At 50.0% G+C, this 115,343-nt stretch carries 114 protein-coding genes, 1 tRNA gene and 1 pseudogene (1 of these 116 running past the window's edge); 79 read left to right on the forward strand and 37 right to left on the reverse strand.

Annotated features, from left to right (window positions below; translation table 11 throughout):
- Positions 1 to 157: 157 nt before the first annotated feature.
- Positions 158 to 1,267: an HD-GYP domain-containing protein gene (locus tag IM700_RS12360; RefSeq protein WP_193417646.1), complete on the reverse strand. Its 1,110-nt coding sequence runs from the start codon at positions 1,265 to 1,267 to the stop codon at positions 158 to 160.
- 201 nt (positions 1,268 to 1,468) lie between these two features.
- The gene (gene gyrA, locus IM700_RS12365) at positions 1,469 to 3,991 is read right to left on the reverse strand and encodes a DNA gyrase subunit A (RefSeq protein WP_193417645.1); all 2,523 of its coding nucleotides are present in this window, start codon (positions 3,989 to 3,991) and stop codon (positions 1,469 to 1,471) included.
- Between the two features lie 336 nt (positions 3,992 to 4,327).
- On the opposite strand from gyrA, the gene IM700_RS12370 reads away from it, so the two are divergent.
- Positions 4,328 to 5,119 (forward strand): YheC/YheD family protein, encoded by a 792-nt coding sequence (locus tag IM700_RS12370; RefSeq protein WP_239483858.1) that lies wholly within the window; start codon positions 4,328 to 4,330, stop codon positions 5,117 to 5,119.
- Between the two features lie 78 nt (positions 5,120 to 5,197).
- On the opposite strand, the gene gyrB is transcribed toward IM700_RS12370, so the two are convergent.
- The 9 genes from gyrB to gnd all read right to left on the reverse strand — a co-directional run bounded on the left by gyrB (position 5,198) and on the right by gnd (position 15,596).
- Positions 5,198 to 7,102: a DNA topoisomerase (ATP-hydrolyzing) subunit B gene (gene gyrB, locus IM700_RS12375; RefSeq protein ID WP_193417641.1), complete on the reverse strand. Its 1,905-nt coding sequence runs from the start codon at positions 7,100 to 7,102 to the stop codon at positions 5,198 to 5,200.
- A 41-nt stretch (positions 7,103 to 7,143) separates the two neighbouring features.
- Positions 7,144 to 7,392: an extracellular matrix regulator RemB gene (remB, locus tag IM700_RS12380; protein ID WP_155604515.1), complete on the reverse strand. Its 249-nt coding sequence runs from the start codon at positions 7,390 to 7,392 to the stop codon at positions 7,144 to 7,146.
- 16 nt (positions 7,393 to 7,408) lie between these two features.
- Positions 7,409 to 8,521, reverse strand: coding sequence for a DNA replication/repair protein RecF (gene recF, locus IM700_RS12385; RefSeq protein WP_193417639.1), 1,113 nt, complete (start codon positions 8,519 to 8,521; stop codon positions 7,409 to 7,411).
- Between the two features lie 58 nt (positions 8,522 to 8,579).
- Positions 8,580 to 8,804, reverse strand: a complete 225-nt coding sequence (gene yaaA / locus IM700_RS12390) for a S4 domain-containing protein YaaA (protein WP_155604516.1) — start codon at positions 8,802 to 8,804, stop codon at positions 8,580 to 8,582.
- A gap of 31 nt (positions 8,805 to 8,835) precedes the next feature.
- Positions 8,836 to 9,978: a DNA polymerase III subunit beta gene (gene dnaN, locus IM700_RS12395; protein ID WP_193417637.1), complete on the reverse strand. Its 1,143-nt coding sequence runs from the start codon at positions 9,976 to 9,978 to the stop codon at positions 8,836 to 8,838.
- Positions 9,979 to 10,330: 352 nt separating this feature from the next.
- On the reverse strand, positions 10,331 to 11,677 hold the full coding sequence (gene dnaA, locus IM700_RS12400; RefSeq protein ID WP_193417635.1) for a chromosomal replication initiator protein DnaA: 1,347 nt from the start codon (positions 11,675 to 11,677) through the stop codon (positions 10,331 to 10,333).
- Positions 11,678 to 12,191: 514 nt separating this feature from the next.
- The gene (gntK, locus tag IM700_RS12405; RefSeq protein ID WP_193417633.1) at positions 12,192 to 13,739 is read right to left on the reverse strand and encodes a gluconokinase; all 1,548 of its coding nucleotides are present in this window, start codon (positions 13,737 to 13,739) and stop codon (positions 12,192 to 12,194) included.
- 156 nt (positions 13,740 to 13,895) lie between these two features.
- Entirely contained in the window at positions 13,896 to 14,567 is a 672-nt protein-coding gene (locus IM700_RS12410) for a GntR family transcriptional regulator (protein ID WP_193417631.1), read from the reverse strand.
- Positions 14,568 to 14,696: 129 nt separating this feature from the next.
- Complete coding sequence (gnd, locus tag IM700_RS12415; RefSeq protein WP_193417629.1) at positions 14,697 to 15,596, reverse strand: phosphogluconate dehydrogenase (NAD(+)-dependent, decarboxylating); 900 nt, start codon at positions 15,594 to 15,596, stop codon at positions 14,697 to 14,699.
- 377 nt (positions 15,597 to 15,973) lie between these two features.
- On the opposite strand from gnd, the gene rpmH reads away from it, so the two are divergent.
- From rpmH to IM700_RS12475, 12 genes are all read left to right on the forward strand, one after another.
- Positions 15,974 to 16,108, forward strand: coding sequence for a 50S ribosomal protein L34 (rpmH, locus tag IM700_RS12420; RefSeq protein WP_009223341.1), 135 nt, complete (start codon positions 15,974 to 15,976; stop codon positions 16,106 to 16,108).
- Between the two features lie 114 nt (positions 16,109 to 16,222).
- Positions 16,223 to 16,573 (forward strand): ribonuclease P protein component, encoded by a 351-nt coding sequence (gene rnpA, locus IM700_RS12425; protein WP_193417627.1) that lies wholly within the window; start codon positions 16,223 to 16,225, stop codon positions 16,571 to 16,573.
- A gap of 75 nt (positions 16,574 to 16,648) precedes the next feature.
- Entirely contained in the window at positions 16,649 to 17,548 is a 900-nt protein-coding gene (locus tag IM700_RS12430) for a YidC/Oxa1 family membrane protein insertase (protein ID WP_193417625.1), read from the forward strand.
- On the forward strand, positions 17,545 to 18,270 hold the full coding sequence (jag, locus tag IM700_RS12435; RefSeq protein ID WP_193417623.1) for an RNA-binding cell elongation regulator Jag/EloR: 726 nt from the start codon (positions 17,545 to 17,547) through the stop codon (positions 18,268 to 18,270). The genes IM700_RS12430 and jag overlap by 4 nt, the downstream gene beginning before the upstream one ends.
- A gap of 814 nt (positions 18,271 to 19,084) precedes the next feature.
- The gene (mnmE, locus tag IM700_RS12440) at positions 19,085 to 20,464 is read left to right on the forward strand and encodes a tRNA uridine-5-carboxymethylaminomethyl(34) synthesis GTPase MnmE (protein ID WP_193417620.1); all 1,380 of its coding nucleotides are present in this window, start codon (positions 19,085 to 19,087) and stop codon (positions 20,462 to 20,464) included.
- An 87-nt stretch (positions 20,465 to 20,551) separates the two neighbouring features.
- Positions 20,552 to 22,438 (forward strand): tRNA uridine-5-carboxymethylaminomethyl(34) synthesis enzyme MnmG, encoded by a 1,887-nt coding sequence (mnmG, locus tag IM700_RS12445; RefSeq protein WP_193417618.1) that lies wholly within the window; start codon positions 20,552 to 20,554, stop codon positions 22,436 to 22,438.
- 3 nt (positions 22,439 to 22,441) lie between these two features.
- Entirely contained in the window at positions 22,442 to 23,164 is a 723-nt protein-coding gene (gene rsmG, locus IM700_RS12450; protein WP_193417616.1) for a 16S rRNA (guanine(527)-N(7))-methyltransferase RsmG, read from the forward strand.
- Positions 23,165 to 23,420: 256 nt separating this feature from the next.
- Positions 23,421 to 24,245, forward strand: a complete 825-nt coding sequence (gene noc / locus IM700_RS12455) for a nucleoid occlusion protein (protein ID WP_155604526.1) — start codon at positions 23,421 to 23,423, stop codon at positions 24,243 to 24,245.
- A 222-nt stretch (positions 24,246 to 24,467) separates the two neighbouring features.
- Positions 24,468 to 25,229 carry a ParA family protein gene (locus tag IM700_RS12460; RefSeq protein ID WP_155604527.1) on the forward strand — a complete coding sequence of 254 codons (762 nt, stop codon included), beginning with the start codon at positions 24,468 to 24,470 and terminating at the stop codon, positions 25,227 to 25,229.
- Positions 25,222 to 26,061, forward strand: coding sequence for a ParB/RepB/Spo0J family partition protein (locus IM700_RS12465; protein WP_193417614.1), 840 nt, complete (start codon positions 25,222 to 25,224; stop codon positions 26,059 to 26,061). The genes IM700_RS12460 and IM700_RS12465 overlap by 8 nt, the downstream gene beginning before the upstream one ends.
- Positions 26,062 to 26,203: 142 nt before the next feature.
- Positions 26,204 to 27,361 (forward strand): aminotransferase class V-fold PLP-dependent enzyme, encoded by a 1,158-nt coding sequence (locus IM700_RS12470; RefSeq protein ID WP_239483860.1) that lies wholly within the window; start codon positions 26,204 to 26,206, stop codon positions 27,359 to 27,361.
- A 28-nt stretch (positions 27,362 to 27,389) separates the two neighbouring features.
- A complete protein-coding gene (locus IM700_RS12475; RefSeq protein WP_193417610.1) occupies positions 27,390 to 27,911 on the forward strand; it encodes a DUF4446 family protein in 522 nt (173 codons plus the stop codon).
- Here IM700_RS12475 and yyaC read toward each other — a convergent pair.
- Positions 27,862 to 28,470: a spore protease YyaC gene (gene yyaC / locus IM700_RS12480; RefSeq protein WP_193417608.1), complete on the reverse strand. Its 609-nt coding sequence runs from the start codon at positions 28,468 to 28,470 to the stop codon at positions 27,862 to 27,864. The two genes, IM700_RS12475 and yyaC, sit on opposite strands and share 50 nt — an antisense overlap.
- Positions 28,471 to 28,626: 156 nt before the next feature.
- Between yyaC and IM700_RS12485 the strand changes: the two genes are divergently transcribed.
- The 4 genes from IM700_RS12485 (at position 28,627) to IM700_RS12500 (ending at position 30,212) form a co-directional block, all read left to right on the forward strand.
- The gene (locus tag IM700_RS12485) at positions 28,627 to 28,860 is read left to right on the forward strand and encodes a putative Se/S carrier protein (RefSeq protein ID WP_155604906.1); all 234 of its coding nucleotides are present in this window, start codon (positions 28,627 to 28,629) and stop codon (positions 28,858 to 28,860) included.
- Between the two features lie 22 nt (positions 28,861 to 28,882).
- Positions 28,883 to 29,746, forward strand: a complete 864-nt coding sequence (locus tag IM700_RS12490) for a mechanosensitive ion channel family protein (protein ID WP_193417605.1) — start codon at positions 28,883 to 28,885, stop codon at positions 29,744 to 29,746.
- A 63-nt stretch (positions 29,747 to 29,809) separates the two neighbouring features.
- Positions 29,810 to 30,037, forward strand: a complete 228-nt coding sequence (locus IM700_RS12495; RefSeq protein ID WP_155604533.1) for a DUF951 domain-containing protein — start codon at positions 29,810 to 29,812, stop codon at positions 30,035 to 30,037.
- 84 nt (positions 30,038 to 30,121) lie between these two features.
- A tRNA-Ser gene (locus IM700_RS12500) sits at positions 30,122 to 30,212 on the forward strand.
- A 381-nt stretch (positions 30,213 to 30,593) separates the two neighbouring features.
- On the opposite strand, the gene IM700_RS12505 is transcribed toward IM700_RS12500, so the two are convergent.
- Complete coding sequence (locus IM700_RS12505; RefSeq protein WP_155604534.1) at positions 30,594 to 30,791, reverse strand: YjzC family protein; 198 nt, start codon at positions 30,789 to 30,791, stop codon at positions 30,594 to 30,596.
- Between the two features lie 300 nt (positions 30,792 to 31,091).
- Between IM700_RS12505 and rpsF the strand changes: the two genes are divergently transcribed.
- The 23 genes from rpsF to IM700_RS12620 all read left to right on the forward strand — a co-directional run bounded on the left by rpsF (position 31,092) and on the right by IM700_RS12620 (position 56,162).
- Positions 31,092 to 31,376, forward strand: a complete 285-nt coding sequence (gene rpsF, locus IM700_RS12510) for a 30S ribosomal protein S6 (RefSeq protein ID WP_155604535.1) — start codon at positions 31,092 to 31,094, stop codon at positions 31,374 to 31,376.
- 40 nt (positions 31,377 to 31,416) lie between these two features.
- Positions 31,417 to 31,905 (forward strand): single-stranded DNA-binding protein, encoded by a 489-nt coding sequence (gene ssb / locus IM700_RS12515; protein ID WP_155604536.1) that lies wholly within the window; start codon positions 31,417 to 31,419, stop codon positions 31,903 to 31,905.
- A 21-nt stretch (positions 31,906 to 31,926) separates the two neighbouring features.
- Positions 31,927 to 32,196 carry a 30S ribosomal protein S18 gene (rpsR, locus tag IM700_RS12520; protein ID WP_009223360.1) on the forward strand — a complete coding sequence of 90 codons (270 nt, stop codon included), beginning with the start codon at positions 31,927 to 31,929 and terminating at the stop codon, positions 32,194 to 32,196.
- Between the two features lie 641 nt (positions 32,197 to 32,837).
- The gene (locus IM700_RS12525; protein ID WP_155604907.1) at positions 32,838 to 34,577 is read left to right on the forward strand and encodes an ABC transporter substrate-binding protein; all 1,740 of its coding nucleotides are present in this window, start codon (positions 32,838 to 32,840) and stop codon (positions 34,575 to 34,577) included.
- 126 nt (positions 34,578 to 34,703) lie between these two features.
- The gene (locus IM700_RS12530) at positions 34,704 to 35,675 is read left to right on the forward strand and encodes an ABC transporter permease (RefSeq protein ID WP_155604537.1); all 972 of its coding nucleotides are present in this window, start codon (positions 34,704 to 34,706) and stop codon (positions 35,673 to 35,675) included.
- Complete coding sequence (locus tag IM700_RS12535; RefSeq protein WP_193417603.1) at positions 35,672 to 36,688, forward strand: ABC transporter permease; 1,017 nt, start codon at positions 35,672 to 35,674, stop codon at positions 36,686 to 36,688. The genes IM700_RS12530 and IM700_RS12535 overlap by 4 nt, the downstream gene beginning before the upstream one ends.
- Positions 36,655 to 37,683, forward strand: a complete 1,029-nt coding sequence (locus IM700_RS12540) for an ABC transporter ATP-binding protein (protein ID WP_155604539.1) — start codon at positions 36,655 to 36,657, stop codon at positions 37,681 to 37,683. Before IM700_RS12535 ends, IM700_RS12540 begins: the two co-directional genes overlap by 34 nt.
- Complete coding sequence (locus tag IM700_RS12545) at positions 37,680 to 38,720, forward strand: ABC transporter ATP-binding protein (RefSeq protein ID WP_155604540.1); 1,041 nt, start codon at positions 37,680 to 37,682, stop codon at positions 38,718 to 38,720. The genes IM700_RS12540 and IM700_RS12545 overlap by 4 nt, the downstream gene beginning before the upstream one ends.
- 296 nt (positions 38,721 to 39,016) lie before the next feature.
- The gene (locus IM700_RS12550; RefSeq protein WP_193417601.1) at positions 39,017 to 40,096 is read left to right on the forward strand and encodes an LCP family protein; all 1,080 of its coding nucleotides are present in this window, start codon (positions 39,017 to 39,019) and stop codon (positions 40,094 to 40,096) included.
- A 180-nt stretch (positions 40,097 to 40,276) separates the two neighbouring features.
- Entirely contained in the window at positions 40,277 to 40,702 is a 426-nt protein-coding gene (locus tag IM700_RS12555) for a CBS domain-containing protein (RefSeq protein ID WP_155604542.1), read from the forward strand.
- 87 nt (positions 40,703 to 40,789) lie between these two features.
- Entirely contained in the window at positions 40,790 to 41,092 is a 303-nt protein-coding gene (locus IM700_RS12560; protein ID WP_193417599.1) for a MazG-like family protein, read from the forward strand.
- Positions 41,093 to 41,098: 6 nt separating this feature from the next.
- Entirely contained in the window at positions 41,099 to 42,019 is a 921-nt protein-coding gene (locus IM700_RS12565) for a DUF2232 domain-containing protein (RefSeq protein ID WP_155604544.1), read from the forward strand.
- A gap of 11 nt (positions 42,020 to 42,030) precedes the next feature.
- Positions 42,031 to 44,013 (forward strand): DHH family phosphoesterase, encoded by a 1,983-nt coding sequence (locus IM700_RS12570; RefSeq protein WP_155604545.1) that lies wholly within the window; start codon positions 42,031 to 42,033, stop codon positions 44,011 to 44,013.
- Complete coding sequence (rplI, locus tag IM700_RS12575; RefSeq protein ID WP_155604546.1) at positions 44,010 to 44,453, forward strand: 50S ribosomal protein L9; 444 nt, start codon at positions 44,010 to 44,012, stop codon at positions 44,451 to 44,453. The genes IM700_RS12570 and rplI overlap by 4 nt, the downstream gene beginning before the upstream one ends.
- 1 nt (position 44,454) lies before the next feature.
- Positions 44,455 to 45,816: a replicative DNA helicase gene (gene dnaB, locus IM700_RS12580; protein ID WP_155604547.1), complete on the forward strand. Its 1,362-nt coding sequence runs from the start codon at positions 44,455 to 44,457 to the stop codon at positions 45,814 to 45,816.
- A gap of 373 nt (positions 45,817 to 46,189) precedes the next feature.
- On the forward strand, positions 46,190 to 47,476 hold the full coding sequence (locus IM700_RS12585) for an adenylosuccinate synthase (protein ID WP_155604548.1): 1,287 nt from the start codon (positions 46,190 to 46,192) through the stop codon (positions 47,474 to 47,476).
- Between the two features lie 170 nt (positions 47,477 to 47,646).
- Positions 47,647 to 48,378 carry a hypothetical protein gene (locus IM700_RS12590; RefSeq protein WP_193417597.1) on the forward strand — a complete coding sequence of 244 codons (732 nt, stop codon included), beginning with the start codon at positions 47,647 to 47,649 and terminating at the stop codon, positions 48,376 to 48,378.
- Between the two features lie 239 nt (positions 48,379 to 48,617).
- Positions 48,618 to 50,165 carry a M23 family metallopeptidase gene (locus tag IM700_RS12595; RefSeq protein ID WP_193417595.1) on the forward strand — a complete coding sequence of 516 codons (1,548 nt, stop codon included), beginning with the start codon at positions 48,618 to 48,620 and terminating at the stop codon, positions 50,163 to 50,165.
- Positions 50,166 to 50,343: 178 nt separating this feature from the next.
- On the forward strand, positions 50,344 to 51,060 hold the full coding sequence (gene yycF / locus IM700_RS12600; RefSeq protein WP_155604551.1) for a response regulator YycF: 717 nt from the start codon (positions 50,344 to 50,346) through the stop codon (positions 51,058 to 51,060).
- A 76-nt stretch (positions 51,061 to 51,136) separates the two neighbouring features.
- Positions 51,137 to 52,885 (forward strand): cell wall metabolism sensor histidine kinase WalK, encoded by a 1,749-nt coding sequence (walK, locus tag IM700_RS12605; RefSeq protein ID WP_418888782.1) that lies wholly within the window; start codon positions 51,137 to 51,139, stop codon positions 52,883 to 52,885.
- Entirely contained in the window at positions 52,882 to 54,315 is a 1,434-nt protein-coding gene (locus tag IM700_RS12610; RefSeq protein ID WP_239483862.1) for a YycH family regulatory protein, read from the forward strand. Before walK ends, IM700_RS12610 begins: the two co-directional genes overlap by 4 nt.
- Positions 54,316 to 54,596: 281 nt before the next feature.
- A complete protein-coding gene (gene yycI, locus IM700_RS12615; protein WP_193417593.1) occupies positions 54,597 to 55,346 on the forward strand; it encodes a two-component system regulatory protein YycI in 750 nt (249 codons plus the stop codon).
- A 9-nt stretch (positions 55,347 to 55,355) separates the two neighbouring features.
- Complete coding sequence (locus IM700_RS12620; protein ID WP_155604554.1) at positions 55,356 to 56,162, forward strand: MBL fold metallo-hydrolase; 807 nt, start codon at positions 55,356 to 55,358, stop codon at positions 56,160 to 56,162.
- 320 nt (positions 56,163 to 56,482) lie between these two features.
- On the opposite strand, the gene IM700_RS12625 is transcribed toward IM700_RS12620, so the two are convergent.
- On the reverse strand, positions 56,483 to 57,880 hold the full coding sequence (locus IM700_RS12625) for a family 4 glycosyl hydrolase (RefSeq protein ID WP_193417591.1): 1,398 nt from the start codon (positions 57,878 to 57,880) through the stop codon (positions 56,483 to 56,485).
- Between the two features lie 138 nt (positions 57,881 to 58,018).
- Here IM700_RS12625 and IM700_RS12630 point away from each other — a divergent pair, with 138 nt between their 5' ends.
- Positions 58,019 to 58,900, forward strand: coding sequence for an AraC family transcriptional regulator (locus IM700_RS12630; protein ID WP_239483878.1), 882 nt, complete (start codon positions 58,019 to 58,021; stop codon positions 58,898 to 58,900).
- 315 nt (positions 58,901 to 59,215) lie between these two features.
- On the opposite strand, the gene IM700_RS12635 is transcribed toward IM700_RS12630, so the two are convergent.
- The 7 genes from IM700_RS12635 to IM700_RS12665 all read right to left on the reverse strand — a co-directional run bounded on the left by IM700_RS12635 (position 59,216) and on the right by IM700_RS12665 (position 66,832).
- Positions 59,216 to 60,529, reverse strand: a complete 1,314-nt coding sequence (locus IM700_RS12635; protein ID WP_193417587.1) for a 6-phospho-beta-glucosidase — start codon at positions 60,527 to 60,529, stop codon at positions 59,216 to 59,218.
- Between the two features lie 6 nt (positions 60,530 to 60,535).
- Positions 60,536 to 61,534, reverse strand: a complete 999-nt coding sequence (locus IM700_RS12640) for an N-acetylglucosamine kinase (RefSeq protein WP_193417585.1) — start codon at positions 61,532 to 61,534, stop codon at positions 60,536 to 60,538.
- 6 nt (positions 61,535 to 61,540) lie between these two features.
- Positions 61,541 to 62,533, reverse strand: a complete 993-nt coding sequence (locus tag IM700_RS12645) for a LacI family DNA-binding transcriptional regulator (RefSeq protein ID WP_155604559.1) — start codon at positions 62,531 to 62,533, stop codon at positions 61,541 to 61,543.
- Positions 62,534 to 62,653: 120 nt separating this feature from the next.
- The gene (locus tag IM700_RS12650) at positions 62,654 to 64,057 is read right to left on the reverse strand and encodes an ABC transporter substrate-binding protein (protein WP_193417584.1); all 1,404 of its coding nucleotides are present in this window, start codon (positions 64,055 to 64,057) and stop codon (positions 62,654 to 62,656) included.
- Positions 64,058 to 64,108: 51 nt separating this feature from the next.
- Positions 64,109 to 64,999: a carbohydrate ABC transporter permease gene (locus IM700_RS12655; RefSeq protein ID WP_193417583.1), complete on the reverse strand. Its 891-nt coding sequence runs from the start codon at positions 64,997 to 64,999 to the stop codon at positions 64,109 to 64,111.
- A complete protein-coding gene (locus IM700_RS12660) occupies positions 65,000 to 65,854 on the reverse strand; it encodes a carbohydrate ABC transporter permease (protein ID WP_193417658.1) in 855 nt (284 codons plus the stop codon).
- 768 nt (positions 65,855 to 66,622) lie between these two features.
- Positions 66,623 to 66,832, reverse strand: a complete 210-nt coding sequence (locus tag IM700_RS12665; RefSeq protein WP_068784257.1) for a hypothetical protein — start codon at positions 66,830 to 66,832, stop codon at positions 66,623 to 66,625.
- A 412-nt stretch (positions 66,833 to 67,244) separates the two neighbouring features.
- Here IM700_RS12665 and IM700_RS12670 point away from each other — a divergent pair, with 412 nt between their 5' ends.
- From IM700_RS12670 to rlmH, 5 genes are all read left to right on the forward strand, one after another.
- Positions 67,245 to 68,525, forward strand: coding sequence for a S1C family serine protease (locus IM700_RS12670; RefSeq protein ID WP_193417582.1), 1,281 nt, complete (start codon positions 67,245 to 67,247; stop codon positions 68,523 to 68,525).
- A 103-nt stretch (positions 68,526 to 68,628) separates the two neighbouring features.
- Positions 68,629 to 70,347, forward strand: coding sequence for a glycerol-3-phosphate dehydrogenase/oxidase (locus IM700_RS12675; RefSeq protein WP_193417581.1), 1,719 nt, complete (start codon positions 68,629 to 68,631; stop codon positions 70,345 to 70,347).
- Between the two features lie 112 nt (positions 70,348 to 70,459).
- Entirely contained in the window at positions 70,460 to 71,881 is a 1,422-nt protein-coding gene (locus IM700_RS12680) for a CAP-associated domain-containing protein (RefSeq protein ID WP_193417580.1), read from the forward strand.
- A gap of 168 nt (positions 71,882 to 72,049) precedes the next feature.
- Positions 72,050 to 72,217 carry a CxxH/CxxC protein gene (locus IM700_RS12685; RefSeq protein ID WP_082691335.1) on the forward strand — a complete coding sequence of 56 codons (168 nt, stop codon included), beginning with the start codon at positions 72,050 to 72,052 and terminating at the stop codon, positions 72,215 to 72,217.
- Positions 72,218 to 72,339: 122 nt separating this feature from the next.
- Positions 72,340 to 72,819 carry a 23S rRNA (pseudouridine(1915)-N(3))-methyltransferase RlmH gene (gene rlmH / locus IM700_RS12690; RefSeq protein ID WP_193417579.1) on the forward strand — a complete coding sequence of 160 codons (480 nt, stop codon included), beginning with the start codon at positions 72,340 to 72,342 and terminating at the stop codon, positions 72,817 to 72,819.
- 728 nt (positions 72,820 to 73,547) lie between these two features.
- Here the strand turns inward: rlmH and IM700_RS12695 are convergent.
- Entirely contained in the window at positions 73,548 to 75,674 is a 2,127-nt protein-coding gene (locus IM700_RS12695) for an AAA family ATPase (RefSeq protein WP_193417578.1), read from the reverse strand.
- A 336-nt stretch (positions 75,675 to 76,010) separates the two neighbouring features.
- Between IM700_RS12695 and IM700_RS12700 the strand changes: the two genes are divergently transcribed.
- On the forward strand, positions 76,011 to 78,614 hold the full coding sequence (locus IM700_RS12700) for an NACHT domain-containing protein (RefSeq protein ID WP_193417577.1): 2,604 nt from the start codon (positions 76,011 to 76,013) through the stop codon (positions 78,612 to 78,614).
- A gap of 120 nt (positions 78,615 to 78,734) precedes the next feature.
- Here IM700_RS12700 and IM700_RS23450 read toward each other — a convergent pair whose 3' ends face one another.
- Positions 78,735 to 79,646: a GNAT family N-acetyltransferase gene (locus IM700_RS23450; RefSeq protein WP_193417576.1), complete on the reverse strand. Its 912-nt coding sequence runs from the start codon at positions 79,644 to 79,646 to the stop codon at positions 78,735 to 78,737.
- Positions 79,647 to 79,999: 353 nt separating this feature from the next.
- Here IM700_RS23450 and IM700_RS12710 point away from each other — a divergent pair, with 353 nt between their 5' ends.
- The 10 genes and pseudogenes from IM700_RS12710 to IM700_RS12755 all read left to right on the forward strand — a co-directional run.
- Positions 80,000 to 80,596 carry a dihydrofolate reductase family protein gene (locus tag IM700_RS12710; protein WP_193417575.1) on the forward strand — a complete coding sequence of 199 codons (597 nt, stop codon included), beginning with the start codon at positions 80,000 to 80,002 and terminating at the stop codon, positions 80,594 to 80,596.
- Between the two features lie 228 nt (positions 80,597 to 80,824).
- Complete coding sequence (locus IM700_RS12715) at positions 80,825 to 81,247, forward strand: VOC family protein (protein WP_193417574.1); 423 nt, start codon at positions 80,825 to 80,827, stop codon at positions 81,245 to 81,247.
- Positions 81,247 to 82,023, forward strand: a complete 777-nt coding sequence (locus tag IM700_RS12720) for a sigma-70 family RNA polymerase sigma factor (protein WP_193417573.1) — start codon at positions 81,247 to 81,249, stop codon at positions 82,021 to 82,023. Before IM700_RS12715 ends, IM700_RS12720 begins: the two co-directional genes overlap by 1 nt.
- 6 nt (positions 82,024 to 82,029) lie before the next feature.
- The gene (locus IM700_RS12725; RefSeq protein WP_193417572.1) at positions 82,030 to 82,524 is read left to right on the forward strand and encodes a DinB family protein; all 495 of its coding nucleotides are present in this window, start codon (positions 82,030 to 82,032) and stop codon (positions 82,522 to 82,524) included.
- 477 nt (positions 82,525 to 83,001) lie between these two features.
- On the forward strand, positions 83,002 to 84,741 hold the full coding sequence (locus IM700_RS12730) for an ABC-F family ATP-binding cassette domain-containing protein (protein WP_193417571.1): 1,740 nt from the start codon (positions 83,002 to 83,004) through the stop codon (positions 84,739 to 84,741).
- Between the two features lie 179 nt (positions 84,742 to 84,920).
- A complete protein-coding gene (locus tag IM700_RS12735; RefSeq protein WP_155604580.1) occupies positions 84,921 to 85,496 on the forward strand; it encodes a TetR/AcrR family transcriptional regulator in 576 nt (191 codons plus the stop codon).
- A gap of 336 nt (positions 85,497 to 85,832) precedes the next feature.
- Positions 85,833 to 86,681: an SDR family NAD(P)-dependent oxidoreductase gene (locus tag IM700_RS12740; protein WP_193417570.1), complete on the forward strand. Its 849-nt coding sequence runs from the start codon at positions 85,833 to 85,835 to the stop codon at positions 86,679 to 86,681.
- 17 nt (positions 86,682 to 86,698) lie between these two features.
- Complete coding sequence (locus tag IM700_RS12745; RefSeq protein ID WP_193417569.1) at positions 86,699 to 87,790, forward strand: FAD-dependent monooxygenase; 1,092 nt, start codon at positions 86,699 to 86,701, stop codon at positions 87,788 to 87,790.
- Positions 87,791 to 87,819: 29 nt separating this feature from the next.
- Complete coding sequence (locus IM700_RS12750; protein WP_025720756.1) at positions 87,820 to 88,143, forward strand: putative quinol monooxygenase; 324 nt, start codon at positions 87,820 to 87,822, stop codon at positions 88,141 to 88,143.
- A 52-nt stretch (positions 88,144 to 88,195) separates the two neighbouring features.
- A pseudogene (locus tag IM700_RS12755) lies at positions 88,196 to 88,411 on the forward strand (tRNA-binding protein); the annotation flags it as partial.
- A gap of 5 nt (positions 88,412 to 88,416) precedes the next feature.
- Here IM700_RS12755 and IM700_RS12760 read toward each other — a convergent pair.
- Positions 88,417 to 89,235: an SDR family NAD(P)-dependent oxidoreductase gene (locus tag IM700_RS12760; protein ID WP_193417568.1), complete on the reverse strand. Its 819-nt coding sequence runs from the start codon at positions 89,233 to 89,235 to the stop codon at positions 88,417 to 88,419.
- A 115-nt stretch (positions 89,236 to 89,350) separates the two neighbouring features.
- Between IM700_RS12760 and IM700_RS12765 the strand changes: the two genes are divergently transcribed.
- The 3 genes from IM700_RS12765 (at position 89,351) to IM700_RS12775 (ending at position 92,028) form a co-directional block, all read left to right on the forward strand.
- Positions 89,351 to 90,019 (forward strand): TetR/AcrR family transcriptional regulator, encoded by a 669-nt coding sequence (locus tag IM700_RS12765; protein ID WP_193417567.1) that lies wholly within the window; start codon positions 89,351 to 89,353, stop codon positions 90,017 to 90,019.
- Positions 90,020 to 90,122: 103 nt separating this feature from the next.
- A complete protein-coding gene (locus IM700_RS12770; RefSeq protein WP_155604586.1) occupies positions 90,123 to 90,485 on the forward strand; it encodes a nucleotide excision repair endonuclease in 363 nt (120 codons plus the stop codon).
- 1 nt (position 90,486) lies between these two features.
- Positions 90,487 to 92,028, forward strand: a complete 1,542-nt coding sequence (locus tag IM700_RS12775) for an SAM-dependent methyltransferase (protein WP_193417566.1) — start codon at positions 90,487 to 90,489, stop codon at positions 92,026 to 92,028.
- A 60-nt stretch (positions 92,029 to 92,088) separates the two neighbouring features.
- Here the strand turns inward: IM700_RS12775 and IM700_RS12780 are convergent, their stop codons facing one another.
- Positions 92,089 to 92,559: a pyridoxamine 5'-phosphate oxidase family protein gene (locus tag IM700_RS12780; RefSeq protein ID WP_193417565.1), complete on the reverse strand. Its 471-nt coding sequence runs from the start codon at positions 92,557 to 92,559 to the stop codon at positions 92,089 to 92,091.
- A 113-nt stretch (positions 92,560 to 92,672) separates the two neighbouring features.
- On the opposite strand from IM700_RS12780, the gene IM700_RS12785 reads away from it, so the two are divergent.
- A complete protein-coding gene (locus tag IM700_RS12785) occupies positions 92,673 to 92,909 on the forward strand; it encodes a DUF6953 family protein (RefSeq protein ID WP_193417564.1) in 237 nt (78 codons plus the stop codon).
- Positions 92,910 to 92,935: 26 nt separating this feature from the next.
- Here IM700_RS12785 and IM700_RS12790 read toward each other — a convergent pair whose 3' ends face one another.
- Entirely contained in the window at positions 92,936 to 93,823 is an 888-nt protein-coding gene (locus IM700_RS12790; protein WP_193417563.1) for a TetR/AcrR family transcriptional regulator, read from the reverse strand.
- A 124-nt stretch (positions 93,824 to 93,947) separates the two neighbouring features.
- Here IM700_RS12790 and IM700_RS12795 point away from each other — a divergent pair, with 124 nt between their 5' ends.
- Positions 93,948 to 94,526 (forward strand): hydrolase, encoded by a 579-nt coding sequence (locus tag IM700_RS12795; RefSeq protein ID WP_155604591.1) that lies wholly within the window; start codon positions 93,948 to 93,950, stop codon positions 94,524 to 94,526.
- 24 nt (positions 94,527 to 94,550) lie between these two features.
- Positions 94,551 to 96,023, forward strand: a complete 1,473-nt coding sequence (locus IM700_RS12800; protein WP_193417562.1) for an MFS transporter — start codon at positions 94,551 to 94,553, stop codon at positions 96,021 to 96,023.
- Between the two features lie 90 nt (positions 96,024 to 96,113).
- Here IM700_RS12800 and IM700_RS12805 read toward each other — a convergent pair whose 3' ends face one another.
- The 5 genes from IM700_RS12805 to IM700_RS12825 all read right to left on the reverse strand — a co-directional run bounded on the left by IM700_RS12805 (position 96,114) and on the right by IM700_RS12825 (position 99,567).
- On the reverse strand, positions 96,114 to 96,506 hold the full coding sequence (locus IM700_RS12805; RefSeq protein WP_155604593.1) for a rhodanese-like domain-containing protein: 393 nt from the start codon (positions 96,504 to 96,506) through the stop codon (positions 96,114 to 96,116).
- 19 nt (positions 96,507 to 96,525) lie between these two features.
- The gene (locus IM700_RS12810) at positions 96,526 to 96,945 is read right to left on the reverse strand and encodes a MarR family winged helix-turn-helix transcriptional regulator (RefSeq protein ID WP_193417561.1); all 420 of its coding nucleotides are present in this window, start codon (positions 96,943 to 96,945) and stop codon (positions 96,526 to 96,528) included.
- Positions 96,946 to 97,282: 337 nt separating this feature from the next.
- Positions 97,283 to 98,236 (reverse strand): aldo/keto reductase, encoded by a 954-nt coding sequence (locus IM700_RS12815; protein WP_193417657.1) that lies wholly within the window; start codon positions 98,234 to 98,236, stop codon positions 97,283 to 97,285.
- Between the two features lie 109 nt (positions 98,237 to 98,345).
- On the reverse strand, positions 98,346 to 98,597 hold the full coding sequence (locus IM700_RS12820; RefSeq protein WP_193417560.1) for a hypothetical protein: 252 nt from the start codon (positions 98,595 to 98,597) through the stop codon (positions 98,346 to 98,348).
- A 34-nt stretch (positions 98,598 to 98,631) separates the two neighbouring features.
- Complete coding sequence (locus tag IM700_RS12825) at positions 98,632 to 99,567, reverse strand: helix-turn-helix transcriptional regulator (protein ID WP_193417559.1); 936 nt, start codon at positions 99,565 to 99,567, stop codon at positions 98,632 to 98,634.
- A gap of 87 nt (positions 99,568 to 99,654) precedes the next feature.
- Here IM700_RS12825 and IM700_RS12830 point away from each other — a divergent pair, with 87 nt between their 5' ends.
- Positions 99,655 to 100,296 carry an FMN-dependent NADH-azoreductase gene (locus IM700_RS12830; protein ID WP_193417558.1) on the forward strand — a complete coding sequence of 214 codons (642 nt, stop codon included), beginning with the start codon at positions 99,655 to 99,657 and terminating at the stop codon, positions 100,294 to 100,296.
- Between the two features lie 3 nt (positions 100,297 to 100,299).
- Here IM700_RS12830 and IM700_RS12835 read toward each other — a convergent pair whose 3' ends face one another.
- Positions 100,300 to 100,776 carry a PAS domain-containing protein gene (locus tag IM700_RS12835; RefSeq protein WP_193417557.1) on the reverse strand — a complete coding sequence of 159 codons (477 nt, stop codon included), beginning with the start codon at positions 100,774 to 100,776 and terminating at the stop codon, positions 100,300 to 100,302.
- Positions 100,777 to 100,958: 182 nt separating this feature from the next.
- Here IM700_RS12835 and IM700_RS12840 point away from each other — a divergent pair, with 182 nt between their 5' ends.
- Positions 100,959 to 101,402 (forward strand): cell wall hydrolase, encoded by a 444-nt coding sequence (locus IM700_RS12840; RefSeq protein WP_193417556.1) that lies wholly within the window; start codon positions 100,959 to 100,961, stop codon positions 101,400 to 101,402.
- A gap of 56 nt (positions 101,403 to 101,458) precedes the next feature.
- On the opposite strand, the gene IM700_RS12845 is transcribed toward IM700_RS12840, so the two are convergent.
- Together IM700_RS12845 and IM700_RS12850 are read right to left on the reverse strand one after the other, a co-directional pair.
- Complete coding sequence (locus tag IM700_RS12845; protein WP_193417555.1) at positions 101,459 to 102,082, reverse strand: DNA-3-methyladenine glycosylase I; 624 nt, start codon at positions 102,080 to 102,082, stop codon at positions 101,459 to 101,461.
- A gap of 36 nt (positions 102,083 to 102,118) precedes the next feature.
- On the reverse strand, positions 102,119 to 102,667 hold the full coding sequence (locus IM700_RS12850; protein WP_239483863.1) for a TetR/AcrR family transcriptional regulator: 549 nt from the start codon (positions 102,665 to 102,667) through the stop codon (positions 102,119 to 102,121).
- A gap of 273 nt (positions 102,668 to 102,940) precedes the next feature.
- Here IM700_RS12850 and IM700_RS12855 point away from each other — a divergent pair, with 273 nt between their 5' ends.
- The 9 genes from IM700_RS12855 (at position 102,941) to IM700_RS12895 (ending at position 109,184) form a co-directional block, all read left to right on the forward strand.
- Complete coding sequence (locus IM700_RS12855) at positions 102,941 to 104,434, forward strand: alpha/beta hydrolase family protein (RefSeq protein ID WP_193417554.1); 1,494 nt, start codon at positions 102,941 to 102,943, stop codon at positions 104,432 to 104,434.
- A complete protein-coding gene (locus IM700_RS12860) occupies positions 104,431 to 104,847 on the forward strand; it encodes a MerR family transcriptional regulator (RefSeq protein WP_193417553.1) in 417 nt (138 codons plus the stop codon). Before IM700_RS12855 ends, IM700_RS12860 begins: the two co-directional genes overlap by 4 nt.
- 14 nt (positions 104,848 to 104,861) lie before the next feature.
- Positions 104,862 to 105,215 carry a DUF4260 domain-containing protein gene (locus tag IM700_RS12865; protein ID WP_193417552.1) on the forward strand — a complete coding sequence of 118 codons (354 nt, stop codon included), beginning with the start codon at positions 104,862 to 104,864 and terminating at the stop codon, positions 105,213 to 105,215.
- 179 nt (positions 105,216 to 105,394) lie between these two features.
- Entirely contained in the window at positions 105,395 to 105,841 is a 447-nt protein-coding gene (locus IM700_RS12870; RefSeq protein ID WP_193417551.1) for a hypothetical protein, read from the forward strand.
- 1 nt (position 105,842) lies between these two features.
- Complete coding sequence (locus IM700_RS12875) at positions 105,843 to 106,070, forward strand: helix-turn-helix transcriptional regulator (RefSeq protein ID WP_155604603.1); 228 nt, start codon at positions 105,843 to 105,845, stop codon at positions 106,068 to 106,070.
- Positions 106,067 to 106,783, forward strand: a complete 717-nt coding sequence (locus tag IM700_RS12880) for a DUF4386 domain-containing protein (RefSeq protein ID WP_280516400.1) — start codon at positions 106,067 to 106,069, stop codon at positions 106,781 to 106,783. The genes IM700_RS12875 and IM700_RS12880 overlap by 4 nt, the downstream gene beginning before the upstream one ends.
- Before the next feature lie 11 nt (positions 106,784 to 106,794).
- Entirely contained in the window at positions 106,795 to 107,730 is a 936-nt protein-coding gene (locus tag IM700_RS12885; RefSeq protein ID WP_155604605.1) for a VanZ family protein, read from the forward strand.
- Positions 107,731 to 107,749: 19 nt separating this feature from the next.
- Positions 107,750 to 108,697 (forward strand): helix-turn-helix transcriptional regulator, encoded by a 948-nt coding sequence (locus IM700_RS12890; protein ID WP_193417549.1) that lies wholly within the window; start codon positions 107,750 to 107,752, stop codon positions 108,695 to 108,697.
- A 79-nt stretch (positions 108,698 to 108,776) separates the two neighbouring features.
- Positions 108,777 to 109,184, forward strand: coding sequence for a VOC family protein (locus tag IM700_RS12895; protein ID WP_193417548.1), 408 nt, complete (start codon positions 108,777 to 108,779; stop codon positions 109,182 to 109,184).
- Positions 109,185 to 110,005: 821 nt separating this feature from the next.
- Here IM700_RS12895 and IM700_RS23210 read toward each other — a convergent pair.
- Together IM700_RS23210 and IM700_RS23215 are read right to left on the reverse strand one after the other, a co-directional pair.
- The gene (locus IM700_RS23210; RefSeq protein ID WP_213622472.1) at positions 110,006 to 110,167 is read right to left on the reverse strand and encodes a hypothetical protein; all 162 of its coding nucleotides are present in this window, start codon (positions 110,165 to 110,167) and stop codon (positions 110,006 to 110,008) included.
- Positions 110,168 to 110,173: 6 nt separating this feature from the next.
- Positions 110,174 to 110,311 (reverse strand): hypothetical protein, encoded by a 138-nt coding sequence (locus IM700_RS23215; RefSeq protein ID WP_239483865.1) that lies wholly within the window; start codon positions 110,309 to 110,311, stop codon positions 110,174 to 110,176.
- Positions 110,312 to 110,934: 623 nt separating this feature from the next.
- Between IM700_RS23215 and IM700_RS12905 the strand changes: the two genes are divergently transcribed.
- The 5 genes from IM700_RS12905 to IM700_RS12925 all read left to right on the forward strand — a co-directional run bounded on the left by IM700_RS12905 (position 110,935) and on the right by IM700_RS12925 (position 114,413).
- Positions 110,935 to 111,354 (forward strand): DUF3237 family protein, encoded by a 420-nt coding sequence (locus IM700_RS12905; protein ID WP_193417546.1) that lies wholly within the window; start codon positions 110,935 to 110,937, stop codon positions 111,352 to 111,354.
- Positions 111,355 to 111,447: 93 nt separating this feature from the next.
- The gene (locus IM700_RS12910; RefSeq protein ID WP_193417545.1) at positions 111,448 to 111,696 is read left to right on the forward strand and encodes a transcriptional regulator SplA domain-containing protein; all 249 of its coding nucleotides are present in this window, start codon (positions 111,448 to 111,450) and stop codon (positions 111,694 to 111,696) included.
- The gene (splB, locus tag IM700_RS12915) at positions 111,689 to 112,717 is read left to right on the forward strand and encodes a spore photoproduct lyase (RefSeq protein WP_193417544.1); all 1,029 of its coding nucleotides are present in this window, start codon (positions 111,689 to 111,691) and stop codon (positions 112,715 to 112,717) included. The genes IM700_RS12910 and splB overlap by 8 nt, the downstream gene beginning before the upstream one ends.
- Before the next feature lie 32 nt (positions 112,718 to 112,749).
- A complete protein-coding gene (locus IM700_RS12920) occupies positions 112,750 to 113,772 on the forward strand; it encodes a phosphotransferase family protein (protein ID WP_193417543.1) in 1,023 nt (340 codons plus the stop codon).
- 38 nt (positions 113,773 to 113,810) lie between these two features.
- Entirely contained in the window at positions 113,811 to 114,413 is a 603-nt protein-coding gene (locus IM700_RS12925) for a TetR/AcrR family transcriptional regulator (protein ID WP_193417542.1), read from the forward strand.
- A 73-nt stretch (positions 114,414 to 114,486) separates the two neighbouring features.
- On the opposite strand, the gene IM700_RS12930 is transcribed toward IM700_RS12925, so the two are convergent.
- Positions 114,487 to 115,343, reverse strand: the 3' portion of a protein-coding gene (locus IM700_RS12930; protein WP_193417541.1) for an NmrA family NAD(P)-binding protein. 28 nt of this gene lie beyond the right edge of the window; the window shows 857 of its 885 coding nt (coding positions 29–885); its start codon lies off the right edge, out of view; it ends in the stop codon at positions 114,487 to 114,489.

The raw sequence follows: 115,343 nt of genomic DNA on the forward strand, positions 1-115,343 counted from the left end.
ATCGTCTTATCGGCGACAACTTTTATAGTATATCACCCTGTAAGAAATATTGCAAGAGTTTTTTTATCGATCGGTGAATTCTAGTTCATAACTCATCGTCTTACAAATTTCAGCGGGTAAATAATAATATACCCCAAACTACCCCCAAAAATCAACCCTAGGAAAGAACTTCCTCAATATGCAGCTGTCGCTCCACGACCAAATTAACGATTTGACCTTGAACCGATACCATCGGGCGCGTAGGATGATTCCGATCGGAGAATACAATTTCCCCTTCACTCCCGTTGTTTAAGCGCACCCGCGTCCCGTGGTGGAACTGAGTGACCTTATCAACAAAAGTTTGCACAACGCCAGGATCAAGTTTACCGAAAGCCTCAGACCGAATTTCCTCCAGAACCAAATAAGGCGATTTCGCTTTGCGATAACGACGGTTCAACGTCATGGCATGGAAGATATCCGCAACGCTTACGATCTTCGCGTAAATATGAATCTTGTCGCTGGTCAAGTGGAACGGATAACCGGTACCGTCCATCTTCTCGTGGTGCTGCAGCGCGGTCAGCCGCACACCCTCGTTAATCGCTGCCGTTTTGCGTAGCTGTTGATAGCCGTAAGTCGTATGCATCCGCATTTCCTCGGCTTCGTCCGAAGACAGTTGAGTTGGTTTATAGAGGATCGCCGGATCGATTTTCGTATTCCCGATATCGTGAAGCAGTCCAGCAAAAGCCACCTGCATCCAATCCTTCTGAGGCAATCCATGCCATTGCGCCAGCAGATAAGAGGTCAAGGAGGTAAGAATGGCATTATGATACAAATAATCGTATTCGTTCATATTGCGTGGGATAAACGTCAACGCATGATAATGCTTTAGCTGACGCACGAGCGCCTCCAACTGATGACGAAGCTCGTAGATCGGCAATTCTGAGGCGAGCACGGATTGAAAGGCACTTTTCGTCAAGTGCAGCATCCGATCATATTCGCGGTACAACGAGGTTAATGTGCTGATCTCCTCTTGTTTTGCGTTATCTGCCACCGCAGCTGTGCCCGACAAGGCCGTCCTTGGCGATTCCGTGGTTTCTACAGCTCCCTTTCGCTCAGGAACCGCAAAATCTTCTACTTCAACCTGCCGGACCATAAAGGCGCGTAAGATATCCAAATCTCTCGGAAGCAAAACCTTGCCCTTTTGCAGCAAAAGACCGCCCAATGGACTATAAACATGACTCAACAACTTTACTCCCGGTTTGACATCCGCGATTGAGATACTAACCATCCTTTATTCTCTCCTTAGGGTAAGACTAGGGTTCTGAGTCTCTACAATTTTACATATTCTAGGAACAAAGAACTAGAAGCCGCTATTCCCATTATAGTACGTGGTTAAAATAGCTAGCAATCTTTCTTTTTTAGAGGAGAAAAGAAAACAAAAAAAGACCCCTGAAACGGGAGTCTCAGGAGTCCTTATAGTCCTTATAGATTATTCTTCGGCGTTATCCTGTCCGGATTCTGCTTCATTGCCTTCAACCGCTTGATCTTGATCTTCCGAGAGTTCGGCATCCCCGTCTTGATCCTCTTCCTCGCTCTTGTCCGAGCGGCAAACGGTCGCAACAGTATCGTCCTCGCGGATGTTGATCAGCTTCACGCCTTGCGTATTCCGACCCATGGTGGAGATTCCCTCCATGCTCGTGCGGATCAACGTACCGCTCGCGGTAATGATCATCAGGTCCTCGTCATCCTTAACGACCTTGAGTCCGACAACCGTCCCGTTCTTGTCCGTTACATTAATCGTTTTGATCCCTTTCCCGCCGCGGCTTTGCGAGCGGTATTCCGAAACCGGCGTCCGCTTGCCGTAACCTTTGGCAGTAACGATCAACACGTCTTGGTCCGGAATGACCACGTCCATGCCAATAACCGCGTCGTCGTCATCCAACGTGATGCCTTTGACCCCGGTAGCTGCCCGGCCCATCGAGCGTACATCGCTTTCCGGGAACCGGATCGACATGCCTTGAGCTGTACCCATGATGACTTCCTCATTACCGTAGGTCAGCTTCACGTCGATCAACGTATCATCCTCGCGCAGGTTAACCGCGATCAAACCGCCTCTGCGGATATTGATATAGTCTTCGATCGGCGTTTTCTTTACGATGCCATTCTTCGTGGCGAAGAATAAGTACTTATCGTCGTCAAAGCGTTCGACCTCAATTACCGCGTTGACCGTCTCCCCCTGCTCGATCTGGATCAGGTTGATGATTGGCGTCCCCCGCGCGGTACGGCCCAGCTCTGGAATCTCATACGCTTTGAGCCGGTAAGCCTTCCCGCGGTCGGTAAAGAACATCAGATAATGATGGGAGTTCGTTACGAACAGATGCTCCACGAAGTCATTATCCTTGGTGTCCATCCCGACAACGCCCCGTCCGCCCCGCTTCTGGCTACGGTACGTCGTTACCGGCAACCGTTTGATGTAGCCGGTATGCGTGATCGTAATGACCACTTCTTCTTGTGGGATCAAATCCTCGTCAAGAATGCTCTCTTCGCCGATCGTAATTTCCGAACGACGTTCATCAGCAAATCTCTCACGGATTTCCTGCAACTCTTCGCCGATAATCTTGAGCACAAGGTGTTCGTTGGCCAGGATTTCACGATATTCAGCGATCTTCTGCAGCAATTCGTTATATTCGTCTTCGATCTTTTCGCGTTCCAAACCGGTCAAACGGCGGAGTCTCATGTCGAGAATCGCCTGTGCCTGTTCGAAGCTGAGTCCAAAACGAGTCATCAAGCCTTCGCGGGCTTCTTCATCCGATTTGGATCCCCGGATCAAGGCAATAACCTCGTCGATATGATCCAAGGCAATCCGCAAGCCTTCCAGGATATGCGCCCGGGCTTCGGCTTTTTTCAAATCGAATTCCGTACGCCGGCGAACAACCTCCACCTGATGCTTCAGATAATGACTCAGAACGTCCTTCAGCGTCAGAATCTTCGGTTCATTGTTGACGATTGCCAGCATATTAATGCCAAACGTGCTTTGCAGCGCCGTATGCTTGTACAAATTGTTCAGTACGACGTTCGGATTAACGTCCCGGCGAAGCTCGATGACGACGCGCATCCCTGTACGGTCGGACTCGTCGCGCAAGTCGGTGATGCCGTCGATCTTCTTCTCGCGGACCAACTCAGCGATTTTCTCAACCAAACGGGCCTTATTGACCTGATAAGGGAGCTCCTCTACCACGATACGCGCTTTGTTGTTGTGTTCCTCAATCGTGGTCTTGGCTCGCATCGTAATGGAGCCGCGACCTGTCGTATACGCTTGACGGATCCCCGAGCGACCCAGAATATAACCTGCCGTCGGAAAATCCGGACCTTTGATATAATCCATCAATTCCAGCGAACTGATCTCCGGATTCTCGATCAAAGCATGAACTCCGTCGATCACTTCTCCTAAATTGTGCGGCGGAATGTTCGTCGCCATTCCGACCGCAATCCCCGACACCCCGTTGACCAACAGGTTCGGAAAGCGGGAAGGAAGTACGACCGGTTCATGCTCCTCGCCATCGTAGTTCGGCATGAAGTCGATGGTTTCTTTGTTGATATCACGCAGCATTTCCATTGCGATTTTGGATAACCGTGCTTCGGTATACCGCATCGCCGCGGCCATATCACCGTCAACCGAACCGAAGTTGCCATGGCCTTCGACGAGCATATATCTCATCGAGAAATCCTGTGCCATCCGCACCATCGTCTCGTAAACGGCGGAATCCCCGTGGGGGTGATACTTACCGATAACTTCGCCGACGATCCTCGCCGACTTCTTAAACGGTTTGTCCGGATGCATCCCCAAATCGGACATCGCATAGAGAATGCGTCGATGCACCGGTTTCAGACCATCTCGCACATCCGGCAACGCACGGCTGACAATAATGCTCATGGCATAATCCATAAAGGACTCGCGCATTTCCACATTAATGTCCCGATCTATGATTTGAGAGAATTTTTCTTCCGCCATGCTGGACCTCCTTCATAATCTATCCACGTGCCTTCGTATGGGAAAAAGCCCGAAAAACCGCCACTTTCATTATATTACTTTCACAAATCAAGCTCAATTAAACGTGACCGGTCTTAAGTACACGATCCATATAGACAGCAAAAAAATAGGGATGTGTCCACTCCCATCGAATCATACGTTCATACACTACGGATATAGGCATTTTCTTGGAATCGCTGAAAAGCTTATAAAATCCCCATATCTTATAATTATACCATTGTTTTTCTCTTCTGTCCTATGTTTTTCGCACGGATGAGAACGGACCGTACGGCCCGAAAGAAAGGAAGGATAAACGATTTGACGATCCAACGTATCGCAAGCAAGTGGGAGAAAACGAAAGTGATCCGCCAGAAGGAATCCCTTCGTCCATACATTCCGGATACGCGAAAATACTCCTTTGAGCATCTCCGGGATATGCTGGTGGCGTACGGTTATGTCTTCGTCAAACCGGATCACGGCACCTATGGCATCGGCGTCATGAGTATCGAGCTATGGAAAGATGACCTTAACCCGGACAGCCCGCTCCAATATAAGCTCCGGCACGGAATTGAATATGAACTGCATCCAACGTTGGAGGAGCTGCACGCCGCGTTAACCGGGAAGATCGGGACAAAGCCTTACCTGATCCAAAAAGGCATCCATTTGCTCACTTACCGCCGCCGCAGGTTTGATATCCGCGCCCTCGTGCAGCAAACACCGAATAAGACCTGGGAAACCACCGGGTTTATCGGGCGGATTGCCGCACAGCAAAAAGTCATCACCAACTATCATGGGGGCGGCAGCGTCATGTTAATCGAGGATTTGCTAGGGTCCTATTTGACACCCAAGGAATTTACTGAGAAATACAAGGAAATGAAATCGGTTGGCGTACAGGCGGCGGTCCAACTGGCTCGTAAATTCCCCAAACTTAAGGAAATCGGCTTGGATATCGCGATTGACGAGCAGCATCAAATCTGGATTCTTGAAATCAATACGAAGCCGGCCCTATTTCCCTTCAAAATGCTGCATCCGAAAGAGGTGTACCAAAAAATCCGGCGTTACGCCGTCGCTTACGGACGGTTAAAAGGCAAATCTTCCAAAGCGAAATAGGAAAAGGCTGTTCCGACTTAGCCAGGGGAATCCCGGCTAGTTAGAACAGCCTTTTCTATAGGGCGTCTATTAAAATGCTTAGATATCGAGGTTCTTAACGTATTTCGCGTGCTCATGGATGAAATCACGCCGCGGCTCCACGTTGTCGCCCATCAGCGTATCGAAGATCGCATCCGCCTGGATCGCATCGGAAATCGATACCTGCTGCATCGTGCGGCTCTCTGGATCCATCGTTGTTTCCCAGAGCTGTTCAGCGTTCATCTCACCCAGACCTTTGTACCGCTGTACGTTGACTTTAACGCCTTCGCCAAATTCTGCGATGATTTCATCGCGTTCCTTCTCTGAGCCGGCGTAACGAACCACTTTGTTGCGCTCGATTTTGAACAATGGCGGCTGCGCGATGTAGACGTAACCCGCTTCGATGATTTTACGCATGTAGCGGAAGAAGAAGGTCAACAACAGCGTGCGAATATGCGCACCGTCGACGTCGGCATCCGTCATGATGATGATCTTATGATATCGTGCCTTCCCGATATCAAATTCCTCGCCGATCCCGGTGCCGAGCGCCGTAATGATCGCCCGAATCTCAGCATTGCCGAGAATCCGGTCCAGCCGTGCTTTCTCGACGTTCAGAATCTTCCCGCGCAGCGGCAAAATCGCCTGAAAATGGCGATCCCGTCCTTGCTTCGCCGATCCGCCCGCCGAGTCTCCTTCGACGATGTACAGTTCACTGATCGAAGCGTCTTTCGAGGAGCAGTCGGCCAGTTTGCCCGGCAAGGCACTGACTTCAAGCGCGCTCTTGCGCCGCGTCAACTCGCGGGCTTTCCGAGCGGCTTCTCGTGCCCGCGAAGCTTGCAGCGACTTCTCCAAGATCCGCCGGGACACGGAAGGATTCTCATCCATGAACTCCTGCAACTTCTCGGCGAATAGCGATTCTACGATACCCCGTACCTCGCTATTGCCCAGCTTGGTTTTCGTTTGACCTTCGAACTGCGGTTCCGGAATTTTAACGGAAATAATGGCCGTCAAGCCTTCACGGACGTCATCCCCGGTCAAGTTCGAATCATTATCCTTGATCATACCGGTCTTGCGGGCGTAATCATTGATGATCCGGGTCAGTGCGCTCTTAAAGCCGGACTCGTGCGTTCCACCCTCATGCGTATGAATATTGTTCGCGAAAGAATAAATATTTTCCGTATAGCTGTCGTTATATTGCAATGAAACTTCAACCTGGATCATGTCCCGTTGTCCTTCGACGTAAATCGGATCCTCATGAAGGACTTCCCGATTATTGTTCAGGAAACGGACGTATTCCATGATCCCGCCTTCGTAGTGGAAGGAATCACTGTGATCGGTACGTTCATCGGCAATGGTGATATTAATGCCTTTGTTCAAAAAGGCTAATTCCCGAACCCGCGTCAACAACGTATTGTAATCAAAGGTGGTCGTCTCAGTGAAAATTTCCGGATCCGGATAAAATCTCGTCTTCGTTCCCGTTTCGGTCGTATCCCCGATCTCTCGTACATCGTATTGGGGTGCACCGCGATGGTACTCCTGCTGATACACATGACCATCCCGCTTAACTTCGACAATGACCTTAGTGGACAGAGCATTCACGACGGAAACGCCAACCCCGTGCAAGCCCCCGGATACCTTATATCCGCCGCCGCCGAATTTCCCGCCCGCATGAAGCACGGTCATAACGACTTCCAGCGTCGACTTCTGCAGCTTCTCGTTCAAACCAACCGGAATCCCCCGGCCGTTATCGATGACCGTTACGCTGTTATCATGATGAACGATGACGTCGATTTTGTTCGCATAGCCGGCCAGCGCTTCGTCGATACTATTGTCTACGACTTCCCATACCAAGTGATGCAGGCCCCGTGCGCTGGTCGAACCGATGTACATCCCCGGCCGTTTGCGCACCGCTTCCAAACCTTCAAGCACCTGAATATTACTCTCGTCATATGTTTGTTCGTTCATTGACAATGCCTTCACCTACTTCTCTAGAATCAAACTCAAGGCTAAACCGCCAAAATCACGTTCGCTTTCTTCTTCAGCGTTGCGGAGGATATCGGCGAGTAGTAGATCTCCTTCTGGGTCACGACGATCGACTTCGGTTCCTCTTCGCCGATGCGCACCACGTTCTTTACCTCAAGCGCATGGCTGAGGAACTGCTTGGATATTTTTGAAGATTTCTCGATCGTGATATCGAAAATGGCGATCAGCTCAGAAGAGAGAATCACCTTTTCTCCGCCCAAATGAATATACATCCGTTTTCCTCCGTCCTTAGCCTTGGACTTGTCCTTCCTGAACATGAAAAATGCTGGCGTCCTGTAGCCGGCTCGCATTGATGCTTTCGATCCCTGTAGCCGTAATGAACGTCTGCACTTTGCTCTGAAACGTCTCAATCAATTGGGTTTGGCGGTAAGGATCTAATTCCGATAAGACGTCATCCAAAAGAAGGATCGGGTACTCCCCGATTTCCTCGTGGATGAGCTCAATTTCCGCCAGTTTCAAAGATAATGCCGTCGTCCTCTGCTGACCCTGGGAGCCGTAGACCTGCGCCTCATTGCCGTTGATAATAAACGACAAATCATCGCGGTGCGGTCCGCAAAGCGTCATGCCGCGGCGAATTTCCTGATCTTTCATTTGTGATAACTTTATCATAAATTGCCGCAATAGGACAGCTTCATCTTCTTCTTCGGCTTCGCCAAACGAGGGAAGATAAGCCAATTTCAAGGTTTCACCGCCTCCGGTAATCCCCTCGTGAATCTGCTCTGCCCACTTTTGCAGTTTGCTTATAAATTGTTTCCTTTTTTTGATAATTTTAACACCATGTTCGACTAACTGTTCGTTCCAAATGTCTAGCATCGTCGTCATTTCAGGGCCAGCGCCCCAAGCCTGCTTCAACAAATTGTTTCGTTGGATCAGCACCTTCTGATACTGCTGAAGATGATAGAGATAGCTCGGCTGAACCTGACCGATCTCCATGTCAAGGAACCGGCGCCTTACCCCGGGAGTTCCTTTGACGATTTCCAAATCCTCAGGAGCGAACATAACGACATTCATGGCCCCGATAAAATCGCTTAACTTCCGCTGCTCCAAACCGTTCAGCTTCGCTTTCTTGCCTTGCGACGTGAATCGAAGCTCCAGTTGTACCGCACCATACTTCTTCTCTACCTCCGCCGACACCACGGCATGGTCGCTGCCGAATGAAATCAGCTCCTTGTCTTTGCCGGTCCGGTGCGATTTCGTTAGCGCGAGTACGAACAACGCCTCGAGCAAGTTCGTTTTCCCTTGAGCATTCCGCCCAATGATGAGATTAACCGCGCCAAAAGAGTCCAGCGTAAGGGTGCCGTAATTGCGGTAGTTTTGCAGCGATAGTCGATTTACAAACACGTTCTAAGCCCCCTCATCCTCCGCGGGTCTTTGGCTGTCCGGCCCCGGGCAGAGCGCTTCAGGGTGCTTGTTCTCCCGCCACCTGAAAAGATCCGCATCCTTCCACCTCAACGATATCGCCTGGATAGAGCTTCCGGCCGCGACGCTCCTCCGCCTCTCGGTTGACCTTCACAGCACCTTCCTGCAGGATCGCCTTGGCCATCCCTCCGGTGGACACACAATCCGCCAGCTTCAGGAAAGAATCTAGTTTAATATATTCGCTCGAGATGGAAATTATTTTCATTGGCGTTTGCTCCTTTTTTTCTTTGAAACGACTAGTTCGTAGTCCGGTATGGCAGGATCAGATAAAGGCTCTGGCTGTCGTCCACCGGCTTGATAATGATGGGGCTCATGGCACCCGTAAATCCGATGTGCAGCTGTTCGCTTTCTACGACCTTGAGCACATCCAGCATGTATTTCGAGTTAAAGGAAATACGCAGCGGCTCGCCTGTGAACTGAGCCACGTCCAGTTGCTCGGTTACCTTACCGAGCTCGGAGGAGCTGGAGGAAATTTCGATTGTCCCGTCTTCCATCGTTTGCAGGCGAACGATATTCGTCTTCTCCTCGCGGGAAAGCAAATAAGCGCGGTCGATCGAATCGCTTAGCTTCTTGGTATCCAGGACGAGTTCTGTTTTATAAGTGGTCGGAATAATCTTGGAAGTATCCGGATAAGTTCCGTCGAGAATGCGAGTATAGAACAACACGCGATCGATCTTGAATAAGACTTGATTGTCGGCGACGACGATCTCGACGCGTGTATTTTGATCAGGAATGATCTTGCTGAGCTCACTCAAGGTTTTACCGGCTATAACGATATTGCTAAAACGTACGCCATCCGAGTCGTCTAGTCCGGCAATCCGGCTGGCTAAACGGTGACGGTCCGTCGCTACGAATTTAAACTGATTATCCGCCAGGTTCCACAATACCCCAGTCAGAATCGGCGAGGTTTCGTTCGTTGAAATGGAAAAGCCCGTTTGGCGAATCATATTCTTCAACAAATCGCCGGGAATCGAAATGACCTGATTCTCTTCGATGCTAGGCAGTACAGGGAATTCCTCTGGATCAAGTCCTACCATTTGGATATCGGTCGAGCCGGAGCGGATGAAGGTTTGAAACCCATCCTGCACTTCCATTTCGATCTCGGAGGAAGGCAGCTTCTTAATAATTTCAACGAAGAATTTTGCTGGCAGGACAACACTACCAGGACGTTCCACTTGAACGATTTGCTTCTCTTGATCCTCAGCCGGAATAAAGGCCTGGATGGAAATGTCCGTATCGCTGGCGGTCAGGGTCATCCCTTGAAAGTTCACATCCAGCTTGATCCCGGTCAAAATCGGAATCGTTGTCCGGCTCGAAATGGCCTTGGACACGTGTTGGATCGATTCATTGAGATCATGTTTCAAAATACGGATTTTCATAAATTCAACTCCTAAACGTTTTATGAAGCATACGCTTCTATGATTATCATTGCAGTTAAACTCACTTCATCACTTCGGAAGCCCTTGAGTCGTCATATTCATGGCCTCCGAAGCATAACCTAGAGGTATGTACGGTTGAGGCAATCCAAACTCTCTTCCTCTTTGGACTGGACAAGATGGCTTGGAAGAGGTTCCCCGAACCGGTGGCTTGTCCGCCGTTTATGAAGATGTATATATCTTTTAATAGATTAGAAGAAGTAGTAGGGGCACTGAATATGTGGATAACAACCAAATCAATATGAAATGAAGCCTATCCACATGTGAATATCATGTGCATAGGCTTATCCCTTATTCAGGTAGCACTTTTTATTTTTTCGGTAATGTTGTTCACAATTTTGAATAGCTCCTGGTCCGCCTTCAGTTGCTGAGTGATTTTCTCGTGGGCGTGAATGACCGTCGTATGGTCGCGTCCGCCAAATGCGTCGCCGATCTTCGGCAGCGAGAAATCGGTCAGCTCTCGGGCTAGATACATAGCGATTTGCCGCGGAAACGCAATCGCCTTGGTTCGTTTGCGCGCCTTGAAGTCGTCCAGCTTCAAATTGTAGTAATCGCCGACCTTTTGCTGGATGTCCTGAATCGTGATCATCTTCGGACGGCTGGAAGGAATGATATCCTTCAGCGCCTCGGCGGCCAAATGGGTTGTGATGTCTTGATTGATCAAGGAAGAGTAGGCGACGACGCGGATGAGCGCGCCTTCCAGCTCGCGGATGTTGGTATCGATCTGATTCGCGATGTACATCATCGCTTCATTCGGAATATCGAGGTTTTCCGCTTTGGCTTTCTTCCGCAAAATCGCGATCCGGGTCTCGAGATCCGGCGGTTGGATATCGGTGATCAGTCCCCATTCGAACCGGGAGCGGAGCCGCTCCTCAAGCGTTGGAATCTCTTTCGGCGGTCGGTCGCTGGAGATAATAATTTGCTTGCGCTCCTCATGCAGCGCGTTAAACGTATGGAAGAACTCCTCCTGGGTTGATTCCTTGCCGGCGAGAAATTGAATGTCGTCGATCAGCAAAATATCGATGTTGCGGTATTTGTTGCGGAAGCTTTCCGCGCGGTTGTCCCGGATGGAGTTGATGAATTCATTCGTAAATTTCTCGGAGGAGATGTATACGACTTTACTGCTGGGGCTGTGTTCCAAAATGTAATGTCCAATCGCATGCATCAGATGCGTCTTGCCCAGTCCCACACCACCATAGAGGAACAGTGGATTGTACGCCCGCGCCGGCGCCTCGGCAACCGCCAGGGAGGCGGCATGGGCAAACCGGTTGCCCGATCCGATAACGAAAGTGTCGAACGTATACTTCGGATTAAGCATATGGGAAACGCTTTCCTCGCTTGGGACGGGAGCGGGAGGTTCCTTGTAAACCTGAGCTTGCTCGGGCGGGGCCGACTCCTCAATCACGAAGGAGACGTCGACCTGCTTGCCGATCACCTCAAGAACGGTGGTGGCCACCAGCTTGGTATAGCGGCTCTCCAGCCATTCCACTGCGAACGTGGTCGGAGCGGAGATCACGATCGTTTGATCGGTCAAGGAGACCACCTTGGTTGCTTTAAACCAGGTGTCAAAGCTAGGTTTACTCAATTTCGTATTAATGATGGATAAGATATGTTGCCATATTTCCGAAGTATGGCTGTCCACAGACTGTCACTCCTTTTAAATCTTCCAATTGTGGCTTAAGCCATGCAGAAAGAGGTCGAAAAAACATAAATAAAGGGGAATTTTATCCCCAGTGTTAAGTAAAGTATAATCATTTTAAAACGATAAAATTTCGAATTGTTCACAATGTTATCCACAGCCTGTTAATAAATCAGCGGATAAACTTAGATATTCACAACGAAAACAATATAATCATAGCAAAAGAAGGCCTGTTTTTCAATGAGCTGTCTGCTTTTATCCACAAATTCAATAACTTGTGCATAATTATCATGCACACCACTACATATTGTTTATAATTTGTTTAAAATTCGACAGGGAGTCCCAAAATCTCAAAAAAAATATTCACAGGTTATTACAAGAAAGCTCGAACTACCGAATTTGATGTGTATAAATCAACCGGCAGGGATAGACAGTTAGCTTCGTTCTTCTTGGTAAAAATAAAAATCCGACCAACCCTTACGGGTGGTCGGATTTTTATCATCTATCATCGAGTGAATTATTGTTCGGATTGTTGCTGCTGGAACTTGGCGATCGCCTCGTAATCTTCCTCCAGCTTGCGCGAAATGCGAATATAGATCGGCAGCAGCTGTTTATAAATTGCTGCATGTTCCGGATTTGGCGTATGCTGATGGGTGCCACCTACCATTTCTTTGACGACTTCGAAGGAGTCGATTTCCCCTAATGCATACAAGCCGAGCACTACTGCGCCCAAGCAGGAGCTCTCATAGCTCTCCGGGATAACGACCTGTTGGTCGAAAATATCAGCCATCATTTGGCGCCACAGTGGGGAGCGGGCAAAGCCGCCCGTCGCTTGGATTTTCTGCGGCCGTCCGATTTGTTCTTCCATCGCCAGAAGTACCGTATAGAGGTTGTAAATCACGCCTTCCAGCACGGCCCGGATCATGTGTTCCTTCTGATGGCGCAGCGTCAGCCCGAAGAAGGATCCACGCGCATGCGGATTCCACAGCGGTGCCCGTTCGCCGGCCAGGTACGGGTGGAAGAGCAGCCCGTCCGCGCCCGGACGGACGCGCTCGCCGATCTTGGTCAGCACGTCGTACGGGCTGATCCCCAGCCGTTTCGCCGTCTCTACCTCGGAAGCGGCGAATTCGTCCCGCACCCAGCGGAAAATCACGCCGCCGTTGTTGACCGGCCCCCCGATTACCCAGTGCTTATCCGTCAGCGCGTAGCAGAAGATTCGGCCCTTGGGATCGGTCCTTGGGCGGTCGACAACGGTGCGGATCGCCCCGCTGGTACCGATCGTGACGGCGACGACGCCGGGGTCGATTGCATCGACCCCGAGATTGGACAGAACGCCGTCGCTGGCACCTATGACGAAGCGAGTGGAGGGGGCGAGTGCCATGGCGCTGGCGTAACTTGGCGCCAGGCCTTGCAGGATGTGCGTCGTCGGCACGAGCTTCGACAGCTGATCCGGCGTGATGCCGGCCAGCCGCAGCGCTTCTTCGTCCCAATCCAGCCGCTCCAGATTCAGGAGGCCGGTCGCTGAGGCGATCGAATAGTCGACGATGTACTCCCCGAACAGCTTCAGGAAGATGTATTCCTTAATGGAGACGAACTTGCGGGCTTGTGCGAACAGTTCCGGCCGTTCATGACGCAGCCATAGCAGCTTGGTCAGCGGGGACATCGGGTGAATCGGCGTGCCGGTGCGCAGATAAATTTCGTGACCGCCCAGCTCGTTCTTCAGCTTCTCCGACCAGTCCGCACTGCGGTTGTCCGCCCAGGTGAGACAACGCATCAGCGGTTTGCCCTCGACATCCAACGGGATTACGCTATGCATCGCTGAGCTGAAGGAGATGAAGCCAATCCGTTCAGGAGCAATCCCGCTCGTATTCATGACTTGACTCACCACCGCGATCACCGCGGCAAAAATCTCCTCGGGATCCTGCTCCGCCACCGCAGCGGAGGGCGTGTATAGCGGATATTCTTCATTGGCCGTGGCGATCACTTGGCCGCTGCGTTCATATAACACGGCTTTCGTGCTGGTCGTGCCGATATCCAGGCCAATCATATGCGTCAAAGAACCCATACCCTACCTTCTTTCCACGTCAATTCTTCTTATTTTCATTGTAATGAGTTTTGCCTCGAAAAATAAAGCTCAGCCCGAGGAGGTCAAATCCCATTCTGTATACTTGTCGACAAGAATAAACGGCCAAAAGGGCCCGGGGTACCGTCCCAGCTCGAATTATTGAGGGATGCTCGTCTGAAGCGTGCGGTGCGAGTCGGCGAAGTATTCCTCGACGTTCCGTCCAATAATGTCGGCGTCACGGGACTCTAATGCCTGCAGCAGCTTGCGGTGTTTCCCGATCACATAGTCGATTTTGTCCTCACCTTGCGACAAAACTTCCCGCGTCGTAATCAACATGACCGTCATCACGATTTGGCGGATGCTGGTCCACAGATGCATGATGCGGGTATGGTTCGCTCCGGCAATAATCGTCTCGTGAAAACAGAGATCCTGATAGGCGAATTCTACGACGTCCCGGTGTTTGCCGGCCAAGACCATTTTGTCGATGATTTGCGATAGCGGAGCAATCAGTGCCTCTGGATCATCCGCCATCCGCTGGGAGGCGAAGCTTTCAATTAAATAACGAACATCGTACAATTCGTCCACGTCCTGCAGGCTAAGGCCATTGACGACCGCACCCATGCGTTGTAGGCGGATCAGACCTTCGCCGGAGAGCGTTTTTAGCGCCTCGCGGACCGGGGAGCGGCTCGTGCCGAAATCCGCGGCGATGCGATTTTCCGACAGGACCGCGTCTGGCTTGATCGTGCCTGCTATGATTTGCAGTCGCAGCTCTGCGGCGATCGATTCGCCGAGCGAACTGCCTTTCAACCAGGAAGAAGGGTATTGCATGCGATATTTCTCCTATTCCAAGGGATGTCATCCCGCTTGATGATCGATGAAACCTAAATACTTCGATCATAGCATGAATATTGTCGGATGGGGAATCTCGCTCAAGGTTTTTGGAGGAAATTAAATGATTTATTTAGTCGACTCTACCGCATGTCCGCCAAATTCGTTGCGCAGCGCCGCGACTACTTTGCCGTGAAACGTGTCCTCCTGGAGCGAACGGTAACGCATGAACAGCGACATCGCGATCACCGGTGCGTTTGCTTGCAGATCCAGCGCCGTTTCCACTGTCCATTTACCTTCTCCAGAGGAATGCATGACACCGCGGATTCCTTCCAGCTTCGGATCTTTGGCAAAAGCGTTTTGCGTCAGTTCCATCAGCCAGCTGCGAATGACCGAACCATTCGACCATACTCGGGCGACCTGCTCGAAATCGTAATCATAAGGGCTTTTGTCTAGCAACTCAAAGCCTTCGGCAATGGCCTGCATCATGCCATATTCAATTCCGTTATGGACCATTTTGAGAAAATGGCCGCTCCCGGAAGGACCGGCATACAGATATCCGCCGCTAACGGCGATATCACGAAAGATCGGTTCCATCAACCGGAAGGCCTCTTCCTCGCCGCCGATCATAAAGCAGCCGCCTTGCTCCGCGCCTTCGACACCCCCGGACGTACCGACATCGAGGAAGCGAATGCCCTGCGCCGCCAGTTGTTCCGATAACTCCAGCGAGTTTTTGTAATGCGAATTTCCGCCGTCAATGACGACATCGCCCGGTTCTAACAAAGGGGTTAGCTGATCGACGACCGAACACAGCGGAGCACCGGCCGGAACCATCACCCATATGAATCTTGGCGTTTCTAGAGCAGCGACGAGTTCCTCCAGGCTGGCGGCGGGGACTGCGCCTTTTTCAGCTGCGCCTGCAACTGACCGCGGATTCATGTCATGAGCCACAACGTCATGTCCGTGCTCCAGCAGATTCAGAACGAGATGAAAGCCCATTTTTCCAAGCCCGATCATACCTAATTTCATAGAAGTAAGCACCTCATTTCGAATTATTGTATACTTGTATACAACTTATAAATTGAATATACTCCGATTCGATTTGGCTGTAAACCATCTACAAGAAGGCGCTTCTTGACGGGTTCTTTCGGTTGAAAGTACTTTTCCACATGTGCATAACTTATATGCGAGGAGGTTATCGGGAAGGCTGTGGAAAACTGAAGCGTGATTTTTTTTCGTTACGAGGGCTGTGGATTGTGGATAATGGGAAGGGAATAGCGGGAGATGGCGAGGGAAGTTCGGTTGACTTTTCCTAGGCGGTGTGGTTAAATGTATAAAGGCATTTTCTGTGGATATGAAAATGGTAAACATACAGATAATGATAATCCTGTAAGGGGGTGCGATAAATGAAACCAACTTTCAAACCGAATGTGAGCAAACGTAAAAAGGTTCACGGTTTCCGCAAAAGAATGAGCACGAAAAACGGCCGCAAGGTTCTAGCTGCTCGTCGTCTCAAAGGCAGAAAAGTACTGAGTGCGTAAAGCGTGCGTAAAGACCACCGCGGTGGTCTTTTTTTTATACTTGAGCCTAGCGCGAGAGTTACGGCGACGTTTGGTCAATACTAATTTAGAATTGATGAATCAAGGAGATTGCTCGTGCATAAACAACTTCGTTTGAGAAACCGCGCCGATTTTAACCGCATCTACCGGTTTGGTAAGTCCTTTGCGAATCGTCAGCTGGTGGTGTACTGGTCCAATAAACCGGATATTGAACGTTTTCGCCTGGGGGTATCGGCCAGCAAAAAAATCGGAAATGCCGTCGTTCGCAACCGGATGCGGCGGATGTTAAAAGAGATCGTCCGACTGCATGAAGCGGAAATTCGCGACCATGTCGACCTGATCCTGATCGTGCGTAATGGGGCCGTTGGAATGGAATATAAGGACCTCGAAAAAAGCGTGCTTCACGTGCTTCGAAAAGCTTCGCTGCTGCGGGCTTCCGGGCGTTAGGCAGGCTTGTTTCTTTGTCCCTTCAAATATGTTATGATTTACGTTGAATGGATAGGTTAAGAGAGGGGTTTTAAAGTGTCGCGATTGATGACTAACCGAAGAAGATGGCTTCTTCTCCTTCTGGCGGTCGTGATGGTAGCGGTTCTCGCGGGATGCGCTCCGCAGAATGCTCATTTGGCAACCACGACGGAAAATATGAAGGATAGCAATTCGTGGTGGACCGCGAACGTGGTTTACTATTTCTCGCTCGTACTGGATACGTTTGCAAAATGGTTTAATGGTGCTTATGGCGTAGCGATTTTGATTATGGTGCTGATCGTTCGGACGTTGATCCTGCCTTTGACACTGAAGCAGGTCAAGAGTTCGAAAGCGATGCAGGCCATTCAGCCTCAGCTCCAGAAAATCCGTGAGCAATATAAAGATAATCCGGAGCTACAACAGCAGGAGACCATGAAGCTATTCCAGGAACACAAGGTCAATCCGATGGCGGGTTGTTTCCCGTTGATCATTCAGATGCCGGTGTTCATTGCGTTGTATAATTCGATTTACTACAACTCGGCGATCCGAGAGCATTCCTTCCTGTGGCTGCAGCTCGGCGAACCTGACAAATTGTTTATCTTGCCGGCGGTCGCGGCTCTGACGACTTTTATTCAAACGAAGATGATGTCGAGCGTGAATCCGCAGGGCATGCAAGGCCCGATGGCGTTTATGATGTGGGTCTATCCGATTTTGATTTTTGTCATGGCGTACAATTTCGCCGCTGCGTTGCCGTTGTACTGGATTTTCAGTAACCTGTACACAATTGCGCAAAACTTCTTTATCTACCGTAAGAAAGATCCGGCTTTGGCTGCGGCTGCTGTTACAGCAGGCGGCGGCGGTTCATCTTCCGGCTCTGGGAACAAGAAGCGAGGCGGCTCCAATCTAAAAGCCGGTCATCCCGGTAAGGGTGCCAAGGAGGCCAAAAAATCGAAATGAATAAAATCGTGACGTCGGGAAAAACCATTGAAGATGCTGTAAGACAAGGATTGGCCAAGCTCGGCACCACCGAGGATAAAGTCGCCGTGAACGTGTTAGAGCAGCCATCAAAAGGATTCCTGGGACTGTTTGGGGGAAAGGAAGCAAAGGTTGAGCTTACTTTGGTTGAGGAACCTGCCCCTGTATCAGTACCCACCCCGAATAGGGCTGCTTCGGCACCTCGTTCGTCTGCTTCCGTGATAGAGGAGAAGGCGGCGGGAAGCGAGAAGGATCCCTACGCGGAGGCGGCGTCATTCATCCGGGAGGTCGGCGAAAACATGGGCTTGGACGTCAAAGTCGAAGGCTCCCATGGCAAAGACCATACCGTGTTGAACATTTCGGGCCATGATTTGGGTTTAATGATCGGGCGGAGAGGGCAAACCCTCGACGCGCTGCAATATTTGGCGAATATCATCGCTAACCGTTATTCCGACAGCTTCATCCGCATCGTCCTCGATGCCGAAAACTTCCGGGAACGCCGGAAGAAAACGCTGGAGGAGCTTGCCGTCAGATTGGCCGGACGGGTCGTTCGAACGCGTAAAGAGGTTACGCTCGAACCGATGTCGCCGCAGGAGCGCAAAGTGATTCATTCCAAACTTCAGGATCACCCGGAGGTCAAAACTTACAGTAAAGGCGAAGAGCCGAACCGGCGGGTCGTTATTACTCTGAAGCATAGTAAATGAATGAGACGCAATGACGTTTGCTCGGCGTAAGCTGGGGGACGTCATTTTTTTATCCCCAGGTCTCAACCCTCCCCACCCCTCCCTTACCGTAAGGGAGGGCGTCCGAGGGCCTGCTGCCCTCTGGGCTCCCGCAAACTGGAGGAACGTTGGAAGGAAAGAGGCGCTCCTGCTCGCTGTCCCCTTCGGGGATGCGCTTTACTTCGGTGCGTGGAACGCTTTTCCCCCCTTCGGGGTACGTCTTACTTGGGAGCACCCGGGATACCTGGTAAACCGTTCTGCTCATGACTACTGCTGTTGGCGCACCCGAGGGGATGTGGAGGTGGGAGCGGCTTCTCGCCCCTGCGGGGCCCGCCTCTACTTTAGAGTTCCTGCCTGTGAGTGAGAGGCTCTGAGGGGAGCGTCGAGTACGGTTTGCGGTGGTAGAGAAACTACATGCAAGGAGGGCGCTATCCCTTCGGGATGCGCTGACGTAGGAGTAAGACGTGAGGGCGGATGCTTCGAAGGGATCGAGGAGTAGCGGCAGGCGCTTGAAGTGTGACTATGTGCAAGGAGGGCGCTGTCTCCTGCGGAGATGGCGCTGACACTCGGAGCAATGCGATGCATGAGGATGCTCTGATGGGGTGAGTGAATTGGGGGGGAGAGGGGCGTATGAATCCGAAGAAGCGGAGCGTTCGCCTTTGTGAGCGGATTTCTACAACTTCTGAATTTAGTCCAATCCAAGAAATCCGCGAACAACAGCGATCGTAGGATCATACGACCAGCGGAGCTATGAAATTCACGAACGGTTTTAAAACAACTAGCGAGGTGAAGCAAAATGCTTAGCGATACAATTGCAGCGATATCGACAGCGGTGGGCGAAAGCGGCATCGCCGTGATCCGCGTCAGCGGACCGGAGGCTATCGCCGAAGTGGGGCGGTTATTCCGCGCCAAGACGGCGCTGCCGGAGGCGGAGAGCCATACGGTACATTATGGCTTCATCGTGGACCCGGCGACGGGCGACAAGCTCGAGGAGGTGCTCGTCAGCGTCTTTCGCGCGCCGCGCTCCTTCACCACGGAAGACGTGGTGGAGATTAGCACGCACGGCGGGATCATCTCCGTCAAACGCGTGATGGACCTGCTGCTCCAGCAGCGAGGCATTCGCCTCGCAGAACCGGGCGAGTTCACGAAACGCGCGTTCCTGAACGGCCGGATCGACTTGTCGCAGGCGGAGGCGGTCATCGACCTGATCCGATCCAAGTCGGATCGGGCATTCTCCGTGGCGCTGAAGCAGGTCGAAGGCCAGCTGTCGCGCCAAATCGGGATGCTGCGACACACATTGATCGAGACGTTGGCGCATATCGAAGTGAACATCGATTATCCGGAGCATGACGTGGAGTCGATGACGATGGCGTTTATCAAGGAGAAATGCACGGCGGTGTCGGAAGGCATCGATGCGCTTTTGAAGACGGCGGAGCAGGGGAAGATTTTGCGCGAGGGAATTACGACGGCGATCGTCGGCCGCCCGAATGTCGGGAAATCCTCGCTGATGAATGCCCTAGCCCGCGAGAATAAGGCAATCGTCACCGACATCCCCGGAACGACGCGGGATGTGATCGAAGAATATGTGACGATCAATAATATCCCGCTGAAGCTGCTCGACACGGCGGGGATCCGCGAGACAATGGACCTAGTCGAGCAGATCGGGGTGGAGCGGTCCAAAGCGGCGGTGAACGAGGCGGACTTGATCTTGCTCGTGCTCAACAGCGCCGAGGCGCTGCATGAGGACGAAGTTGCCTTGATGGAGCAACTGAAGGGGCGGTCCACGATCGTTCTTTTGAATAAAATCGATTTACCGCAGCAGTTGGATCGGGAGGTGGTACGGCGTTATTTTTCCGAGGAAGCGATCGTCGAGTTGTCGGTCAAAACGGAGGAAGGGCTGGATCATCTGGAGGAAGCGATTGCCCGATTGTTCTTCGGCGGAAAGCTGGAGTCGAACGACCTGACGTATGTAAGTAATGTGCGCCATATTGCCTTGCTGAAGAAGGCAAAGCAGTCCCTTGCGGATGCGTACGAGGCGGCGGACAGCGGGATTCCGATCGATATTTTGCAAATTGACGTGAGGTACGCTTGGGAGCAGCTAGGCGAGGTGATCGGGGATTCGGCGCCGGATGCGTTGATCGATCAGATTTTTTCTCAATTTTGCTTGGGGAAATAAGCGTTCTCTAGTATCAGCAGAGCCGGTTCATGGTATGATGTTACGGATAGAGTTTGAAGGGTGTAGGGTAAAGGAGGTTGACGATACATGGGTTATGCTGCCGGAAACTATGAGGTGATCGTGGTTGGCGCGGGGCATGCAGGCTGCGAGGCGGCTTTGGCTGCAGCGCGGATGGGATGTCGAACGCTGATGGTTACGATCAATTTGGATATGGTTGCTTTTATGCCGTGCAATCCTTCGATTGGAGGTCCGGCAAAAGGCCACGTCGTGCGCGAGGTTGACGCCTTGGGCGGCGAAATGGGCCGTAATATCGACAAAACGTTCATCCAGATGCGGATGCTTAATACCGGGAAAGGCCCGGCCGTTCACGCGCTTCGCGCGCAGGCGGATAAATTCTCCTATCAACATACGATGAAGGAAACGATGGAGAAGGAGCCGAATCTGACGATGCTCCAAGGGATGGTTGAGGAGTTGATCGTTCAGGATGGCCAGTGTGTGGGTGTAATTACCAAGACCGGCGCGGAGTATCGGGCTCAAGCGGTGGTACTGACGACCGGTACGTATCTGCGCGGCAAAATCATCATGGGCGAGCTGATGTACGAAAGTGGCCCAAACAACCAGCAACCTTCGGTGCGACTGTCTCAAAACTTGAAGGAGCTGGGCTTTGAGCTGGTGCGTTTCAAAACAGGGACGCCGCCGCGGGTGCATAAGGATACGATCGATTTCTCGCAAACGGAGATACAGCCTGGGGATGAGAAACCGAAGTTTTTTTCCTATGAGACGAAAGAATCGGACAATGAGCAGCTCCCTTGCTGGCTGACGTATACTTCCGAAGAGACGCATAAGATCATTACGGATAACCTGGATCGTGCGCCGATGTTCTCCGGGGTGATTGAAGGCACGGGTCCGCGGTACTGTCCGTCTATCGAGGACAAAATCGTGCGGTTCAGCGACAAGCCGAAACATCAGATTTTCCTGGAACCGGAAGGTAAGAATACGTCGGAGTATTATGTACAAGGCTTCTCCACTAGTATGCCCGAGGAGGTTCAGCTAAAAATGCTGCGTTCGGTGCCGGGTCTGCAAAACGTACAAATGATGCGCACCGGTTACGCGATTGAATATGACGCGGTTGTACCGACTCAGCTGTGGCCTTCCTTGGAGACGAAACGGCTGCCTGGACTGTTTACAGCGGGACAAATCAACGGGACCTCCGGTTATGAGGAAGCGGCGGGACAAGGCATTATGGCCGGGATTAACGCTGCCCGTAAAGTGCAGGGCAAGGAACCTGTTGTTCTTGATCGTTCGCAAGGTTATATCGGCGTATTGATCGATGATTTGGTGACGAAAGGCACGAATGAACCGTATCGCTTGCTTACCTCGCGTGCCGAATATCGCCTGCTGCTTCGTCACGACAATGCAGACTTACGTCTGACGCCGCTGGGCCATGACATTGGCTTGATTTCGGAAGAGCGGTATGCGCGGTTCTTGGATAAGAAAGAGAAGGTTGAGCAAGAGATTGAGCGATTGAAGTCAACGAAGGTTCGTCCTACTGATATCAATCCGCTGCTCGAGTCGATCGGTTCGGCACCGATTCAGGATGGCAGCAACTTGCTCACGATTTTGCGGCGTCCGGAAGTGTCGTATGCTCATATCGCTTCATTGTCCCCGTCGGAGATCGAACTTGATGAAGAGATGCAGGAGCAAGTTGAAATTCAAATCAAGTATGCGGGTTATATTGAGAAGCAATTGATCCATGTTGATAAGTTACAAAAAATGGAAAAGAAAAAAATACCCGAAACGATCAACTATGATGATATTCAAGGCTTGGCGATAGAGGCACGGCAAAAGCTGACTAAAATTCGTCCGATCTCGATCGGTCAAGCTTCGCGGATTTCGGGGGTTACACCGGCCGACATTTCGATTTTGCTGGTGTATTTAGAGCATTATAACCGGGTCACGGCTGCAGGAGGGTAACCATTGGATTCGATACAAGCCCAATTTTGCACACTGCTCCAAGGTCATGGCATCGAGGTGTCGGACGAGCAGTTGAAGCAATTCGAACGATATTACGAAGTGCTAGTTGACTGGAATGAAAAGATGAACCTCACCGGGATTACCGAACGAGAACAGGTGTATATCAAGCATTTCTATGATTCGATAAGCCTAGCGTTCCATGTCCCGATGGGGGAGATGGGGTCTATGGCGGATATTGGCTCAGGGGCGGGATTCCCCGGCATTCCGTTAAAAATTTGTTATCCACATTTGCAGCTAACGATCGTGGACTCTCTAAATAAACGAATCCAGTTTTTGCAGCATGTGGTTACTGAACTTGGTTTATCCCAAGTACAATTGCTGCATGGACGCGCTGAGGACTTGGGGCGGCAGAAGGAACTTCGCGATGCGTTTGATCTGGTCACGGCCCGAGCTGTTGCCCGGATGGCCATTCTCAACGAGTTTTGTCTGCCATTTACTAAACCTGGCGGATTATTCGTGGCTATGAAAGGAAGCAATCCGGTGGATGAAGTGAAGGAAGCGGCCCGTAGTTTGTCTGAATTAAAAGGGAAGTGGGTCAGCACTCCCGAGTTTTCACTTCCGCTGGAAAATTCGGAACGTCATTTGGTCATTATTCAAAAGACAGCCCCAACACCAAAAAAGTACCCCAGAAAACCTGGAACACCGGTCAAGATGCCGCTGATTTAAATCATAAGCTATGCCCCTTAGCAAATTGTTCCACGTGAAACATAGCTAAGGGGGATTTTTTTGTCTTTAGGCCGATAAATCTATCTTCTTTTCTTAAACTTCTCTCAATTAGAGAATAGGATTATAGAGGAAAAAGTGGTAGAATAGATATATCAGGTTTTATATTGCATTTCGTTTGGAGTAATGTCATCCCGGGGGATGATTCGTAAGGCGGTTTGGCCTTATGTCACTATGAAACTAGGTGGTAATTGACGGAATGAAAGAACAATTTTCTAAATTGTTTGGGTTAACCGAACGAAGCGGCGGAGATGAAGTAAGACAAATTCCGGTGGAGGAAATTGTCGGCAGTCCTTATCAACCGCGGACGATCTTTGACGACGAGAAAATCGATGAGTTATGCCAAACGATTCGTACGCATGGCGTGATTCAACCGATTGTCGTTCGTTACCGGAATGAGAAGTATGAAATTATCGCCGGAGAGCGCCGCTGGAGAGCCGTCAAAAAGCTGGGTTTAGAGTCCATTCCTGCAATTTTGCGAGATTTCAACGATTCGCAAGCGGCATCGATTGCCTTGATTGAAAATCTCCAACGAGAAGGGCTCACCTCGATAGAGGAAGCTATAGCTTACCAAAATTTGATTGATTTACACCAGTTGACGCAGGAAAGCCTGGCACAACGCCTTGGAAAGAGCCAGTCAACCATTGCTAACAAAATCAGACTGTTGCAGCTTCCGGAGGGTGTAAAGACAGCGCTGATGGAACGGAAAATTACAGAACGTCATGCGCGTGCTTTACTGTCCTTGGACTCGGAAGAATTGCAGTTAAAGGTCCTGGGTGAAGTAATTAGCAAAGAGTTGAATGTCAAGCAGACAGAAGCTCGCATTACCTTCTACAAAGAATTGGACAAAAACAAAAAGTCTCCATCGAAACGAATTTCTTTTACGAAAGATGTTCGTTTAGCCTTGAATACGATCCGCCAATCCATTGACATGGTCACCGGATCGGGCTTGCAAATCAAAACGGAAGAAAAGGATCATGAAGATCATTATGAAATTGTGATTCAGATTCCAAAACGTTCATAAATTCACTCGCTGACCACAACCGCGAGGTTGAAGGTCAGTTTCTTTTTCGGTCTTGAACGATAAGCGTTATGCACATGTGGATAAAGACTGTTACGGCTGATATTTTTATCGATCGGCAGCTGTATTCACAACGCATTGCTATAGGTCTTTTTGTAGCAGCAGCCTAGAATGCGTACATGAGGACTACAAAGAGATTCTTCTATTATATTGAGGTGAACTGGATTGTCTAAAATCATAGCCATAGCTAACCAAAAAGGGGGCGTCGGAAAGACGACGACTTCCGTCAATTTGGGGGCGGGCCTAGCTGCCATCGGAAAGAAAGTACTACTGATCGATATTGACCCTCAAGGCAATACGACAAGTGGTGTTGGCATTAATAAAGCAGATGTAGCGAATTGCATCTATGATGTGCTGATCAACGAAGTTCATCCGAAAGAAGCTATCGCACATACCGACATTGAAAACTTGCATATCATTCCAGCAACGATTCAATTAGCCGGTGCTGAAATCGAGTTGGTTCCAACGATATCACGGGAAGTCAGACTCAAAAAGTCGCTACAACCGATTCGTCATTTGTACGATTATATCTTGATCGATTGCCCGCCATCGCTTGGGATCTTAACGATCAACTCTTTGACCGCAGCAGATTCCGTACTTATCCCTATACAGTGCGAATATTACGCTTTGGAGGGATTGAGCCAACTGCTTAATACGGTACGATTGGTTCAGAAGCATTTGAACACATCCCTGCAAATTGAAGGGGTCTTGTTGACGATGTTTGATGCTAGAACGAATTTGGGCATTCAAGTGATTGAAGAGGTCAAGAAGTATTTCCAGCAGAAGGTGTACAAGACAGTGATTCCACGCAATGTGCGTTTAAGCGAAGCTCCATCCCATGGTCAATCCATTATTACGTATGACCCTCGATCGAAGGGTGCGGAAGTTTATCTTGAGTTGGCAAAGGAAGTGGTATCTTATGAATAAACGATTGGGCAAAGGATTGGATGCTCTGATCCCAGCACTATCGATCCAAGATGATGATAAGGTGGTCGAGATTCCACTCAATCAGCTTCGTGCCAATCCGTATCAACCACGCAAAACTTTCGACGAAGAGGCAATACGGGAATTGGCCGAATCTATTCGGCAGCATGGAGTCATTCAACCGATTATTGTGCGTAGCGTGCTTAAAGGGTATGAAATTATCGCTGGGGAGCGGCGGTTCCGCGCTTCGCAATTTTGTGGAAACGCAACGATTCCTGCTGTAGTACGGAGTTTCTCTGATCAGCAAGTGATGGAGATTGCCCTTATTGAGAACCTGCAACGGGAGAACTTAAACGCAATGGAAGTAGCCGTGGCTTATCAAGGGCTGATGGATCAATTCCAATTGACCCAGGAAGAACTTTCGATGAAGGTGGGTAAGTCTCGTTCACATATTGCTAATTTCTTACGGTTATTATCTTTACCGGAGGAAGTTAAGGAATATGTTTCACGTGGAACATTGTCGATGGGACATGCTCGAGCATTAGTTGGACTAAAAGACCCAACCACGATCAAACAATTAGCCCAGCAGTGCATCGATCATGAGTGGAGTGTTCGAGATCTGGAGGATGCGGTACAACAACTCGATCGCAAGAAACAAGAAAAACCGAAAGCAACCGGAAAGAAACGGGATCCTTATATCGATGAGGTAGAAGAAAATTTGCGTGAACGATATAAGACGACCGTGAAAATTAAAGCAAACAAGGATAAGGGAAAAATCGAAATTAACTATTATAGCCAGCAGGATTTGCAGCGATTACTGGATATGCTGAGCTAAAGGATAAATGAAATGACATATCCATCTTTTGGATAGCCTGAGCAAGAGGGGCTCGATAAAAGAAGGGTATGTCATTTCTTGGTCTGTCTCTGATCTTATGAATGAACACTTGTGGAGCTTAACGCCCGAGGAGGAGTTATCGTTGCGCGAGACAAAATCGGTCATCTACCTAGATCATGCAGCTACATCTTGGCCAAAACCTCCTAGGGTAGGAGAAGTCATGTTGGAAATACTAAACGGACCAGCTGCCAATGCAGGACGTGGAAATCATGGGATGGCGTTGCATGCGGGTAGGGTACTGTATCAGACCCGTATGAAGCTTGCAAAATTGTTTGGCGTACTTAATCCGAACGACATCGCGTTCATGTCCAACGCAACTTCTGCTTTGAATTTAGCCATTAAAGGTTGGTTGAAGCCGGGGGATCATGTTATAGCTACGTCGGTCGAACATAATTCAGTAAGGCGTCCTTTGGAATTTTTAAAACGGACAATGGGTATTGAAGTTGATTATGCCGAGGTGGATCGTCAGGGCCAGTTGGATTTGCTTCAGGTGGAGAAACTTTTTCAACCTCATACACGTTTACTTGTATGTTCTCATAGTTCGAATTTGCTGGGTTGCATTTTACCGATTCAAGAGTTAAGTCGGATAGCTCATGCAAATGGAGCGATTATCTTGGTTGATGCAGCTCAAACGGCGGGTTGTTATCCAGTGGATGTGCAAGAGATGGGGATTGATCTTCTTGCTTTCCCGGGTCACAAAGGATTGCTCGGGCCTCAAGGAACCGGAGGCTTGTACATTCACCCGGAAATTGATTTGGAACCGCTGCTGCATGGAGGGACGGGAAGCCAATCCGAGGAAAGCGAGCAGCCTTCCGTTCGACCTGATCGTTATGAAGCGGGTACTGTAAATACTCCGGGGATTGCCGGACTAGGTGCTGGTGTAGAAACGGTTCTGGAATGCGGGGTGGAGCGGATTCATCAGCATGAATGGAAGTTAACGCAGTATTTAATGAAGGAACTGCAGGCCATCCCGGGTATTCGTCTGATCGGTCCGCAAGTGGGACAGCCTCGAACAGGCATCGTTTCCTTTACGATTGAAGGAAGAGATGCATCTGAGGTCGCGTTCACGTTAGACAAGGAGTATGGTATCGCCGTTCGCGCCGGTTACCATTGTACGCCTTTAGGACATCAAACCGCTGGGACCTTACAAGGTGGCGCCGTCCGTGCAAGTGTAGGTTATAGGACGACAGAGGCAGAGTTACAAATGTTCATTCATGCAATACTTCAATTAATTAAATGATCTCAAGCATAGAGGAGTAGACAGTCGCATGCGGGAATGGAATGATCTCATCTTTGAGCAATTAAGCTGGATCGTCGGAGGTTTGGTTCTCCTGATTCTGTGGCTATTGGTCTGGAATCTGATCCAAGGAAGTAAGCTGCGCAAGATGAAGAAAAGATACGAACTGATGATGAAAGGTGCCGGCGTTGAAGATCTGGAGAGCTTGTTGATCGATTTAAAAATGCAGCAGGGTAAAATCGAAGACCTCCAGGAGGAACAAAAGCAGCAGCTCGCGCAAATCCAAAAAAGAATGCCTATGCAAAAGTCGAAGATCGGCATTAAACGGTATAACGCTTTTGGAGAAAAAGGGAACGATTTGAGCTTCTCGATTGCGTTCGTCAACGATCAGCAAGATGGTGTGGTCCTCACAGGGCTTTACAATCGAGATGGCTCTTTTGTATATGCCAAGGGCTTGGAGAAAGGGGAGTCACCGCATGCACTCTCTCCGGAAGAGCGTGAAGCTATAGCTCTCGCCGGGCTAGAGAAATCGAACCCCGGGTCCACTCCTTAATCGCGGTATACAAGCAATTCGAGATAATTTCGGAAAGCCGCATGACTAGACTAAGACGCGTATTTTGCAGAACAAAGTATTCCATGAAGCCGCCGACATTGACGATGCCCGTTAGATGGATATCGCCGACCGGCGGTAATTCTTTATTTACGCCTGCGCCGGGACGAAGCGGTCCTTGGACGACCTGAATGGATCCCACGCTGGACGTTTGGCCGAGACAAGCGTCAATGCTAATAATATACGGATCAACGAAGCTAGAGTGGATTTGGTCCAGCGTTTCTTTTAAATTCATCGCATGTACAGGCTCTTCTAAGGTGCCATAAAGGTGGAAGTGCGAGCTGTGATACTTGGCCAATGCGCTACCGACCAGAGGCCCTAAGCAATCACCGGTAGAACGGTCCGTACCAATGCACACGATGACCATATCTTGCCCAGGGGTAACCTGTCCAAAATGCAAAAGCAACCGGTGAATAATCGCCGAATGAATGCCGGGTTCGGTATGCGGGATTTTTAAATAAGGAATTTCTTGCCCTGGAATTGTCGGTTGAAGCTGTGACATGGAATCTTCCTTTCCACTGGGGGATCATGTGCGTACGAAGCGCACTTCAAAGATTTAGTAGATAGTATATGGAAGAAACACATATTATATACTCATACGAAAGTCTCATTGGGGAAAAGGAGAGGAATCGAAGTGGAAGAAGAAGATTGGTTGGTGATGGCCTTTGATTCAACCCAGCAAGCGCTGCGCGCCGAAATGCTTTTGGAGTATGCCGACGTAGACATTGATTTATGCCCCACGCCTAAAGAAATCACCGCCGGGTGCGCGTTATCGATACGGTTCCCGCAATTATCATTGGATGCGGTTAAAGAGATTATTACATCCGAATCAGTAGAGATTCGGGGGATTTACTCCCGTCAAGGGATGGGCTATGATAGCATCAAGTTATGAAATCTGAGAAGGATTGATAGATATGCTATTGGCAAATGAAACTGAAGTGATCCAGGATGCTGCCGAAACGGTAAACACCTGGAGAGATAATATATGGAATTGGTTTACAGATATGGATATGTGGACGAATGTTCTCTACGCGGGGATAAAAATCATCATTATCTTTGTCCTCACTCGTTTGTTCGTTCATATCGTGTTCCGGTTGATCGATCGATCTTTGCAGAAGCGAGAAAAAAGCCGGCTGCAGATGAACCCGCGGCGATTGATTACGGTGGGAGAGCTGCTGAAAAATGTCACCAGTATCACCAGCAACTTCATTATGGTGATGTTGGTGTTGGGGGAGATTGGTTATGATTTGGCACCGCTGTTAGCGGGCGCCGGTGTTCTTGGGCTGGCCATAGGTTTTGGTGCCCAGAGTTTGGTGAAGGATGTCATTACCGGGTTCTTTATTATCCTGGAGGATCAGTTTGCCGTTGGGGACGTGATTCAAACGGGCAGTCTGAAGGGAACGGTAGAAATTATTGGTCTACGTTCCACGCGGCTGGTGAGTTGGACGGGGGAGGTACATATCATTCCAAACGGGATGATCACCAATGTGACGAACTTTTCCGTGGGGACCGCATTGGCAGTGGTCGATTTGCCGTTCAGCAACACTCGGAAATTAGAAGGGGCCGTAGAGCTGCTCCAGGGGGCCATGCAGCGATTGAGCGAGGAACAGGAGCATATCCCTCAGGTACCAAGCGTCCTGGGCATCCAGTCCTTAACGGCAAGCGAATACGTCATTCGGATCGCCGTGGAGTGCCCCCCGGCTGTACGTGCCGATGTCGAGCGGCAGATTCAGACCTATGCCAAGGAAGCACTGGAGCAGGCAGAGATGAACGCGTAACACCGGAAGGCCTCATGTAGGAATAGGACATAAGTATAGAAGATGGGATAGGGGGAATAAGCGATGGAGCGTAAATCATTTCAGTTGGGCGATATCGTGCAAATGAAAAAAAACCATCCTTGCGGCAGCAATGAAATGGAAATCATCCGAATGGGTATGGACATCCGCATCAAATGCGTAGGCTGCAAACACAGCGTTTTGGTGCCCCGTGCCAAGTTCGAGAAGAATATGCGTAAAGTGCTCCGCTCGGCGACGCCCACACAAGAGGAGTCGGGGCAGGACGGACAATAAACGTCAGAGGAACAAACAATTTATGGGATGAAGGATGCCTCTATTGCATTCGGAATGAATTCATGGTACAATCATTCTTGCTGTGGAGAGGTACCCAAGAGGCCCAAGGGGGTTGACTCGAAATCAACTAGGCGTCGCAAGGCGTGCGTGGGTTCGAATCCCACCCTCTCCGCCATTTACTTAATTAGACGAACTCTTACGTTTATGCGTAGGAGTTATTTTTGTTGTATAGAATTTTGAGCCTAATCAAAAGGAAAGAAGGACCCTTTCGGGTCCTTCCTCTGGTTGACGGCGAACTGATTTTGGAATTCTTTTCTCAGCGACAAACAGAAACCTTACGATGTTTGCCTTAGCAAGCACGAATCAGGGAAGAGGGGTCTTCGCTAACTCGTGATCTGATGCTTCTACAAGTCGTGAACAAGATCTCCTTGCGGTTTGTTTCTCGCGGAATCCTCTAAACGGACCAACGGAACCACACCTCTCTTGCTCGCCGTCGATTGTATTATGTGCAGGATTCGTTTTTCTATACACATGAATTTTAATGGGTCAAAAATCCTTAATGGACGCGGGCCTTTTCTTCCTTTTTCCACTTGCGGTCTTTGTTTGACGTCTCAGGGAATTTCTCGCCCTTCTGCAACGTAATCCGCTTTGGATGTTGTATCTGCGTATGGAAGCTTCGCGCCTCACCGACTTCCACGTATACGCCCGGGTTTGGAGCGCGCATGCCTTCCTCAAATTCCGTTTGTTCACCCATCTGGCGTTCCTCCTTTCAGCCTCACATTGGAATTCACGCTTATTGTTTGTCAGAGCGGCTTAATCATGTACCGCGAAGGACCGATAATTATTTACAAGCATAAAAGCGATGTGGGGGAAATGTTTAAGTCATGGGAAGCGGATGAGAGGACTTGTCATCATGGTCTTAAAGAAGGCAAGTATTGGGTCCTTGCACAGCTGACATCAATTTGATATACTACTATGGTGCGAGTTTACGCTCGCTCCTTGCTCCTAAACGAGTTACGTATTGGGGGCCATAGTCCAAGAGGAGGTGAATCAGATGCGCAAATACGAAGTGATGTACATTATTCGTCCTGACGTTGAACAAGAAGCTGTTCAAGCTACAGTCGAAAAATTCCAAGGCATCATCCAAAACGGCGGTGAAATTACCAAACATGACGTGATGGGCAAACGCCGGCTTGCGTATGAGATTAACAAGGTTCGCGATGGAGTTTACGTTCTCGTAAATTTCACAGCTACCCCTGAAGTGGTAGCTGAGTTGGAACGGATCTTGAAGATTTCCGACGAGGTTATCCGTTATCTCATTACGAAAGACGTAGCCTAATTCAAGTTTGAGTAACCATTGCCCGAAGGAGGGGATTTGATTGTTGAACCGTGTCATACTCATCGGACGTCTTACCCGGGATCCAGAGCTGCGATATACGCCAGCCGGCGTAGCGGTAACTCAGTTTACGCTTGCAGTGGACAGACCGTTCACCTCGCAAGGGGGCGAACGCGAAGCGGATTTTATCCCGGTCGTAACCTGGAGACAGCTTGCCGAAACTTGCGCGAACTATTTGCGTAAAGGCCGGTTAACGGCTGTGGAAGGACGTATTCAAGTACGGAACTACGAGAATAACGAAGGTAAACGCGTATACGTAACCGAAGTTATTGCCGATAATGTCCGTTTCTTGGAATCGAACCGCGAAGGCGGTGCAGGTGGTGGCGGCGGTACGCGGGAGGAAGCTCCATTCGGAGGCGGCGGCGGTGGCAATAGCAACCGTGGCGGTAATTTCTCACGCGGCAATCAAGATGATCCATTCTCCGACGACGGGAAACCGATCGATATCTCGGATGACGATTTGCCATTTTAAACACGGAAAGGACTGACAAGCATGAGCTTCAAGCAAAGAGAAGGCGGAGACGACAAAAGACCGGCTCGCCGTGGCGGCCGCAACAAACGTCGTAAAGTGTGCTACTTCACTGTGAATAAAATTACTCACATTGACTATAAAGATACGGAGCTGCTGAAGAAATTCATCAGCGAACGCGGCAAGATTTTGCCTCGTCGTGTTACTGGCACTAGCGCTAAATACCAACGCCTTTTGACGATCGCGATCAAACGCTCCCGTCAAATCGCATTGCTTCCTTACACAACGGAATAAGCAGTGATCTGCTAAAGAGACAGCCGAACCTTAGGGTTCGGCTGTTTTTTTGTTTAGAAAAGGGATGACTAAAGAACCACCTATCGAGTACTTACGACATAATTCTAGTAAATGGAGGGGAGATTCAGTCGATTCGTGACGAGATAGATAGATAAACATCGAAAATTGTTAACATATCTGGTTAAGTACGAGTAAGAAAAATTAACGTTCAACTTTTTGCAAACGCTTCATATTCAAAAATTCTATAAAATATTAGTAATTCAGGGGTAAAAAGGAGCCAACAAACGATTAAAAAAGATATTGACGTGAGATATTTTCACATGTATTATGAACAATAATTCAACTGGTGTTTTTCCCTTGCTGGGGACCGGCTAAAGACCCTTATTAACCGTTGGTTTATACCGAACCTATGTCACCCTTTATTACAAATGGCTCATGGAATTCAACTCCTTAAAGGCTAGAGGTCATGGTAGAGGTAGTGCCAAAGGTTAATAGGTAAGTCGTTTTATTCCAGGCTGTAAGCACGGTTAGAAGTGACGGAAGAAGATAAAGGGGGAGATTGGAGGACAGATCCAGACGAAAGTGAAACTAGACGAAACTGCATGTTCTCAACTTCATTAAACAAGGAGGAGTCAACACACATGGTGGCTAAGAAGAGAAGTTTATGGTCCCTTTTACTTATTTTATCCCTCGTAGGAATTTTGTTTACGGGCTGCAGTACCAATAACACAGCTTCCAATACGCCGACTCCGACAGAGAACAACACAACTCCAGAGAATACAACGGAGCCTGAAGCAGAACCATCGGCCGATGAGCCGGTGGATGGCGGTACGATTACATTGAGCACTTTCTCTGACGTCGTCAGCTTGAACCCTATTTTCATTAATGATACTTCTTCCGGCGATGTAGCTCAGTTCCTGTTCGCCAAGTTGTACGACTTGGATCGCGAAGGGAATGTCGCTGCCGAACCTTGGTCTTTGGCATCCGAGCTCCCGCAAATTTCAGAGGATGGTTTGACATATACCGTAAAGCTGAAAGATACAGCGAAATGGAGCGACGGACAGCCGGTAACGGTAGATGACCTCATCTATACTTTCGATACGGTTCGCAATCCGGAAGCAGGTGCTCCAGGCATCAGCTTATTTGATAAGGTTGAGAAAATCGATAAAGTAGATGACCATACCGCAAACATTAAATTGAAACAAATTTATGCTCCTTTCCAATACACGCTGGTGACGGAGTTGGTTCCAGCCCATGTCCTTAAGGATATTCCTGTGAAAGAACTTCAATCTAATGCTTACGGCACCGATCCAGCGAAGACGGTCACGAATGGACCATGGAAGTGGACCGCTTGGAAGCAAGGGGAAAGCCATACACTTGATGCCGATCCAAACTATTGGGGAGCCGTCAAACCGCATATTGCCCAAGTTATTTATAAAATTTATGCCGATCAAAATACGGAGGTTCAGGCATTACTCAAAGGAGACACCGATCATGTCAGCGCCATCCCTGTGACTCAGGTTGAGGTCGTTAAGGGAAATGACAAGATTGACGTCATTCAGAAGCCGGGACCAACGTATGAATATATCAATTTTAACTTCGATTCGAAAAACTTCCCTGAAAAATATGGTTTATTCGAAGGGCAGAAGACAAGACAGGCCATTGCCTACGCGATCAATCGGCAAGGGATGGTTGATAATGTATTGAAGGGCGTCGGCGCATTGATGAATGCCCCGTTCCTCCCGGATACATGGGCCGATCCGAAAGATGCTGCCGTTAATTATGATTACAATCCTGAGAAGGCCAAACAATTGTTGGCAGAAGACGGTTGGGTAGCCGGCAAAGACGGGATTCTTGAAAAGGATGGACATCGTTTCTCCTTCGAATTGCAGTACAATGCCGGGAATAGCCGTCGTGAGCAGGTGTCGGCAATCATCCAACAGAACCTGAAAGATGTTGGCATTGAAGTGACTCCGAAGGGGATCGATTTCGCAGCTTGGATTGACCAGAATGTAACGCCAGGTAAATATCAAGCGATTCTTCTGGCCTGGTCTTTGAATACGCCAGACCCTGATTCCGAGAGTATCTTCTCTTCGAAGTATTTCCCGCCAGCAGGACAAAACAGCGGTTGGTATAAAAACGAAAAACTCGATCAATTATGGGTGGATGGATACTCTACAGTAGACCAAGCGGAACGCCAAAAGATCTATAAAGAAGTAGCCAAAGAGATCTCCACTGACTTGCCTTATGTATTCCTGTACCAATATGGTAGTGCGATTGGGACGGGACCAAGAGTACATTGGGCTGAGGATGACCGACCTGAACCATCATTGGGTTATGGTCAATACTTCCATGCTATTAAATGGTGGGTAACCGAATAAGAAGTTGTACGGATACAGGAAATAAACCGCAGGAGGGGAAAGGGAGAATTCTCTTTCTCCTTCTCCCTTTCAAGGAAGGAAGTTTCCCTGCGGCTTTATACCTATTAAATGTGGGAGGATAAAACGATGACAGAATATCTGATCCGTCGCTTACTGCAATCGGTTCTAGTTATTTTTTTGATCACTGTCGTCACCTTTTTGCTCATCCATGCAGCACCGGGCGGTCCAACTCAAGTCATGCTTGCCCCCGGTTTGTCGCCGGAAGCTTTTGAACAGCAGAGGCACAATATGGGGCTGGATCAACCGATTCCCGTCCAATATATTCGATGGGTCGGAGACTTGCTGCAAGGCGACATGGGTTATACGTTTAAAAACCATTTGCCGGTTGGTGATTTGCTCTGGCCGCGGATCGCTAACACGCTAATTTTGATGGGCGCAGCTTGGTTGCTTACGCTTGTTATCGCTCTACCTTGGGGCATTTACAACAGCACGAAAGTGTACGGCATTTCAGATCAGACGGCATCCTTTATTTCTTATTTAGGTTTTGCCATGCCGACTTTTTGGTTCGGTATCCTGTTACAACAATGGTTCTCCCTTGGCTTGGATTGGTTTCCGCTTTCGGACATGCATAGCCGCGGCAAGGAGGGAAGCGTCTTTGATTTGTTCATGCATCTGGTATTGCCAGTCACCGTCCTCTCTTTGGGCTTCCTTGCTTCCTACATTAAATACGCTCGAGCCAGTATGTTGGAAGTGTTAGAACAGGATTACATTCGAACTGCCCGTGCTAAAGGGGTAAAGGAAAGGAAAGTCATATTCCGCCATGCCCTGCGAAATGCGCTCATCCCGATCATTACGATCTTAGGATTGGATTTGCCGATCCTTGTAGGTGGGGCGGCATTGACTGAAAATGTATTTAACTGGCCAGGGATGGGGCGCCTCTATGTTGAGATGGCTACTGCACGGGAATATTCCGTGTTAATGGCGATTACGATCGTCACCGCCGTGGTGGTCGTCATCGGCAGCTTATTAGCGGATATTCTGTATGCCATTGTGGATCCGCGAGTCAAATTGGGAGGAAAGGGGACAAAGGCAGCATGAGTGATATGAAGGTAACGATATCGTCGAGAACATCCCCGGACGTAGTGACGCCAGAACCCAATCCATCGCCTAACCTCAAAGACTCGGCAACCTCACTTTCAGCGAAGAAGCCTTTAGGGCCTTGGGGGATGTTGTGGAGGAAGTTTTCGCGAAATCCCTACGCGATGACTGGATTTGTGGTATTGCTTATCTTTATCCTCGCCGCCGTATTTGCGCCGTGGATTACCAAGTACGATCCGGCAAAAATCGATATGATGTTTCCGAATCTCAAGGCAGGGGCTGAGGGTCATCTGCTGGGAACGGATGAATTGGGTCGTGACGTATTCGCAAGGTTATTGTATAGCGCGAGAATCTCCTTGTTAATCGGGTTTTCGGTCGCCTTGGCATCGGTGGTTGTAGGTTCGATTATCGGCGCTATTTCCGGTTATTTTGGCGGATGGGTGGACACGGTGTTCATGCGGATCGTTGACGTCATGAACTCGGTACCTACGTTGTTCCTCAACATTTTGGTGCTGGCGATCTTCGGATCGGAAATCAAGTATATGATATTGATCTTGGCTTTTACTAGCTGGATGAGCATCGCTCGGCTGGTACGGGGGAACTTCCTCCAACTGCGGGAGATGCAGTACGTGGAGGCCGCTCGTGCGATCGGGGTGTCCAACACGGGCATCATATTCCGTCATTTATTGCGAAACTCTACGTTCCCGATTATCGTCAACGCGACCTTGATGGTCGGTGCGGCCATTCTTAGCGAATCGGCCTTGTCTTACCTTGGTTTAGGCATCCAGCCGCCGGCCACCAGCTGGGGGCTCATGCTGAGTAATGCGCAGGAGTTTATGTTAGTTGATAAAATGCAGGCCGTATACCCTGGCTTGTGTATCTTGATTGTCGTCCTTGCGGTGAACTTTATCGGTGACGGTATCCGCGATGCGCTGGATCCAAGACAGAATCTGAACAAATCCCGGAGGAGGCTGGCAAAATGGCGGAGAAACTTCTCGAAATCCGAAAACTGACGGCGGGCTTTTTGACGGAGAATGGGGTCGTTAAAGCGACGGATCGGATTTCGTTATCCATAGGCAAGGGGCAGACGGTTTGTCTGGTAGGCGAATCGGGCAGTGGGAAAAGCGTCACCTCGCTCGCCATCATGCGCCTGATCGATTACGCCGGCGGGACGATCATGGAGGGCAACATCTCGTTCCGGGGACAGGAATTAGCAGCTAAGAAACAAGATGAGATGCGAAATATCCGCGGCAATCAAATCGCTATGATCTTTCAAGACCCGATGTCGGCCCTGAATCCGGTATTTACCGTAGGGGAACAAATCGCCGAGAGCTTGCGGCTGCATCAGAATAAATCCGCAGGCGAAGCCTGGAACATGGCCATCGATCTACTTAGGCTCGTCGGCATCCCTGCACCGGAAATTCGTGCCAAGCAGTATCCACATGAACTGTCAGGCGGGATGTGCCAGCGGGTCGTTATTGCCACCGCTCTAGCCTGCAATCCAGAGCTGTTGATTGCCGACGAACCGACGACCGCACTGGACGTGACCGTTCAGGCGCAAATCCTGGATCTGCTGCGGAAGCTGCAGGCTGAACTCGGCATGTCCATCCTGCTGATCACCCATGATATGGGTGTAGCGGCGGAAATGGCAGACCGGGTAGCGGTTATGTATGCGGGGGCAATCGTTGAAGAGGGGCCGGTGGAGGATATCTTCAACCAGCCCAGCCACCCGTACACTGTGGGGCTGCTTCAATCCATCCCGGGCTTTGAAGGGGAACGGGGTGGAGAGCTCTACACGATCCAGGGGACCATTCCGCCGATTGGCCAGTTGCCTTCCGGGTGCCGGTTCCACCCGCGCTGCCCGCATGCAACGGAGGTGTGTCGGCAGAAGGAACCTCCTGAGTTTATGATTGGAGCAGATCATCGCGCTTCCTGCTGGCTTTATGAAGATAAGCCGGTACGTCTGGACGATTCCCATAGCAGTAGAGACGAGGTGAAACCCGCATGATGACGGAAACGGCAAATGTAGAGGCAAAGCGACCGATCGGTTCGAAATCCGGGGAGATCCTGGTGGATATCCGCGGGATCAAGAAGTATTTCCCGATTCACAAGGGCCTGCTCAGCCGAGTTGTCGGCCAAGTGAAGGCGGTGGACGATGTGTCCCTGGCGATTCGCCAAGGGGAAACGTTTGGACTGGTTGGGGAATCCGGCTGCGGTAAGTCGACATTAGGGCGTGTTATTCTTCGTTTGCAAGGAGCCACGGAGGGCGCAGTGGTATACCAAGGCCAAGATATCCATTCATTACGGGGTCCCGAGCTGCGGAAGCTTCGCGAAGAGATGCAAATTATCTTCCAAGATCCGTTTGGTTCATTAAACCCTCGGTTTCTGGTTAAAGACATCATCGGTGAGCCGTTGCGCGTGCATCGCAACATGTCTCCCAAACAGATAGATGCGCGAGTTGTTGAGCTCATGGAGCTGGTCGGATTGGATGCCACCCGGCGCAATCGTTATCCGCATGAATTCTCCGGCGGGCAGCGACAGCGGATCGGCATTGCCCGGGCAATAGCGCTTAACCCGAAGTTCATCGTGGCTGATGAGGCGGTGTCGGCGCTTGACGTGTCCGTCCAATCCCAAGTGATTAATCTGCTCATGAAGCTGCAACGGGAACTGGGCCTGACATTCCTCTTTATTGCACACGGGCTTAACGTTGTCCGACATATATCTGACCGGGTCGGCGTCATGTATCTGGGTAAGCTGGTGGAGGTTGGAGAGACGGAGACGTTGTTCGCGTCGCCGCTGCACCCCTATACCGCCGCTTTGTTGTCGGCGATTCCAAAGCCGGTGCCGGGCCGCAAGCAGGAGCGGATCGTGCTGCAGGGGGATGTTCCCTCCCCGGCGAACCCGCCTTCCGGCTGCCGCTTCCATACCCGCTGTCCGTTCGCCCAAGAGCTTTGTTCCAAGGTAGAGCCGCAATTGGTTGAGGCAGTCCCCGGACGCCAAGTGGCCTGCCATTTCCCGCTGCAGCCTGGGACCGTATTGTCCTAAACTTCAGCGAAAGCAAGTTAGCTCTACAAATCGATCATGGTAGAGGCCCGATCTCCGGAAGGAGCGGGTCTCTCTTTTTTGCCACCTCAAACCTAATTTGGATGCCTGCCTGGTTAGCCGACCAGCATCTGCATGTACCCTATTGTTGTACCCGAATTCCCCGATGTGTTATAGTACGAAGCGGTAGAGTTGTTTTGAAAAGTGATAGATAGAGACGTGCAGAAAAGTAGACTCGTGACGAACTCATAGATGAAGATATGCGAAATCAACCAGAATGGCGATGGAGGCGTAAATCAATGATCGAACGACAGAAAAGGCATAAGGCAAAACCAAAGAAAAATCGTAGAAAAGTGGCAATCCTTTCACTGGTGATCCTACTGGTGATTGGGGCAGGGGGATATTTATTCCGTAAACCCCTCGCCGTGATGGCGTTTGACTTGTTCCTGTCAGGGAAAGTCGAGGAGACTCTGGAGCGATCCTATTCTCCGCTGGAAGGGGAAGAAGCGCAGGCCGTGCAGCCGCAGGAAGAGAACATGAAGCCGTTCAGCGTACTGCTGCTCGGCGTGGATCAACGAAATAACGAGCCGGCTCGTTCGGATACGATGATCTATGCGGTGGTGCGCCCAGAGGATGCGAAGGTGCTGTTGGTATCCATCCCTCGCGACACCTACACAGAGATTGTGGGCAAGGATAAGGAAGACAAGATTAACCATGCGTATGCTTTTGGCGGAGAGAAAATGGCCAAGGACACGGTGGAGCATTTCATCGGATATCCGGTCGATAACTATGCGGCCATCAACTTCCAGGGCGTGCGGGATATCGTTGATGCATTGGGCGGCGTCGAGCTGCCGATTACCAAGGATATCGTGAATAAGCAAGCGGATCATGAGAAGTTTACGATTAAAGCGGGGAAACCGCTGTACGACGGAACGGAGGCTTTGAACTTCGTCCGTTACCGCGAGGACAGTGACTTTAACCGGACGAAACGGCATCAGGTGTTTCTAAACGCCATGGTCGATCGAATGTTAAAGCTGAATCAAGTGACAAAAATTCCTGAATTGATGAACCTGATGGGCGATAATTTTAAGACGGACCTGCCGCCAAGCCAAATCATCGATTTGTCCAAGCAAGTGCTGCTGGGCGATGCTTCTCCGCAAATTAGCGGATTTACGATTATGGGCGAAGGGATGCGGCTGAACGGCATTTATTATGATAAGGCCAACGAAGAAGATGTGAACTTTGCTAAAGAGATGATCGACAGCTGGCTCAACCCGGAAACGGAAACGTCCGCCTTGATTACGCCGGAATCGCGGGACGCCGAGAAGGCCGCGACCGAGTCAAATGGCACGCAGGGAACGGCAACCAACAAGCAATAGCAAGAATGAGTCATCTTGGGGCATCATACTTTAGATTAAACCGCTTTATAGGTTTATATCAAACCTCGGCAGTCCGGTGTTCCGGCTGCCGATTTCACACGGCCCGTCCCGGAACATATCCCGTTTCGAAACGTATCAATTAGGGGAGTCTGAATGAAGGATGAGGAGGATTTTGTTCTCATGAATATAGCGTTTTTTTTGCTTCCGAAAAATGACGTGGTGACCGTAACGCTGGATTCCACCTTGCGGCAGACGTTGGAACGCATGGAGTTTCACCGATATACGGCTGTGCCGATCATCGACCGGGACGGTGCGTATGTCGGCACGGTGACGGAAGGCGACTTACTTTGGCATATGAAAAATTCCGATGGTAGGATTAATTTTGAGACCGCTTCAAAATTTCTGCTCAAGGACGTTCCGCTGAAGATGGACATGAAACCGGTACGGATCGATGCGGATATGGAGGACCTGATCAATCTAGCGAAGGTGCAAAACTTTGTGCCTGTCGTTGACGACCGGGGCCGGTTCATCGGGATCGTCCGGCGCAGCCAAATTATCGAATATTGCGAGAAGTTCGTGACCCGAAATGCGGCACAACCCCAATAAATCCTAAAGGTTTGCGTCTTTTGTCGCGGTTGCATTATGCTATAATGAAGAATAAAGCTTTTTCGGGGAGGGTGGAAGCTGTCCGCCATGCAAAGGGAAATGGATGTGGCCAAACGTGCCAAGGTGATTGAATGGCTCAAAACGGAAGTAGTCGATCACGTATCCCGTTTGTTTAAAGCATTATGGGAAGGCAGCACGACACGGGTTATGGACAGTCTTGCCAGTCTGATTGTCAGCAGTTATATTTTGGGACGAAGACTAGGTGTTTCCTATCGGGATATGGATGACAGCATCTTGGAGAAACTGAAAAAACATAAGCAGGAGGGTCACCAGCTCGAGGATTGGTATCAAGATATTTCTACCCTGGAAGAACATATGCGTAAGAGGTGAACCCATTTGAAGTTACGCTGGACATCGGTGGCCTGGAGCGCCGCATATTTGCTGCTTCTGCTGTCACTTGCAACTCCGCTTACCGTGATTACGATGTTTTTTCTGATCGTGCCGGGCATCTTGTTGTACACGACCTTGTCGACAAGGGTGTTTCTCGTGCACGTAGCGGTGGTCTGGCTAGCGGCTTCGCTGATCTTCGGACCGGTTATTCTGCTGCAGGCCGTTTATTTTATTATTCCTTCGATCGTGATGGGCTATTTATATAAGAAAAGAGTTCCGGCCTTTCGCACGATCATGACGGGAGCCGGCACCATTTTGCTGGAATTTTTGCTGGTCCTTCTGATCAGCACGGTGTTCTTTGACTTTAACCTGGCTACGGCGATTGAGGACCTGGTCAATTCGGCCATGGCTCCGTTTACGAATGTCGCCGACAGCTCGCTGGCCGGCGGGATCGTCTGGTCACCGGAGATGAGTCAGCAGTTTTCCAGTCTCACGGTGCGAATGATTCCGTTTACGATGATCGTCTGCTCGCTTCTGATCGCTGCGGTGGCCCATGCCATCTCTAGGCCGACGTTATCCAGCTTAGGGCATGCGGTGCCGAAGCTGCCGCCGATCCGCGATTGGCGGTTGCCGCGTTCGCTGATTTGGTATTACCTGATTGGCGTGCTGCTGCAGTGGTTCGGCGGAGAAGCTGTTCAGCAGGGGTTCATGGGCACGATTTTGTTGAACCTGATGCCGCTGTTGCAATTCCTCTTTATGGTTCAAACGGCAAGCTTCTTCTTCTTTGCGGCCTATCACCGCAAGTGGAACCCGGTCATTCCGATCCTGTTGATCGTAGCGATGTTGTTTATTCCGCCGCTGCGAATCGTGGGGATTCTGGACATTGCATTTCCGCTACGGGATATGATTACGAGATCAAGACGATAGGGTGAGAAGGCATGCCTAATATTTTGCAAAAACGTTGGTACGGGTACCAGACCGTATGGATGTTCATGCTTCAGTTGCTGCTCGTCATCTTCGTCTCCTACTTTAACTGGATTTTGGGGCTAGTCTGCTTATGCCTTGTCTGCGTGTTGACTTACAGCATGCTAAGGGCGGAGCGGCAGTTCCGCAAAGAGCTGATCCGCTACGTGACCGATTTGAACTACCGGATCAAACGGGTAGAAGGCGAGGCGGTCAGTAAACTGCCGTTTGGTCTGATGCTCTATAGCGAGGAGCGGACGATCGAATGGCATAACCATTTCGTAGCCGGCATGTACGGTAAAGACTCCGTCGTAGGTCTACCTTTGTCCGAGCTACTGCCGCAGCTCCCTGCGCCAAGCCGCGACAAGAAAGATGGCGGCGGTGCTCGGACAACCGTGGAGACGATGGTTGGGGATCGACATTACGAATTGGCCATCGATACGAATGAACGACTCATTTACATTCATGATATGACAGAGTTGGCGGTGCTGCGCAGTCGGTACGAAGACGAACGGGCCGCGCTGGGCATCATCCTGCTGGACAATCTAGATGAGGCTACCCAGGGGATGGATGACCAGCAGCGGACCGCCTTGATCGCCCGCGTAGCGACGGCGATCACGGAATGGGCCAAACAGTACCGCGTGTACCTGCGGCGGCTGTCCTCCGAGCGATATCTGATGATCCTGAATCAGAAATCGCTGGACGAACTGGAGCAAAGCCGGTTCGTGATCTTGGACGAGGTCCGCGAAATGACCGCGGACCTGAAGGTGCCGATTACGCTCAGCATCGGCCTCGCATTTGGTGCCGAGCGCTTCAGCGAGCTGGGCGAACTCGCCCAGTCCAGCTTGGATATGGCGCTCGGCCGCGGGGGAGACCAGGCCGCGGTGAAGGCCGGTCAGCGGTTGTCCTTCTATGGCGGCAAATCCGGCGCCATAGAGAAGCGGACGCGCGTCCGCGCCCGCGTCATCGCGCATGCCTTGCGCGATTTGATGCAGGAGAGCGACCGCGTCATCATCATGGGCCATCGCGTGCCGGACCTCGACGTGATCGGCGCCTCCATCGGCGTGCTGAAGGCCGCCGATATGTACAAGGTCGAGGCCCACATCGTGCTGGATGGCCCGAACCCGGCGATCGAGCGCCTGATGGAGCGCATCGGCAAAGAAGAGGCCCTGCTCCGGCGGTTTATCACGCCGGAGCAGGCCCTGAATTTGATGACCGAGCACACGCTGCTCGTGCTCGTCGATACGCATAAGGCCTCCATTACGATGGAGCCCCGGCTGGTCGAAGAAGCGAGCCGCGTCGTCATCGTGGACCACCATCGCCGCGGGGAAGAATTCGTGGCCGATGCGGTGCTCGTCTATCTGGAGCCTTACGCTTCCTCGGCGTGCGAGCTCGTTACGGAGCTGCTGCAGTACATTCACGAGAAGGTGGAGCTCAGCCCGCTGGAAGCGACGACGCTGCTCGCGGGCATCACCGTCGATACGAAGCATTTCGCGCTTCACACCGGCTCTCGGACGTTTGAGGCTGCGGCGTTCCTCCGTCGAAACGGGGCGGACACGGTGATGGTGCAGCGATTGTTGAAGGAAGACTTGCAGGAGTACATCGCCAAGGCCGACATCATCAAGCATGCCCGCATGATCCATGGGCATATCGCCTTGGCGGTGACGGAGACGAACCGCAAGATCCCGCAGCTGTTGATCGCCCAAGTGGCGGATACGCTGCTGAATATGACCGGCGTACTTGCTTCGTTCGTGATCAGCGAGCGGCCGGACGGCCTGATTGGGATCAGCGCCCGTTCGCTCGGGAGCATGAATGTCCAGGTGGTCATGGAGCGGCTTGGCGGCGGAGGACACTTGACGAATGCAGCCGTTCAATTGGAAGGAACCCAGACGGAAGCGGAGAAACGATTGCTCGCCGTGCTGGATGAAATAGAGAAGGAAGAGGGGTTATTCGAATGAAAGTGATCTTTTTGAAGGATGTCAAAGGCCAAGGAAAAAAAGGGGAAGTTAAAGAGGTATCGGAAGGTTATGCACAGAACTTCCTGATGCCACGGGGACTGGTTCGCCCGGCTACCGAAGGTAATGTGAAGACGCTGGAGCAGCAAGCGGCATCCGAACTGAAGCGCAAAGCGCAGGAGAAGGAAGAGGCAGTCCAGCTCGGCAAGAAGCTGGAGGAAATGACCGTACAGTTGAAAGCGAAAGCTGGCGAGGGAGGCCGCTTGTTTGGCGCGATTACCAGCAAGCAAGTTGCGGAGGCGCTGGAGAAAGCCGGCGTGAAGCTCGATAAGCGTAAAATCGAAATGCATGATCCGATCCGGACTCTAGGCGTAACGCAAGTGCCGGTGAAGCTTCACCCGGAAGTGAAGTCGACGCTTAAGGTTCACGTTACGGAGGAATAAGATGAGCGGAGATCTGTTTTTTGACCGGATCCCCCCGCAAAACCTAGAAGCTGAACAAGCGGTACTCGGGGCGGTACTGCTGCAATCGGAAGCGCTCATCTCCGCGATGGAGCGGGTGCGGACCGAGGATTTTTACGATAAGCCCCACCAATTAATCTTTGAAGCGATGGTTCAGTTGGGCGAGGAAGGCAAGCCAATCGACCTCGTCACGCTGACCTCGAAGCTGAAGGACCGCGGCGAGCTCGAAGAGATCGGCGGCGTCAGCTATTTGGCCAAGCTGGCCCATGCCGTGCCGACGGCGGCCAACGTGGATTATTACGCACGGATCATCGAAGAGAAATCAATGCTGCGGCGTTTGATCCGTACGGCGACACAAATCGTCAGCGACGGTTATTCCGGCGGCGAAGACGTGGCCGATATGCTCAGCGATGCCGAACGGCGCATTCTGGAGATTTCCAACCGCCGCTCGGGCAGCGGGTTTATCGCCATTCGCGACGTGCTGATGGAAGTGTTCGATCGCGTTGAGCTGCTGCATCAGAACCGCGGAACGACAACCGGGATTCCATCCGGATTCGTGGATTTGGATAGAATGACCGCGGGATTCCAGCGCAGCGACTTGATTATCGTAGCGGCGCGGCCATCCGTAGGTAAAACGGCTTTCGCCTTGAACATTGCGCAAAATGTGGCGGTGCGCGCTAAAGAGACCGTGGCGATCTTCAGTCTGGAGATGTCCGCGGCTCAGCTGGTACAGCGGATGATCTGCGCCGAAGCCAACCTTGACGCCAGCGTCATGCGTACCGGCGATTTCAAGAGCGATGACGACTGGTCAAAGCTGACGATGGGCATTGCGGCCTTATCGGAAGCGGATATATATATCGACGACACTCCGGGGATCACCGTTGCCGATATCCGGGCGAAATGCCGCCGGCTCAAGAAGGAACGCGGCCTGGGCATGATCGTCATCGACTACCTGCAGTTGATTCAGGGCCGGGGCAAACCCGGCGAGAACCGGCAACAGGAGGTCTCGGAAATTTCCCGGACGCTGAAGCAAATCGGTCGGGAGCTGGAAGTACCGGTCATCGCCTTGTCTCAGTTAAGCCGGGGCGTCGAGCAGCGGCAGGACAAGCGCCCGATGATGTCCGACCTTCGGGAATCCGGTTCCATCGAGCAGGATGCCGATATCGTAGCGTTCCTGTACCGGGATGATTACTACAACCAGGAGACAGAGAAGAAGAACATCATCGAGATCATCATCGCGAAACAGCGGAACGGCCCGGTTGGGACGGTTGAGCTCGTCTTCTTGAAGAACTTTAACAAGTTCGCCAACTATGAGCGGGCTCATGCGGACGCCTTTGCGGGGTAGCCTAAGTACGGAACTTCTTCATATGGAACTCATCAATAATCGATCATCTTCTAGCTATATCGGATTCTAAGGGCTGACCTAATGCGTCGCCCTTTTTTGCTGGATTCATGAATTAATTCCGAACATTTGTAAAATGCGATCGAATAATCGTTCGCTTTTTAATTTGACTTTGAAAATGGAGACTGTTAAACTGGTATTGCTGCGTTAAAGCGATAGATCAACTTCGGTTTGACGGCAGCGGAACGTTTTTTAGCGCGTACAACAGGTGTAATGTCGCATCGGCCTAAGGTTTGCAGGAAGCATCAGCAATCGAAAGGCTGTCTTTTGCAATGTTCAAATATAGGTGCTTGACGCACCGGGCGGGGGAATGTACATGTCAACGGTAGTCGTTGTGGGAACGCAATGGGGAGACGAAGGTAAAGGTAAAATCACGGATTTCTTGGCGGATAGCGCCGATGTGGTGGCCCGTTATCAAGGCGGTAACAACGCCGGTCACACCATTCTTATCGACGGCAAGAAGTACAAACTCACCTTGATTCCGTCAGGCATCTTCAATCAAAATAAACGTTGTGTTATTGGAAACGGGGTCGTCATCAATCCGGCGGCATTGATCGAGGAGATCAATTACGTGGAAGAGAACGGGTTCAGCGCGAAGAATTTGGTCATCAGCGACCGGGCCCACGTGATTCTGCCATATCATTTGGTCCTGGATGCTTTGGAGGAAGAACGCAAGGGCGAGAACAAGATTGGAACAACCAAGAAAGGGATCGGCCCGGCTTATATGGATAAGGCCTCCCGCAGCGGGATTCGGATTGCCGATTTGATGGATGCAGAGGAGTTCGAGGCGAAGCTGCGCCATGCAATGAAGGAGAAGAATCATCTGATCGAGACCGTCTATGGCGGCCAGCCTCTGGACGTGGAGGAAGTGCTGAAGCAGTACCTGGAATACGCAGAAATCATTCGTCCGTACGTAGCCGATACGTCGGTGATATTGAACGAAGCAATTGATGCGGGCGAGAAGGTATTGTTTGAAGGCGCGCAAGGCGTCATGCTCGACATCGACCAAGGGACGTATCCATTCGTGACCTCGTCCAATCCATCGGCAGGCGGAGTCTGCAATGGCAGCGGCGTGGGTCCGACGAAAATCCACCAGATTATCGGCGTGGCTAAGGCGTACACAACTCGTGTCGGCGACGGCCCGTTCCCGACGGAGCTGTTCGACGAAGTTGGCCACATGATCCGCGAAACCGGCCACGAGTACGGGACCGTGACCGGGCGTCCGCGCCGGGTTGGCTGGTTCGACAGCGTCGTTGTCCGCCATACGCGCCGTGTCAGCGGGTTGACCGGGTTGTCCCTGAACTCGCTGGACGTGCTGACTGGGCTGAAAACCGTGAAGATCTGCACCGGGTATAAATACCGCGGCGAGATTATCACGCACTACCCGGCTAGTCTGAAAATGCTTGCCGAATGCGAAGCGGTATACGAAGAAATGCCGGGCTGGTCGGAGGACATTTCCGGGGCGAAAACGCTGGAGGATCTCCCTGAGACCACCCGCAATTACGTCAATCGCGTATCCGAGTTGACTGGTGTACCGATCGCGATTTTCTCGGTCGGCCGCAACCGCAGCCAAACGAATCAAGTGCTGCCGATCTACGAATAAGCAAACCTTAGACTATGAACCTATAGGAGCCGCCGATAGAGGATGGAAACATCGCGCTGTCGACGGCTTCTTTTTCTAGTTTTGCCTACTAAACCAAGGTTGAAATCGGGTTTCTCCGTCCATACTGAAGGTTGAGAGACTAGATTCTTAGGCAGTAGGAGGATAAAACAATGAAATGGCTCGGATGGATCTTGAAATTATGCGTAACGATTGTAGCGGTCAGTCTACTGACCGTTGCCACGACGGGATATATCGTCAATTCGTACATCCAATCGCTTATGAGCAGTTATAACCTGCCGGTCACCGGACAGGCTCCTGGTTTTGGTGGGATCATGAAGGGGATGTTGGGGTTCGGTAAGGATTCAGACCATACCGGTCAGGTAGAGGGGGAAACCGATCCAGGGGATAACGCAGACAAAGTCGACAGTAGCTCCGTCGCCGACGCCGACTCGAACAAGACCGGGGACAATTCGTCAGATCCGTCCGGCGGTGGTGGAGAGAAGAACGGGACTCCCAGTGGTAAGACGTCGGAGACTAGCGGGAATCCCCCGTCCGGGAGTACGGGCAAGGATGCCAACGAAACAGATCCGAATGGGAATGCGCCGGAGGACGCTTTGCCGGTCATGGGCGGAATGAGTGCCGGTGATGCCTTAGGCGAGGACCAGCAAGTCGTGGTGACGCCGGATGATCTCGTCGCTAAGAAGGAGGAACTGCCCGATAAGCAGAAGGAGGAGATTTTTGCGATCCTCATGAAGAAGCTGCCGCAGGAGGAGATGCAAATTTTAACCGTCGCTTTAGAGGGCGGACTGACCGAGACGGAGATGATGAACATCGAGCAAATGCTATCTAAACATCTGGACAAGACGGAATATGCCAAGGTCATGGAATTGTTAAAAAAGTAACGCCAAACCCCCTGTCTACAGGGAATGTCAGCGTTAACATTCACAGGATTGTAAATTAAAAAAACCGGCCGAGATGCCGCCAAATTCGCGAGAACCCGCTTCGTTAAGCGGGTTGTTTGCATTTTGGCCCAAGGTTGAAATCCCTTGCTGGGCTGTGTTAAAGTTAACAATAGCGGTAAAAGGTTAAAATTTTGAAACCATTTTAAGTCGAATCGAGTCGATGAATAAAGGAGATCGGTATGAAAGGTTTTACGGGAAAACGTTGGCAGCTGTGGCGCGGAGAAAACTCTCGAACGCAGGAGCAACACAGCCGCCCGGAAAACGATTCAGAGATATCCGAAGCAGAGTATGGGCGGAAATGGCCCCATCTTCTTAAATCCCGCAAGGTCGCCCTGGCAGGGGCAGCGGTGGTATTGATCGCCGGTACGGTTTATTTGGCAGGGCAGCAATATGTCAAAGCCAATACGGTAGCTTATTACCGGGTTTATGTCGGCGGGAAGGAAATTGGCACGATCGCGAGCGAATCGCAATTACAGGCTCTGATTAAACGCAAAGAGCAAGAATATAAACAGAAGTACCCGGAAGTGGAGATGGCGGTGAATACCGAGGACATTACCACCAAACCGGAGCAGGCCTACAAAGCGGAAGTCGATGCGGATTCGACACTCAATGAGCTGTACGGGATGTTGACCGGCTATGCCAAAGGCGTTGAGCTGAAGGTGGACGGCAAAGTGATTGCTGTCGTGAAGGATCAGGAGGCGGCACGGGAAGTGCTGGACCGGGTCAAAACGCAATATGCACCGGATGTGGCAGCCAGCACGCTGGCAGCGAAAGTAAAACGCACCGGAGGCAGCGCGACGGCGGGGGCCAAAACAAAGGCATCCAACACGACGCTGGAAACGGTGGAAATCGCCGAAGAGGTGGCGCAGGGTGAGATCAAATCAGATCCGAACAAGGTACTGAGCCCTGAGGAGGCTGTACGTAAGATTCTTCAGGGAGACGAGGAAGCCATTCAATATGAGGTACAGGAAGGGGACTCGATCTCGTCGATTGCGGCCCGTTTTGATGTGTCTCAGAAGGAGTTGTTCGCAAACAATCCCGGGATTGAAGAGCTGACGCTGCAGATTGGAACGTTGCTGAATGTGAAGGCGGTCCAACCGGCGCTGACGGTTCGCACCGTGGAGCATGTGACGGAAGAGATCATCACCGAACCGCAGGTGGTCGTCAAGACGAACGCCAGCATGCGATCTGGAGAGACCAAGGTCGTCTCGCCGGGGAGCAGCGGCCTGAAAACGATGGAGTATCGGATCACGAAGGAAAACGGCATGGTCGTGGGTGAAGAATGGTTAGGCCAGGAGGTCACCAAGAAATCGTCGCCGAAGATCGTCGTGCGCGGCACGAAGGTCGTGCTGGGCGAAGGTTCCGGGCAGTTTGCCTGGCCGGTATCCAGCGCCAAGATGACAAGCAGCTATGGCGAGCGCTGGGGGCGGACGCATAAAGGCGTTGACCTCGTGTCCTCGAAACGCAATATCCTCGCCGCCGATGACGGGGTGGTCTCTTTTGTCGGGACGAAGACGGGCTACGGCAACTGCATCATCATCGATCACAAGAACGGGTATGAGACGCTGTATGGCCATTTAAGCAAGATCAGCGTGAAGAAAGGGCAAGTCGTCGAGAAGGGCGACAAGATCGGCGTCATGGGCAACACCGGGCGCTCAACCGGCACGCATCTTCATTTCGAGATTCATAAGAACGGCAGCATTCAGAACCCGATGAAGTATCTATAAGATATAAGATCAGTCCCGCAACCCGTGAGGGAGGCGGGTTTTTTTTGCCTCAACCCTTATTTACCCCGAAATAGGTGCTGTCAATCGTTACCGGATCGGCGGATAGCTGATGCGGCGTCAGATATGGTAAGATAGAGGGAGCAAAAGCCCATGGCTGAAAGTTGGGGTGAACGAAGTCATGCAAGGAAAAATTCTGGTCGTGGATGACGAGAAACCCATTGCGGATATTTTGAAATTTAATTTGGAAAAAGAGGGTTACGAGGTCGTTCTCGCCTTCGACGGGATTGAGGCCACTCGACTCGCGTTCTCCGAGCAACCGGATCTGATCCTGCTCGATTTGATGTTGCCCGGCAAGGACGGGATGGACGTGTGCCGGGAGGTGCGGGCGAAGCTCGAAACGCCGATCATCATGCTGACGGCCAAGGACGGGGAGATCGACAAGGTGCTGGGGCTGGAACTGGGCGCCGACGACTACGTCACGAAGCCGTTCAGTACGCGGGAACTGTTGGCTCGGGTGAAGGCGCAGATGCGCCGTCAGCAGAAGGCGGCGGCGACCGAAGGTGCGGAGGAGACAAAGCAAGGCATCAGCTTATTTGAGCTGTTCATCGATACGGACATGTACACGGTCCATAAGAACGGCGAACCGCTGGACCTGACGCACCGGGAGTTCGAGCTCGTGCATTACCTGGTTAAGAACGCCGGGAAAGTGATGACGCGTGAACACCTGCTGCAGGCGGTATGGGGCTTCGAGTATTTTGGCGATGTTCGTACGGTGGACGTGACGATTCGCCGGCTGCGCGAGAAGATCGAGAAGGATCCGAGCAAGCCGGAATACATTTTGACGCGGCGGGGATTGGGGTACATGATGCGTAGCTCCAAGGCGGGTGGACTCTAGAATGAATCTGCCCTCTTTTTTTCGCACCATCCAGGCCAAACTGATCATCATCTACGTGCTCCTCATCCTGATCGCAATGCAGTTGATCGGGGTGTATTTCGTGAGCGCGATGAAGACCTCGCTGACCAGCAACTTCACGAAGGAGCTGCAGGAGCGGGCGGAGCTGCTCTCTGTGCTGGCGGCGCAAAACCTGGGCGTGACTGGAGAGTCGGCGGAAGAATCGATGGAGAATTTGCGCGTGCTGGTGAACAACCTGTTTAACATCGGCGGGGCTGAAATTCAGGTGCTTGATGCGAGCGGCAAGGTGTTGACGACGTCCAAGCCGTCCCACGCCGATTACGTGGGCACGAAGAACACGCAGACGGTCGTGAGCCGGGCCCTGCAAGGCATCCGCGACAACGAGGAATATATCATCGATGAGGATAACGTCCGGAAGAAGGTCGTCGCCAAGCCGGTGGTCAGCAGTGGAAAAATCGTCGGCGCGATCTACATCGCGGCGTCGATGAGCGAGCTGTACAGTACGATGGAGCGGATTAATAATATATTTATTTCCGGGATCTTGCTGGCGCTGGGGCTGACGGCGGTGCTTGGCGTCATCTTAGCGCATACGATCACCTCGCCGATTAAGGAGCTGACCCGGCGTGCCACGGCGGTGGCCGAAGGGGAGTTCCACCAGAAAATGCCCGTGCTTGGCAACGATGAGATCGGGCAGCTCAGTAAGGCATTTAACTATATGACCAGCCGACTTCGCGATGCGCTGGCGCAGAACGAGGAAGAGAAGGAGAAGCTCGCCTCGATCCTCACGAACATGAGCGACGGAGTGATCGCGACTGACGAGACCGGACGGGTCATCTTGATGAACCGGCGTGCGAGCGAGATGCTGGGGACACCGGATACGGCGCTCGACCGGGCCGATATCATGTCGCTGATGAACCTGCCGGAAGAGGAACGGGATGTGCTGGAGCAAGGGACGATGCACTCAACGATTCTCGAAAATACTGGGCCGGACGGCGATGTTTTCCTCATTCGGGTGACGTTTACGCCGATTCATCGGCGGGAAATCGGGATCATCGGCACGATCGCCGTGCTTCAGGACGTTACCGAGCAGGAGAAGCTGGAGGCCTCGCGGCGGGAGTTCGTGGCCAACGTGTCGCATGAGTTGCGGACGCCGCTGACAACGATCAAGAGCTATACGGAAGCGCTGGAGGACGGCGCAATGGAGGATTCGGAGCTTGGGCCGCGGTTCGTGTCTGTGATTCAGAATCAGACCGAGCGGATGATCCGCCTCGTCACCGACCTGCTGCACCTGTCTCGCTTCGATTCCCAAGAGGCCGAACTTCGTAAGCAGCCGACGAACGTGATGGAGATGCTGGAGGATGTGGCGGATCGGTTTTCTTTTCAGATGCAGGAGAAAGGGATCAAGCCAACGCTGTTTATCGCCAGTGACGTGGATACGGCTTGGATCGACCGTGACCAGATCGACCAGGTGCTGGACAACCTGATCTCCAATGCGATGAAGTACACGCCGGAAGGCGGCACTATCACACTGGAAGCACACTTGACCGATGATCGCCAGTTGGCGATTTCGGTACAGGATACCGGGATCGGGATTCCGAAGAAGGACCTGGACCGGATATTTGAACGGTTTTATCGCGTCGATAAGGCGCGTTCTCGGAATATGGGCGGGACGGGCTTGGGATTGTCCATTGCCCGGGAAATTGTGCGCGCCCACGGCGGAACCATATCTCTGCAATCGGAATTCGGCAAAGGCACCAAGGTGACCTTTACGCTGCCGGCAGAGAAGCAAGGAGGCGAAGCGCGATGAAGGAAAGGGTCAAATCGCTGGCGCTGGCCTTGCTGGTCGCGTGCAGCCTGGTACAGAGTTATTTCCTGATCTATCAATTGCCGGGCAGCAATCCGGTGGTCAAATCGGAGAGCGACTACATCCGTACGGAGAATATGGGGACGACCCAGGAGGCCGATGTGATGCTCTTTCCGGCGCAAATTGCCGTACATATGGGCGAGGAGCGGCACACCGTGTTTTACCCGGATTCGACGTTTTACAATCTGATTTACAACCGGCTGAAGGGCCGTCAGTTCGAAGGTTTCCAGCGGTATGACATCGACAATATCCAGTGGTCGGACATTCGCAGCAAAGATATCGGCGTGGAGCTGGAATTTGGCGGAGGCGTGCCAGTGCAGCTCCTGCAGAAGGTCATGCAGATAGCGCCGGACCCGCTGTTTGACGCGGAGAACGTCAACCGGCTGCTGATCTTCAACACGGGAACCGATGACCAGGTGCGCGTCTTTTTCTTTAGCTCTCGGGGTGACGTCGTGTACGAAGCGACCAAAGCCGACTTGACGGTGCAGGACGTCCAGCAGCAGGTCGATTTCGGCAAGGACTGGGTGCCATATACGTTGACGGACGGCTACTACGTTCCTGAGGAGCCGATCGATCTGGTGGAAACCGGCTTGAACATTGGGTTATATACCACAGAGCAGATGCAGAGTTTGTTCTTTGATCCGAGCATCACCCGCTATATCCGGGAAAAAGACGGCTCCGAGATTTACACAGACAGTAAACGCAGCCTTCAAGTCAAACAAAACCGGAACTGGATCAATTACACCGATCCGGCCGCTCCCTCGGCAGGCGAGAACAGCCCGAGCAAAAACGTGCTGTCGGCGATTGACTTCGTTAACCAGCACGGCGGCTGGAATGGGAAGTACCGGTTAGAGCAGACGAGCGAAGGCATCGAGGAAAACCAGCAACGGGTCGTGTTCCAACAGTATTACGGGACTGGGCAGTTTGGCGCATTCCCGATCATCGACTTGCCGACGTTCCATTATGGGGCGATCACGCTCGAGATGCGCCAAGGTACGATCGCCGGATATGAGCGTTCGCTGATTTACGGCTCCGGCGGCAACTGGGAGAAGAAAGTTGTCTCCTTGCCGGGCGGCAAGGCGCTTCGTGAGCAAATTGCAGCGCTTCGGGCGGAGGCTGGCATCGCCGGGTTGTACCCGGCGTACTTGCCGTCGCTCACTGAAAAGGGCCTGCTGCTGAAGCCAACTTGGGTCGTCGAGCTCAGCAATGGCGCGACCCGGGTACTCAGCTTGGGCGCGGTGGAGAAGACCGAAGCGGGTGTGAATGAGGGTGCCGGCGTAGGCGGGGATGTTGGCGTTGATGCTGGTGGTAACGCTGGTGCGGGTGCTAATGGGAATGATGCTGCAAATGATGCTGCAAATGCAAACGAGTAACTTAGTCATTTCGTAGCCTCTTCCACGTCAAACGTTACTTTTTAACGGACTCAGGAGGCGCTATTGGGCCAAAGTTTGGGGGATCTTCGTGCTAACGGACCCAGGAGACGTTATTCGGCTGGGTCGAGCCCAATTTGTTTCGATAGAGTGCGAATAGGGTCACTGGAGTCCGTTAGGCTGGGATATCGACGGGAAATACACCATTAACGTCACTACGGTCCGTTACGTCACGTTTCGGTACGGTATGAGAGAATCGAATCTATACGAAAGGGGGACGAACCATGGATTGGGGTCGGGCGAAAAACGTATTGATTTACGCCTTTTTGCTGTTGAATCTGGTGCTGGGTTATCAGCTGTGGAACGATCTGCGCGAGCAGGCCGACTCCAACCTGGATATCACCGCCCTGGAGAATAATACGCAGCAAGCGATGGACGAGAAGAACATTCGTGTGCTTGCCAAGATTCCGATGGAAACGCCGGAGCTGCCGAAGATCGCCTACCGGTTCGTGGACGATTCGCAAAGCGGTAAACTGACCGACCTGTCGGTGCCGGTTGATAGCAGGCTGATTTTTACGCCGAGGGATTTGGCGGCTGCACTGAAGGCGAGCTTGCCGGACATCAGCGATTATCGATATGACGAAGTGGCGAGCAGTTCAGACGTGTTTGTGTTGCATCCGATGGTCGACGGGAAATGGCCGCTTTTCAAAATTGAGCTAAAACTGTTCAATAGCAATCAGAAGATCATTTCGTACCAGCGCCGGGCGATTGAGATCACCTATCCGGAGGAGGAGAAGCCGCAACGCGTGCTGTCCGCCTCGAAAGCGCTAGGGAACCTGATCGAGAACTTCCTTCCGGAAGGCTCGGTCGTTACGGAAGTGGAGTTGGGCTATTACGGCGAGGTGTTCGATTCGGATGCCCATCTGCCGGCCGCGCCGGCATGGAGGTTTATGCTGGAGAGCGGCAAGGAGTATTACGTGCAAGGCATCAGCGGCGATGTCATCAGTCCGAACACAGAGAAAACGAAGGAGTAATGGGAGATTATGGGGATACGATTTTCGGTGCTGTCGAGTGGTTCGACGGGCAATGCAACGTTAGTTGCGAACGGGGAAGTCACGCTGATGGTCGATGCCGGCTTTAGTGCCAAACGCATCGATGAGCTGATGATGGAGCGCGGGGTGACCGGGCAGGAACTGACGGGAATTCTGGTTACGCATGAGCATTCGGACCATATCAAGGGCCTAGGCGCGGTGGCGCGAAAATACAATCTGCCGATCTATGCAAACGAGAAGACGTGGGCCGCTATGGAAAAAGCAATCGGGAACCTCGCGGACGACCAGCGCTGCATCTTGGGTACCGGGGATACTCGCGATTTCGGCTCGCTCCGCGTGGAGTCGTTTGCCATCTCGCATGATGCCGCCGAGCCGGTGGGCTACAATTTTTACGATGGCAAAGAGAAGCTGAGCGTATGTACCGACCTCGGCTACGCCAGCGACAAGGTGAAGGAAGCGATCTGCGACGCTGACGTGTTGGTGCTCGAGGCGAATCACGATATCGAGATGCTGCGGATGGGACGTTACCCGTGGAACATCAAACGCCGCATTCTCGGCGACCTGGGACACTTGTCCAACGATGCAACCGGCGAGTTGATGAGCGAGATCTTGAACGGCCGCCTGAAGCGGACGTATCTGGCTCACCTTAGCCGCGAACACAATATGCTCGACTTGGCCAAGATGTCCGTTCGCGGCTCCATGGAAGACCGCGGCTGCTTCTTCCGGGACAGCGAGTTCAAGCTTTGCGAAACGTATTACGACCGGCCCACGCCGTGGGATGTGTTGAGCGAGCGGTAGGTGGCGGCGGGAGGGGGCCGTTTGATGTTTTGGAACCCGCCTAGGTTGGGCTAGCGTGTATATGTGGACTCATTCGTTGAATTATATATGATTTTTCGAATACAATGTGCTGCGGATGGAACCAAATTTGAAATTGTATACGATATTTCATATAGATTCTGGCCGATTGACCTTCTGGGACGAGAATGTGTATGAAAATTCGAATACATTCCGTCGAAAACGGCATAAACGGTAAAATGTATTCGGTTTTTCGCATACATTTATAGACTCAGACAAGCATGTACCGCCCGGGGTTCGCCATCCCCGGGCGGTATTTTTTGCTATAGCTCCCACCCCGGCAAATACGCCTTGGTGTTATTCAGCATCGTCGTGAACAGCTCCTCCGCTTGGTTCGGCGTGAGGCCGGAAAGCAGCGGGTCGTTCAGGAACGCGCGGTAGGCCAGATCGCGGTCTTTGTTGATAGCCGCCTTGAGGATGGCCTCCTGGTTGTAGACATGACGGGTGACGAGATTGTTGATGTCCTCCGGCAGGCTGCCCGCCAGCACGGGCTGGACGCTGTCCGCGCCAAACACGGCGTTCGTCTCGACGACGGCGTTCAGCGGCAGTGAGGTCATCTGGCCGCGGTTCGGCAGATTGACGTTGGTGATCATCGGGGCGCTAGCGCCGGTTAAGCTGCGCAACATGGCAATCCCTTCCTCGCCGCTGGATTTGAGCGAGAACGACTCCTCGCCGGCAACAAGCCGGCGGCTGCGCTCGCGCAGCTTCTGCAGATTGTCGATCCGCCAGGCCACGGTCGTCAGACCGAATTTCCACTGCTTCACGTGCTCGGGGCCTCGCAGATACCATGTGTTCGGCATGAATTCGGCCAAATGGCGGTCACCGGCGGCGGCAATCAGGCCGAAGCGGCGGAACAGGTCGAAATGGATGCGGTTCGCCGAGGTAAAGCTGTTGTTCATCCAGTGGTCTTTTTGACCATGGGCACTAAAGCCTTCTTCAGCATACTTCTCTGCGAAAGCCCGGTAGATCGGGAACAGGTCGGTACCGCGATAGGAAGCCCGGTCCAGCCAGGTGAAATGATTGATCCCCAGCACGTTCACTTCGATATCTTGGCGGCGGACATCGGTCAGCCCCTCCATCTCCTGCAGCATCTCGGCGAGCAGCTCTTGCGTGCCGAAGACCTCATGGCAGCAGCCGAAGGCTTTGATGCCCGGAAAGACCTTGTACAAGGTGCGGGTCAGCACGCTCATCGGGTTCGTGTAGTTGATGACCCAAGCGTTTGGCGCATGGTCGCGGATCGCTTCGGCGATCTCCACGTACATCGGGATGCTACGCATCGCGCGAATCGCGCCGCCCGGGCCGACGGTGTCGCCAACGGATTGATAGACGCCGTAAGCTTCCGGCGTATGTACATCCGAGCGCATTTCCTCGAACGTGCCGGGAAGGATGGAGATGATCACAAAGTCGGCGCCCTTCAGCGCTTCCGGCAGTGTCGGTACCGCCTCGCAACGCCAACGTCCTACCGCATCAGGATGATTTTGCAAGCGGTTACCAATCACTTCATTCGCTTGCGCCGCTGCTAAGTCGATATCGTATAAGGCCACATGCCCCGAAAGCGCCGGTTCCAAAGCCAAGTCGCTCATCAGTCCCCACGCCCAGCCGCGCGAGCCGCCGCCAATATAGGCAATTTTCAAGTTTTTGACCGTTGTTGCTTCTTGCATATCTCGTTCACTCCCCTTGAATGATGTTACAATAAACATAGAGCAATAATAGAAAAGTTACCGCACGAATTTTGTTAATTTGAGCTGTTAGTCTACATTTTTTGCTGTTAATTAAACGAGGGGGTTAGCGATTTGACGATGGAGGGGCAGTTGGCGCCGATTCGCCGGATGCTGTTCATTGAGGCGGCGAAGCAGCCGGGACGGTTCTCGATGGAGGGGGAGCATTTTCACGATGCGTGGGAAATTTATTATCTCGTGTCCGGAGAACGGTGTTATTTCATCAAGGATCAAATCTACCGCATTTGCGCGGGCGACCTCGTGCTGATCCCGGTCAACGTGCTGCATAAAACTTCCCCGTCCGGGAAGCTGTCGCAATCCCATGAGCGGTTGCTGGTGAACTTCCGCACAGAGGCGGTGAGTATGTTGCTTCCCGGAAGGGAGGAAGAGCTGGAGCAGCTCTTCGAACGGTATCCGGTTCTGCGTTTAAGCACCGAAGAGCAACATCTCGTGCAGCCGCTATTGGCCCGTATGCTGACGGAGCAGAAGCAGCAGGCGAGCGGGTATGAGGAGTATGGCCGCCTGCTGCTGGCCGAACTGCTGCTCAACCTGCTCCGCATGGCGCAGGGACGGCCAACCCACGATGGGGAAGAGGGAGGCGGGAAGCGCCCTTACCGGGAAATCTCAGAAGTCGCCCGCTACATCAATGCGCATTACGAAGAGAATCTAAGCCTCGGCGAGCTGGCCGGCCGTTTCCACCTCAGTCCCTATTACCTGAGTCATATTTTCCCCCGGGTCACGGGGCTAACGCTGGTCGCCTATATCAACCGTGTCCGCATCGAGGAAGCCTGTACGCTGCTGGGCGAGACGGAGCTGCCCGTGACCGATATCGCGTATCGCGTCGGCTACCAAAGCGTGACCCACTTCGGCCGCGTATTCAAGAAGTCCAAGGCGGTCTCGCCGCAAAGCTACCGGCGGGAGCAGAGGATGTTTAGCGGCGGGCATACGGCGTTAAAGGGCTGAATGCAGCCGTTCAAAGCGTCGTGCAGCTCTCCGGATGGAAGCAGCCGTAGGGGCTATGACAGCGAGGATCACAGGAGGGATACAAATGGGGCGGAAGGGGCCGAATGGGATCTGAAGCTCTGTGCATGTGGTGAGCGGAATGGATTGTAAGTTAGATGCAGGTTTGGCTCAGTTAAATCCGAAGGGAACACTCGAGAGTAGCTCCGTCCTCAGAAATGAGTCAGATCGCGGAAATGTTGCATTTTGTGCAACAAACAGAAACTCCCCTCCCATAAACAACGGGAGGGGAGTTCTTAGGTTACGATACGATGAGGTTTACTGCGGGAAGAAATTCGGCAGGTACTCCTTGTTCGCCTCCAGCATCTCGTCCAGCAGCTTAATGGCGACTTCGACTGATGGGACCAGCGGGTGATGCGCCAGCGCCTGCAAAGCAAGGTCGCGGCTGCCGGTGACGGCGGCGTCGATGGCGAGCTGCTCGTAGGTTTTGACCGCATGGATCAAGCCCTTGGCCATGGGCGGGATAGTCGTCAGCGGGAGCGGAAGCGGGCCGGTCTTCGTAACGACGCAATTGACCTCAATGCTGGCGTCGTCCGGCAAGAAGTCCAGGATGCCGTTGTTGGCTACGTTCAGCGTCTGGATGTCGTTGGTCCCGTTATAAAGCGAACGCATCAGGTTCACCGCCGCTTCCGAGTAATACGCACCGCCGCGCTGCTCCAACTGCTTCGGCTTCTCCTTCAGCTCAGGATCGCTGTATAGCTCGAAAAGCTCTTCTTCGACCCGCTTCACGACTTCGGCACGGTTTTGCCCCTGATTCAGGGACTCCAGCTGCTCTTCGAGCATCGCGTCGGTCATGTAGAAGTACTTCAGATAGTAAGAGGGCAGGGCACGCAGGGAACGGAGGAAATCCGGGTTCCATTCGCGGGCAGGGACGTTCTTGGCACTATACCCGGCCGTGTCCGCCAGCATTTCGTCCAGCTTGTCTTCGCCGTTCACATCGATCCGCGATACCCAATGCAAATGGTTCAGCCCAACGAATTCGGCATACACCCGATCCGCGGTTACACCGTATTTGCTGGACACCTGCTTGATCAAGCCGATCGGCGCATTGCAGAGCCCGATGCTCTTCACCTTGGAATACTTGAGAATGGCTTCGGTCACCATACCCGCCGGGTTGGTGAAATTGAGCAGCCAGGCGTCCGGCGCCAGCTCCTCGATGTCGCGGCAGATCTCCAGCAGCACGGGGATCGTGCGCAGCGCCTTCAGCATGCCGCCGGGGCCGGTCGTCTCCTGGCCGATGACGCCGTATTTCGGCGGGATCGACTCGTCGCGGGCCCGGGCATCCAGCATGCCGACACGCATCTGTGTGCTGACGAAGTCTGCGCCCGAAATGGCTGCCCGGCGATCCGTCGTCAGATGAACTTCGATGGGTACGCCAGCTTGCTCAACCATCCGTTTGGCTAAGCTTCCAACGATATTCAGCTTGCGCAGGCCCGGCTCAATGTCGACCAGCCACAGCTCCCGCACCGGCAGCTCCTGGTGGTGCTTAATAAAGCCCTCGACCAGCTCGGGCGTATACGAAGATCCGCCGCCGATGACGGCGATCTTTAAACCTTGCTTTGTTGGTGCCAAGAGGGGTCACTCCTTTATCTTGTCATTTAAAATAATGGCGTCAAAATCACGGTATGCGGCCATTCGCTCATGCACTTCGCCGGAGACGGTTAGGCCGTCCTCTTCCATCGCCGACCAGACGGCGCCGACGACTGGCTCCGTGGCCAGCGTCACGACGGAGGCCTGCGGCGCTTCCGCCCGCACGGCTTGCTCGATCGGCCCGCGGATCCAGCCGCGGTCGCCGCGCGTCAGCAGGCTGCCGGCCAGGACGACGTCAAACCCGTCGTCCTTCATCCCCAGCCTGCGGATCACCGCCACGGCCGATTTGCCCAGCTCGGCTCCCTGGCGGTGCAGGATCTCCAGCGCGACCGCATCGCCCTCGGCCGCCGCCGGGAACAACAGCCGCGCCGCGTCCACGGGGACATGCTTCCCATGATCCAGGAAATCGTTGAACATGTCGTCCACGCGCGTGTACCCCAGCATCTCCAGCAGTAGTCCGGTCAGCACCGTCGCCTGCTCCCGTCCGTCCCAAGCGCGGATGACGGAGCGGAACACCTCGATATTCAGCGCGCCGCCGCCGCCAAAATCGCCATACATATAGTCGAAGCCGCCGCATTGAACATGCTCGCCCTGAGGGTTGCGACCGGCCGCGTTTGTGCCGGTGCCGCAGATCAGGGCGATGCCGTACGGGCGGTTCGTGCCCGCGCGCAATCCGATCATCGTATCGCAGTTGATCGTATAGTTCGTGAACCCGATATTCCGTACCATCGGGTGGAGAATCCGGTAGTCCGCCTCACGGTCGGCTCCGGCAAGCCCCAAATAGGCGTGCCGCAGGTCCTCCATGCGGAGTCCGGCTTCGCCCAAAGCCGTCAGCGCGGCGTCCCGGATGCTGGCCGCCGCCTCAGCGGCGCCTGTCTGATGGTTGCCGTTCCCGCTGCGGCCTTTGCCAAGCACGCGTCCGTGCTCATCGGTCAACAGGGCATAGGTTTTGGTGCCGCCCCCGTCGATCCCCAAGTAATAAGCCAATCGTCGTCACTCCTTACGGACAGTAGTTTCGCGGAGGATCAGCTCCGGATCGATCCGCTGGCCGGCGCCTCGCTTCATGCGCCCATCAATGCGCTTCAGCAGCATGTCGGCTGCTGCCAGCGCGATCTGGTCCGCTGGTTGCCGGACGGTGGTGAGCTGCGGCCGGAGCTGGGACGCGATGTATTGGTCGTCGTACCCCACGACCATCACCTGACCCGGTACGGAGATACCGGCCTCCATCAAGGCGTTCATCACGCCAAGCGCGATATTGTCATCCCCGGCGAAAACAGCGGAGGGGAGGCGATTCGCAGCGATCCAACGCTTGCACGTGTCGTAGCCGAAGGCGATTTCAAATTCGCCGGTCACGATCTCGAACGGTTCAAGCCCCTGCTCCGAAAGCGCCTGCAAAAATCCGCTGCGCCGCTCCCGGGTGCTGCGGAACATCTCCTCGCCGCATAGATGGGCGATGGACGTATGCCCCTGCTCCAGCAGATGCTTCGTGGCCATATATCCGCCTTTGAAGTTATCGATCGTTACAGAGAAGCTGTCATTATCCGGCTTCTGGTTATCAATCAGCACATAAGGAATGCCGCGCCGCTTCAGCTCAACAATATAATTGTCCTCCTCCATCGGAGAGAGCAAGATCAAGCCGTCGACGCGGTCTTCCTGGATTAAGTAATGGGTATCGCCGCTGCCGATCCCGGTCGTAACCGAAATCGCCAGAAAATAGCCGTGCAGGGCGAGCACCTCGTTTAGTTCTTTTACCACTTGATCGAAAAAAGAATCCTGCAGCGTCGTCACAATCACGCCGATGATTCCTGTCTTTCCGCTGGCGAGGCTGCGGGCGGCCGCATTGGGGCGGTAGTCCAGCTCCTTCATAGCGTCCAGCACCTTCTGGCGATTCTTCTCCCGCACGGTTTCCGCCCCGTTCAGGACACGGGAGACCGTGACCACGGACAACCCGGATTTTTTGGCGACGTCAAAAATGCTAACCTTCATCTCTATATCTCCTTGCGGCAGTTTTTCCGTACCCTTAATGTCATCTTGTTAGGTTTAGTATATATCAGGCCGGGTGACGCTGTCCGCTTGTTCTGGGCTGCCCGCGGTCAGGAACTCGGGTTATCGCTTGAGAATTTCCGTAACCTTCGCTTGAATCGTTGGCATCACTTCCTCTACGGTTTTATGGCCGGTTTCGATCGGTTGCATTTCGTTGATGAACATGTCGTTGATTTGCGAATAGTTCGTAATGAGGTGGTTATAAGACTCGAACCCGTATTTCGTTGCGCCTTCATACACCTTTTTCACGTCCTCCGGGTCAATGCCTTCGAAATGCTTGTAATAGGTTTCAGCCGCTTTCGTGTTCACCGGCGGATTGCCGCCGCTTAGCTCAATCGACTTCTCCTGAACGTCATCGGTCAGCAGGAATTTGATCCACTCAAAAGCTTCCTTCGGATGCTTGGAATCCTTCAGGATCAGCAGCGGGTCGACGAACAACGTGCTGCGTACCTTCTCGTTACCGCCCCATGGCACAGCCGCTACCCCAATTTTGAACGGAAAATCATTCGCCCCGGCCAGGTTCCAGGAACCGCCAACGGACATCCCGATTTTGCCGGCAACGAACGGATCGCCGTTCTGCCCGGCAACGCTCTTGCTCCACTCGGAGTTCGGCGACACCTTATCCTTGAAAATAAGATCGAACAGCTTGTTATAAGCTGCGATCACTTCCGGGGAATCGAAATGCGTCTCCGAAGGTACGCCGCCGTTCGTCCAGGTGTCTGCGGAATAAGGCTCCGCGCCGAAGTATAGCGGACGCATGTCGCGTTCGGCCCAGGTGAAGTCGACGCCGTATTGTGTTTTGGCGATGTCTTTGGAGATGACGGTCATTTGCTTGGCGTCCTCGACCATTTTATCGAACGTCCAGCTCTTATCCTCGAAGTCGCTTGGCGGATAAGGAATCCCGGCCGCGTCGAACATGTCCTTGTTGTACAGCATCAGCGTGACGTAGATATTGACGGGAATGCCGTATGTGCGGTCCTTGACCTTATAGATGTCCATCAGGTGGGAAGGAATGCTGTAGTCGTCTGCATTGAATCCGTCTTCGGCCATCAGATCGGTCAGATCGAGCAGCATGTCTTTGTTGTAATACTCTGCGAATCCGCCGTAACCGTAATGGCTGGTCACGTCCGGCGAGTTGCCGCCGGCGATCAACGTCTGCAGTTTGCTGTCGAATTGCTCGTAGGGAGCTTTCTCCACTTTTACTTTAATATTCGGGTGGGTGGCCTCGAATTCCGGGATCAACTCCTCGATAAACGTGCGATCCGGCGAATCGATGGTATAGTGCGTGATCGTAACCTTCTCGACTTTGCTCCCGGCATTGCCGGAGTTCCCACCGGTGCTCGTACCCGAGCCGAGATCGCCGGCCGATTTGCCGCCGCTGCAAGCGGACAGGATCATGCTGAGGAGCAGGATGGTCCCCAATAAAACGGATAACTTTGGCTTTGGTGCTGCGGGGTTCTTCGTCATAAAACCGATTCCTCCTTGGGTTAGGTTGTGGACGCCGCCCCTTGCGGCAGTTTAGGACTTGATGCCGGTCAATACGATCCCTTCGACGAACTGCTTCTGAGCGATGGCGAACAACGTGACGATCGGCACCATGGCCAGCACGGACGCTACCATCAGCAGATGCCACGGCGGGATGCGGAACCGCGACGAGGTGAGGGAGGCCATGCCCACTGGAAGCGTAAACAGCTCGGATGAGCTTAAGTAAAGCACGGGAGTCAGCAGGTCGTTCCAGCTGTAGATAAAAGCAAAGATCGCCACGGTTGCCAGCGCCGGTCCGGAGAGGGGCAGGGCGATTTTGTACCACATGCCGAGCTCACTGCAGCCGTCGATCCGGCCGGCGTCGAACAGCTCTTCGGGCAGGGTAGAGAAGAACTGGCGCAGCAAAAAGATGTTGTACGCCGATCCGAAGAACGCCGGCACGATCAGCGGCAGGAACGTATCGATCCAGTGCAGCTTGGAGAACAACACGAATTGCGGGACCATGATCGCCGGGTACGGCAGCATCATCGTGCTAAGCAGCAGCATAAACCAGAAGCTGTTGCCCCGTCCGCGATAGCGGGCGAACCCGTAGGCGACGAGCGCGGAGGAGAGCAGTGTGCCGATGACCGTCATGACGCCGATGATCAGGCTGTTCTTATACAGCGTGCCGAACTGCAGCGTATCGAAGATCTCCACGTAATTGCCGAAGCTCCAGCTGGTCGGCAGAAAAGTCGGCGGAAATTTCAACATTTCCCGGTGCGACTTCAGCGAGGTAGAGACCATGAAGAATAAAGGCAGCAGCATCAGGAAAGTGGTAGCTAGCAGCAGGATGAAGCTAACGAATTTTACCGGGTCCGGCTTGCGGCGGCGGGACCTGACGGAGGTGGATCGAGAAGTTGGCGTGGTAGCCGGAACAGCGCTCATCTATCTTCCTCCTCCTTCGTAGTGAACGTAACGGTTCGAGATCTTCATGATGAGGGCGGTACAGAGCATGACCGCAATCAGCAGCACCCAGGCCAAGGCCGAGGAATAACCGGCGCGGTATTCTTTAAAAGCGCTGGTATACAGGTTGTAAACATAGAACCAGGTGGAGTAGTTCGGCCCGCCTTGCGTCATGACGAACGCTTGGGTAAAGACCTGAAACGAATCGATGATGCCCATAATGAGCTGGAACAGCAGCACGGGCGAGATCATCGGCAGGGTCACATTGCGAAAAATACGCAAGCGCCCGGCTCCGTCCAGCTTCGCGGCTTCGATCAGGCTGGCCGGCACGCCCTGTAGACCGGCGAGGAACAGGATCATGCCCGATCCGGCGGTCCAGAAGGTCATGATGATGAGCGCATAAAGGGCAGTATCGGGGTCCATGAGCCAGGCCGGGCCGTGGATGCCAAACCAGGACAGCATGTAGTTGAACAGCCCGATCTGCGGATTGAAGATCCAATACCACAACAGCGACATCGCCACGCCGGAAACCATGCTGGGAAAATACATCGCCGTCCGGAAGAACCCACGCAGCGGCATCGTCTGATGAAGCAGTAACGCGAACCCCAGCGACAGCAGCAGTTGCGCAGGTACGCTGAGGAAGGTGAACTTCAACGTGACCGTCACCGATTTCCAGAACAAATCGTCCCGGAACATCTCGGCGTAGTTGGCGAATCCAACGAATTCGGGCGGGTGGATAATGTCGTAGTCGGTGAAGCTGTAGTAGAGCGATGCCACAATCGGATACAAGGCGAACACCAGGAAGCCTATTAACCACGGGGAGATGAACAGGTACATATAGAATGTCCGCCGCCGGCCTTCACGATGGATCACAGAACCACCAGCCTTTCTTCTAAAAGTTTAAGCGCTTTAACTTATGGGCGGAAGAATGAAGTGATTGTCGAAGTGTGCGAGATCTGAACGAGGTGAAAGTTAAAGTGCTTTAATTCTTATCCTGCGATTAACCCTATCATAGAGGATGGGATGGAAATAATCAACCCTCTTTTTGCAAAATGGAATCGCTTTCTGTTAGGTAATGTGACATTTGAGATAAAAAAGTGGAGAAGATGTGAGTGAAACTTTGAGTTAAGGCTCGCGTTTGGGGTGGCGAAAACAAATATATGTTATGTAATGTGACATTTGTGGGACGGGGGCGGTCTCTATGAACGGGAAGGAGGCGATAAGAACTAACTGAATGGAACGAGTAACTCGAACTAATTGAATGGAATTGGTAACCCGGACTAACTGAATGGAACCGGTAACCTGAACTAACTGAACGGAATGGGTAACCCGAACCGGTCGAATCGCTAACGCTTAGGAGAAACGCTAAATGGGCAAAAACGGGGAGGTGTGGGATGTAACGCTTACCAGAGAGCTTATTTCCCCGTTTTAGAGGTAAAGGAGGGCAATTTGGCCAATATAAGCATGCTCACAAGCGTTAGATGTGAAAATCACCGATTTATGCCCAAATAAGCACTCTGGTCAGCGTTAGCGGTAATCTTGGGCGGCTGGCCGCCCCGGCACCTTGACGAACGAACCCCTAGTGGGCCGAGCAGAAGTGGCAGCTTAGACGGTGGGGTACGGAGGCGGGGTTAAGAAACCGTCGATCTCCAGCGCTTTTTTCTCAATTTCCTCCCGGGTCAAAATCCCTTTCTCTATGAGCAGCTCCATGATGGCGCTTAAGGTCACCAATTGGTGATAGTGCTCTTCCTTCATATCCGCCAGTTTGGCCAGCACATTCACTTCGTTCATCGGCGTTGAGTAGTAGGAATCCATGGAATAACCTCCTTAATTGGACGCGCGAGGTGCGCGATTTTCATTGTTTATTGCCTACAAATCTGCGACTGAATGAGGGTTGCGGGATTGCCAAAAAAATCCCGTTATTTCCCTGATCAAATTCTGCTTCCGAACCATCAAAATATGGTAAAATAAATCTATCAATCTATCGCATTAATATAGTGTAGTCATGGGTAAGGTCAAACATTCCAATTTTCAGAAAAAAAAGCGGCAATTTCCCGAAATTCAGGCAACATCTCCCCGGTTCATGACGTTAAAGAAATAAAAGGAACGTGCGAATATGGCTTTGCCGTAACGGCATAAAGTTGAAGGGGACCTATGCTTGAGGCGGATGGCATGAAGGAGATGCCAACGCGGTTTTGGGGAAGAGCGACGGAGGGAGAGAATAGAGATGGGATGGTTTGACGATGACTTTTATTCCACCAAGGTTCCGGGGCGGCGCGTGCGCTTGTCCGAAGGCGGCGGCCTGCGGCGTTGGCGCGGGGGGCCGCGGAAGCAGCACCACCGGCCGGTGCTGTCCACGCTACAGATCTCTTTAATCTCTTCCGTTCTTAGCGCGGTGGTGGCCGTGCTGTTATTCAGTTTCATTACGGGACTTCCTTCTTCATCGACTCGCCATGCCGCTACCGGTAGTGCCGTCTTGCTCTCGGATACAGGTGATCCCTATGACCGGATCAGCTCGGCGGCAGCCAAGGTCGCGCCTAGTGTGGTGAGCATCCTCAACCACGGAGGCGAGGTGTCGGATTTCGATCCGGAGCATGCGGCGCTGGGTTCGGGTGTGATTTTTAAGAAGGAGAAGGGCAAGGCCTATATCATAACGAATGCGCATGTGATCAGCGGCGCGAACGATCTGGAGATCGTGAAGAGCGACGGCAGCTCGCGTAAGGCGGAGGTTGTCGGGCAAGATTCCATCAACGATATCGCCGTGTTAGAAATCGACGGCCAAGGCATCGATACGGTCATTGATTTGGGCGATTCCCAGAAGCTGCGCGCCGGGCAAACCGTCATTGCCGTTGGCAATCCGTTGGGGCTTGGGGGAACGTTGACCTCCGGGATCGTGAGTTATACGAGCCGAATGATTCCGGTGTCGTTGAACCAAGACGGCGTATACGACTGGGAGCAAGAGGTCATCCAGACGGACGCGGCGATTAACGAAGGCAATAGCGGCGGGGCGTTGGTTGATTTGAACGCTCGGCTGATCGGCATTAATACGATGAAGATTTCCGATACCGGCGTGGAGGGACTGGGCTTTGCCATTCCGGTCAACGAAGTGATGAAGACGGTTGACGATCTTTTGCTGCACGGTAAGGTCGTTCGTCCGTACATGGGCGTCTATACGTTGGATCTCAACAACCGGTTCTCCCCGATCTCCGATGAGCAACGCCAGGACCTCAAACTGCCGAGCCATGTGACGGAGGGGGTTATCGTCTTGGAGGCCCATGGGCCGGCGCTGGAAGCGGGCCTGAAGCTGAATGACGTCATTACCCAGCTCGACAAACAGCCGATTCAATCCACTTTGGAGTTACGCCGATATCTGTATGAGAGCAAGAAGATCGGCGATGATCTGGAGGTTACGTATTATCGTGATGGGAAGCTGGAGAAGGCGACCCTGAAGCTGACCGATAAACCGTCGGAGGCGCAGATCGAACAAGGATTGGACGAAGATAAATAACACTTTCACAGGAGAGATTCCGAAGACATGACAGCCGTAGACAGAAACGACTGAAGTGTGGTCGGGGTCTCTTTTTGCATGCGGAGATCGAAGGAGGATGGACATGGCTGCAATCGATTCGTTTACGGGTAAGGATCGGCGACACCTGTTGGAGCAAATGGCGAACCCGGCTGAGCCGCTGGATCTGCTGGTCGTGGGCGGCGGGATCACCGGGGCCGGAATCGCCTTGGACGCGGCGGCGCGGGGGATGCGGGTTGGACTTGTGGAGATGCAGGATTTTGCGGCCGGGACGTCGAGCCGTTCGACGAAGCTGGTGCATGGCGGACTGCGTTATCTGAAGCAGTTGGAGATTGGCGTCGTTGCGGAGGTTGGGCGCGAGCGAGCGATCGTGTACGAGAACGGCCCTCATGTCACCACGCCGGAACGGATGCTGCTACCGATTTATCGGGGCGGCACGTTTGGTCGATTCAGCACGTCGCTGGGGCTGCGCGTGTACGACTTCCTCGCGGGAGTGAAACGCGGGGAGCGGCGAAGCATGCTGACGGTGGCGGCGACGCTGGCGAGAGAGCCGTTGCTGAAGGAGGACGGTCTGCTGGGCGGCGGTTACTATGTGGAGTACCGCACGGACGACGCCCGGCTGACGCTCGAGGTGCTCAAGGAGGCGGCGGCCCGCGGGGCGATGGCGGTCAACTACGCCAAAGTGACCGAGTTCCGGTACGAAGCTGGGCGGCTGATCGGTGCCGAGGTTCAGGATCTGGCCGGCGGGCAGACATATGAGCTGCGGGCACGGAAGGTCGTCAACGCGGCGGGGCCGTGGGTGGACGCGTTGCGCGAGATGGACGGGTCGAAGCATGGCAAAATGCTGCAACTGACCAAAGGCGTGCACCTGGTGTTCGACCAGGGGCGGTTTCCGCTGCGGCAGGCGGTGTATTTTGATACGCCGGACGGCCGCATGGTGTTCGCGATTCCGCGCGATGGCAAAACATATGTGGGCACGACGGACACCGTGTATCACGGCGAGCTTGCCCATCCGTGCATGACGAAGGCCGACCGCGATTACATCCTGGATGCGGTTAACGGGATGTTTCCCGGGCTGGCCGTTACGGCGGCGGACGTGGAGTCCAGCTGGGCCGGGGTGCGGCCGCTCATCTATGAGGAGGGTAAATCGCCCTCGGAAATTTCCCGCAAGGATGAAATTTGGGAGTCGGCATCCGGCCTGATCACCATTGCCGGCGGCAAGCTGACCGGCTACCGCAAGATGGCGGAGCTGGTCGTTGACCGCGTGTCTGCCAAGTTGAAGCGGGAATTCGGCCGGAGCTTCCCGCCTTGCTCCACCCGGACGTTGCCGATCTCCGGCGGGCAGGTGGGCGGCTCGCAAGGACTGCCCGGGTTCGTGGAGCGCAAAGTGCAGGAGGCGGCGGAACGTGGGATCCCGCAGGAGTTTGCCGCCAAGTGGGCCGCTCGATACGGTGCTAACGTCGATCGGCTGCTGGCGATCGCCGCAGAGATGTCGGCTTCGGGCGCGCCCGCCGCGTCGGCCGATTCGAGGCGGCTCCCGCTGGAGGTGGCGGTTCCGCTGCGGTATGCGCTGGAAGCGGAGATGGCGATGACGCCGGCGGATTTTTTCGTGCGAAGAACAGGGGCTTTGATGTTTGACATCGCTTGGGTACGTCGCTGGAAGGAACCGGTCACCATGGAGATGGCCCGATACTTTGGCTGGTCGGAGGAAGTGAAGCGGCGTTGGATGGCGGAGCTGGACCGGGCGTTGGAGGGTGCGGCCGTTCCGAAAAACCCGGAGGGAATAGGTGGAATCTCAGGTTAGAACTAGAAGATAATGTGATTTTATTGTAGGAACAAGGAATTTGTCCTTTTTCTGTCGAACTACTTCTTAGAGAGCAAGCAATCTATCGAAGAGGGAAAGAGGTCAGGGGTTCATGAAGAAGGGATGGAAACGCGGAATTTGCGGATTGGCGATTCTCGCGGGATTAGGTGCAGCCTGGCTGGCTTCGGGACCGGCGGTTCAGGCTGCGGGTGTAGAATTTAAGGACGTCCCGGCCTCCCATTGGGCTTATGACAAAGTCATGTGGGCGAAGAACAACGGCGTGACGGACGGTTATCCGGATGGAACATTCCGACCGGCTCAGTCGGTGACGGAAGCGGAGTTCCTGAGCATGCTAGTACGGGCCTATCCGGAGATCAAGCTGGATGCGGCGAAGGGGCAGGAGACCTGGTATACCCCTTATTACCAGTTAGCGTTCGAATTAACCTGGCCGGTGAGCGATCAGCCCAATGAGCCGATTACGCGCGGGTCGGTGGCCCGCTTGATGGCAGCTTTTTACGGGCAGAGTTTGAGTGAAGATGAGGCGGTCCAGTGGGTGCTTGCCCAAGGCTTGGCCCAAGGCAAAAGTGGTGCCGGCGTGCAGGGCTTCGCAGCGAAGGACGCGGTGTCGCGGGCGGAAGCGCAGACGTTCCTGTACCGGTTGAAGCTGACGCTACCGAAGGCGACAAGCCCGGATCTGATCAAGCCGGAGATCCAGCTGCAGGGCGTGGGGATCGGGGATTCGACGGACCGCGTGATTGAGCTGCTTGGTGAACCGGTGCGCAAGGACGTAACCAACTTTGGACTGGAATGGTATATCTATAATAAGGATTACAAGCATTATACACAGGTTGGCGTGGCCGACGGCAAGGTGGTTGGCTTGTTCGGCAATCATGAGGAATGGCGATTCGGACCTGAAGCGGAGAAAGGGCTGGAGACTTTGCGGAGCAGCCTGGCCGCGATCTGGGACAAGAGCGAGGATCCTCCAAGGGAGTACGTGGAGACGTATACACCGAGAGGGTTGTACCTTAATCTGTATCTGGACAAGCATGAGAAGTACCGCGTGGACGGGGTGCTGCTGATGGACAAGAAATTTACGGAGACGAATGTGTACGCGCCGTCTACATCGGAGTCGCTGAAGGCGACGGAGCGGGAGATTTTTGACCTGACCAACGCGTTTCGTGTGCAAAGAGGGTTAGGCGTGCTAAGCTGGAACGAATCCGTGGCCGAGGTGGCGCGCTCGCATAGTAAGGATATGGCGGAGCGGAATTATTTTGAGCATGATAATCCGGAAGGGAAGTCGGCGGGCGACCGCATGATGTCTCGCGGGATTCCGCAGTTCCGGGCATGGGGCGAAAATATCGCCGCCGGATACCTCGATGCGATCGACGGGCATTATGGCTGGCTGAATTCCTGGGGCCACCGGGAGAATATGCTGGAGCCGGCGTTTACGATGCTGGGTGTTGGTGCCGTGGACGGCTTGGATGGCAGCGATTACGATACGTATTATACCCAAAACTTCTATACGCCTTTGTAAACCGGCTAGGGAGCCGGGAAGCTGGGTTTGATAGGGTGGGAACCGTCTGGGGGATGTGACCGGGGCGGTTCCTTTTTTGCGCGGAGTATGGTAGAAAAGATAAAGGACAACCTGTTAATACGGAAGCCGGCCGCGGGAGTGCGGCGCATAAGAAAGGATGCTTGGACTATGTACGTCGTATGCAAAGATCATGTGGAATTGGCCATCGATATGTTCGTGGATGAGTTTGAGGAAGCCCCCGATGTGGTTGATTTGGAGCACACCAAGTTTATTGACTGGGAGCCCCCGGTGAAATGCCAGGAATGCGACCATGAGGCGCGGTTTTTGGTGGTGTAATGTTATTGTGTTGCACAATTGAATGAGGGACGACGAACGGGGCGACGGCATGCAGGTGACGGGCCCCGCTGTTTTTTTATATAGGGTGACGAGTATAGGACGATAACGGAGGATGAACTTAAGTGCTGATTCAAATCGTGGCGGTCGGCAAATTGAAGGAAAAATACCTGGTGCAGGGCATTGCGGAATACGCGAAGCGCCTGGCGCCGTATGTGAAGTTTCAAGTCGTGGAGGTGTCCGACGAGAAAGCGCCGGAGACGATGAGCGAGGCGGAGCTCATCGGTGTGAAGGAGCGCGAGGGCGAACGCATCCTCGCGCAAATTAAGAGCGACGCGCATGTCATTGCGCTCGCGATTGGCGGCCAGCTCTGGAGCTCGGAGGAGCTGGCCGGTTGTCTCGATCAGCTCGGCACCTACGGGACGAGCCATGTCGTGTTCGTCATCGGCGGGAGCCTCGGGCTCGCCGATGCGGTGCTCAGCCGCGCGCAGCAGCGGCTGTCGTTCGGGCGCATGACGCTGCCCCACCAGCTCATGCGCCTGGTGCTCACCGAGCAGATTTATCGCGCGGTGAAGATCAATCGGGGGGAACCGTATCATAAGTAGGGCGAAATTTGATTTTAAATAAGTGATAACATTCCTGGGAGTGAGCATGTGGCAAAGAAAAGATCAAAAAAACAGGGCAAGATACGCCGGCGTGACATTGCAAGCATGAAAGATCTATCAAACACTGCAACAAATATGGTGCATTGTTAACAGGCTATGCCGATGTTGGAGACACTTTTTAAGAAGTTCGGGGTAGAGGTTGAAAGGATACAGGATGCATTACAAGACATAGATGGAACGGCAAGACAAACTAATGAGTTCGTTAGTATACCTGACAGATTTTCTAATTTTTTTGCCGATCATGGTTGGATAATGTGTATAGTATGATGGATTTTGAAGTGGCGAAAGACGCAGTGTCAAAAGCTGAAGTGGGTAATTTTATGAGGCACAAGGGATTCTTATAAGATATTATGATGTCGAGACATTACGATTTCAGCTAAAACGCCTATACTCGATCAAAGCCTTTCGACCAAGAATGGAGCTAGTATTAAAAGCACTAATCGATTATGAAGAGTAACGGTATCATGTATGCGTTCCGGTTATACTAGCTTTAACGGATGGTCTAGTGAATGGGATTGACTTTTATGAGCAGAGTCATCAATGGCATATAACAATAGTTAGCGTTCCCCTTCTGACCGCAACAGAGGGGGAACGCAAAATTAGCTTTTCTTTTGTCCTAAGGGGAAACAACTACAACGTTCTACTCGATATCGGAAATCACTAGCTCTTCATGAGAGTAGTTTATCAAATAAATTTTTCCATACCTCTACTAATTCTTCATTGACTGTTCTCATATCAAATTTATTGTAGACTTCCTTAGCAATTTCAGCCTTCCAACTATTATTTTCTAAGTTTATGCTATTTTCTTTTGCCCATGCTTCGATTTGAACGACGATGGGCTCTCCTTTTTTGTAACAATCTTCAAAATATCGTTCCCCTCGATATTTTCTATCTACAAGCCGAATAAGTAGTTCAGATGGTATCAAATCCTCAATTTCAAATTCTTGGTCCCCTAGGAAGTCAGCTACTTGTAGAATTCGCTCCTCTTCACCCTTATATCTATCGGATTTTAGTTGTTTTGCATAGTCATTACCCGCTTTATCTGAATCTAATAGAACGTAAGGTAACGAGTCTTCTCTTGCAGTTACTAATTTAGTGACTTGCCCCATTCCACGAACACCACCAGTTTGAATGAAGACCAGTTCTTTTGAGTTTTGAAAGTATCCTTTCCCAATAAGAAAGCGTTTTATTAAATTCAAGTATATTTGATCACTTTGGCCCTCTACCAGTATAGGTGAGCAGCCAAGTAATAGAGTATCAGAAACGGTTAAACCAAGTGCTGCATGAATGGGGTAGATTGATTTCTCAGCGTCTTTAGCATTATATCGCAAATTAGATGTTACTTTGGTTCTGCCTGTATCTGAATCAATATAGACAACTTTAACATTAGCTAGATTATCCATATCAACAAGAAACGGTGAGTGTGATGTATAAATTAATTGATTGTCTTCCGATAACTTTCTAAAAAATTTAGCTAAATCATATTGTGCAATGGGATGCAGGGATAACCCAGGTTCGTCTAACAATAAAATTGTGTTAGAATGTCCTTCTTTGGTTTCTACTAGAAATACTAGGAAAAAGCTGAAGAACCACTGCAACCCCCTGCTTCTTCCTTCTAACTCAATAGATTCAGGACGTAATTTATCAGATACATTGATCCTAAAATGATTGCCGTCTGCAACAAATGAAAAGATATAATCCCCTTGCATCCACCATTTCTTAAAACTTAGAGTTAATTCAGACGCTGCAGATTGTAGAAGGACACCTCTCTCCCTTTTTTTATCGGCCCATTCTTTTATCTCTTCCTCAGTTGGTTCAACTTCCTCTGTACTTATTACTGCATTATTATGTGTGTTGATCCGTTTTACAATAACTTTTCGGTCATTCCCTAATTCATAAATTTCTTGTGGGGAAAGTTTAACGTATTTGAAAAGTACTTGGAGCGTCCTAACCTTGGCTCTAGCAACCTCCGACAGATCTTCTCTCTCAAAATCTTCTATCACTCTTGGTAAAAAAATTTCACTATCAAGGTTCCCGTAATCAGAATAATAAACAAACTTAGGAAAGATGCTTAATATTTTTTGACGTATTTCCTTAGTAGTACTGACTTCCTTTCCGTCAAAAGCATCGTTAAATCTATCTATTGGCATAATGAAATTTTGTCGAAAGAATTCCGGGAGGTTCACCTTTTTTCCAAAATGCTTTGATATATGTTGTTCAACTGCCTCTGTTATTTGCGTTGTTATATTTGCTCTAAACGTCTCTGTCGTAATAAGAGACCGAATCTTTGAAATTAAGTCTTTAATCCCTGCTTTAATTTGTTCGTTTTCCTTTATATAACCGTCAAAACTTGTAAGTTGATCTTCAAATTCGTCAATAACAGCAAATAGTCTAGAGGAAGGATACTGCTCAATTTTGGAATATGGAAACTTTACATAATACTTTCCATTGTACATTCTACTAATTAATACCGTTTTTACCTGCTCTGGATCGGCTCCTAAAATAAGAGCAAATTCTTTTTGTAGTTTATCATTCAGTTCGAAATCTGCAAAAATAAATTCATCATTTGTATGTCCATCTTTTTTATAAGAACTGTAAAGATGACGTGGGAAATCATCGAGAGGAATAATGGGTTCGTCATTTGCGGGATTTAACTTCCACAAAGCAATGAGCAGATTAGTTTTTCCTGCTTCATTTGTCCCAACTAAACAATTATTATCATTGACATAAATCCATTCGCTTTCTTCTATCGACCTAAAGTTCCTAACTTTGAAACGAGTCAGTTTCATGCTCATTGAAATCCATCTTCCTTTCACTATGATTTAAACAATTACAAAAAGTTAACTTTGTATTTTGGCAACTTCAAATATTTAATTCGACAAAAAACAATATCTTCCTTCAGTACTAATTGAAAGGAGTATTCCCCATTAGGTACATATTATAATCTTATTAGTGTATGTCGATTTTTCGCCTTAGAGATGATACGGTAACCGTGAACCGTATCATAAGTGACGCAAAATAATTATGAGTTTTAACCTTAAACACTTTTTTTGTAGGAGAAAGGAGGAAGTGATAATCCGCATGTAGAAATTGGTAATACATAGAATCTACTTTTAGGTGGGATAAGAAAAATGGATTACATACATAAAAAAATCGATCAAAAAATACAATTTCACAGTGGATTTAATGAAAAGGAAAAACTAAGGATACACTATCAAGTTAGAATTGAATATAGCTTAATGTTAATACTGGGATATCTCTGGAATAAAAATTATAAAGATAATATATCTGATAAAACAAAAGAAGAAATAAATAAAAGAATTTTTAAACCGACCATTGGACAAATAATTTATGTTATTAGAAAACTTGATATCAACAACGAATTCTTATCTGATCCAACGATAAATAATGTAATGACAAACTATTTGAGTACACGAAATGAAGAGATTGGTCATGGATTTGTTTATGATGATGGAATTGATATGTTATTAGATGAACTCAAGTCTATTATAGATCAGTTGGAAAGTAGTACAGTTAAGTTATTGAATCAGAATCTGGATATTATTTATGTTCGCAATTTCGACGGTGAAAATTATACGGGTATTAACTTTAAAGGGACAGATGCGGTACCAATACCTTGGGTATCCCCGAAAAACGCCAATGTATTTAAAATTAATAATGTTTATCTTCTTACAGAAGAAATGCAATATTACAGAATTTCGCCATTTGTACATGTAAATTCAGACGACCAATACTTTATTTACGTATCAGTTGAAGATAGGTTGACTGGCAGTGCCAAGTACAATCAAATTAACCAAACTGCAAAAGAATATATTATATGGGAGGACTTTTTGAGCCTTTCCTCCCAAGAGGATGAGACCAGAAGGAAAGTACCGAACGGGACGATCGTTAATAATTATAAGAAGAACTATAAAAGTTATTATGATTTTGGAATGAAGAAAAGGATCATGGATTTCATTAAAAACCGGTCATTCGTAGCAGCAACATTGTGGGGTCACGGAGGTGTCGGGAAAACTGCAACAGTTCAAAGTGTTATTGACGATCATCTCAATCAGGGCTCATCAAGCTTTGACTATATTGTTTTTACTTCGGCTAAAGATCGCCAGTATAATGCAATTACCGGGGACATTGAAGAAATTCCAGATAGTGTAGACACATTCGACCTTATAATCAAAAAGGTCAATGAAGTTCTTGGAAACGGTAAAACATTTGATGAAAGTTTTATAGTAAAACACGAAAAAAAAATGTTACTAATCATTGATGATTTCGAAACTTTTAGTAAGGATGAAAAAAATAAAATACAAGATTTTATAAACCTCTTAGATGTAACTAAGCATAAGGTTATTATTACAACTAGAGCGAATCTTATTGTAGGTGAAGAAATACCAACAAATGAGTTAGACAAGGATAAGACTATAGAGTTTATAAGATCTATATTTTCTGCAGAGTATGTTAACTATAAAGATATTTTTGAGAGAGGATTAACAGATCAAATAAAAAATAAAATTCATTTTGTAACATCCGGTAGACCTATATTTATCTATCAATTTGCATATATGTTAATGGCTAGGGGATTTAATGATAGCTTATGGAAAGAACTTAGTCAGTCAGAAGCAGCAAAAGATTTTCTATATGGGCGAATTTATAACTATTTATCAGATGATGCAACGGACTTGTTCATAGCTATTGGTATGCTTCTAAATAATGCTGACGATGAATATTTGACTGAGCGTTTAAAATACATAGTAAGCATGGAAGATGATACTGATAAATTTAATAGAGCAATGAAGGAACTGGTAAAGCTCAGAATTATCGAAGAACTCGATGGCTCAACATTTAGAGTATATTCAAAAGAATTATTAAGTGTAATGAAAGAACATAAGAATAAAAAAAATAGCGGATTTATTGGTGGAATCAATTCGAGACTCAATCAAGTAAAAAGGTATAAAAATAATTTAGACATTGATAGTGTGTTGTTACAAAATGCAGATGAAGCTAGATATTCTAGAAACTTAAAAGAAGTAGAGGATTTATATAGGCAGATTTTAAATAGGAAAAAAAGCGTTGTAGAGATAAGAGTTAAAGCTTTATTAAACTTAACCAGCCATATAGTAACAACAACTGGTAATCACGATTATGCTATTGATATCTTTAAAGAGTATGGAGAATTTTGGTCTGATAAGACTGTATTGAAAATGTATGTAAGTTATCTAATTACTAAGGGTTACTATAAGGATGGAATTCGGGTTCTGTCTGAGTATTTTTCAATAAATAATAAAACAAATAAAGAGAATATTGAATTATTTGGATTGTTGCTAACAATAAGGTCAACTTATTGGATCAATGAAAGGGAAGAAGTGAAACGCCGGCAGCAAAATCAATATATATCGAAAGATGAAAGGGAAGCCCTAAATCAGGAATTTATTAACCAGTTGGAGGAAATGAAAGATATATTTAGAAACCAAGGACACATCCTATTTAATAGGGTAAGAAATAAAAAGTTAAGCGATTATTCTCCAGCAGCCAGGCAGAATATTGAGGCAGGTCTGTATAAATTTATTGAGGTCTGTATCAGGATAAAAAAATTTGACTACGCTTTGGATGTCTGTGAGTATGGCCTTGGGAATTTCTACATACAGTACAAGGATTCTTTAAAAAAATATCTCTCTAGAATTCAACAGTACATCGCTGAAAATCAAACAGCATCAAGTTAATGTTATGTTGATTGATCCTTATACCTTGAAAAACCGGATACCACAACAAGGGTCCGGTTTTTCGCTTTCTTAAAGTTACGCAGAACCGTATCATAAGTAGGGGTATGCTTGTTGCTAGTCTCAAAAGGTTTTTTCCCAGACATTGCTTCTAAAAACAGCTTCAAAGCCAAGTTTCTTATAGAAGTCCATAGTGGATCCGACGTAAGCGGATTTCGCCCCGTATCCAGCGATCCGGTGGAGTCCTTCCGTAATGACAGCTCGAGCTAGCCCTTTCTTACGAGCAGTAGCTATGGTCCCGACGGGTTCCAAAGCGCCATGCTGATTCTGGCTGTCGAACCATAGCGTACAGAATGAAACGACTTCTCCTGATGTGTCGACGACGGACAGATCCAAATCCGGTCGATAATCGGGAGCTAACTTCATCCGTTCGAAAGCTAGGGGGACAGTTCGATCACGAGCTTCTTCAAAGTAACCGAATGCTTTGGCATGAGCAAGGGCCTTTGCTTCACTCGAAACGTCCGGTCCGGATTGAATACGATAACCTTCGGGGAGTTCAACTGACCCTAGTTCTAGATTCTGTAAAGAAAGAATTGACATGGTGTCATCCCAATCCATTTTTCTATAGCCTCTCAACTGTGCGATGGATTCCCGTATGGAGTCACCATCTGGAATTTGTAAACGTATGACTCGACACCCCTTGTCCTGTACAGTTAAGGTACTCTCTGCAAAAACGAACATTTCTTCAAGTATCGCCGAAGACAAAGGGAATCTGATTTGAAAAAAGGCTTCACCTCTCTTTTCACCTTCCGAGTTAACGACCCCGACGATCATACCGGTTTCATCTTCCCAAACTCCCACTGTTTTTTCCCAAGTGTCGAACGTTTCATGCATAGTATGGCTGACCATTCTGCAGAAGTTCCATCTGTCGATAAGCCAATTACCTAAACTGTTTGATTCTTCGAAGCTGGTAACAAGCATGTTACGGATTTTCGTGAAATCTTCTGTCTGGTAACTGCGAAATTTGACGTTCACATCCTCACCGCTTTCGTGTGAATTGATCCATTTCCTACACCAACCGGCTCTAGATCAAACTCATCATATCAATAATTGGATAAATCAGGAATATAATAAATTTTAAACAAACTTGCCGTTACAAACAGTGCGCCGAACCGTATCACAAGTAACGGCTAGTTTTTTTGCGGAATTCTTTTCCGAGCTTAGGTTTGATATCTGTGTGCAGGTACCTGCTTTTGCCTGATATGTGGCGGAGCAGCGACAAAACTTGCTTACTTGACCGATGAATCTTGCGGTTGGATTTCGTCAAATAAATGTAAAAGAAAAAACCAAAGCAATTAAAATAATCCAACGATTGGAGGTACTCCATCATGAGAAAAATTATTGTGCTAGAACACGTCTCCCTTGATGGTGTCATACAAGCCCCAGGCGGACCAGACGAAGATAACAGTGGCGGTTTCGCGTATGGCGGGTGGGTAGCGCCCTACTCTGACGAGATCCTTGGAACGCTCCTGAGCAGGCAGATGAATATGCCCTTCGACTTGTTGTTAGGGCGAAAAACCTATGAAATTTGGGCGCCATACTGGCCGAAGCATGCGGACGTATGGCCAGGGGTTAACAAGGCGACTAAGTATGTAACCTCCAATACCTTGACATCCGGGGAATGGAAGCCGTCTGTGCTATTAAGCGAAGATATTGTAGAGAAAATTACCCGAGTCAAGCAACAGCAAGGGCCGGATTTGCACGTATGGGGAAGTAGTGATCTCATTCAGACGCTTATGAAGTATGATTTGATCGATGTGTTCTGGCTGATGATTTACCCGGTGACTTTGGGCAGTGGAAAGCGATTGTTCGCTGGGGGTACGATCCCGGCGGCATTCAAGGTAACTGAAAGCACAGTTACCCCTAATGGCGTTATAGTTGTGAATTACGAGCGCGCAGGTGAAATTGAAACCGGAAGTTTTTAACTATTCGTATAAGTAAGGAAAGGGACTAACTTGCCGATACAGACAACGCGGTGAACCGTATCATAAGTAGGGCGAAAAGTAGGGCGAAATTTTCGCCGGGGTTCAATTATAGAGGTGGTTTAAAAATATAAAATTTGTGATGATCAAAATCTTGCTTACCCGTATCTATTTATGGATTTTTATCGTTAATAGATCGAAAATGAGGTTAAAGGAGAGTGCTTGATCAATATGGAAAAAATCGTCTCGTTTGTATCTAGTATTTTTATTCCGGTGACCGATATCGCTCGTTCGGAGGAGTGGTACGTTCGAATGTTCGATCTGGAGAAGATTGAGCAGACCGATTATCGAGTCGCACTCGCCTTCCCTAACGCTCAGACATTGGTTTTATTATGGAAAGTGGACAAACCGCAGCCTGTCCAATTCTACACCGGCAAACACCAGATGCCTTATTTCAATTTCACCTCGTACGATATTAATCATTCGTATAGAGAGCTTAAGGCGAAAGGGGCGAAATTAAGCGAAATCTATGAAGAGGATGAACACACGTTTTTCCAAGCATTCGATCTGGACGGAAATCCCGTTGATATTGTAGAAGAGACAGGACAAACGCCGTATTTTGATCACAAGAATCGTTTTAGGAAGCGGCAATAGTGCTGAAAGGGGGTTGTCCGGACGCGGGATATGAGACGTTTGCGGAGATGACACTTCCGCTGCAAAGTGATCTAAGACGCTATTGTCTGGCTAAGGCGGGCTCGGTGTGGGATGCGGACGATTTACTGCAGGAGTCTCTGATTAAAGCCTATCGTTGGCATACCCGATTTCCGAGCAGGGAAATTACGAAGCCTTTCTTGTTTCGAATTGCCGCCAACGCGTGGGTGGATATTTGCCGCAGTCGCAAATTTAAGCCTCTGGTCGGACAAATCGAAGAGCAAAGCAGTTCCTATGACGAATGGAGCAAATGGGATGTACGGGAGGCGCTTGAGCTGTTGTCCGAGCGGCTCAAACCTAAGCAGGTTGTGCTTATTTTGCTGATCGATGTATTTCACTTTACCGCGAAGGAAACGGGAGTGCTGTTCGGACAATCCGAGGGTTCGGTCAAGGCGGCTCTGAAGCGGGCGAGGACGAGGCTGAAGACGGCCGTGGAACGCCATCCCGACTATTGGGATGATTCCGTGCTCACTGCTCCGCGCGGCGGACTTAGCATCGAGGTGTTCGAAGCGTTAGTAGACGGGTTTCGCCGTGCAGACCCTTTTGCCATATTCCGATCTTACCAGACGATGATTGATGAAGGAGCTCTGGTGGATTGGATCGAATGGCGCGGAAACACGCTTTATTTTACGATCATAGATCCAGACGGCAATGTATTGGTGTTAACCGGGAAGTTGCCATTTCAGGAAGGATGGTATCATTCTGAGATCGAGGAGTGATTGCAATTGTTAAAACTGTTGCAGCAACAATATGATTGGATCAGATCCGCTAGACAAGATATGCTTGCGTTTTTAGAGGAGCTTCCTCTACAAATCCTGCATCAACCGGTTCCCGAATTTGGGTATGGAACGATCATTCGAACCCATCTTCATGTCGTCGATTGTTATAGGTATTGGCTGGAATCTTTCGCGTTCAGGAAATTAAATGATCATTGGGATGTGTACGTACATGAGACTGCCGACGTGAAGTTCGTTCGTAAGAGATTTGCGGAAGTGGATGAATTGGTGCAAGTCTTCTTACGTGAATTTGACGATCGTTGGTATGAATCGATCGAGCAAGACGAGAGCTGGCAGGGTTACCCGAAGGAACTCACTCCATTGTTGCTGTTAACTCATGCGGAGACGCACGAATTTCATCACAGAGGTCAAATTGTAACGATGGCAAGACACTTGGGTTACCCGCCTCCTGTTGACGATCGTTTAGGCGGACTCTTTACCTAAATCCCAAAGACTGAATAAAGGCGAATCGATGATAACTCTAGGATCCATGAGTATCCTGTTATTACATTGTTCGTCGAAGATCTGCTCGCTGCTAAGTCCTTCTATCAGGAGATCTTCGGTCTTTCTACCGTTTATGAGGATGAGGAATCGGCCGTATTTAACTTTGACAACATAAGCAGCGCAGAGGGAGGTTTAATAGGAAAGGCCACAGAAGGGCTCAAATGGAGTTTACTCAGAAAGGCAATTATGGAATAAACAACGGAGGCATGCGGAGGCATGCTTCTTTAGCATTTTTCGCCGGTACCCCCGTTGCGCTGAACCATATCACAAGTGAAAACTCAGGGCCTTGAGGTTTTCGCAAATTCAGCAATTGTACTCCCCACCAAACAGTGTTAATCTGAAAATCGGCAACCTTAAGAATACACGCTGCCGCACCCCACAATACCCGCCGTTATGGCGATTCAGAAAGGTAACACCATGATTAAAATAGATAATCTATCCTTCTCTTTCCCGCAAAAAAAACTCTATCAAAACATTTCCTTCACGCTCGAAGAAGGCCAACACTGCGCCTTTATCGGCACGAGCGGCAGCGGGAAAAGTACACTGATTGAGATGCTGATGGACCCGGAAAGACATTTGTTCGAGGGCAAGCTGGAGATCGACCCGGATTGCAGAATCGGGTACGTTAGCCAATTCTCGCAGGTGGACAAAACGAAAGAAATGACCGTTTTTGAATATATCGGGGAAGAGTTTATCAAGATCCAGGACGAACTCACCGCGATTTATGCTGAGATGGCAACCACGTCGGATATGGATTCGCTGATGGAAAAGGTTCAATCGGCATTGGACGCACTCGATGCATTAGGCGGGGATGATTTCGAAAGCTCGATTAATAAGCAGCTGAATCTCGCCAATCTGATGAAGCTGAAAGACGCCAGAGTAACTTCCTTGAGCGGCGGGGAATTCAAGCTGATTCAAGTCATGAAGGAAATGCTCGGCAGCCCGGATTTGATGATTATGGACGAACCGGATGTGTTTTTGGATTTTGAAAACCTCAATGCGCTCAAAAAATTGATCAATTCCCACAAAGGCATGCTGCTGGTCGTTACGCACAACCGCTATCTGTTGAATCATTGCTTCAATAAAATCATCCACCTCGAAAACATGGAGATCCAGGAGTTTGACGGGCGGTATATCGATTATAACTTCTCGCTGCTTCAGACCAAGATTGAGCTGCAAGAAATCGCGATCGCCGAAGCCGAAGAAATCGAGCGATACGATCACATCATCGACAATCTTAGAGAGATCGCAACCAATGTTGCAGACGCGTCCAGAGGAAGGGCATTAAAAGCCAGAGTTAAGTTTCAGGAAAGGTTGGAAGCACGCCGAATCAAAGCGCCGTTTGTCGAGATCAAGCAGCCGAATATTCGTTTTGATCTGGATCGTAAAGTGGAAGACGCCACTGTCGTAAAGGTTGCCAATTACAGCGTGGCTTTCGACGAGCTGCTCCTGCACAACGTTAATTTCGAGATCCAATCTACAGATAAAGTCGCGATCATCGGCCCGAACGGCACAGGGAAAACGACTTTGCTCCGCGAAATTTTCAAAAACAACCATGACTCCATCGAAATCAATGCAGATGTGAAAGTGGCTTATTTATCGCAGCTTCAAGACGAAACGCTAAAAGACTCGAATACGATCCTTAATGAATTCATCGACGCTGGGTTCAAAACGTATGACGAGATTAGAGCGTATCTTGCGAACTACGGCTTTGAAGGCGAAATCCTGGATCAGAAGATCCAATCCTTATCCGGTGGAGAAAAGAACATGCTTCAACTGGCTAAAGTCGCTGGTAGTCAAGCCGACCTGCTGCTGTTTGATGAACCGACCAGCCATTTGGACCTCTATACGCAGATTGCGCTGGAGAAAGCCATCGAAGACTACAAAGGCGCGATTTTGATGATTTCCCACGATTTCTATTCAGTCGTAAACGGCATGGATTATGTGCTGATCATTGACGACAAGACGATTAGAAAAATGAGTATGCGGAAATTCAGACAGATGATCTACGCCAGTCATTTTGATAAAGACTATTTGGAAAACGAACAAAAGAAAAAGGCCATTGAAATGCAGATCGAATTAGCGTTGAAAAATACGGATTTTGAAACGGCAAAAGGCTTGGTCGACGAGTTGGAAGACATCATTAAGCAGCTTTAGACGTCAACGCTCATGGTGACGGTAGAAAGGCCAAAGAAGAGACTTCACTATGAACTAGTGTGTAGGTTAGCCTACCGTGATGTTTGAGCAGAATATCGGGTCACCAATACAGGGATCATGGTTATGGGCGTACAACCTTCGTCATGGACATATGCATATAGCACTGCTATAATGGACGTATGAACACATATGACAAAATATTAGCAGCTGCTCTTAAGGTACTCGAAGAGGAGGGCGGAGCCCAATTCTCGACGCGAGCCGTAACTACGATCGCGCAGGTTACGGCTCCTACACTCTACCACCATTTCGGCAATGCCGATGGACTCCTGAGTGCAGCTATAGTGGAAGCGTTCAAACAGTTATTTGAAAGCAAGATTGCCGCGGTGGAGTCCACCATTCCAGAGATGGCTCTTCGTCAAGGATGGGATGACTATGTCCGCTTCGCGGCAGCCCGTCCTCGGATTTATGCGGCGATGATGGGACGGTTGCTCGAGGGCGCCCATATCGAGGCGGCAGAGCATTCGCACCAAGTACTAGTGCAAAATATTCAGAGAGTCGACGCCGAGGGCAAACTGGCTGTGTCAGCCCAGGCTGCGGCAGATCTGGTCTGGGCCTCCGCGAATACGGCCTCTTGGCTGTATGTGACGGCCCAGATTCGCAAGACACCCCCACCTCAACCGGACGTCGTTGATCTTATTCGGGAAAGCGTAATGCAGATCATTTTGATTCAAAGGGCGAACGCCGATTCGAAATGAGGGATTCGATGAGAGAGCCTGGAGACCCCAGGCAAAGTACTAATTATAAGAAGACGCCTAAGAAAGATCGCCTATCCAACCTGGACCTCCAGTAGGATGGCGATCTTTTTTTAGGTTTGGAAGATGCGAGCATAAGTTCTCTTAGCTTTGTACCATGGTACTTCGTGAGCGCCGAGTGCATCACGCGGCGCCCGCCAAAACGTTTGTTCGGACCGCAGGACAACACTTCAAAATAGATATAGCACTGCTATAGACAACTTTGTATAGCGGTGCTATAATGCTGGCATAACAGTGCTATACCGTGATCCATATCTTATCAAACCTTGGAGGGTTACTATGTCATTCAAAGCGCAAGAACTGGTCGTCGTCACAGGTACGTCCAGCGGCATCGGTAGGGCTACCGCTGAGCAGCTCGCCGCTGAGGGATTTCACGTTTTGGCGGGGGTTCGTCGTCAGGAAGACGCCGACAAAATCAAACGCCAAAATATCGAGCCGGTGATCGTCGATGTTACCAAGGTCGACACACTAAAGGCGCTGGCCGAAAGGGTGGAGCAAGATCCGCTTGGTCGCCCTTTGCGGGCAGTGGTCAACAATGCCGGCATCGCCGTTAATGCACCTCTTGAGATGGTTCCGCTCGATGAATTTCGCCGCCAGATCGAAGTCAGCGTGATCGGGCAGGTCGCGGTTATTCAGGCGCTTACCCCGGCCTTGCTGAACAGCGGCGGACGCGTGGTTAATATCGGTTCGCTTGGGGGCAAGGTCTCCATGGCTGGTTTCGGAATTTATTCGGCTGCAAAGTATGCGATGGAAGCGATCAATGACAGTCTCCGCAGGGAGATGTCCTCGTTTGGCCTCAAGGTAATCATGATCACACCGGGTGGTGTCAGCACGGGCCTAACGGAGCAAGGGATTGCGACAGCGGAGCGGCTGGCCAAGTTGATGACGCCGGACCAGCATAGGCGTCATGATCGTCTTTTTGACGCCGTGAAGGCTCAGGCTGAAATGTGGGCAAAGGACGGGATCCGCCCTGAGAAAGTGGCAGCAGTGATTTCACGCGCAATCCACGAAAAGAAGCCACGCACCCGCTATACAGCTGGTCGCGATTCGGCACTACTGACCCGACTGGTTCGTATTCTCCCAGACAAACTTCTCGATCGGATGCTCTGCAGCCAGATGAAACTGTAGTAACGGGAGGACAAATGGTGTCACAAAAACAGTCTGAACATGCCATTATTGTAGGTGGATCTTTAGGTGGTCTTATGATGGGGCTTGCGTTGTCTCGTTCAGGTTATACAGTTACCATTCTTGAACGTGCAGATTCATCATTAAGAAATGGTGCTTTTATTCGTTTACAAACAAAGCCTTATAGTAAGAGTAAAATTGAACGAGAATTAAGATACTTGGCATCCAAGGGTAATAACAATGTGGAAGCCTGGTCAGCCATTCAAGAACGTTTGCGCAATGCGGTTGCTAAAGAACCTGGCATTACGCTTCAGCACCATACACGAATTGTTAGGGTCGGGCAAAATGAATCATCAGCTTGGGCTACCAGTGAAGAGGAGCAGACGTTTAAAGGTGACTTTTTGATTGGTGCAGATGGATATCGCAGTATTGTCCGCCGCTATTTAAATCCTGACAGACCATTTGCAGATTATGCCGGCTATCTAGTTTGGGTAGGGAAGGTGGACGAAGAACTGCTGCCAAAGAAAGACTGGAAAAAACGGCAACTTTCGAGTGCTTATTTCAACCATAGTGCCGCCGGTACATTGACAACTGCGGTGATGCCAGGTAAAAAAGGGGGAACCGATCCTGGCCAGCGATGGATAGGTTATTGCTGGTTTGATCATTCGCATAATCAATTGCTGACTGAGTTAGGCGTGTTAAAGGACGGGATTGCCCAGCATTCCTTATACGGTGAAGCTATTCCCGATTCGCTGCTGGAAGAACTATTACAAACCAGCCGGGCCAATTGGAGTAAAGAAGATGATGCCATTTTGCAAATCGCGATTAAGGACCGCAGTTTAATCGGGGCACCTGTGAATGAATACATCCCTAATATATTGTCAAAAGGAAGAATAGCCATGATCGGCGATGCAGCTCATACCATGTCACCAATGACGGGCGCAGGCTTTAATGACTCGCTTGATGATACGGTTGCCATTATGGACTCCATTAAACAGTATCCGAATTCGATATCAAGAGCTTTGGGTGAATACCAAACACGCCGTTTAGATGTAGTTCGTCAAGATGTTCTTGCGGGCCAAGGCTTTAATCGTTCTTTTGGACGTGCTTAAAAATAGCGTGAAACTTAGGAGGAATTAGCATGAACGATACAAAGAACCCTTACGTTACTGTACTCTGGGAGGCGAGAGCTAAGGCAGGGAGAGAAGCCGAGATGAAGGCTTTCATGACTGCGGCTGTCACCCCGTCGCGCAACGACTTGGGCAACATTGACTACGAGGCTCACGAGGTAGAAGGCCAGCCTGGTACATTCATCATCTACGAGCGCTGGGAAAACCGGGATGCCCTCGATCGGCACCTGAGCGCCCCCCGGATGCAGGAACTGGTGCCCCAGCTCTTAGAACTGATGGAGGGATCCATTGAGGAAGGGATTCGACTCCTGCAGCCGTTTCGCCCAGCGCAGTAGAATGCAACACCGAGCGGAACTTATAAAGTCCTGTGGAGGAGGAGGCAAAACGTTGGCAACGATCGATGATTTTGCAGCACTAGATATTCGTGTCGGAACGATTAAGGAAGCGGAGTTTTTTGAAGAAGCAAAGGTCCCTGCGATAAAGCTTAAGATTGATTTTGGACCGGAGATCGGGATGAAATCCTCAAGTGCACAAATAACTAAGCGTTACAAGGTTGATGAAATTGTAGGAAAGCAAATTATAGGAATCGTCAATAGAAAGCCGGTTGGTTAACTTCCTTGCGCTGCATTCGAGACCGGCTCCCAAGCTTCCCAGGTAGCTAGACGGTCAGCATAGATGTCGCGCGCTACAGGCAAGACTTCCGAACCGAGCGCAAATCGTAGTGGGGGTTCCGCTGCGTCCACGATCTTGAGAACGGCTTCTGCCGTCGCTTGAGGGTTGCCGCGTTTTTCGCTGGATAGACGCGAGAACACCTGCTTCCGTACATCGGCATAGACGTCCATTTCCGGTACTCGCTTACCTGAAGCGCCAAACTCGGTCGCATAGGCACCGGGTTCGAGCAGCGTTACCTTAATCCCAAAGTCCTTGACCTCTTGCGCCAGGCTTTCGTGGAGTCCTTCGATCGCCCATTTGGAGGAGCAATAGAAGCCGATGAGCGGCCTTGCTTCGATCCCAAGGGAGCTTGAAACACTGAGCAAATGCCCGCTACCCTGCTTTCTCAGCAATGGCAAGGCGGCTTGGATGACTCGAAGATAACCAAAGTAGTTCGCATCAAACAGAGCGCGGACCTCGACTTCGCTTGCCTCCTCGACCATTCCGACCAAGGTGTAACCGGCATTATTGAGGACAACGTCCAGCTTGCCGAAATGGGAATGAGCCTGCTGAACGACCTGGCGAACCTGCTCAGCATCCGTTACGTCGAGTGCCATGGGAAGAACGAGGTCTCCGAAACGTTCCTTCAAATCGGCAACGTCCTCCAATTTGCGGGCGGTAGCTGCAACTTTATCGCCACGCGTGAGTGCGGCTTCTGCCCATATGCGTCCTAAACCGCGAGAGGCCCCCGTGATGAACCAAACTTTTTTATCCATGGTATACTCCTCCTTTAAATTCCCTGTTCGGTGTGGGATACTTAAATTAAAGCACCGTAATACGAGACTGTCAAGTTCCGGAACTAAATAGTATCGAAAAAGAGAGTTGAATTTAATGAATAAAATGAAAAGTGAAGAGTCCGTCGGGACCCAATTAGCTGACAAAGTAGCGGAAAAACCTGAGAAATCATTAGGCCGAAAACGAGATCACACGCGGGATGCTAAAATCCTGGAAGCGACCATCGACATCCTCGCTGAAGCCGGTTTTGATGGAATGACAATGGACATGGTCGCAGCTAGAGCGAAGGCCGGAAAGGCGACGGTGTATCGCCGCTGGTCCTCCAAAACCGAGTTAGTCCGAGATGCCTTAACCTGGATGAATCGAAATCATCTTGAGCTTGACGTCTTGCCCGATACGGGAACCTTGCGCAATGATCTGCTTGCGCTATTGAAGCCGCAATCGATCGAGGAAGGTGAACGCAAACTTCGAGTGCTCGCAGGCCTGGGCTCCTTTTATTCGCAGAATTCCGAATCCATTAAAGGAGAGATCTTTGAACCGTGGGCAGTAGTGAATCGTGAGCTCATGCACCGGGCCGTCGGCCGCGGTGAAATCTCCGCCCGCGCGGATATAGAGATGGCTTGCCAGGTTATAACTTCAATGGCTTCTTATCGCGGACTCGTACAGCACAAAACATTCGACAAGCATTTCTACACTTCGCTCATCGACGGCGTCGTACTCCCGGCCCTCAAAAATCCGTTAACATCTCCAAATGAAACGGAATAGGGAAAGCGAGAATCGTAAGAAGTTGGGTATAATGATATGATGGTTTAAGCTCGGAGTACGGGCACAGCAAACAATCTAATACAGGCAAAGGAAGTAGACGATAATGATCAATATCACCATTCCCACCCCTGATGTCACCATAACCAAAAAGGTTAATCCTCAGGAAAGTAACATTTACGGCTTCACCGAATTTCACCTGATCACTAGAGAGTTAGGTGGGATTTTCATGTTTTACAACGATAAAGATGAATTGTTGTTCGTCGGAAAAGCCAGAAAGCTAAGACCGAGAATAAAAAAACATTTTGAGGATGCCGTATCCCCGATCAGAATGCATAGAGACGAAGTAACGAAAATCGAAGTTTGTATCGTGGAAGATCCTGTCCACAGAGAAATTTATGAAACGTACATCATTAATGAGGGCAAGGCCAAATATAACGAAGACAAAGTATTTTTCAAGCAGGCTTAAAATGACAAGTAATCCTAAACGTTACCGTTTCAGTGAAGCGCCAATCTGGAAAGTCCAGCGAGAGTATTATGAAGAGAAGGGAACGAGGGCCTGGAATAATGACCAAGTCCCCCAATATATAACGAGTAATCCCATGATTGCAGCTGCCTATGCAGAAATGATCTTTGGGTTTCTTCAAGATCGGGTGAATAGGGGAGATGGCTCTGAGCCCGTGCATATAGTGGAGCTTGGAGCAGGAGCGGGACGTCTTGCTTTCCATTTGCTAAACGAATTGTGTCAGTTAGTAGACTACGTCGGGATCTCGCTGCCTCCGTTCCGCTATATCATGACAGATTTGGCCATGGACAATGTTATGGCTTGGAAGGCGCATCCCGCGCTTCAAACGTTTATTGCCGAAGGATTACTGGACTTTGCGCAATTTGATGCTGTGCATGATTCAGAGCTGAACCTCATTGTAACAGGCACAACCATTCGTGAAGGAGATTTAAACCAACCCCTAATCCTTATTGCCAACTACTTCTTCGATAGCATACCGCAGGAATTGATTTACATTGGAGAGGGGAAGGTTTATGAAACGGATGTTTACGTTGAGCAACCCGAACATCATGATTCGCTTCAACCCGCAGAATGGTTAGATCAAATCCATTTAAGCTATGAGCATCGACGAGCGCCTGAGTACGAACAGGAAACCTATCCTTACCGCAATGTGATTTCCATTTATCAGGAACAACTTGAAGACTCGCATATTTTATTTCCTGCTGCCGGTATCGCTTGTTTGGAGCGTTTGAATCGGTTATCCCCGTCGGGATTTCTTTTGATCACAGCAGACAAAGGAGATCACTTGCTGGATAGCTGGGCTTTTGCAGAACCGCCCGAGTTGATTTTACATGGAAGCTTTTCATTAACGGCAAACTACCATGCGATGAAGTATGTCTACGAACAAAAAGGAGCTGAGGCGTTATTCCCTCCGCATCATTATAAAAATATTAATGTGGGCTGTATTCTCTATCTTGATAAACCATTGGATTATCATCACTTGCGATTAGCCTACCGTCGTTGTATCGAACGCTTTGGTCCTGATGATTTTTTTAATATGAAAGGGTGGGTGGATCGCAATCTAGATAGCATGGAGTTGCAGCAAATCTTAAGTTTCTGGCGTTTGGGCGGTTATGATGCGGAATTTTTCATTCAGAGCACGAAGCGGATTTCCAGCCTGTTGCTAGAATCCAATGAAGACGAAAAGCAGGATTTGCTTAGTGGCATTCAACGGATGTGGTCCTCGTACTACGTCATGGAGCAGCGATATGATCTGGCGCTCGATGCGGGATTGATCCTTTTTGAGATGGACATGTACGAACCTTCCAAATATTATTTGGAGATTTCGGTACACGAAGAGCAAGACGAGGTTGTATCCACTGTATTTTATTGCCTAGCCATTTGCTGTTTCGAGTTAGACTTCATTGAAGACGCAAAGAGGTACTTGCAAAAGTTGTTGGAACTTGAACCTGATAATGAAGAGGCATTAGCGATGATGAGTTATTGAGGATGCGGTTACTGCCGAAGGGAAGGATCGATCCAGTGTAAGGCGTACCCCATAGACCGCTTAATTTACCGTCTTATTGACAAAATCAATCTCAGTTCGGATCCCTTTATGGGCATCATTCCACAGGCCCTTTGTCAGGCGAATGCGCAGCAGACAGGTGTTAGGGTCTTCGTCGTTATTGGCTTCGTAATACCACTCGGCAAATATTTTGCGCAGCTTCGTCATCATCTCCGCGTTTTTCTCGTCACACACCCAGCCCAGGTTTTCAGCGATCCCATCGGCTGTAAAGTTTTCGACGATGATACAAACGGCGACTTCGGGGTTTTGGGCGATCTGCTGCATCTTGTTTGAAGTTGCGTAGGTGACGGTGTAGAACGCGCCGTCCTCATAGTAGGCGTCCACAATACGGGCGGCGGGGCGGCTTTTGCCATCGGCCCCCGGCTCCAGCGCGATGGTAGACAATGAGATCAGACCGTCCTTGTTGCCTAATTTATCTTCCAGCAGCTTCATGGATTCGTCGTACTTGTTCAATTTAGTCCCCCCCAAATTGGAATAAGGCTTATACTATTAAACATATCATTGTGAAGTCTTATTTCATGTGAAAAATATTACGATAACAAGCGAGTAGAAAGGAGCATCATCCTATGGAAGTAACCGCACAGGAAGTGGCAGAATGGATGGTCAAGGAAATCAGGTTTAGGGGAAACCTATATCAGACCGATGCGATTGAAAATGTGAAGGCCCATTTCGGCGAACAATTTGTTTTCGTGAATGAGAACGGAAATGCATCGCTGTCTAAAGAGGTGAAGAAGGCTTTTCGCAAACTTCACGGCGGCAGAATTGCTTGGGACCGCGACGGATTCTTTTGGGCTTGGACCTGAACCCAGGGGGGCTGGTATCCATCAATTTATATCCCCGAGAATATAACATTCCTCAACTGAACGACCAGACTTTTAAGTTCCTTCTCCCTCTCCAAATAGGACAGCGAGGCCTGTATTAACGGATGATTCGCTGCCTCCTTGCTAACCTCCGTCTGGATGAAATGGGAAAGCTCCCTTATTTCCGATCGATGTGCGGCACCGGCCGGGATCGTATTCATGGCCGTATCCATCTCCCGAAACAGTTCTGAGAGAATCTGCTCCTTCTCACCCTGCCGGTCCTCGAATCCCCAGTTTAAATACCTCTCGAATGAAGTTTGGTTCAGCATAGACTTAGGCTCGGACGTCATCATATGCTTAACGAGCACATGGAGCTTGTCCAAGATGAACTTCGCCGTTTCCTCGAGGGATAACGACCTCTCCTCATATACAATCCAAAATAGATATTCCTTCAGAATCGCCCGATAGATGGCAACCAAATCCCATAGATACGGTTGGATTTCCTCGCCATATACATGCAGCAAACACTCTCTATGCCATCGGATGAGCCGGCCCCTAACCTTGTGTCTCAGCGGCTGGAACTTGGGATCCTGTTGAATAGGGAGCTCCGTAAATTCGACCAGAATATGTTTGTACTCCATAAAGTAGCGGAATCGCAAAACGATCTGCTGAACAAACTGTTCTTCCGGCGATAGTCCGGGAAGACGTGTCAGCTCATCGACTTGATCAAAATAATGGTTATGACATTGATTAAATACCTCGCTAAAGAGATCCTCTTTGGAAGGAAAGAATTTATAGACCGATCCTTTGGAAATACCGCAATCATCGGCAATATCCTGGATCGTCGTCGAAAGAAACCCACGTTCCTTAAAAAGCCTCGTCGCTGATTGTATAACTTCTTCCCTTGTCACATTCATAAAAAGATTCTCCCCCTTGACGTACTATGAATCATAGTACAAAATATAAAACATCAAGTCAAATGACTGTGAGTTCGAGATTGTTAACACGCGGTCAAATATGAATGATGGGGAGAATAACGGTATGGAAAAATTATTTGATCCGCAAAAAACAGCGCTGGTTGTCATTGATCTTCAAAAGTGGTTGGGGAACCAATATGCCCCTTATTCCGCCGAGCAAGTGGTATCCAACGCCGCCGACTTGGCAGATGCATTCCGTAAGCAAGGCTCGATGGTTGCCCTGGTCCGGGTATCCAGCAAAGACCTGAAGGATATCCCTAAACCCAAGTTGGATACCCCTGCACCTGCACTGAATCTACCTGAGGGATGGGATGAGATCGTCCCGGAAATGCGGGTCGCTGATACGGACCACATTATTACCAAGAAGCAGTGGGGGGCCTTTTACGGGACGGAGCTGGACCTGCAGCTGCGCCGCAGGGGAATCGATACCATCGTGTTATGCGGCATCGCAACCGGACTTGGTGTGGATACGACTGCACGGGAAGCATTTATGCATGGTTATCAGCAGATTTTTGCAATTGATGCAATGACCGGGTTTTCCCAAGCCGAGCATGATTACGTGAAAAACTATATTTTTCCGCGTATTGGGCGTACTCGGACCACCCAAGAAATCATCTCTGCCCTTACTGAAAGGGAATCCTAAGGCTATTGCAGGAGGTTGATCTCTATGATCCCAAGGGGAAGTCCCCAGAACGATCGGATGTACCCCTGGTATGTCCTATCCGTAACCAGCCTCGGTGCGTTTCTGGTTCTGGTCAATATCGGAACGCTGAATGTCGCATTGCCGGAACTAAGCCGGCATTTTCATGCAGATGCAGCTACTTCTAGCTGGATTGTACTTTCCTACATGTTGGTTAACACCATTTTGATTTTGGTTTTCGGTCAAATTTCGGATATTTTTGGGAAAAGAAGGATGTACTTAATAGGGTTGGCCGTCTTTACCGTGACCAGTCTGCTTCTTGGCTATTCCCCGAACGCAGGGGTGCTCATTCTTCTCCGCATCATACAGGCTGCCGGGGGAGCTCTCGTGGTGACGAACACTACGTCTTTGATAACCGATGCTTTTCCCCAATCGCAGCTTGGTACCGGTCTAGGCCTGAATATCTTGTCCGCTTCCATGGCGCAGGTGCTAGGCCCCGTCGTAGGCGGCCTGGTAACGACGGCTTGGGGCTGGAGGTGGGTATTCTGGTTCAATGTCCCCTTCGGTATCATGGCCTTCATCTGGGGGCTCCAAATTCTAAGGGAGAAGCCGCTGACAGAGCCTCGAACCCAAGTCGATCGATATGGGGGTATCCTTGTCTTTATCGCTTTAGCTGGTTTAATCCTAGCTCTATCCAAGGGGGGAGAGTTGGGCTGGGGAGACAAGCAAGTGATTGGAGGTTTTGCTGTATTCGCGGTAATAACTCCAATATTTTTAGGGTATGAGCATCGATCGGCTTCCCCTTTACTGGAACTAAGTCTTTTTAAGAATTGGATGTTCGCTATGGCGAATATCGCTACCTTCTTTCATTCCTTTGCTCGCACGGCGGTTGCCCTACTTTTTGCGCTGTACTACCAATTTGCCTTCCACCAAAACGCACTGGATGCCGGTCTAAGGATTCTTCCCATTACGATAGGGATGTTGATCATATCTCCCGTTGCCGGCATGTTAACCAAGAGAATCGCTCTTCGAGTCCTATCCTCGCTTGGAATACTCCTATCCATAGCAGGACTTCTGCTGCTCTTATTCGTTCTCGGAGGGAATTTCCCTTACGCGGCCACCGCATGCGGGATGCTGTTAATCGGCATCGGGACGGGCTTATTTCTGACTCCGAATACGATGGAGATCATGTCATCCGTTCCTGAGAACAGCCGAGGGGTGGCAAATGGGCTGCGGTCCATGCTCTATAACTTGGGCCAGGTCCTGAGTACGGCCCTTTCTTTAACCATTGTCAGTGCGGCGCTGCCGGCCCATATAAAAAACGTGCTGTATTCCGGAAAAAACGCTGTGGTTTCGGACGTTGATTTTGCTTTCATCATTCACGGCTACCGCTGGGTTATCATCGCATTGCTATGGACTTCCCTATTGGCCCTTGTAGCATCGTGGTTTCGTCCTCAACCGAAAAACAGAGCCTACAAAGGCTCTTCCGTAGCCAGCTGAATTCGAGTATGGGGTGCCGTAGAAGGGAATGGGGAATATGGAGATGCCGTATTACAAATGGTCGTAAAGCAGAAGATCGTGTGCCTTGAATTAGCATCCACAATGATCAGATATTTGATCAACTTTTGTTGTGTCTGAGACAGGAAAGTTCATTTCTTGCCATGCCGCAATTCCTCCGGTCAACTCTTTAACTTGATAACCTTGCTCCAATAAAGACTTTGCTACTTTAGCCGCAGTATTGCACCAGACATCCCAGCAATACACGATAATTTCCTTATCCTTGGGTACTTCATTTAATCGGCTGGGCAATTCTTGTTCAGGTATCACATGAGCATCCTTAATGGTTACACTTCTTACATGAATGGGGCCGTTTCTAACATCCATTAAGAAGTATTTCTCCGGATCCATTTGGTTAGATCTCATATAATCCATAGGGCTAATCGTTGCTTCCAGACGTGCATTAAAATAATCAAGTGCATTCATATTTAACATCTCCTGTTCTTTATAGTGATCTCCAAACTTTAACAAGCGAGTCTTTAAGTAATTGCTTTTCTTGCTGAGATAAAGGAGCTAAAACGTCTAATTCGATCTGGTTTAAAAATTCCCAACGTGAGTCTAAAACCTCTTTTCCCTTTTCAGTGATCACAAGACTATAGGATCTTCGATCATTAGGGTTCTTTGTACGCTCCACAAATCCTAAAGATTCCAAATGGTCCATGTGGCTTACCATCGTGGTCCTGTCGATTTGTAGGTTATCTGAAATCTCTTTTTGTGATGAATAAGGGTTCTCCTGAACAAATAAAAGTACCCCATATTGTCTTGCATGAATATTGAAGGGGAGAAGTCCTTCGGCAAACTTATTTTCCATTTGTTGCAGAACTTTTCCAAGCAAAAAACCATAAGATTGATTCCATTTATTCACCCCAACAATCACCTCCTGTGATAATCCGTATATTATATAATCAGCATAACTGATTAATTTTCGGATAGCAAGTGTTTATTGAAAGATGTTTTTAAGCGCGATTCTTGACCTCCATGATAATACGATTGAGTCTTACGTGCTGGGGCACTCCAACAACAATCTAAGAAAAGCTGGATGCTGCCAGCATGAAGCAGAGTATGTCCCGAGTAGGCCGATGACGATAACGGACCCATGGAATCCTTCTGGGGAACATTGAAATACAGAGAAAATTAAACGGCCTCAGTCCGATGGAGTACAGGACCAAGGCCGCCTAATTGAGCTTTTAATTTTTATGAAATTAGTAGGCGCCGAAGCGACCACCTGCAGCCACGCCCTTAGGGGATATACGTTCAATCTCGGCCAGATCATCGGCCGTCAGCGTCACTTGCAGCGCACCAAGGTTCTCTTGTACGCGGTCCAATCGTTTCGTTCCCGGAATCGGCACGATCTGCTCGCCTTGTGCCAGTAGCCAGGCTAGACTCAATTGGGCGGGAGTACAGCCTTTATGAGCGGCCATTTTCTCGATGAGAGAGACGACCTCAACGTTCTTGGCAAAGTTCTCGCCCTGAAACCGCGGGTAATAGCGCCGATAGTCGTCTTCCGGCAAATCCTCGAATTTCTTGATCTGGCCGGTCAGAAAGCCGCGGCCAAGCGGGCTGTAAGGGACAAAGCCGATACGCAGTTCCTTTAGGACCGGGATGACTTCATCCTCGACTTCCCTGCTCCAGAGCGAATATTCGGTTTCGACAGCGGTAAGCGGATGAACCGCATGAGCTCTTCGGATCATATCGGCTGGTGCCTCCGACAAACCGATGTATCGGATCTTCCCTTGCTTAACGAGGTCAGCCATCGTGCCGACCGTTTCTTCGATAGGAGTATTTGGATCAGGCCGATGTTGGTAATAGAGATCGATATAATCCAGTCCCAGGCTGTAGAGGCTGGCATCAACGGATTTCTTGATGTAGGCGGGATCCCCTTTCGGACCTTGACCATGCGTGATTCCGAATTTAGTAGCAATAACGACCTCGTCGCGCCGGCCCTTAAGCGCACGTCCGACAAGCTTCTCATTTTCCCCGAATCGCCCGAGCGAGTATTCCGTCCCATAAAGGTCAGCCGTATCAAACATCGTCACGCCCATATCCAGTGCCCCCTGAATGGTACGTACGGATTCTTCGTTGTCAGGCATCATCATCGTCCCGAGGCTAATTGCCGACACTTCAAGCCCTTCGTTCCCTAGTTTTCTTTGTTGCAACATAGGATTCCCTCATTTCTGGTCTTTGGATCGTTCGAACATGAGCCCATTCTAATCAATCCTTATTGAGGCAACCACATAACGCTTTTACTAGTAAAAATATTAACAGTCAGCACCCGATTCCTTTGTAGCCGGCGTGTAAATGCAGATGTACGAGCACTTCGCTCCTCCCGTTGGTGATATGAGAAGGGTAAGTCAATTGATCGATAATCTTCTGCATTTGCAGGTTGATTACGAGCGAAGCCGGAGAAGGCGTCTCATATTCATGAGGATTCCATAACTGATGTAAATGACTCTTCTCGGCTGGAGCTAGTCGGAGTGCCTGCGCGATACTATCGATCACATCTCGGGATGGGGTCAAATCTCGTCCTTACCGAACGATGTAATACAAATAGCTAGAGATATTGTGACTTTATTTCTTCAAGTTGTTGGAGATAACTTTTCTTGAGCTGTTCCGGAAATTCAATTTTTACATGTTTTCCATACGAACAAAGATAATGCGTCATGTAATCGAGTTCAGCTTCATTATAGCCACCCGTCAGATAAGAGATCCCATCCTTCTCTTCAAGCACCATATTCGGGTAATGATGCTTTAAAAATAATTCTTTCCCAAACGAAGTTAATTGAGCACGAAAAGGGATATTATGATAATTTCTTTTGTGTTCCTCATGAGAAATCTTCAGTTCTTTAAGGGAGTGGGTCTGTTCAATTTCTTCAAGAATTTCGCACTCTGACATATAATCACAGCGATAGGTTCCCCACATTCCTTGGTTTACCTCGTAAGCACTACAAAACCAAATGCCATTGCGATAAAACAATTCATAAACCTGAAGATCAATTTGAATGGTTTCATGTTGAGAGTAGATCATTCGAACCACTTTTTCTTCCATAATCGCAGTTAAGATAAGCGCAAGATATTCTGGCGGATGAATTGGAGCAACGCTATAATACCGAACCACCTCAAGCATCCGATCAAGATACTCTTGCTGGCTCTTAGGTAAAGTGGCCAATAATTTCTGTCGGATATGGGGATATGATTTTTCGAAAGGTGTGCTTGAGAGAATGCTTAGGGCGTTCAATGCGAAAAAAATAGCTCGAATCTCATCCTTGTTGAAATAAACTGGGGGCAGCAGGGTTTGGTTAATCAATTTATAACCACCGTATCTGCCGCTTTCTGTATAATAAGGCAAACCCAACCCAGCCAATTCTTCAAGATCTCTTAGTGCCGTTCTTTTAGAAATATGGAACTCTTCCATCAAGTCTTTTAAGCGAAATTCGTGTTTATTGCTCAAAAAAATAAGTTCCTGATTGAGACGTTCTGCTTTTTTCAATCTTTCCTCCGCCTTTGTTTAATGGTGTCTAATATTGTCACCTTTTAAGGGTACACTTAGTTTATCAAAAACAAAGGAGTTTTATATATGAAAACTTTAATTATTAACGCACATCCTGATTTTACAAACCACAATCACTTTTCCGTTCAATTGCAAGAAAAATTCATTGATAAGTACAAGAATGAATTTCCAGACGATAAACTGACAATCATTCATCTTTATGACATGGATATTCCAAGAGTTGAAGCAGATGGATTGCTTGCGATTTGGAACAAACAACAGTCTGACATCGCCCTAAACCCAACTGAAGCAGAGATTGCCAAACAGTCTGCTGCATTATTGACCCAATTCAAGGACTATCATCGGATCGTCATTTCAACGCCGCTGCATAACTTTAACATTACATCTCGGCTAAAAGACTACATGGATAACATCCTCATCGCACGTGAAACGTTTAAATACACAGAGTCGGGCTCTGTGGGATTGATGACCGATGACTATCGACTGCTTCTGCTGCAAGCCTCAGGTGGTATCTATACGAATAACGACCGTTATACTGCATTAGATTTTGCCCCTAATTATCTAAAAGAGATGTTTACGAATATCATGGGCTTTAGCCAGTTCGATTTGGTTCGCGCGCAAGGAACGGATATCTTGTCTGCGGACAAGGTGTGGGAGCAAGCAAATAGAGAACTCGAAAAGGCTTTTAGACATTTTTACGAAAATTAATCGTCATTTAGGATCAATAGCTATAAACTCGTCAATCGTTTCAGGGGTGTGTTTGCCTTCTTTTCCTTGGAAAAGGTCAATATTAACGGTAACATCCATACAACCCAGATAGGTTCCGTTTTTATCCCGTACAGCCATGAATTTTTGATAAATTTGGCCGGATTCCCCAGATCGTTTCGGGAACCAAAATTCCCATTCATCGCGTGCTCCTGAACGAAAATCATTCAACAATTTTTCAACGTGGTGCGCCACTCTGGGATGAAGTTCAAGCACATGGCGACCAATGGCTTCTTTACGACGACCATGGACACGGTTTGGATTATTTGAATACCAGCGGAAAATATCGTTAGCATCGCAAAAACCCATTTCAAACGGCAATAGATTAATAATCGAATCCAAAGTGCTTGCTTGAATTGCACCCGTTTCAAAATTGATGATCGCTTCAGGGCTAATTAATTCTGACAATTTATCTTTAGACATATAAAAAACCTCCTTTATGGAATCTCCCTTTAGGAGATGGATCTATTAGCTAATAATGATAGCATGAATAATAATTCAAATTGTGACTTGTTTCACAAAAAACGAAATGGCCAGGATTTCCAGAGTCACACATCCGCTTCACCTCAAATATGATGGGTCTAGAAATCGAATGAGGTGAGCAAATGGCAGTCGTGAAATCCAGGCAACAGGATATCGATATGTTGGCAAGGTTGCTTCGGGCCGAGGCGGAGGCCGAAGGCGAAACGGGCATGCTCCATGTTGGAGCAGTTGGCATTAACCGAATCAGAGCGAATTGTTCCGACTTTACAGGAATCCGGACCATTCCCCAAATGATAAACCAGCCGCATGCGTTCGAAGCGCTGCAACATGGGATGTACTATCAAAAAGCAAGAGATAGAGAACGCCGTCTGGCGCAACGGGTGGTGAACGGAGAACGGAGTTGGCCAGCCAAATTCTCGCTATGGTATTTCCGCCCAGGATCGTATGACAACCCCGGACCCTGTCCGCCAACATGGTATAATCAGCCGTTTGTTGGTCGATGGAAGAAACATTGTTTCTATGAACCGACGGCGGAAGAATGCGCAAATGTATATAATACGTTTTAAAATTAGTTAGCAAAAAGACAGTTAGGGCACATGGAGTAGCCTTAACTGTCCTTTTTTCATGAACGGCCTGCCGCCCGGGGACGCTGGAACTGTTGGCGCGCGAGCTCAACCTCTGCCCTAATAACGCAGTCCTCAACATGATCGTTGATTAACCCCATCGCTTGCATGAAAGCGTACATCGTCGTCGGGCCGACGAATTTCCAGCCAAGCTTTTTGAGTTCCTTCGATAGCGCGATCGATAGCGCCGAAGTGGATGCGGTCTGCGGCTCCGCAAGTTGACTCGGGTCCGGCTCGTATTTCCAGAAGAAGGCGGCCAACGAGCCCTCCCGTTGGACCATCTCTTGCGCCCTCCGTGCATTATTGATGACCGCCTCGATCTTGCCCCGATGGCGGATGATGCCTTCATTCCCGAGTAGACGCTCTAAGTCGCGATCTGTATAGTCCGCGATCCGGTTAAAGTCAAAATCATGGAATGCAGCACGGAAGTTCTCACGTTTCACTAGAATCGTTCGCCAACTCAGGCCCGATTGGAAGCCTTCCAGGCAGATCTTCTCGAACAACCGCCGATCGTCGTCGACAGGGAACCCCCATTCGGTATCGTGATAATCAAGAAATTCCGGGGCGGCGCCGCACCATCTACAACGCGGTCTACCGTCCTTTCCTGCTATGATTGTGTTCATGGTCTTCCTCCTCATTCGAATGTGCCAGCAGCGAGCTCAACCAGACGCACATCTGTTCAATTTCATACCGTATAAACTTCTCGTCCCGAAAAGCTTGTGCCAGCGTAGCGACGCCTTGGCTACGGGCAGGAGGTGCATCGCCAACTCGTCGGCTTCAGCTTCGCGGCCTAGCAGAGTGAACTGCCGGCTTAGCCAACTCCGAAAGAGGTTGAACAGCTCAATCGCTTCCGGTTGGGAGGCATGATTCAGTTTTGACAGCTCTGTGCATAGCGTACCGACGGGGCAGCCGTACATTTGGATATCCGTCTGGTTTGCAGTCAGGAGGTGAATAAAGCTCTTGATGCGATCCTCGGGCCGTTCCCCATCCTCTTCCCAACGCACGAGCATGTTTCGGGTATTCTCTAGCCGCACTTGGATGACGGCATCCAATATCTCGTCCTTGGATTTGAAATAGTAATAGAAGTTTCCTTTGGAGATTTGGACGGAATCGGCAATATCCGCAAAAGAGGTATGTTCGTAACCGCGCTCATAAAATAGTCGGTCGGCCGAATCGATAATGTGTTCCCGCGTCGCTTTCCCCTTCATGATGAATACCTCCACAGCCGACCTTTCTTTACGGACCGTCGGCTCAATTAAAATTAGGACGATCGTCAAATTTGCAACAACATCAGATTAGCACGATCGTCCTAATTTGTAAAAACCATCCGATTTTCAGAAAATCGTTATACAAGTCTTCCAATCTCCCAAGATCGAATGACTAAGTTGTTAGGTTGAGATAAGGCAAATTCGATGGTTTAGGCCAGCCTGGCAGGATAAGATGGGAGGAACGAAGTCGGAATTTTGAAAAGGGGTATCTTGATGAGGTTGTTTGAACTGTTGCTTCTGTTGTCAAACCTCGGTTTGTTTGCGTTAACCGTCGGCTTAAAAAAAGGACGTCGAAGAACTCCGCTCTTCGCTCTAAGCGGGATCGCCACACTGCTATTGGTCATTCACGGGACGGTGGAAGGATACAGAATTCAGCTATTGTTCCCTTATTGCATAACGATCCTGTTTTTAGTCATTTCAGGTTATCGTTATTTGAAAAAAACGGGCTTCCCCAAAATCCCGCGATTCATGTTGGGTTCAGTTTATACCGCTATAGCGATCATGCTAGTCGGAACAGCGGGTCTCCTGTATGCTTTTCCTGTGTTTCGATCCCCTGAGCCGACAGGCGAATATCAGGTAGGCACGCAATCCTTTCATTTCGTAGATGCACATCGGGAAGAGATTTTTGGCGAAGCCAGCGATGGGAAGAGAGAATTGATGGTTCAGGTATGGTATCCGGCTCAGGCCGGCACCGGCAAGTACGCTCCCTTTATTCCCGATACCCCGATTTTACGGTATATGGCTGAGAACTATGGCCTTCCCGGGTTTCTTTTTCAACACCTAAAGTATGTATCGAGTCATTCTTATTCGAGGGCCGAAGTCTCTTCGGCACAGATTTCATACCCGTTGATCCTTGCCAATCCAGGCAACGGTTCTTCCAGGTTCCTCCACACGTCGCAAGCCGAAAATATCGCGAGTCATGGATATATCGTGGCCGTGATTGACCCCACCTACAATACATTTGCAACCGAGTTTCCGGACGGGCGAATCACGACCAACAGAACCAACGAGTTATTCTCGCCCAGCCATGATTATCAGACGGAAAGAGGAAATCGCGACAAGCTGGGAAAAGTTCTGACCGGCGATGTGGCGTTTGTGCTGGACCAATTCGAGCTCATCCAATCGGGACAAATTCCAAGTCATTTCAAAGGAAGGATCGATCTCAATCATGTTGGGGTCTTCGGTCATTCCATCGGCGGAGCGACGGCCTATGACGCATCTTTCGATCCACGGATCGCGGTTGGGATAGACCTTGATGGAGGGCTTTACCGACTGCGAGACAGAGAGGGGCTGCGAAAACCGTTTATGTTCATCAACTCGGAGAGCTATTATGAAAAATTAAAAATGGTGATGGATAACCGAGCCTACACGGATGAGGAGCTCCATCGTATGAGCTCGACAAGAGAGTGGGAGGATCAAGTCGCGGCAGACAAAAAACTGGAGCTTGAACGGATGCGCGATGCGGTCAACGAAGGGGGACAACTCCTCTATATCGAGAATACGGAGCATTTAAATTTTACCGACGTACCGTTTATTTCTCCGATTTTCAAAATGCTGGGCATTACAGGAAAGATAACGCCCGAAAGATCGAATACCGTTATCAATGCCTATATGCTGGATTTCTTCGATATGTATTTGAAAAATCAAGGTGTTGACCTTGGACATTACTCCAATGTTATGATTTTTATGGGAAGGAGGCACATATGAAAATCAAGGATTTTGCGAGCAAATATCATCTCCAAACGGATACCCTTCGTTTTTATGAGAAAGAGAACTTATTGAATCCAATCCGACGGGAAAATGGCTATCGGGAATTTGACGATGAATGTGAAAAACAGATCCAGCTTATCATCGTATTAAAGCAATTAGGTTTTACAATCAAGGAAATTCAACAATTGCTTCTAATACGAGACGACAGATCGATATCGACAGAATGTAAGGATACTACTGTGATGTTGTTGAATCAAAAAATGATGAATCTGGAGGAAAAAATCCGGTTTTACCAACAGGCCTTGAAAGTCGTGCAAACCATTAAGGAACTTGCAAGTGAAGTGGAGTATCCAGAGAATGTAGATGATATTGAAAAATTATTGCTTAGTTTATTTCAAAATGATGAATAAGGAGGAGAGATAAGATGACGAATAAACAAATCGTTCACGTTGAATATGCACTTGCCTTTGCACTTTCTTTATTCATTTACATCCAGCTGCACTTTCCTATTTGGCTGTTTGCTGTTCTTTTATTTGTTCCTGATCTTACTATGCTTGGTTACGCCATGAACAAGAGGATAGGTGCGATGGTTTACAATTTCGGGCACACCTTTATTTTTCCCCTGTTACTAGCATCAGGCTCCTTATATTTGTCAAACGATAATCTGCTATTAGGGTCGGTGATCTGGATCGCTCATATCTGTATGGATCGAGCCATAGGGGCGGGGTTGAAATACCCAGATTCATCATTTACGAATACACATCTACAAAAGATTTAATGAGAAGCTCGCTGTCACCGCAGCGAGCTTCTTTATTTCCTATTTGCTGTAGTAATGGCCTTGTTCAAGGTCTGGGATTAGAGCAGGGGACACCCAGATCGTAAAATAAAATTGACATTATGTATAGTTTAGTATACATTATGTTTAATAAACTTTACTTTATTGAAGGCGGTGTCTACATGACGTATCAGGAAAAGAAGAGCATCGTATCGTTAATCAGCACCATACTTATTTTTACAGTGTACTGCCTGTACAAGTACCCGGAGTATCCCAATGAAGTGCTGGATTCAAATGTAACTTTCCATTACTGGGGGTCCTTCGTTCTGGTGTTAACCTTGGTTTCCATCGCAGCACATATCGTGATCAGCATCATTTTTAACATCCTCTTCCGAATAACGACGGGTGAAAAGGAACCTGCTTTCGCGGATGAAATGGATAAGCGCATCGACTTGTTGGCCTTTCGAAATTCATTTGCTGTGTTTGTCCTTGGTTTCCTTCTAGCCATGGGCTCATTGGTGATAGACCAGCCCTTGAAGGTGATGTTCATCGTCCTAATCGTCTCTGGATTTCTATCAGACGTAACCGGTTCAATTTCGAGACTGTATCACTACAGAAGAGGAGTTTAAGATGGGTAAAATTCTTGTTGGCAATCACATCAGAAAAATACGGTTCAATCATCATGAAATGACTCAGCAGCAGTTGGCCGACAAGGTTGGTGTAACCAGGCAAACGATTGTGGCTCTTGAAAAGGGAAACTACTCCCCGTCACTGGAGCTGGCCTTTCGTATTGCACGGGCCTTTAACTTGCCGTTGGAAGAGGTATTCTTTTATGGAGAAAACTCAGAGGAGAGGTGAGGGAATTGGATTTCTCAACGAAGACTGCATCAAGGATCACAGGTGTTCTTTTTGTTATTGCTGCCCTTACGGCTATACTAGGTGTTATTTTGTATAAACCGCTCCTGAACGATTCGGACTACCTGATTCAAGGCGCCGCACATGCGAATCAGGTGGTTCTGGGGTCGCTTATGGAGCTGATCCTTGTCGTTTCAGCGATAGGTACAGCGACCATGATGTTCCCCTATTTGAAACAATATAGTCGAACGATTGCGATTTGGCATGTTTGCTTCCGGTTTTTGGAGGCCATTGTGATTACGGTAGGGGTCATCAGCGTAATGTCCTTGTTGGCCTTAAGCCAGGACTATGTAGCAGCGGGGGGGCCGGATATCGCTTCCTATCGGGTTTCGGGTACATTGCTAAAAGCCGTGCACGATTACACATTTTTGCTAGGACCTAATTTTTTTCTGGGAATCAATACGATGATGTATAGCTACATTTTTTATAAGTCGAAGCTTGTACCCAGGTTTATCCCGATATTGGGTTTGACCGGGTCAGCCTTAGTTCTGCTTGCTGCCTTATTAGAAATGTTTGGGGTCATTGATCAAGTCTCGGCTTGGGGCGGGATCTTGGCGCTCCCAATCTTCGCCAATGAAATGATCCTTGCGGTGTGGCTCATCTTAAAAGGGTTTAATGAGTCCGCAACCCATTCACGGTTTCGAACGCAAAGATAAAGGAGAAGAAGATGAATACGAAGCAACGTAAGACGATTTTTGTCATAACGCTATCCTATACGGTTTTCATTCTTTTTTTTATGTTTCTCGCTTTTGGCAGAGCAGATACGGTAGATCGGGAGACGGGTTACACCTTTATGTTTATGCCGGACGGTTTTTTTAGACTGCCGGATTTATCCGACCTTCTACATCCTACGCTTATGGATCTTGTGGGCTTTGGGAACGTTGCTGCCTTTGTTCCTTTTGGTATTCTAATTCCGTTGTTATATCGGACTGGTTTTCTTCGGTTTATGAGCCTATTCATCCTGTCTATCCTCGTGCTGGAAACCGTTCAGGCCTTCACTTTGCTCGGCAGTTTTGACATTAACGATGTTATTCAGAACTCATCCGGCGCGGCAGTTGGATTCGGGGCGTATAGATTGGGGTTTCGTACCGAAAAGGTCAGAAGAAACCTAGTTGTTACAGGCATCTCCGTTGTTGTCCTGCTCATTGGGGTTTGGGCGAGCTTCGGGCTTATCGACAAAGCGTTCACGAAAGAGCAGGGCCCTTTTGTCGCGCTTAACGAGCTGAAAAGCAGCAGTACCGATTCATCAAAGGGAGTCACGCGAGACAACTTTCAAATTGGTGGACAAAACGTAGTACCTCAATATAATGTGTATAGCACGGAAGATAAAAATACGGTGACTTACACGTATTCGTTAGGCGAAAAGGAGCTTTATATCTACTTGAATTATGGGATTCCCGATCAAGAGGATTTTCAGGGGAGTTTACGGCTATCCGCTGATGGGCAGGAGTACCTGTCCACGTCCGCAGAAGCTCTGGGCCATGAACTTGGGATGTCCTCCATCTACTTGCAAGGGGCCCATGAGCTCACGATTACCCTAGAGGGGAACGTGAAATTATGGGATGTCGGATATCAGGAGATGAAGTACCCATGGAATCGGTGAAGGGGCAAGGGAACAGCCGATGAACAAAACGGACCGGTTGTTGGCCATCGTGCTGGAGCTGCAAGGCAGGCGAGTGTTACGTGCCGAAGATTTGGCGGCACAATTTGAAACCAGTGTGCGGACCATCTATCGCGACATTCAGGCGCTCAGCGAAGCAGGCGTTCCGATTATAGGTACTCCAGGCACAGGGTATTCCTTAATGGAGGGTTATTTTCTACCTCCGATCCGTTTCACAATTGAGGAAGCCATGACCTTGCTTATAGGAACTGATTTTGTCGAGCAACGATTTGATGATGCATATCGGGATAGAGCTGTTGTGGCTAGGAAAAAAATTGAGGTCACTCTATCAGAGCGTGTTCGCAATGAGACTTCCCGGATCCGCAAGTCGCTGCGCCTTCTCTCACCTGGCAAACCGCCAGCTTCGTCAAACGAAAGGGAGAATCTCGATAAGATCCGCCGAGCTCTATTCAATGGGCGAAAGGTCCGATTTCATTATTCGAGAAAATTTCCGGATTCCACAAGGAACCGCCATAGCGAACGTACAGTTGCTCCTTATGGCCTTGTACATGTTGAAGGAGCCTGGATGCTTGTGGCCTGGTGTGATCTACGCCAAGACATCCGCCATTTCCGGTTGTCCCGGATGACTGAGTTGATCGAGCTGGATGAACGTTTCGAAATCCCTGAGCATTTTGACTTAAAGGAGTATACACCCACAGACGATCGTCACTTGCGGGTATGCCTTCGATTTACGCCTGACATCGCAGATAAGGTGAAGGAATCAAACTATCCTTACGTAGAGGATATGAAAGAGCATCCCGATGGAATGGATGTGGTCTTACGCGTTCGTCAGCTGGATGAATTGCTGCCATGGGTGCTTGGCTGGGGGGCGGGCGTAATCGCATTAGAACCCGAATCGCTCCGAGATCGGATTCGTGAGGAAGCCCAAAAAATGCTAAACCGCTACTGACATGATGCTGTCAGTAGCGGTTTTTTATAATTGGACATGTAAATGTAAAGGAGACAGATATGAGGAAGGATGATCATTTGTGAATTTTGCTTCTGTACGTATCATTACGGACGACGTGGATCGTCTTGTCGAGTTCTATGAGAAAGTCATGGGGGTTTCGGCGGAGCGGCCCGCGCCTGTATTTGCCGAGCTCGCCTTGCCCTCATGCACTCTTGCCATCGGCCACTCCCATACAACGCAGCTATTCGGCGTCGGTTCCGCTGTGGGGGCCCATAACCGCACGGTCATTCTGGAATTCCTCGTCGACGATGTCGAAGCCGAATATGCGCGCTTGGAGCCATTTGTCGATGATTGGGTAATGGAACCGACCACGATGCCGTGGGGGAACCGTTCTATGCTGTTCCGCGATCCCGACGGCAACCTCCTTAACCTTTTCAAGCCGGTGACCGAGGAAGCGATTCAAAGGTTTAGTAGGAGACCTTCTTAGGTTTTTAACTTACGACAAATTGGATCCTATAAAATCAAGCCTGCGATGGGGAAAATTTCACTTGCCCTACGCTGGCAACCGCGTTGCCGCGAAGCAACAATATGAGCTTTTGCGAGATATGCTGCAAGCGGAGTTTGAATGGCTCAATTACTTATCGTTACAAACAGCGCGCTGAACCGTATCAAACCCGGTTGGGCGGGTACGATCGAGGGTAGAAAACGTGGAAACCGCGGAAGCCTGGACCGAATAGAAAAGTTCCAGGCTGCTGCGGTTAGTCCAGAATATTCTTCCCTAAGCGATCTGTAGAATAACAAGGTGTGCGGAATCGGGCCTCGTTCCCCCAGCCAACGGAGTGATTGTGAGTGCCGTGGAATTCCCTGCTGGATTTCGAACGGTGAGAACGGAATTAATGAGTGATGTCTGCACAAGTGCCATACCTACGATTTGCGAAGTTCCTGTCGCACGTCCGACTACCGTATATGCCAGGTCATCACCGTTTAGTGTTAAGAGCAATTGACCTGCTTCATTTACATTCACCTGAAACAAAACTTGATAGGTACCTATCGCGGCCAGGTTAAACGAGCTGGCATTTATGCGAGTAATCGCAGTCCCGCTGAGGGGACCATCTTGCGGAAAACTTACGTCCGTGTTTGGAGCAACTGTTGCTGCATTGTCCGGCGGCATCAATGCAAAGAAATCTGCAAAACCTAGAACTCCTCCTGTCGGCCCTGCTGGGCCCACTGCTCCGGCCGGTCCTGTTGGGCCCACTGCTCCGGCCGGTCCTGCTGGGCCTACTGCTCCGGCGGGTCCTGCCGGTCCGGTCAATCCAGCTGCACCGATGGCTCCCGCAAGTCCTGCGATTCCTTGGGGTCCCAGTGCTCCTGCGATTCCTTGTGGGCCAAGAGCGCCAATTGCCCCGATAAGTCCTGCTGCTCCTTGTGGCCCCAGTGCTCCTGCAAGTCCTTGCGGTCCGAGTTCGCCAATCGCGCCTACAAGTCCTGCGATTCCTTGCGGCCCAAGCGCTCCTGCGATTCCCTGTGGGCCGAGAGCGCCAATTGCCCCAATAAGTCCTGCTGCTCCTTGGGGTCCCAGTGCTCCTGCAAGTCCTTGCGGTCCGAGTTCGCCAATCGCGCCTACAAGTCCTGCAAGCCCTTCAGGTCCAAGCGCTCCTGCGATTCCTTGTGGACCAAGAGCGCCAATTGCCCCAATAAGTCCTGCTGCTCCCTGGGGCCCTAGTGCTCCTGCAAGTCCTTGCGGTCCAGCTTCAGAGATGGCTTCTGCAAGCCCTTGAAGCAATACACGTCCTTTAGGCGGAGGACACCTTTTACAAACAATCTTCTTGGCTACTCGAACACGATGTTTCTTTGGTTTTCTTTTCGGATGACACACAGTTACGGTTTTCTTTTTGCACCGTTTTTTTAAATCGGGACAACTCACCACGACACCTCCCCACTAAGATTATTCAGTGTACGTGAATTGATTTATTAGGCATGGACGAATGGCCTGTTATGAGCTAGACTAATAACTATTTTCAGGAAAATGGGTGAATAAAAATTTCCTGAGAACAAACAACGTCGCTGTGTAGCGATTGCATTTAATTACGGTGTTTATGGATTTCATGTTTTTCTTCCGCTCTTCTATGTCGCGCTTGGGGTGGCCTCCTGGGCGCTGTGTCCAAAAAGCCGCAAACTCTAAAGGGAGTGATATACTAGTATCAAATCGCTGCTGAAAGATACAGGAGGTCTGGACCATGGAGTTTGAAGAAATATTTACGGTACATGTTCAAATCGAGAGTTCGATCCATTTGAACCATCGTGATGGAGATTCCGTAACCATGATTTCTTTTAAGGGGCGGGTCACAGGGAAGTATTTTGAAGGAGAAATCCTTGCCGGAGGGGTAGATACCCAAATTATTGGAAAGTTGGATCATCCTCATACCTTATCAGCTAGGTATATGCTTGAAGGGAAGGATCACACAGGCGAACGATGCAAGGTTTATATTGAGAATAACGGAAATATGAATCACAAGTTGAAAAATGTATTGTTCAGGTCTTACCCTAAAGTGATTACGGACAGTAAGGCTTTAGCCTTTTTAAATGATGACATCCTAGTTGCCGAGGGAAGTTCAACGGAGTCTGGTTTAGATATTAAGATCTATAGAGCATTGTAAATCGGATGAATGGAATCCTCGAATGCTGGTATATTCCCCCTTATTTCGTGTGACACTAGTTCAAATGTTATGGATAAGGGGTGCGGTAAAGTGATGAGTGAGTATCAACCCGGACAAGTTGTGTATGTCATTATTCGAAACCCGCATGTACAGGGAGTCGCCAATGTGCAGGAAGCAGCTGTCGTGAGCGATCCCAATTCACCAGGAGATTTTGCACTATTTGTTTACGAAACGTATTATCCGCTAAACGAGGAGATCGCTGTGTATTCAACAGCGAGTGAAGCGGAAACGGCCTATCGAGAAGCCTTCGGGTTATCGGATGCGGAAGCCTATTATGGTTAAGCCATTCGTCCCTCAACTCGTATATGTGGAGCCCAGGGCATTGGATTATCCACTAGGTAGAGAATTGCTGGCCAAATTCGAAAACATGGGTTTGGATATTCGGGAAACGACCTCGCATAACCAAATCCGAAACCTGCCGGGGGACAACGATTTTCAAAAATATCGAGTGGCGAAGTCTACGCTAGTCGTCGGAGTGAGGAAAACCTTAAAGTTTGATACGTCCAAGCCCTCCGCAGAGTTTGCCATTCCGTTCGCCACAGGATGCATGGGCCATTGTCATTATTGTTACTTACAGACGACGATGGGAAGTAAACCGTATATTCGGACTTATGTCAATATTGACGATATTTTTGAAGCCGCGGACCAATACATGAAGGAAAGAGCCCCTGAGATAACAAGGTTTGAAGCCTCATGTACGTCGGACATCGCAGGGATTGATCACCTAACCCATACGCTCAAGAAAGCCATCGAATATTTTGGCGCGTCAGAGTTGGGACAGTTGCGCTTCGTAACGAAGTTCGCTCATATCGATCACTTGCTGGATGCCAAGCATAATGGTCGGACCCGGTTTCGCTTTAGTATGAATGACGATTATATCATTCAAAATTTTGAACCAGGCACATCCAGACAAGCGGAGAGGATGGAGGCAGCGAGAAAAGTGGCGGAGGCAGGATATCCATTAGGGTTCATTATCGCTCCGATCTATTTGCATGACGGATGGAAAGAGGGGTATAAGGACATGTTCGAGAAACTAGAGACCATCCTTCCCTCTTCTTCAAAGAAAGATTTGACGTTCGAATTGATACAGCATCGATTTACCAAGCCGGCGAAGCGTGTCATTGAGAAGAATTATCCGATGACCAAGCTGGAGCTTGATGAATCCAAGCGGAAGTGGAAGTGGGGACGATATGGGATAGGGAAATACGTCTATACCGATCTGGAGCAGGAGGATATGAAAGAGACGCTAGGTGGGTATATCCGCACTTATTTTCCTGACGCCACAATTGAATATTTCACATAAGGGAACGGGATCCTCGAAGGGAGGGGAAAAGCATGGATATAAAATTCGAGACGCTCACTTATGTCTTAAGCGAACGGTTCAAGAGGGAGATCATCTCAGCCGACTACCAGACGATGCCGTTAAAGGGCGGAACGGTGGGAAATGTGTACCTGGTCACGGGAGTTGCCGAAACCGTGGATGGTGAAGAGTTGCCGTACCGTATCGTGTTGAAAATTCAGAAGAAATGGGAGCGTTACGGCGACCCGGGTTCATGGCGTAGAGAGTATGATCTTTACGCGTCTGACTTGGAAACGACGTTCCCGGATGCTTTTCGCTGGCCGACCTGTTATTACGCCGAGATGAATGCCGAAGGTAGTGAATTCCAGCTGTGGCTGGATTATATCGATGGTGTATCGGATCTAGACTTGACGGGTGACGTGTATGAACAGGCCGCGCTGGACTTAGGGCGTTATCAAGGCAAGCTTTATGCGGAACAGCCCGCCGTGTTGCAGAGCTTGACCAACCTGAGCCATGCCGATTTTATGAAGAATACATACCTGCATTACCGGGCATGGCCGGTTGTCTACAATTATATCCGCTCGGAGGATTGCGAATTGCCGCAGCACGTGCGTCAAATGCTCATCGACATCGATGAACACGCAGACGAGATCATCGCCCGCATCGAGAAACTGCCCCTCGTGTTATGCCATCGGGATTTCTGGGTGGCCAACTTGATCTTTGCCGACGGGAAAATCACGCTCATCGACTGGGATACCAGTGGATGGGGCTACTTGGGCGAGGATATCGCCAGTCTGATTGCGGATGAAGCGGATATCGATCACATGGTTGAATATTACCAACGATGCGTCCCCGCGTATTACAAAGGTTTTGCGGAGTATGTGGATGTAGCTTCTATCGTCGATGATTGCGTCTACGAGATGATTCTTTTCTTGTTCGGCTATAGGCTCGTGGATTGGGTTCTCCATACAGAGGACGAGAACGAGAAGATGAAGCATGTAGAGACGCTCCAGAAAATCTATGAAATGAAGGCGGCTTCTCCACCAGCTATAGTATAATTACTTATTATGAATAACTGGAGGAAGGGGCGCTAGCGTTGGCAAGAACGAAGGCCTTTGACACGAATGAAATCTTGCATAAAGCCATGAATGTCTTTGGAAATCGTGGCTATGAAGGCACCTCGCTGCCCGATTTGATTTCAGGGCTGGGCATTGCCCGCCAAAGTATATATGACACGTACGGAACCAAATGGGATCTCTTCTTCGCAGCGGTTAAGCATTATATGGATCAGAAGAATCGGGAGTTGCAGCAGCATTGCGAGGGGCCGGGAACGGTCGTTGACAAGGTGGAACTCGTATTTTTGACCATCATTAAAGTCCTAGTTGATCCCGAACTGCGTTTGGAATGCTTCATTATTAGCAGTGCGATTGAGCAGGCGCCTCATCATGAGGAACTGGCGGTTTATCTGCAAGAGAGTATAGAGCTGTCGGAGCTGACCTTCTACACGATGCTGGAACGGGCGGTGGAGGAAGGGGAAATCGGCTCAGAGGTGAACATCCGAGACCTGGCCCGGTTCCTGGTGCATGAGCGGATCGCCTTGATCACGTCAGCCAAGCTGGGAATAGAAGAACCGAAGCTGCTTGGACTCCTGCAGATGGTTCTAATGGTCTTTCGGACGATACAAGGCACTAAACGGTAGATCTTATTCAAACATATGAACCTCAAAAGGCTCTCCCAGGTCATCATAAATGGTGACGGGAGAGCCTTTTATCTTAGGATAATACTTTAGTTAGAAATGATGACTTATGTTCTGAAATAAACTGCTCTAGAGAACGCGGCTCTCGCCCGGTCACACGTAACACCGTGTCCGTAACCTGATCCTCCAATCCATCGAGGCGAATACGGATATCCATTTCGGCCAGGTTTTTGGCATAACTCTCCGGCAAACCAGTCGCCATATGCCTCTCTGTAAGTTGCTCCGGTGTGATATGAATATGGGCAGCGTTCAGGCCGGTCACGCTGCGGATCACTTTGGCCACATCGTCATAGGTGAGGGATTCTGGACCCGTAATGATAAGCTCCCGGTTAGGGGGTTCCTTGTCCGTCAGGGCATGAAAGCCAACAGCGGCAATATCCTCGGCGTCAACGAAACCGATCTTGCCATCCCCAGTTGCCGTATAAAGGTGTCCGCTTTGGCGCAAGGAATTTCCGTGTCCGTGTCCGGGATCCGTAAAGTTCTGCATGAAATAGGAGGGGCGCAGGACAGCCCATTCGGGGACATGCTCATGCAAGTAACGGTGAACCGCTCCAAAGACAGGGCCATCCTCCGGAATCGAGGCGCTGGATAACAGGACGTAGCGCCTTACCGAAGCGTCAATAGCCCTGCGGATAAAGGGGATCATGACTTCCTCAGGGTTCATACTTGGAGGTGCGATCAGGTAGACAGCATGGACGTCCTGCAGGATTTGATCGTGGTTGGAGCCATCGAACCAATCGAAACGGACCGATTCCCCGGTTTGTTGATCCCCGGGCTTGGGTAAGCTACGTCCGGCTCTTCGAGCCAGAACGCCCTGATTTTGCAGCAGCTGTGCGATGCGAGAAGAAGTCTTGCCTTGTCCTCCGGTTAGTA

The organism is Paenibacillus rhizolycopersici (genome assembly GCF_014947195.2).
Lineage (GTDB): Bacteria > Bacillota > Bacilli > Paenibacillales > Paenibacillaceae > Fontibacillus > Fontibacillus rhizolycopersici.

Excerpts from the sequence above, each read along its gene's own strand:
- IM700_RS12360 (WP_193417646.1), bottom strand. The coding sequence starts at position 1,267 with ATGGTTAGTATCTCAATCGCGGATGTCAAACCGGGAGTAAAGTTGTTG.
- gyrA (WP_193417645.1), bottom strand. The coding sequence starts at position 3,991 with ATGGCGGAAGAAAAATTCTCTCAAATCATAGATCGGGACATTAATGTG.
- gyrB (WP_193417641.1), bottom strand. The coding sequence starts at position 7,102 with ATGAACGAACAAACATATGACGAGAGTAATATTCAGGTGCTTGAAGGT.
- remB (WP_155604515.1), bottom strand. The coding sequence starts at position 7,392 with ATGTATATTCATTTGGGCGGAGAAAAGGTGATTCTCTCTTCTGAGCTG.
- yaaA (WP_155604516.1), bottom strand. The coding sequence starts at position 8,804 with ATGAAAATAATTTCCATCTCGAGCGAATATATTAAACTAGATTCTTTC.
- dnaN (WP_193417637.1), bottom strand. The coding sequence starts at position 9,978 with ATGAAAATCCGTATTTTGAAACATGATCTCAATGAATCGATCCAACAC.
- gntK (WP_193417633.1), bottom strand. The coding sequence starts at position 13,739 with ATGGGTTCTTTGACGCATATGATTGGCCTGGATATCGGCACGACCAGC.
- IM700_RS12410 (WP_193417631.1), bottom strand. The coding sequence starts at position 14,567 with ATGCAATACCCTTCTTCCTGGTTGAAAGGCAGTTCGCTCGGCGAATCG.
- gnd (WP_193417629.1), bottom strand. The coding sequence starts at position 15,596 with ATGAAATTAGGTATGATCGGGCTTGGAAAAATGGGCTTTCATCTCGTT.
- rpmH (WP_009223341.1), top strand. The coding sequence starts at position 15,974 with ATGAAACCAACTTTCAAACCGAATGTGAGCAAACGTAAAAAGGTTCAC.
- jag (WP_193417623.1), top strand. The coding sequence starts at position 17,545 with ATGAATAAAATCGTGACGTCGGGAAAAACCATTGAAGATGCTGTAAGA.
- mnmE (WP_193417620.1), top strand. The coding sequence starts at position 19,085 with ATGCTTAGCGATACAATTGCAGCGATATCGACAGCGGTGGGCGAAAGC.
- mnmG (WP_193417618.1), top strand. The coding sequence starts at position 20,552 with ATGGGTTATGCTGCCGGAAACTATGAGGTGATCGTGGTTGGCGCGGGG.
- noc (WP_155604526.1), top strand. The coding sequence starts at position 23,421 with ATGAAAGAACAATTTTCTAAATTGTTTGGGTTAACCGAACGAAGCGGC.
- IM700_RS12465 (WP_193417614.1), top strand. The coding sequence starts at position 25,222 with ATGAATAAACGATTGGGCAAAGGATTGGATGCTCTGATCCCAGCACTA.
- IM700_RS12475 (WP_193417610.1), top strand. The coding sequence starts at position 27,390 with ATGCGGGAATGGAATGATCTCATCTTTGAGCAATTAAGCTGGATCGTC.
- yyaC (WP_193417608.1), bottom strand. The coding sequence starts at position 28,470 with ATGTCACAGCTTCAACCGACAATTCCAGGGCAAGAAATTCCTTATTTA.
- IM700_RS12485 (WP_155604906.1), top strand. The coding sequence starts at position 28,627 with ATGGCCTTTGATTCAACCCAGCAAGCGCTGCGCGCCGAAATGCTTTTG.
- IM700_RS12490 (WP_193417605.1), top strand. The coding sequence starts at position 28,883 with ATGCTATTGGCAAATGAAACTGAAGTGATCCAGGATGCTGCCGAAACG.
- IM700_RS12495 (WP_155604533.1), top strand. The coding sequence starts at position 29,810 with ATGGAGCGTAAATCATTTCAGTTGGGCGATATCGTGCAAATGAAAAAA.
- IM700_RS12505 (WP_155604534.1), bottom strand. The coding sequence starts at position 30,791 with ATGGGTGAACAAACGGAATTTGAGGAAGGCATGCGCGCTCCAAACCCG.
- rpsF (WP_155604535.1), top strand. The coding sequence starts at position 31,092 with ATGCGCAAATACGAAGTGATGTACATTATTCGTCCTGACGTTGAACAA.
- rpsR (WP_009223360.1), top strand. The coding sequence starts at position 31,927 with ATGAGCTTCAAGCAAAGAGAAGGCGGAGACGACAAAAGACCGGCTCGC.
- IM700_RS12525 (WP_155604907.1), top strand. The coding sequence starts at position 32,838 with ATGGTGGCTAAGAAGAGAAGTTTATGGTCCCTTTTACTTATTTTATCC.
- IM700_RS12530 (WP_155604537.1), top strand. The coding sequence starts at position 34,704 with ATGACAGAATATCTGATCCGTCGCTTACTGCAATCGGTTCTAGTTATT.
- IM700_RS12535 (WP_193417603.1), top strand. The coding sequence starts at position 35,672 with ATGAGTGATATGAAGGTAACGATATCGTCGAGAACATCCCCGGACGTA.
- IM700_RS12540 (WP_155604539.1), top strand. The coding sequence starts at position 36,655 with ATGGCGGAGAAACTTCTCGAAATCCGAAAACTGACGGCGGGCTTTTTG.
- IM700_RS12545 (WP_155604540.1), top strand. The coding sequence starts at position 37,680 with ATGATGACGGAAACGGCAAATGTAGAGGCAAAGCGACCGATCGGTTCG.
- IM700_RS12550 (WP_193417601.1), top strand. The coding sequence starts at position 39,017 with ATGATCGAACGACAGAAAAGGCATAAGGCAAAACCAAAGAAAAATCGT.
- IM700_RS12555 (WP_155604542.1), top strand. The coding sequence starts at position 40,277 with ATGAATATAGCGTTTTTTTTGCTTCCGAAAAATGACGTGGTGACCGTA.
- IM700_RS12560 (WP_193417599.1), top strand. The coding sequence starts at position 40,790 with ATGCAAAGGGAAATGGATGTGGCCAAACGTGCCAAGGTGATTGAATGG.
- IM700_RS12570 (WP_155604545.1), top strand. The coding sequence starts at position 42,031 with ATGCCTAATATTTTGCAAAAACGTTGGTACGGGTACCAGACCGTATGG.
- rplI (WP_155604546.1), top strand. The coding sequence starts at position 44,010 with ATGAAAGTGATCTTTTTGAAGGATGTCAAAGGCCAAGGAAAAAAAGGG.
- dnaB (WP_155604547.1), top strand. The coding sequence starts at position 44,455 with ATGAGCGGAGATCTGTTTTTTGACCGGATCCCCCCGCAAAACCTAGAA.
- IM700_RS12585 (WP_155604548.1), top strand. The coding sequence starts at position 46,190 with ATGTCAACGGTAGTCGTTGTGGGAACGCAATGGGGAGACGAAGGTAAA.
- IM700_RS12590 (WP_193417597.1), top strand. The coding sequence starts at position 47,647 with ATGAAATGGCTCGGATGGATCTTGAAATTATGCGTAACGATTGTAGCG.
- IM700_RS12595 (WP_193417595.1), top strand. The coding sequence starts at position 48,618 with ATGAAAGGTTTTACGGGAAAACGTTGGCAGCTGTGGCGCGGAGAAAAC.
- yycF (WP_155604551.1), top strand. The coding sequence starts at position 50,344 with ATGCAAGGAAAAATTCTGGTCGTGGATGACGAGAAACCCATTGCGGAT.
- walK (WP_418888782.1), top strand. The coding sequence starts at position 51,137 with ATGCAGTTGATCGGGGTGTATTTCGTGAGCGCGATGAAGACCTCGCTG.
- IM700_RS12610 (WP_239483862.1), top strand. The coding sequence starts at position 52,882 with ATGAAGGAAAGGGTCAAATCGCTGGCGCTGGCCTTGCTGGTCGCGTGC.
- yycI (WP_193417593.1), top strand. The coding sequence starts at position 54,597 with ATGGATTGGGGTCGGGCGAAAAACGTATTGATTTACGCCTTTTTGCTG.
- IM700_RS12620 (WP_155604554.1), top strand. The coding sequence starts at position 55,356 with ATGGGGATACGATTTTCGGTGCTGTCGAGTGGTTCGACGGGCAATGCA.
- IM700_RS12625 (WP_193417591.1), bottom strand. The coding sequence starts at position 57,880 with ATGCAAGAAGCAACAACGGTCAAAAACTTGAAAATTGCCTATATTGGC.
- IM700_RS12630 (WP_239483878.1), top strand. The coding sequence starts at position 58,019 with ATGGAGGGGCAGTTGGCGCCGATTCGCCGGATGCTGTTCATTGAGGCG.
- IM700_RS12645 (WP_155604559.1), bottom strand. The coding sequence starts at position 62,533 with ATGAAGGTTAGCATTTTTGACGTCGCCAAAAAATCCGGGTTGTCCGTG.
- IM700_RS12650 (WP_193417584.1), bottom strand. The coding sequence starts at position 64,057 with ATGACGAAGAACCCCGCAGCACCAAAGCCAAAGTTATCCGTTTTATTG.
- IM700_RS12655 (WP_193417583.1), bottom strand. The coding sequence starts at position 64,999 with ATGAGCGCTGTTCCGGCTACCACGCCAACTTCTCGATCCACCTCCGTC.
- IM700_RS12660 (WP_193417658.1), bottom strand. The coding sequence starts at position 65,854 with ATGTACCTGTTCATCTCCCCGTGGTTAATAGGCTTCCTGGTGTTCGCC.
- IM700_RS12665 (WP_068784257.1), bottom strand. The coding sequence starts at position 66,832 with ATGGATTCCTACTACTCAACGCCGATGAACGAAGTGAATGTGCTGGCC.
- IM700_RS12670 (WP_193417582.1), top strand. The coding sequence starts at position 67,245 with ATGGGATGGTTTGACGATGACTTTTATTCCACCAAGGTTCCGGGGCGG.
- IM700_RS12675 (WP_193417581.1), top strand. The coding sequence starts at position 68,629 with ATGGCTGCAATCGATTCGTTTACGGGTAAGGATCGGCGACACCTGTTG.
- IM700_RS12680 (WP_193417580.1), top strand. The coding sequence starts at position 70,460 with ATGAAGAAGGGATGGAAACGCGGAATTTGCGGATTGGCGATTCTCGCG.
- IM700_RS12685 (WP_082691335.1), top strand. The coding sequence starts at position 72,050 with ATGTACGTCGTATGCAAAGATCATGTGGAATTGGCCATCGATATGTTC.
- IM700_RS12695 (WP_193417578.1), bottom strand. The coding sequence starts at position 75,674 with ATGAGCATGAAACTGACTCGTTTCAAAGTTAGGAACTTTAGGTCGATA.
- IM700_RS12700 (WP_193417577.1), top strand. The coding sequence starts at position 76,011 with ATGGATTACATACATAAAAAAATCGATCAAAAAATACAATTTCACAGT.
- IM700_RS12710 (WP_193417575.1), top strand. The coding sequence starts at position 80,000 with ATGAGAAAAATTATTGTGCTAGAACACGTCTCCCTTGATGGTGTCATA.
- IM700_RS12715 (WP_193417574.1), top strand. The coding sequence starts at position 80,825 with ATGGAAAAAATCGTCTCGTTTGTATCTAGTATTTTTATTCCGGTGACC.
- IM700_RS12730 (WP_193417571.1), top strand. The coding sequence starts at position 83,002 with ATGATTAAAATAGATAATCTATCCTTCTCTTTCCCGCAAAAAAAACTC.
- IM700_RS12735 (WP_155604580.1), top strand. The coding sequence starts at position 84,921 with ATGAACACATATGACAAAATATTAGCAGCTGCTCTTAAGGTACTCGAA.
- IM700_RS12740 (WP_193417570.1), top strand. The coding sequence starts at position 85,833 with ATGTCATTCAAAGCGCAAGAACTGGTCGTCGTCACAGGTACGTCCAGC.
- IM700_RS12750 (WP_025720756.1), top strand. The coding sequence starts at position 87,820 with ATGAACGATACAAAGAACCCTTACGTTACTGTACTCTGGGAGGCGAGA.
- IM700_RS12760 (WP_193417568.1), bottom strand. The coding sequence starts at position 89,235 with ATGGATAAAAAAGTTTGGTTCATCACGGGGGCCTCTCGCGGTTTAGGA.
- IM700_RS12765 (WP_193417567.1), top strand. The coding sequence starts at position 89,351 with ATGAATAAAATGAAAAGTGAAGAGTCCGTCGGGACCCAATTAGCTGAC.
- IM700_RS12770 (WP_155604586.1), top strand. The coding sequence starts at position 90,123 with ATGATCAATATCACCATTCCCACCCCTGATGTCACCATAACCAAAAAG.
- IM700_RS12775 (WP_193417566.1), top strand. The coding sequence starts at position 90,487 with ATGACAAGTAATCCTAAACGTTACCGTTTCAGTGAAGCGCCAATCTGG.
- IM700_RS12785 (WP_193417564.1), top strand. The coding sequence starts at position 92,673 with ATGGAAGTAACCGCACAGGAAGTGGCAGAATGGATGGTCAAGGAAATC.
- IM700_RS12790 (WP_193417563.1), bottom strand. The coding sequence starts at position 93,823 with ATGAATGTGACAAGGGAAGAAGTTATACAATCAGCGACGAGGCTTTTT.
- IM700_RS12795 (WP_155604591.1), top strand. The coding sequence starts at position 93,948 with ATGGAAAAATTATTTGATCCGCAAAAAACAGCGCTGGTTGTCATTGAT.
- IM700_RS12800 (WP_193417562.1), top strand. The coding sequence starts at position 94,551 with ATGATCCCAAGGGGAAGTCCCCAGAACGATCGGATGTACCCCTGGTAT.
- IM700_RS12805 (WP_155604593.1), bottom strand. The coding sequence starts at position 96,506 with ATGAATGCACTTGATTATTTTAATGCACGTCTGGAAGCAACGATTAGC.
- IM700_RS12830 (WP_193417558.1), top strand. The coding sequence starts at position 99,655 with ATGAAAACTTTAATTATTAACGCACATCCTGATTTTACAAACCACAAT.
- IM700_RS12835 (WP_193417557.1), bottom strand. The coding sequence starts at position 100,776 with ATGTCTAAAGATAAATTGTCAGAATTAATTAGCCCTGAAGCGATCATC.
- IM700_RS12840 (WP_193417556.1), top strand. The coding sequence starts at position 100,959 with ATGGCAGTCGTGAAATCCAGGCAACAGGATATCGATATGTTGGCAAGG.
- IM700_RS12845 (WP_193417555.1), bottom strand. The coding sequence starts at position 102,082 with ATGAACACAATCATAGCAGGAAAGGACGGTAGACCGCGTTGTAGATGG.
- IM700_RS12850 (WP_239483863.1), bottom strand. The coding sequence starts at position 102,667 with ATGAAGGGGAAAGCGACGCGGGAACACATTATCGATTCGGCCGACCGA.
- IM700_RS12855 (WP_193417554.1), top strand. The coding sequence starts at position 102,941 with ATGAGGTTGTTTGAACTGTTGCTTCTGTTGTCAAACCTCGGTTTGTTT.
- IM700_RS12860 (WP_193417553.1), top strand. The coding sequence starts at position 104,431 with ATGAAAATCAAGGATTTTGCGAGCAAATATCATCTCCAAACGGATACC.
- IM700_RS12865 (WP_193417552.1), top strand. The coding sequence starts at position 104,862 with ATGACGAATAAACAAATCGTTCACGTTGAATATGCACTTGCCTTTGCA.
- IM700_RS12870 (WP_193417551.1), top strand. The coding sequence starts at position 105,395 with ATGACGTATCAGGAAAAGAAGAGCATCGTATCGTTAATCAGCACCATA.
- IM700_RS12875 (WP_155604603.1), top strand. The coding sequence starts at position 105,843 with ATGGGTAAAATTCTTGTTGGCAATCACATCAGAAAAATACGGTTCAAT.
- IM700_RS12885 (WP_155604605.1), top strand. The coding sequence starts at position 106,795 with ATGAATACGAAGCAACGTAAGACGATTTTTGTCATAACGCTATCCTAT.
- IM700_RS12890 (WP_193417549.1), top strand. The coding sequence starts at position 107,750 with ATGAACAAAACGGACCGGTTGTTGGCCATCGTGCTGGAGCTGCAAGGC.
- IM700_RS12905 (WP_193417546.1), top strand. The coding sequence starts at position 110,935 with ATGGAGTTTGAAGAAATATTTACGGTACATGTTCAAATCGAGAGTTCG.
- IM700_RS12910 (WP_193417545.1), top strand. The coding sequence starts at position 111,448 with ATGAGTGAGTATCAACCCGGACAAGTTGTGTATGTCATTATTCGAAAC.
- splB (WP_193417544.1), top strand. The coding sequence starts at position 111,689 with ATGGTTAAGCCATTCGTCCCTCAACTCGTATATGTGGAGCCCAGGGCA.
- IM700_RS12920 (WP_193417543.1), top strand. The coding sequence starts at position 112,750 with ATGGATATAAAATTCGAGACGCTCACTTATGTCTTAAGCGAACGGTTC.